Consider the following 115,343-nt stretch of genomic DNA (forward strand, 5'->3'; position numbering starts at 1 on the left):
CAATCCTCTGGCTGCTGTTTCTCGGCCCCTTTTTCTATCTGACCTACGGCACCGCCAACTGGCTCGCATCGCTCCATCATGATGTGCCAAACCTCGCTTTCAACTGGGAAGGCTATATTCCCTTTATCGCGTGGAGCATCATTCCCTACTGGTCGGTCAATCTGTTTTACGCAATTGCGCTGTTCATCAATGACAGCCCGGAACAGGTAGACAGACTGGCAAAACGTTATCTCACAGCACAGATCATCGCTGTTCTGTGTTTCGTTGCCTTTCCGCTGACAGCCACGTTTGTGAAGCCTGAAACATCCGGTCTTCCGGGTTTTATGTTCGATGTGCTGGGCGGGTTCGACAAACCCTTCAACCAGGCACCCTCGCTGCATATTGCGCTGCTGATTATCATCTGGGATCAGATGCGCCGCGTGATGAGCTTTGGACTGCGTGTGGTCTGGCATGTCTGGTGTCTGCTGATCGGATTATCGGTGCTAACCACCTATCAGCATCATGCGGTTGATATTCCGGCAGGCGCTTTGCTCGGGCTGTTTGCTCTGTGGCTTTTCCCGCGCAACACGCCATCGCCTTTGGCAGAGTTTCATTTCACATCAGACCCGAAATCCAGACGGATTGGTCTTTATTATCTGGCCGGCACAGCTCTGTTTCTCGCACTCGCTGTTCATGGCCTCAGCATTACCGGCTATGCCATTTTCTGGCTCTGGCCTGCAACCGCACTTGCAATCGTGGCACTGGGTTATTTCGGTGCCGATGCAACCATTTTTGAGAAACAAACTGACGGCTCGGTCAATTTTGCCAGCCGCCTTTTGCTCTGGCCTTACCGCTTCTTTGCCCGGCTTAATATCCGCTACTGGACACGCAAACTTCCATCCCATGTCGAGATTGGCGACAATGTTTTCTTAGGGCGTTTTCCAAATGCTACAGAAGTAAATGCCTTTACCACCGTCATTGACCTTGCAGCCGAAATGGTGCCGCCAAGTCATAGCGGTGACTGGAAAAGCTACAGCACGCTTGATCTGATCGCTCCCTCAGTTGAAAAAGTGCGGCTGGCATCAGAGGCTGTTGAGGTCGCGCGCCATCACGGTCCAGTGCTCATCTGTTGCGCGCTGGGCTTTCAGCGCAGCGCCACCGTTGCAGCCCACTGGCTTATCAAAACAGGGCGTGTGAACAACCGGCGCGAGGCCGAAGTGCTGATCCGGGCTAAAGGCTGGCCGGTGCATCTCCATGCAAATGAGGCGCATCAATGAATGCACAAGCATCAGGCATCGCGGCAAGTTTGCAGCGCACCGCCTATCTTGGCATTGCACTGGCCGTATTGATGCTGGCAATCGCACCGTTTTTGCGTGCCGTCCATGATCTCACGTTCTGGCTGGTGTGGCCGGTTCTGCTTTTGAGCACACTAATCGCTCTTGGAATTGCAGCGCATCTGCTTTTTGATGCCGTACTTTTCCGGCTTGTGGCCGCAAATCCTGTTGAAGAAGCGGGACTCATCGAACTCGACAGAACCCTCGCAAAAATGGGCCTGCGTGAAGCAATCGGCGCCACTCGCCCGCTCGTCGAACGGATAGCCGGTTCCAGGCGCATCATCATGCGGCTGCGGTTTTTTCTGATACTGGCAATCGTGCTGTTCTTTCTTCTGGCCTTCGTGCCACATGGTCAGGGACTTTGATATGCGGGAACTGATCCACCATCAGGTGCAATCGATTTTTGGCTCGTTTCTGGCGATCCTCTCACGCGGGATTACCGGCGTGCGGCCCATCTGGAGCGGAACTGGCCCCTCGCGCAACCAGCGCATCTATTTTGCCAACCACACCAGCCATGGTGATTTCATTTTGCTTTCCTCCTGTCTTAACCAGGAAGAGCGCGCCCGGACCCGTGCTGTCGCTGGTGCCGATTACTGGCGCGGCAATGCAGTGCGCCAGTTCATGGCTGAAGTGCTGCTGCGCACCGTGCTTGTCGAACGCAACTGGGTAGAACGCACGCAAGACCCGATGGAAGTGATGTTGAAAGCGCTCGCCGATGGTCATTCACTCATCATTTTTCCCGAAGGCACACGCAATATGAGTGATGAAGCGCTGTTGCGTTTTCGGTCCGGCATCTACAACCTTGCGCTGGCGCGACCGGATGTCGAACTGGTGCCATGCTGGATTGAAAACATGTCACGTGTGCTGCCAAAAGGCGCAATGCTGCCGGTGCCGCTGCTTTGCCGCGTCATTTTCGGTGCGCCGGTTCAACTTTATGCGGGCGAAGATCGCAGGGATTTCTTGACCCGCGCCCGCCAAAGCCTTCTCGATATTCAGCCCCAGAACGGTAATGCGTCATGAGCGAAACAACCCAGCTTTTTCTTGGCCTCATGGGCGTTCTGGTTACAGCCAGCACTGTTGCCGGTGTATTGTCATGGCGCGCACCAAAGCCGCTTTCATCCACACTGATTAACCTCAATGCCCGCATCAAAGCATGGTGGATCATGGTCGGCGCCATGTGCATCTCCTTCCTGTTCGGTAAAGGCGGCGTGATCGTGCTGTTTGCGCTCATTTCTTTCGCATCCTTGCGCGAATATGCAACGCTGACACAAACCCGCCGCGCTGATCACCGTGTCTTGCTCGGCATGTTTCTACTGGTCATTCCAGTACAGTATTATCTGATCTGGACCGACTGGTATGGCCTCTATTCCATCTTCATCCCGGTCTATTGCTTCCTCGCCATGCCGGTGCTGACAGCGCTTTCCGGTGATACATCGCGCTTTCTCGAACGCATCAGTGAACAGCAATGGGGCATCATGCTCTCGGTCTATTGCATCAGCCATGTTCCAGCGCTGATGACGCTGGATATTCCAGGCTATGAAGGAAAAGAACTACTGCTCATTGCATTTTTGGTTGCAACTGTTCAGGGCAGCGACGTGTTGCAATATATATTCGGCAAGCTATTCGGCAAACACCGCATTGCTCCCAATATCTCTCCGTCCAAGACATGGGAAGGGTTTGTCGGTGGGATAGCCGCCGCCTCGCTGCTGGGTGCTGGGCTTGCATGGCTTACACCTTTTTCGCCCGTTCAGGCGGGTGTGCTTGCCGCAGCTGTCTGCATTATGGGCTTTTTTGGCGGGCTCGTCGCATCGGCCATCAAGCGTGATCGCGGGGTAAAAGATTGGGGCCATATGATTGAAGGTCATGGCGGTATGCTCGACCGCGCTGACAGCCTTGTTTTCTCAGCGCCCGTCTTCTTTCATATCGTTCGTTATGTCTGGACCTAATAGAGTGGGGCGAGTGCTTAAAGCGGTTTTTTGAATAAGATACGCGAAAGCTATCCTAACCAGCGGCGTCCAAATTGCATGTGTATTGCACGCCTTGAGTTGTAAGGAATATCTGGTTCATATTTTCAAAAGATATTTCATATCCCTGCTCCCCCTTGAATAAATTGAGGGGGGTGGAGCTAACTCTTTCAAAAATGCGCTCTTTACTGAAAGCATTGAGTATCAAGCTATCTGGCTTATCCTGCGCAATAATAATCTCAATGGCATTATCATGGTTGCAGATATAAGAATAACGATCTTCATCGATATTTGCGAATGCGACACCCGGCATGAGTAACAAAAGTGCAATTATGTACTGGTGCATCATACATTACCTCAAAGTCGGACAAATGGAGCCTGTTCTATATCTTCTACAACAATATCTGCATAGACGAGATAGCGTAGCGGCCCTTGCGTGACGGCATCAAAAGGGTAACACGTTGCAAGAACGAGATGCGATCCTGATGCATGAATATCAATTTGCGCCTCGTCCCAGCGCGTGATTGTCATATGGGTGGTGCGGTAGGTATATGTCGTTCCGTCATTGCGCGTAACACGGATAAGGTCTCCTTTTTCAATATCTTTCAGAAAAGCAAAATGCGTATCACGATGCGCTGCATAGACTGCGGTTCCACGATCACCGGCCTGCGGCGTGCTTTGTAAATGGCCGGGACCAAAGGCAAGAGATTGTCCACTCACATCACGCAGAGCAATAGCGGACATTTCCAATCGTGGCGCTTCGATACGTGCAACCGGCCACGTATCAGCCCAACTCCATGGTTTGACCTCATCGCCAGAGTTGATGCTCTGTGAAAAAGCTCGTTCCAGAAGAATTTGTGCCGCATAGGCCTTTACATGGATCCAAAGCCCTTGGCTGAAAAGAACAAGACCAGAGATCATTATGATGATCGAAACAAGCCTCATAGGAGCGCGCAACATAGCGCGCTCTGTTAGTTTGGATTTCTGCGCCATAAGCATTTTCATTGTGCGCTCTTTCTGCGAACGGAGAACCAGAAGACCAAAAACCCAATGAAAATAATGCTTAAGCCCTGAAACATATTGAGGGTTGCTGGCGTGGCCGTCTGCGGCAAACGCATTGTTGGTGCGGGAAGATTTGGTGCGCTGATGACAGCTTTTTTGTGAAGCTGTATTTTTTCAGCGCTGGCATCAGCGTGGTCCGTAGGGCTGCGTTCAGTGCGAATGCCAAAGAGAGAATCGAAGTCCCATCCAGCTGGCAGTTCGAGTGGAATTTCTGCACGGGTAAGCGGGGTATTTGAGGGGCGTTCTGGCGTCTTATCTACGGCCACCAGACTTGTAAGCCGTGTTACGAGATGATGTTCCAATGCGAGACTAAGGATACGTGCATCAGCTGCGCGCGGTGATACGCGGTTCAGTTTTATGTCAACTTCTGCATCATCGATTTTTCGCCGAGCCCATATCTTAGAAATACCGTCTGCATTGCTCGCCTCATCAAGTGGCAAGGTGATCGTCCAGGCGCGGCTTCCTACATTGCCTTTAATCGTTAGTGACCCAGTTGCATGCTTTAACCGTGCAGCAATAACGAGGGGTTCGCCGTGATAGATGTCTGGAAGCATGCCAGGGGTTTGGCTGGCACCATCCTGTGAAAATTTCGCTGTCACACTCGTTACAGCCGGGCTCTGCAGCTTATCGAACAATTCACGCATACGTTGCTCCACCTCATCAGGCGAACCGATATGTGTGAACGTACCGCGACCAAGTTCAGCGGCTTTGTTCATCAGATATGTATTGGGGGCCGATCCGATGCCGACCATGAAGAGACGTGAGCGGTCGCGACGCGATGCAATAACATCAAGCAATTGCTGTTCATTGCTGATTGCGCCATCCGTCAGGAACACGATCTGGCGCAAACCATCTTTCTTGTGGCTGTCATCAAAAGCCGCGTGCATTGCGGGCAACATTTCTGTTCCGCCGACAGCTTCGAGGCCGGCAACATACTGGCGGGCATCATCAATATTTTGCTCTGTGGCATCGACAGAATCCTCGAAGAACTTGGTGAGTGTGTTGTCAAAACGAATTACGTTGAAACGATCTCCGGGGTTAAGTCTGGAAAGGGCATAGCGGAGACTGGTCTTGGCCTGTCTCATTGATGTGCCGCCCATTGAACCAGAATTATCGATCACGAAGATGATTTCCCGCGACTGAACCGTGTCGGGTTCAGCATGCGGTGGTGTTACATATGCAAGTACATAGTCATCATCGCCAACGCGTTCGCGAAACAATCCGACGTTAGGCATATCTGTCTTCGCGGCTCGCCATTCGAGCACAAAATCACGGTCCGCTGTGGTTTCACCATCCAGAGTGATTTTAGACGTCTGCGGGCTCTGCTGATCAATATGAACCTTATGATAAAGGCTTTTAATCTCAGTGGTAGCAAAGCCAGGTTTGAGGTTGATGCCTATTGTGACCAGATTCATGCGCTTTTCACCCGGCATAATAAGCGATGTTTTGATGGGGTTATTATCTGGACCAATGGTTCGCTGTGTTTGAGTATTCCCCCATCCGCCATCAACGTTGACGGTTTGTTTAATGGGATCAATGTTTTCTGGATTGTATCGTGGCGCAGCCACAAGTGGCAGGCGCAAGGAAAACTGATCGTCATTCAGGCGGACAGGCTGTTGATATTCGATTTGTACAACGACTTTCTCGTGAGGTCCGAGATTAGCAACCGCATTGGTAAAAACATTAGGGCGTTGTTGCTCAATGAGTGCTGTTTTTTTGCCTTCACTCTTTGCTTTTTCGTAAATTTCGCGTGCTGCCTGCTTTTCCTTGATGTCGGCAACAATAATCCGCTCACCAACAATCATTTTCAAGGAATAGACCGCACTATCTTCCGGCAGCGGAAAAACATATAGCCCCTCTACCCAGCCGTCAGTCGGATTTTCAAAAATCTGGCTCAGACGGGCGCGGGCTGTCGGGCCGCTGACATCAATGTCGTAATCTGTTGTTAGGCGAGGTGCTTCAATATACTGGCCCTCCTGACTGCTTTGCAGCAGAAGGCTACCGCTTTGCACCGCATTCGGTGTCAGATATGCGGGCTTTTCTGCTCGGACTGAGGCGATATTCAGGAGTGAAAAAATAACTGCCACAATCGGTAATATCAGCATATTCATCAACCAGATGGCTTTGCAGAAATGCGACAGACGCATAGATTTCTCGCTCGCTTGTAAGTGCCTGTAGGCAGGTAACATGATGCGCTCCTGTATCGGTCATTTAACTGGAGGCATTCTTCGCTGTTCCGCTGATGTGGCACCAGCGTAAGCTTTGCCAAGTTTTATCCGCCGTTTGCCGCAAACCACCTTGCCGCTTGCGCTGTTGTGTGGAATTGTGAAAGAAAGTACGTATTCAGGAAGATTTCATGTCTCAGCAAGACGCTGTTTTACCCGATCAGATGAACAGCCATGTCGCTGAACGTGTACGAGAGGAGATAGCGCGTCGCAGAATTTCCCGTCAACAATTGGCAGACGAGGCGCGTATCAGCCTATCGACGTTAGAAAAAGCTCTGTCTGGACACCGGCCATTTACGCTCGCGACCATCATCCGGCTTGAGCAGGCTATGGGGCTGAAGCTGCGTGATAAGCCAGAGACGGAAAAGCCAATAATAACGACTCCTCAAGCACATGCTCATGAAGATTTAGGGGCATATTCGCGTGCTGCGGTCTCCTGGCTGGAAGGCACATTTTTAACGCTTCGCCCTTCCTTTGGTAAGAGCAGTGATATCTTTGCTTACTGCACTGATATTGGTTGGGATTCTGAAAATACGCATCTAAAGTTTGAAGAGCGGGAACGTATCGATACGTCATTCTCGCAACATGGACGTGTTTCTGTTCCCCATCTCTCAGGCCATGTTTATCTGGTGACTAACACATCAGGTCAGTATCGAATGGCGGTTTTATCCCGTCCCAGTATTTCAGGTGAAATGTATGGGATTCTAACGACCTTGCGGGCGGGGCAGGGAGCGCAGCTAACGCCTGTATCAGTGCCGCTGGTTCTGATACCGATGAGGGTTTTTGAAACGCCGGTCTTTGGGCGCGTGTCGGCGGAAGATAAAGCTTACGATCGTTATTCAGGCTTTCTTAGCAGAGCGATTGGTGACGGCTATGCAAGCTTCATCACATCACACCAAACTTGAAACTGGCTGCTCTCTCCGAATCCAGGATCCCTGACCTTATAGAAAATACAGCTCTATTTTAGCGAAGTAAGTAGCCGCTCGTGTGGATATTCTCGGAAAGAAAATCTATAAAAGCACGGATACGAGCAGCGAGATAGTTGTGCCCCAAAAACACGGCATGTATCTGTTCAATATCTTCCGCGTTGAAGTCCTCAAGCACTGGAATGAGACGGCCAGCGTCAATATCGGCTTGCACGTGAAACTGCCCCACTCTTCCCAGACCTGCTCCTGAAAGGCATAGTCTGCGGATGACCATTCCACTGTTCACCAGGGCATTGCCCGTAATTGGTATGCGATAAACCTCTGATGATCCCGGATTTCGGAATGGCCATTCATTAAGGGTGCGAGCGAAGTTAAAACTGAAGCAATTGTGATGAGCAAGATCTTGCGGCGTTAGCGGGGCTGATTTCGATGCTAAATAGTCAGGGGATGCGACGACAACACGTCGGCTTTCAAAAATTTTTCTGGCCTTGAATGAGGAGTCGGCCATCATTCCAGAGCGTATTGCAACATCCGTGCGTTCTTCGATCAAGCCAATGATGCCGTCTGTAAGTGATAGATCGATGTGGACATCTGGATATTGTTCAAGGAAGGCCGGCAGGAGTGGCAATAATATTACCTCACCAAACCCGACAGAAGCACTGACTCTGAGCAACCCACGCGGCGTATTATCACGCTTATTAGCGATGCTCTTCTCGGTATCATCAATGTCAGACAATATCTGTCGAGCCCTCGCCAGATAAGTTTCTCCCTCTGGTGTCAACGTCATCATTCGTGTCGATCGATGCAATAACCGTACTCCGAGACGATCCTCAATACGCGTAACAATTTTGCTCACCGCAGAGGGGGACATGTTCAGCCGTCTGCCCGCAGCTGAGAAGCTTTGCAGTTCCGAGGCGACAACAAACACCTCCATCTCCCCGGTACGATTATCCATTGGTGCTACCTGTGAATTTTTTTCATAAATATTAATCCAACAATACGGATTATCAATCAAGTCCTCCAAGATCATATTCCGGCCAACAGGAACCCTCGGATCAATAAGCTGATAGCGTTCTCAAAATCGCCATCGACGAAGGAATGGTCATGCCATTAGCTATATTTGCTCTAACAATCGCAGCCTATGCGATTGGAACTACGGAATTTGTGATTGTTGGCCTCTTACCAACTGTTGCGAGTGATCTGCATATTTCATTGCCATTGGCGGGTTTAATCGTCAGCGTATATGCACTGGGCGTTACGTTTGGTGCACCCGTTCTGACCGCACTCACCGGACGCGTCGAGAGAAAGCCCTTATTGCTCGGGCTGATGGCGCTCTTTGTTGTCGGAAATGCAGTAGCAGCAGTTTCACCAAACTACGCATTGCTCCTTGTTGCCAGAGTATTGGCCGCATTTGCACACGGTGTCTTCTTCTCAGTTGGTGCAACCATTGCAGCTGATCTGGTACCGCAAGATCGTCGCGGTTCTGCGATTGCCATGATGTTCATGGGGCTTACAGTAGCAATCGTTACGGGCGTTCCTCTTGGCACTTACATCGGTCAGGTGTTCGGCTGGCGCGCAACATTCTGGGCTGTTGCTGCCCTTGGTATTGTCGCTTTTTTGGCAATCCTGACACTTCTTCCTAACAACTTGAAAAAGGCTGCTCCGGCTAACATTCTTGATCAATTGAAAGTGTTGAGCTCAGGAAGGCTGCTCATCGTATTCGCAATGACGGCATTGGGCTATGGCGGAACCTTTGTTGCCTTTACCTATCTCGCACCGATACTCCAGCAGATGACTGGATTTTCTGAGAAAAGTGTAAGCCTCGTATTGGTGCTATACGGTGTAGCAATTGCTTTAGGCAACATGGCCGGGGGGCGGATTGCCAACAAAAACCCTGTGAAAGCCCTGATAGGTCTCTTTGCCTTACAAGCTCTCGTGTTGATCATGTTGACATTTACTGCCGTATCTCCGTTGCCTGCAATTCTAACACTTGCTTTGCTGGGGTTTCTCCAGTTCGCCAATGTGCCGGGACTCCAACTTTATGTCGTTAAGCTTGCTCAGGAACACCGCCCAGGTGCTGTAGATGTTGCATCCGCATTAAACATCGCTGCTTTTAATCTTGGTATTGCCATTGGAGCCTGGCTTGGTGGCCTCGTTGTGGAATCCTCGCTAGGCCTTGGATCGACACCTTGGGTTGGTGCCATTCTGGTGACTATCGCTCTAATCCTGACTATTTGGAGTTCTTATCTCGATCAGAACGCCATTCGTACCCAAGCAATATTTAGGACTTCTTCGCAGTGAGGAGCAAACCATAGTTTTTGACTTTTTTGGAAGAGTTAGCTTCGCACTCAGACAGACGACTCAGGTTCTGTAATATTGCTAAGGGCGAACCAATACTTCCTGATAAGCCCCTATAGCGCTGATGGTTGCGAGTAAGGTGGGCCTGCATGGCTGCGCGGGCCTGCTCTGCATGGCGTGCGCTGATTGTTTCACAAATGGAGCGATGCTCTACAACCGTGTTTTGAATAAATTCCGGCGTGATCAGAGCGGGATTGAGATTGCGTGAAAATGCGGGCTGCGGCAGCATTTTCATGCTTATCCAACGCCCCTTCGTCATCCTGCGAGCTCTCAAACTGTTTTAGAGCCTCCCACATTTTAGCTTCCTGCGCCCATGATATGCGTTGTGCTGCCAGTCCCGCCGTATGAACCTCAAATGCCATTCGCGATTCCAGAAGGTCCATAAAAGGCCGGGCGGCTCCATAATGGTGGCGGCTTCGCCGGGTACTACATTAGCTTTGTCCTGATCACGAACAAGGGTAACGGTACAAGTCCGGTCCGCCGAGTGGCTAGGTATCTACACGAATATTGTGCAGGCCGGATAATGCGCCATGTATCGGTCCATGCGTTTATCCGCACCCCCCTTTATCAATTCTCATTGGCAATCAACGGCGTGGTTTTTGTTCGTTTCACATCATGTTTCGGAGCTGTTGCGACGCTGATGATTTGTTGCTGCGGATTTAAAAGATCTTTTTTGAACCTCATTCTGGCTCACGCTTTGCTCTACATGCCGATTTCGTCAGTGCTATAGCCACTGACGAATGTCAGCCTCAATTGTCCCCCTTGTTTAGCAATTTGTTTCTCTGCGACATGAAACGACAAAACGTCAGGTTCTTAATGACTGACGATTATTAGCCTATAAATTTTATAGGATTTAATTATCGAAAGCGCATCATGATTATAACGCCACGTGAACAGGAGTTCTGGCTGCAAGCCAGCGAGGGCGCTCATAGCGAGCAGGCGCAGCCCGGTGTTTTGCGCAAGCTGCCGCGTCGTAGGCGCGATATTCGCCCGTCTTTTATCCTCCAAAGGCTTGGTGCAACGGTAATTTCTGTTCTCGGTTCAGTGTCACTGGTTTTCTTCCTGATTTTTGCAACTGGCAGCCCGGCAACCTTGCTTGCGGGCGGGCAGGCGACAAAGGAAGAAGTCGCAGCCCTGAACGCAAGCTACGGGTTTGATCGCCCTGTGATCGAGCAATATGGGCACTTTTTATTTAACAGCCTGCGTGGCGAGTTTCCAAAATCATTGCGTTTTGACATCCCTGCTGTTGATGTTCTGGCACCGGCCATACCGCTGACGCTCGTGTTGGTTTTGACGGCGCTTTTGATCGGTTCTGCAATAGGGTTGTTCGCTGGCTATCTGTCGGCCACGTCATCAAACCGATGTCTTCGTGAAGGCCCGCTGGCACTTTTAACGGTTGTGCAGTCCACGCCTGTTTTTGTAACCGGCATCCTTGCGGTTCTGTTCTTCTCTTTGACGCTCGGCTGGCTCCCAACGGGGGGAAGTGGCAGCTTAAGGCATCTCGTTTTGCCTGCTTTGACTCTGTCTTTGTTGATCGCTCCGCCTGTAGCACGGCTGTTTCGCACCAGTCTTAAACAGCAGCAGGGTGCAGACCATGTCCGCACGGCTTTATCGAAACATATTTCGCTCGGTCGTGTGCGTTTCAGGCACATCGCTATCAATGCCCTCGTTCCTGTGATTGCCCTCTTGGGTACGCAAACGGGAACCTTGTTGGGCGGAGCTGTTCTGACAGAAACAGTCTTTGGCTGGCCGGGTGTTGGCACGGTTCTGGTCAGCGCCGTTGGCATGAAAGATTATCCGGTCATTCTGGCGGCGATTGTCCTGATCGCCCTGACTGTCAGTCTTTGCAATCTACTCGCCGATCTTTTCATCGCTGTTGTTGATCCACGAAGTGCGGTGACCAAATGAGTGAAATTTCTAATCAGGATTTTATTGAACTCTCTCGCGAAACTCCAAAGCCAAAGCTGGCTTTGAGAGGTAAGATCGGCCTGCTGATCATCCTTCTTTGGGTGGTGGCTGCCATTTTTGCACCGTTGCTTGCGCCCTATGAGCCCAATTCCAGTGATCTGATGGCATTTCTGCAAGCGCCGTCATGGAATAGCGGGCATTGGCTCGGCACTGATGATCTGGGACGGGATATTTTAAGCCGGGTTTTTTACGGTGCACGGCCTGTTCTGCTGGTTGCAACCATAGCAACGCTTCTTTCCGCTTTGATCGGAAGTCTGCTGGGTATTGTTGCAGGATTGAGCAATCGTTTGCTTGACCAGATCATTGCCCGGATCGCTGAAATTCAGTTAACAATTCCCGGTCTGGTTTTGGCGCTTCTGGCACTCGCCTTGTTTGGTTCAAGGCTTGAGAACCTGATCCTTATTCTGGCACTTGAAAGCTGGCCTCTGCATTTCCGTGTCGCGCGTTCCTATACGCTGAATGCGCGCAATCAGGGCTATATGGAAGCTGCATGGCTTGCAGGCGTTCCGCTTTGGAAGTCCGTTCTGCGCCATATCGTGCCGGGGCTGTTGCCGCTACTGATTGCAACCTCAACAATAAGTGCTGCCTTCATCATCATGACAGAAGCTGGTCTCAGCTTCATTGGTTTGGGTATCCAGCCGCCGACTGCCGATTGGGGCCTCATGATCGCTCAGGGAAAATCGCAGCTCGGTGCCGCCTGGTGGCTGTCAGTGATGCCTGCTCTTGCTCTGCTCAGCCTTCTTTTTGGTGTGCAGCTTTTGGGTGATGCCCTTTCGAGCAGGCTTTCCGCGCGCGAAACAGGAGAGCCAGCATGACAATTATCAACACGCTTCTGTCCGTTGAAGGGCTGGTTGTCAGATCAAATGAAACGGCACTTGCAGGCCCGGTGTCATTCACGCTGAAACAAGGCGAAACGCTTGGAATTGTCGGTGAATCCGGCTCCGGTAAAACACTCACAGCAATGGCTGTCGCAGGTCTTCTGCCCCAAAGCCTTCGAGCTGATGGTCAGGTCTATCTCGATGGAGCACCACTTGCACTTGGCATATCTGACCGAGGCCGTGACTTCAGAACGTCACAGATTGGAGTCGTTTTTCAAAACCCAACAACGGCTCTTAATCCGCGGTTGAGTGTTGGCGCGCAGCTGTTTGAAGCCCTCTCGCCTGCAATGCGCCGTGATAAAGCCAAGGCTGCGAATATCTGCCTGCATCTTTTGGAAGAGGTGGGCATCAGAGATCCAGTGAAGAAGCTGACCGCTTGGCCACATGAACTTTCGGGCGGGCTGGCCCAGCGCGTTGTTATCGCGATGGCTTTGGCGCGGCAACCGAAACTGCTTATCGCAGATGAGCCGACGACTGCACTTGATGTAACGGTGCAGGCGCAAATTCTTGATCTCATTGCCCGGCTGCAAAAACGTCATGGGTTCGGTGTTCTGCTGATTACCCACGACATGGGCGTGATGCGGGATCGAGCGGATAGTGTTGCCGTCATGGATGGTGGGGCGATTGTCGAAAGTGGCGCTACGCGCGATCTTTTTGCAAATCCGACCAGCAGCGCTGCGCGATCACTTCTGAAAGCAAGTGAGCTGACTTTTGCGACTGCGAGTGGTGCGCTTCACGAAGCTGTTTCCCAACCTCCACTTGTTGAAGTCAAAGCTCTTCAAAAGACATTTCGCAATGGTCCGCGTGCGCTTGGTGGTGTCGATATTTCGGTGAAGGCTGGAACAACACTGGGGATTGTTGGCGAGAGTGGGTCGGGTAAAACCACGTTGGCGCGCATTATCGCGGGTCTGGAACGCGCAGATGACGGCCATATCCTGATTGACGGTAGCGTACGACCAGCGCGAACACGCTCAGACCACGTACAATATGTGTTTCAGGACCCATATTCATCTCTCGATCCACGCATAAGCATTGTGGACACTGTGGCAGAACCCTTGCTTGCCAAAGGACTTCGCAAAGCTGAGGCCGTGAGACTTGCACAAAGCTTGCTTGAAGAAGTCGGCATCCATCCGTCTTTGTGGCATCGCCTGCCGGGGCGTCTATCGGGAGGACAGCGCCAGCGCGTGGGTTTCGCGCGGGCGATTGCACCCAGCCCCAAACTTCTCATCGCCGATGAGCCAGTTGCAGCACTCGACTCCACATCGCGGGAGCGCGTGCTTGCCTTGATGGAAGACATGCAGCGTCGGCATGGTACCGCGCAACTGCTTATTTCTCATGATCTATCGGTCATTGCCCGGCTTTGTCGTGAAGTCGTGGTGATGCGTGGCGGTGAAATCGTCGAGCGCGGCGAAACCCGTCGTATCTTTGAGGCTCCGGTTCATCCTTACACCCGACAATTGCTTGCGGCCATTCCTGGCAGAAAGCCATTTGTCGCTCCAAATCCTTAAATCTGAACACAAACACTGGAAGAAACACATGATTGTAAGACGATCATTACACGCATTGAGACTGATGGGAGCAAGCCTGCTTCTCATGTCAGCAACGCTATCGGTAACCCACGCGCAGGCACCTGCGGTCTATGGCAAGACACACGAATTGGTGGTGGCGCTGCCTTATGCCTTGCAGACTCTTGATCCTGCCGTTGGGGGCAATCTGCGCGGCGATTTGAGCATCATTGCATCAATCTATTCTCCACTGACACGCCTTGATGGTGAAGGCAAACTGGTGGGTGTTCTGGCCAAAGACTGGAAGCAGGAGTCGGATACGCGTTGGGTGTTCGATCTGCGCGACGACGTGGTTTTCTCCAACAATGTGCCATTTGATGCTCAAGTCGTTAAGTGGAACATCGAGCGCATCCTGTCGTCGGAAAAGCCAAGCTGGATCGTCTCGTCGATGAAGGCGGTCGATAAGGTTGAAGTCCTTTCACCGCATCAGGTTGCCTTTACGCTGAAAGCGCCCGACATTGAGTTTCCCAAGCGGTTGGCAGGCATTTTCTATCTGGAACCTGAATGGGCCAAGTCACACAACCCAGCGATTGAGGCGCTCGGCACTGGCCCCTATAAGCTGGTGAGCTATAATCCAGAGGGCGAAGTTCGCCTTGAAGCCAATGAACATTATTTCGGCAAGGTAGCACCATTCACCAAGGCGCAGTTCCGCGTTGTGGTCGACGCTGCGGCCAAGATTAACGGCCTGAAGTCCGGTGAGATTGATGCCGCAGCGGTTATCGCGCCGCAGGATCTCGCTCAGCTCGAAAGCAATGGTAATCTGGTGGCAGGTGCGCGCCCAAGCACGCGCGTACAGATCATCCGATTTAACACCAATATCAAGCCGCTTGATGATGCGCGGGTGCGGCAGGCTTTGAACTACGCCATTGATAAGGAAGCTATTACCAAAGCGCTTTTCAAGGGATTGGTAAGCCCAGCCAACAGCCAGATCATCACCAGCTTTCATGAGGGCTATAACACAAACCTGAAGCCATGGCCTTATGATCCCGCGAAGGCCAAAGCGCTGCTTGCGGAAGCAGGCTATCCGGATGGCTTTGATGTCGAGATGGTGTTTGGCAAAGGCACCTATGTCGGTGGAGAGCAGGCAGCGCAGATTATCGCGGCGCAACTGGCCGCGGTTGGTGTCCGTGCACAGCTCAATATTCTGCCCGCTTCGTCTCATGCCGAGCGCGCGGCATCCGACAACGCCGCTGGCCTGACGTGGTTTGGTTACGCCGATACGGCAAGCATTGCAGCCGAAACACTCACCTATCTCGGCAGCACGCATTTTCAGACAATTGGGCCAGTCCCGGCCGCCTTTGACGAAGCGGTAAAACAGGCAAAAGGCGCACTCACCAAGGACGCCGAGCTTGCATCAGTCAAACGCGCAACCGAAGTGGCATCTGACGAAGCGCTTGCCGTCTTCCTTTGGGATCTGCCGCAAACCTATGCCTACAGCAACAAAGTCGTGTGGGACATCCGCCGGGATGACTGGACGCTGCCATACGAAATCAAACCTGCTGAATAAGCCTTTCTTCCAACATACCCAATACAGGAAATACCTATGACCAGTGGTCTGACGAAATATATCCGACACAAGAGAAAGCTGCACGACGCAAAAAAGGGACAGCCAGCAGGCACCGGCCATCTTTCCGCTCGCGTTGTTGCCGAAGGACGCAGCGGTATCCGTCGTCTTTTCATTCGTGATTTTCAGATTATCACCGATGGATCACCCGCTGGCGGTGGTTTTGATCTTGGTCCGGCCCCGGGTGAATTGCTGATCGGCGCCGTTGCTGGTTGCCTAAATCATGGATTTCTCATTCAGGCGTCACTACTCGATATCGAGATCGATGCGCTGGAAGTTGTCGCTGAAGCTGTCAGTAAGCCGGGACAAATCGGAACAGGCTCAAGCGAGCCCGTCGATCTGGAACTTCGCTACACCGCGAAAATCCGGTCTCCCGCATCTGACGCTGAGCTGGAAGACCTGCGCCAGCGTGTTGAACTTAATAGCTTTGTTTATAACGTCGTTACCCGCGGCGCTTCGATTGCAGGAAGTCTGGAAAGGATCACCGCATGACCATTCGAGTTATTGAAACTGATAAAGCAACGTCCGGCGGTCTGCGTTTCGCCACACGAGCGACCCCTGAGCCGGGCTTTGGGGAAGTGCTTATCGATGTCACACATACTTCGTTGAACTTCGGTGAAACCCGACGTGGTGCGCGCGGTCTTGAGGCTGATGGTACGGTTCTTGGATGGGACGCGTCCGGTGTGATTGTAGCCGTTGGCCCACAAACCAAAGCGCCGCCCATTGGAACATTGGTTGTCACCCGCGCCCCACTTGGGGCCTGGGCTGAAAAGCGCATTGCACATGTGGAGGATATCGCGGTCATTCCGGAGGGTGTAGATCCGGCAGAAGCAGCAACTCTGCCGACAGCAGCTGTCACGGCGCTGGCGACCTTGCAGCTTGGTGGGCCAATCTTAGGCAAAACAGTTCTGATCACCGGTGCTTCTGGCGGCGTAGGCCGCTTTGCAATCCAGCTCGCACGGCTGGGTGGTGCGCGCGTTATCGCCTCTGTAGGGTCCGAAGCCAGTGCAGCGGGTCTGACAGAACTTGGTGCGGACCGTGTTGTGACCAGCCTTGATGATGTGAAAGAAGGTATTGATCTGGTGATCGAGAGTGTTGGCGGGGCGCAGCTCGTACAATCTTTCAAGCTTCTTAACCGTCATGGCAATGTGCAGAGCCTTGGCTGGGCTTCAGGCGAAGACGCCGTTTTTGGTCATCTTGGCACAGTCGGTCCGGTTGGACGCCACATTCATGGCTTCCTGATTTCCGAGTATCGGGTGGGCTCCTATCTCAAAGCGCTGCTGCAATGGCTAGCTGAGGGCAAGCTCAAGACAGAAGTGAAATGGCGTGGTGACTGGAACCTGTTTGACGAGGCTGTCGCGGCTCTTCTTGACCGACGTTTGCATGGTAAAGCCGTTCTGGATGTGAAACCATGAATGCACATGCGCAATCCTTCCGGCATACGCACTGGTTTGATCCGCCAATCGAGGCGGACATCCGGGCGCGTGTTGAGCAGGTGAAAACTGAGCTAGCGCCGCATGTGGTAGAGCGGGACCGTAAAGGTTCCGCCCCCGTCGAGGAAGCATCGCTCTTGCGCCAGTCTGGACTGGCGGCACTAACCGTTAATGATGATCTGGCGTTGTTTCGCAACGCTGACGACCGCAGGGAAGCGATAGGCGCACGTTGGCAACATGCTCTTTTTGCGATCCGGGAGATTTCACGCATCGATTTATCGAGTGCAGCACTTCTCGGCTATAATTACATGCATCTGCTGCGCATTGAGATTGCCGGGCGTGGGCTGGTCTTCTCAAAAGCCGTGGCAGATTCGTTGCAGACGCCGACACTTTGGGGCGGTGCCAACAATCCAGGCGGCCCTGCCGCAGATTTGAAGCGGGTTGATGGCGGCTATATTGCCAATGGCAGGAAAAGCTTCGCAACCGCCGCACAAACAGCTGACCGTCTGGTCGTCGGTGAAAGCTATCGCGCACCCGATGGCCAGGAGAAACGTCTGACGTTCGTTCTCGATGCGTCAACGCCGGGCATTGTCCATGCGGATGACTGGGATGGCATTGGTGCGCGTCGCTCCGCATCAGGCAGTCTGGTCTTTGAAAATGTGTTTATCCCGGATGCCGCGATTTTCAGCACGTCGGCAGCCGATCCAACAAAGCGTCCCCTCAATGAATCGATAGGCTCGCTGGCCTTTCAGATCATGTTCGTCAATTTTCTCAATGGAACGGCGTTGGGGGCAATTGATACTGCATTGTCGCAATTGCATTTGCGCAAAAACGGCCTGAATACATCAGTGCCGGACTATATTGCCGATACTATTGGCAATTCTATCACCTCAGCCAACGCATCTTTTGCGCTTTCAACTGTCGCCAACAAGGCGTTTGGCGAACTGGTTGCAGACATTGATGAGAACCGTTTGACTCGGGAACGCCGTGGCGAGATTGCTGATCTCATATCACAGGCCAAGGTTGCGTCGGACGCAGCAGCACTTTCAGTAACATCGCGCATTTTTGAAGCCGTTGGCGCGCGTTCCGCGACTTTGAAACAAGGGCTGGATCGCTATTGGCGTGATGCCCGTATTTACACGCTGCATGATCCGGTAGCGGTTAAAATACAGGAAGTTGGCAGATATGCCGTTGATCTTGAGTTGGCGACGCCTTCAGCGAACAGTTGATTTTGTTCGTACTTATCTCATAAGTATCGTCCGGCTTTTAAAGCTGGACGACTTGTCATGCAAAGAGTGAGCTGATGGATATAACCACTGCAAAAGCCGGGCATCCAAAAGAGCGCCGGAAAAAAGGAAGCTGGCGCTTCCTGTTCCGCTCGGACAGTGTTGCACTCAATCTCGTTGCGACCATCGCGGCATCAAAGGATAGGACAAAAGGCGTTGATCGGTTTTCAGAGCCTTCATTGCTTGATAGGTGGCTTTGCGAGGCCGAACTACCGCCGCTTGCAGGTTCTGTAACGGATGAGGAACTTGCAAAGACAAAGTCTTTGCGAGAGGCAATATTCAGGCTGGCCGATAATCGTATTAATCAAAGCGAGATATTGGTGTCGGATATCGCGCTTATCAACGCGCATGCGCGCTCTGGTATGCCGGTTGTGCGTATTGCTTGTGATGGATTTAATACGGAACCGCCGGACGTAGCTGAAATGGACGAGATATTGGGCCTCATCGCACGTGATGCTGTCGAAGTTTTCACCGGCCCCTATCGCAATCGAATAAAGCAATGTGCTTCGCCACGTTGCCATGTGATGTTCGTTGATAAGTCGCCCGCTGGGAATAGACAGTGGTGTTCGATGTCTCCATGCGGCGATCAAGCGAGCGCTCGTGCATATCGACAGAGAAAGCGTAGCCAAGAGAGTTGATCATCCTGCCAGGCAACTGTGTAATACTGGAATTTATCTATAATCTGATCAAACGAATATGAGAGAGGAAGCTACTTCGTTTGCAGCGTTCCCACGACAAGAATTGTGTTGATTAAAACAGTCTAACTGCATGTACCTACACCGAAACCTCCGTCAATCCGTTCCGGAAAATGATCAGAAATTATCGGAGTACCATCCTATTTAACTACTGCAGATTCATTGCTTAGCATTGTTTAAATTTCTCTGTTCAGAAATTTCCCAGGTTTGTTATTCACACTTCAGTTGAAATAATTTACCGAAAAAGCCACTGTAATTTTAAGAAGAATATTTTTATCGTACCAAAAATTTTAGTTAATTGATGCGTGCGTCAAGTCCCTTTGATGTGAAAAACTCTAATCAGTTTTTCATTGGTGAGAGGGTCTCCAATTGCGATCAAATATACTAAGCCTCGTAGCAGCGACATTGATTATTGCTTCCTCAACACAGTTGAGTAATGCTGAGACATTGCGCTGGACCAGAGCTGCTGATGCACTCACGCTGGACCCCCATGCACAAAATGATGGCGTTACGCATGCGGTTCTCAACCACATTTATGAAAGCCTGATATGGCGTGATGCCGAAGGCAAACTCGTTCCACGTCTGGCGACTGAATGGAGTTTGAAAGAGGGTGACCCCACCACTTGGGTCTTTGAACTACGCAAGGATGTTAAGTTCCACGACGGTGCAGATTTTACCGCCGAAGACGTTGTTTTTACGCTGGATCGAGCGCGCTCAGATAAATCCAATCTCCGTCAGCTTCATGCAGATGTGGAAAAGGTGACAGCTGTTGATGACAACACGGTTGAGGTTAAGCTGCGCGCTCCCAATGCGATTTATCCCAATAATCTGACCGGAACTTACATTCTGGATAAGGGATGGGCGGAAAAGCATGACGTGACAGATGTTCAGGATATCGCGGCAGGGAAGGACAATTACGCGGTTAGAAACACCAACGGCACGGGTCCATATACGCTAAAATCCCGTGAAGTCGGCGTCCGAACTGTGCTTGATGCAAATCCGGCATATTGGGCGGAGAAGAAGCCGGAAATAACAGAAATCGTATACACGCCTATCGCCGACAATGCGACACGTGTTGCAGCTCTTCTTTCGGGCGAAGTGGATTTTCTGCATGAGGTGCCAGTACAAGATATCGAACGGCTAAGAAATACGCCGGGTATTAAAGTCTCTGTTGGTCCAGAAAACCGGTCCATTTTCCTTGGCTACCGGGTTGATGATGCACCGCTGGCGTCATCTGACGTCAAGGATAAAAATCCACTGAGCGATGTGCGGGTGCGCGAGGCTTTTGATCTCGCAATAGACCGCGATGCAATTAGGACGGTTGTTCTTCGTGGTAATTCTGTGCCAACCGGCATCATCGTGCCACCGTTTGTTCATGGCTGGACGCAGGAACTTGATACCTATTCCAAGCCCGATGTTGAGAAAGCAAAAGCGCTCTTGAGTGAAGCGGGTTATCCGCAAGGCTTTACGATTACTCTCGACACTCCCAACAATCGTTATGTCAATGATGAGGCAATCGCACAGGCAGTTGTCGGGTTTCTTGGACGCATAGGCGTAAAGGTGAATCTGGCATCGCGCCCCTATGCGCAACACTCGCCGTTAATTGTTGATCAAAAAACAGACTTCTATCTCTTTGGTTGGGGTGTACCGACATTCGACAGCGCTTATAACTTTAACGATTTGGTGCACACACGACAGGGACGTTATGGAGCCTATAACGCAACCGGCTATTCAAATGCTGAGGTTGATCAGAAAATTGAGTCACTGGGCGCTGAAATAGATCCAGCGAAGCGTGATGCAACCATCGACGAATTATGGAAGCTGGTGAAATCGGAGCATCTATACCTGCCGCTTCACAATCAGGTGGGAGCGTGGGCCGTGCGTGACAAGTTTAACCTTGAACATCAGCCGGATAATTCGCCCAAGATCGGACAGGCAACGGTCAACAAGTAAGCACTCGCAGCTTTCGCCTCCGCATGCGGGGGCGGAGCATCATCATGAATAAAAGCCACACGGTGGCGGTTGAGTTTGGGCTGAATATATGACCAGTTTCATCATCAGGCGTATCTTCCAATCTGCTGGCGTCATGCTGACCGTGGCGTTGATCGCATTTGCTGTCATTCGCTTTGTTGGCGATCCGCTGGAATCCATTGCCAGTCAGGAAACACGTCTGGAAGAACGACAGGAGCTGAAAGAACGCCTTGGATTGAACAAGCCGGTTTATCTGCAATTCTTGTCTTTCATACAGCGTGGTCTGGTGGGTGACTTTGGCCTCTCATACAAACAGCAGGAACCCGTCAGCCGGATGATTATAGAGAAACTGCCCGCGACAATTGAACTGGCAATTACCTCGTCGCTCATCGCGCTTATCGGTGGTGGCATCTTGGGCGTCTATGCTGCTTTACGCCCTAAAACGCGTCTGACTGCTTTCATCATGACATCGTCTTTGATCGGCGTATCACTGCCAACATTTCTGATCGGGGTGGGGCTGATCTATTTGTTTTCTGTCGAGCTGGGCTGGTTGCCATCTTTTGGGCGAGGGCAGGTTATTGAGATTGGTAACTGGTGGACGACGGGCTTTCTGACGACATCAGGGCTGCGTTCATTGATACTGCCTGCAATAACCTTGTCCCTGTTTCAGACAACGCTTTTAATGCGGCTTATCAGGTCGGAAATGCTCGATGTTTTGCGGCAGGATTATATCCGATTTGCAAAAGCGCGCGGACTTTCCAGCCGCAGTATCTATTTCGGACACGCGTTGAAAAATACCCTTGTTCCGGTGATTACGGTGGTCGGATTGCAACTGGGATCTGTGATCGCCTTCGCTATTGTAACAGAGACAGTCTTTCAATGGCCGGGTGTGGGTTCACTCTTTATCAACTCCGTACAGGCCGTCGATGTGCCGGTTATGGCTGCATATCTGGTCTTTATCTCTTTGCTTTTTGTGAGCATCAATCTCGTGGTTGATATTCTTTATTTTGCTGTCGATCCGCGTCTTCGTTTCGACCGTATCAAGACGGGAGCGTAACGTGACTGATACGCCTTTTTCTTTAGAAGCCGCACATAATCGCCACTCTGTGAGAGCTAAAGTTCCGCGGTTTAAACGGTTGCCAGTGGTTACAACGATAGCTGGGGTGCTTGCTGCAATATTGGTATTAGGTGCAGTATTTGCACCTTTGATTGCGCCATATTCACCTTTTGATCCGTCAACCTTGAACCTGATGGATGGTTTGAGTGCGCCTTTGCAGCCCAGTGCGTTCACAGGTAATACCTTTCTGATGGGAACGGATCATCAGGGGCGGGATATATTATCTTCCATTCTTTATGGTAGTCGCGTTTCATTGTTAGTGGCTTTGTCTGCAACCGTTCTTTCATTGTTCATAGGTGTTAGTGCCGGACTTATCAGCGGATACGCAGGTGGACTGCTTGATACGATAATCATGCGAATAGCTGATACACAATTGACTTTTCCTACAATTCTTATTGCGCTTTTAATCTTCGGTCTTGCGCAAGGGGTTGTCCCTCCCGCGCATCAGGAGGCTGCCGCTGTGTGGCTGCTTATTTTTGCTATTGGTCTTTCGAACTGGCCACAATTTGCACGGATAGTTCGGGGAGCAGTGTTAGTCGAACGACGAAAAGATTATGTGGCTGCCGCAAGGCTGATTGGTGTTCGTCCTGCTCGTTTGTTGATTACCCATATTTTACCGAATTTACTTGGACCAACTCTCGTTGTTGCAACATTGGGGCTGGCTCTGGCAATTCTCGAAGAAGCCACTTTGTCTTATCTTGGGGTAGGGGTTCCACCCACGCGTCCATCATTGGGCACACTCATTCGCAATGGCCAGCAATTTTTGTTTTCAGGAGAGTGGTGGATACTATTCTTCCCTGCGGTCACATTGGTTCTGCTCGCTTTATCCATCAATTTGCTGGGTGACCGGTTGCGAGAGTTTCTCAATCCGAAGAAGCAAGGGCAACTCTAATGCATGAAGCATCGAGAAAAGAGCCTGTGCCGGTTCTAACCGTGCGCAATCTGCAAGTCGACTTCCCCTCGGATGGCCACGTCTTTCACGCCGTTAATCGCGTGTCTTTCGATATCCATGCCGGTGAAGTGCTTGGAATGATTGGAGAGTCAGGCGCAGGGAAGTCGATGACCGGATCGGCGATTACGCGCCTTCTTGATGCTCCCGGATATGTTTCAGGCGGCGAAATTTATCTCAAAGAACAACGCATTGATAATTTGCCGGACAAAGAATTAGCAGCCTTACGTGGCAAAAAAATTGGAACGGTCTTTCAGGATCCGCTGTCCAGTCTCAACCCGCTCTATACGATTGGCCGTCAATTAATCGAGACAATACAGCGCCATCGCTCCCTTTCTCAACCGGCTGCCCGTAAGCGTGCAATAGAGCTTCTCACAGAGGTTGGAATATTGGATGCGGAAAGACGGCTTGATGCTTATCCGCACGAGTTTTCTGGAGGTATGCGTCAGCGTGTTGTGATTGCATTGGCAATTGCTGCCGACCCGGAACTGCTTATCGCCGATGAGCCAACGTCGGCTCTTGATGTCTCAGTTCAGGCGCAGATTGTTGCGCTTCTGAAAAAGCTTTGCGTTGAGCGTGGCTTAGCTGTGTTGCTTATTACGCATGATATGGGGGTCATTGCAGAAATTGCCGATCGTGTTGTGGTGCTTCATCATGGACGTGCTGTGGAGGCCGGCTCCGTCCGTGACGTGATACAGACACCGCGTGAAGATTATACCCGCAAGCTGATCGCTGCCACTCCTTCGATTCACCAAAAAAACATCCGTACCTCCTCACAGTCATCAGCCGGTGAGATTTTGCGGGTTGACAATCTTGCGCATGATTTTCGTATCGGGAGCCGCGGCTTTTTCTTCTGGACGCGTGGGGAAGGACAGAACAAGCTTCGTGCCGTCAATGACGTTTCGTTTCATATCAGGGAGGGCGAAACCTATGCGCTAGTTGGCGAATCCGGTTCCGGTAAATCGACAATTGCGCGCATAGTTGCCGGACTTTTGCCGCTCGGCGAGGGACTGATCAGGGTTAATGGTGTTGATCGTTCTGATGGCGCATCTGTTGATCATAATGGCGCTGTGCAGATGATATTTCAGGACCCCTATGCGAGCCTCAACCCCCACTGGCGTGTCGGCGATATTATTGCTGAACCTATCCGCCGTTTGAAGCTTGAGCGTGACCCATCTGTTGTAAAGGCTCGCGTAAGTGATTTGCTGGAGAAGGTGAGATTGCCGCAAGATTCTGCGCAACGTTATCCGCACGAGTTTTCTGGCGGACAAAGACAACGCATCGCAATCGCAAGAGCACTCGCCAGTCGGCCTCGTTTTATCATTTGCGATGAACCCACATCCGCGCTCGACGTTTCGGTTCAGGCTCAGGTTCTCGACTTAATGACGTCATTGCAAGCAGAATTTAATCTGACTTATCTGCTGATAAGCCATAATCTCGCAGTGGTACGACAGATGGCTGATCGTGTTGGCATACTGCGTCATGGTATTCTCGTGGAGCAGGGGCAGGTCGAAGATATTTTCGAAAATCCAACCCACGACTACACAAAAATGCTGATCAGTGCAGTGCCCGATATTAATGAAGCATTGGCTCGACGCAACTTGCATTAGGATAGTGGAGGGGTAGCACGCATTCTGCGTTAGCTATCTTTCTTTGGAGTTGCAAACAGATTACTGGCCATGAAGTCGACAAATACTCTAATTTTTGGCGATAAATATCTGTTTGTCGGCCATAAAACGCGAAAGATACCCGTTTCTGCCAGATATTCATCGAGTATAGCAACCAGCGTGCCTTCTGCGATCTGCTGCTTGACTGCAAAGTTAGGTAAACACGTGATGCCAAAGCCGTTTTCTGCGAGGTGGATAAGCGGCTCTAAAGTGCTGGCAATGGTAGTCATAGGCAAGGTAAGACGTGTCTCAGTGTGGATTGCAATGAGTGGCCACGGCTCAAGCTTTCCCGAATTGGCAAAGCGGTGATGCATACACTTATGATGCAGCAAATCCTCTGGCAAACGTGGCGTACCCTGTCGTAGCAGGTAGTCGGGTGATGCGACAATCCGATGCTTGAAGGTTCCCAGTTTACGGCTCATCAGCCGGGTATCGCGAACTTCGCCTGTGCGCACAACGGCATCAAACCCTTCCTCAATCACATCAACCAGCCGATCGGTGAAGTCTAATTCGAGATCAATTGCAGGATAAGCCTTCATAAATGTAGAAATGGTTGGCATGAGCAACATTCCGGTCAATGGAAAGCTTACACGTAACAGGCCACTTGGCGTGCTATGTGATCGCGAGAGTTGCGCTTCAGCGGCATCAAGTTCGGATAATATCCTTTTACAAGTATCGAGGAAGAAACTCCCTTCTTCCGTAAGTGTCATGCTGCGGGTGGAGCGATGGAACAGAGAGACGCCAACCTCATGCTCAAGGCGCGCCACGGCTTTGCCGACAGCCGAACTGGTGAGCCCCATGCGTTGGGATGCCGCAACAAAGCTGCCACTTTCAGCGGTTTGAACGAATATCTTCAAGGTTGCCAGCTTGTCCATAGCGCTCTCTATTAAGGAATTTAATTCCTGTCTTATCAGAATAGGAGATTATTTATCGCTTATTTGGAAAGCGATATCCAGTTTGTCTCAAGATGAGTGAGCTGTCTTTTAAAGGGAATACACAATGGATATGCAGCCTTCAGCCGGATTTACGTCTTCGCCAGTTCCAACCACATTTATCGTCAATGTAATTCATGCCTTTCCCGGCAAGCAGGATGAGGCGTTTCAAATCATTCAGGACGTCGTTCATTATGTGGCGGAGAGAAAGCCCGGTTTTCTGTGGAGCAATCTTGCCAGGAGTACGGATGGGCTAACGGTCGTCAATATCGAGGCCATTCAGGGCGCAGGTAACGTGGACGAGTTCTTCTCCGATCCTGTGTTCGTTGAAAAGTTTCGGAAGTTAGATACCGTCTCAACAAGTGAGTTCCATACGTATCAAGTGGACGATCTGGTTTTGCCAAAGCGTGGGCTTGAGGCCTAATAGCGATGCCCAGTAGTATTTTAGAAAATGACGATTGCGTTCAACTGACTGATGAAACCAGATTGCCGATGGCCGCTTTGCTAACCCTCGCTATGGCAGGTTTCATCACAATCCTGACGGAAGCATTGCCTGCTGGCCTTCTTCCTTTGATGAGCAAGGACCTAAGTGCCAGTCCCTCCGCGATTGGTCAGCTCATCACAATATATGCTGTAGGCTCCCTTATCGCGGCTATTCCGCTAACAAAGCTTACACAGCATTTTGCGCGCAAACCGGTGCTGCTTTGTGCAATTGCCGGATTTGCCGTAGCCAATAGCGTGACCGCGATCACAGCAAGTTATAGCATTATGCTGCTGGCGCGGTTATTCGCCGGAATTTGTGCGGGGCTTCTTTGGGCGATGCTGGCGGGATATGCAGCTCGTATGGTTTCAGAACAATTGCGAGGCCGTGCGATTGCTGTTGCTATGGTTGGAACTCCCCTTGCTTTGTCATTGGGCATTCCTGCGGGCACGATGATCGGTTCCTTCATTGGCTGGAGAACGACATTTTTGTTGATGACGGCTCTCACCCTGGCTTTGGTTATCCTGGTCCTAATAAAAGTGCCCAATTATCCCGGAACGACCCTTCGTGATAAGGCGTCTATAGGAGGGACGTTGGCGATCGGTGGCATCAAATCAGTGTTACTTGTCACCCTTTTATTCGTGCTCGCTCATAACATTCTTTACACATACATTGGCCCACTTGTTGAGCCTTCCGGATTGTCCTCTAAGCTCGATCTTGTTTTGCTCGTTTTTGGGGTAACGGCAATTGTTGGAATTTGCATTATTGGCTATTTCATCGGCCGGTGGCTTCGAGAGTTGGTCTTAGCAAGCATTCTGCTTTTCAGTGCAGCAGCATTGATGTTGAGCATATGGGGTGATGTGCAAAGTCTATTCTGGTTGGCGACAGTTATGTGGGGGCTGGCTTTTGGTGGAGCTGCAACCCTGTTCCAAACAGCCGCAGCAAACACGGCATATGAAGCATCGGATCTCGCGCAGTCTATGATCGTCACAGCCTGGAATCTTGCAATCGCGGGAGGCGGGCTTATCGGTGGATTGTTACTTCAACATGCAGATGTTGCATGGCTATCATGGCCGGTGTTGATGTTGTTATTGTTGGCCTACGCTATAGCTTCTCTTGCCAAAGAGCGTGGATTTCCACCTAACGCAACATGACCGCACGACATTTCCAATTAGTGCTCTAATGTGATTGGTGCATTCTGTTTCAATCAGCTCGAGATGCGCTCTAAAATATGCCGGGCATATATGTCCGGCACTTTTGTCTGAAACAGCAACCAACACCCAGATATGATATGTGTTTATTTATAGTACGCTTCTATTGTGCGCGATATTGGGAATGTCCTGGTGAAGCGCTTCGATCTCAGCAGCAACAAGCTCTTGCAGCTTCCAAAGATTGCGGTCGCGAATGCCTTTTTCTTCAAGGTGCCTGACGGTGTGATAAAGATACTCGGCGCATGATCCAATATGACCACAGGCGCGTGCCAAAACATGCGCTACGGACTCCAGCGATAAGCCGTTCAGCACACGGTCCCCACGTGGTCCCGCCCAGAACGTCAAAGCTCGAACCGGACCTTCCGGCGTATCGACCGCGACCCAGCGAATACTGTAAGCGTCACTCATTGAACTGATTTCACGGCGGATCATGCGCTGGATCTGCGCAAGCCGATCTTCTTCCGACAGGCGAAAGACAATACCGTTGCAGCTGCCACCCGGCCTTAGTGCAAGCATTAATCCGGGTTGGCTTTGAGTGCCACGCCATCGGGTTAAACGAAGACAGAACGAGCGATGCCAGCCTTTCACACCGCCATAACGCCAGCCAACGGCATTAAAATCCGGCTTCCAAATGAGCGAGCCATAGGCAAAAACCCATAGCGGAGTGTCACCGCTCTCGCGAAAAAGCTTTTCAGACAGTGCCTCAACATCCTGATCTGTCATGGGAATGCGATTGGGTTCTGGACCCAGATCCACTTCAGTCCGAATGCTCAGTGAGACCAATTCCTCGGTCAGTGTCATTCTGGATGCAAAATCACTCAATGCGCTTTTCCCGCTTAACCCAACTTCACCTTCGACAGTCCACTCGGGGATTATGAAACGAATTTGGCATTTTGCTCAAGCCCTGAGAGATGCTTTAGCATCATCCAACCGGCGAATGCTGGAAAACAGCGTTTCACGATCTGATAAGTGCCGCTCGAATAATGCGATGAAGGTCGTATTATCGGCGATATGTGGAAGAGGAGCCGACTGCGCGCGGCGCAGACTTTCGTTTGCGGCCTGTTTTGCAGCTTCAACGGCAGCCAATAGGGATGCTATGGTTCCTCGCTCCTGCATGCATTTACCATAGACCTTTGATAAAGAATGCTGATTATCTGACTGATTTTGCATCGTGATCACATCTCCTATCAATTGCGTTATGATCTATTGGCTATGTGCCTATTGTACGTTCTTGATCAGCTACGAAACGAGGCACTCAAAGCTATTTCTTGGCAACAGTCTGAAATATCAACGCTTTGATAATCAGAGTTGGTAGAAAAACCGATTTTCGCTCAACCGTAAAAACGAAAGTGGCAGCCAAAGCTGCCACTCTTTTTCGTATCTGGAACAAAAGCTTTCCTGATTAGAAAGAGCGCTGGAAACGAACAACGCCCTGCCATGCATCCTGTCCTTTGAGGATCGACTTGCTATCGTCCCACTTGGTGTAGGAAACCTGCGGCGTGATGGTGAAGCCCGGAACGAGCTGATAGGCAACATTCGCACTTGCAGCAAATGTGTCGGCCGCTTCATATGCCAACTGTACGTTGAAGGTCGCTTTGTTTGTAGCCTTAAACTTTGCGCCGCCCCATACAGCCCAATCGCCGCCCCATGTACCGAAGAAACTGTCGATTACACGCACGCCGCGATAGGTGCTGCTGCCTCCGTCATGAACGATAACGCCGCTGCCGTTGTAATGCACATAATGGTCTTTGTTGGACTTATATGCACCCTGTAACCAGACGGAAAACTGGTCTGTTACATTGACATCTGCGCGGATCTTTCCGGCCCATTTTTCGTTGACTGCATCATAGGCCGCAACACCGGCAATCGAGCCCCAGCTTTGCGCATATTTAAGACCACCAACCACGTGCGGTGTATAGTCATCAATCACGCCATTCCAATCGACATCGGAATTGTTGCCCTGTTCAAGAGACAGAATAGCTGAAATGCCATTGCCACCCTTGAAGGTGTAGCTGATCTGGTTGGTGCGATAGCCGCCTGCGCTGATAACGTCATCATTCAGCACATCACCGAAATATCCGGTAAATGTATAGAAGGCCGAGTCATCAAGGCCAATGCGAAAGCCACCAAGCTGGATGTAAGCGCGGTTGAGCGTTGTCCCGGCATCAGCACCGTTACCAAAGTTAAAACGCGATTCAGTGAAAGTCGAAAGTGTTCCGAGTTCCGTTTCAGAAGCAGTCGATGTGCGCAGTGTGAAACGCGTATTGTTGTTCCATGTCTCATAAGACTTGCCGCGTGGGCTAAGATTAAAGGCACTGCCGTCAGGAGCGCGGCTAACGCCTGCACCACGATAGTAGACGTTATCACCCGCCCTCAAGTCATAACGCACATAACCATGAATGCGCAGGCACGTTTCCGTGCCCGGAATATAGAAATAGCCTGCACCATAAGCATCGCAAACGCGTACATATTCTACAGCTTCCGGTTCCGGTGCTACGACCGCATCCGCTGCATTTGCATTCGTCATCCCCAGAACTACAAATGCAGAGCCGATGACTGTGTTTTTCAGAATCATAATTATCCCCACTAACAATAGACAAAATCGTTTTATTTCAGAGGGATAATTCGATTAAGGCAATTATATCTAATTATTGTAAAATATATGACAAATAATATTTCATATAGAAATAATAAATATTGATATAATTGACGATGCTATAGTAATATTTACCTTTAATCTGACAATTATGGTTAAAATGTATTACGTTAGTATATGTATATATCGCAATAGTTATTCAATTTATAAATCGTAGATGTTTTTACTAATCGGTTATCACCGGCTCCTGAAACAATGACAAGTAGCGCTCTCCGCTATCAGGCAGAACGGCAACGATGGTCTTACCTGCATTCTCCGGGCGTTTTGCAATTTGAAGAGCTGCTGCAATTGCCGCACCAGAAGACGTTCCGACCAGAAAGCCCTCTTCGCGCGCAACTGACAATGCGGAACGTCGAGCCTGCTCCGTCGTCACAGCGACTATTTCATCGACAATCGCCCTGTCGTAGTTTTCAGGCAAAATCGTCTCATCGATATCGGTGACTTTGTGAACGCCTTCAATAGTTTCGGCTTTTGGATTATCGGCAGAAGGCACCGAATCTGCCGTCGGCTCCACCAGAATGATGCGAAGAGATGATTTCTTTTCTTTAAGGTACTTTCCCGCCCCTGAGATGGTCCCGCCAGTGCCTACGGTACTGACCAAAATATCCACCTCGCCATCCGTGTCGCGCCAGATTTCCGGGCCGGTCGTTTCAAAATGAATTGCCGGATTTGCAGGATTGGACCGCTGACCCGTATAATAAGCGCCCGGATTTTCGCTGCGAATACGATCGAGCACCTTTTGCAACGCCCCTATTTCCAGCAACTCATCATTATCAATCAGCACGAGTTCTGACCCGAACTGACGCAGGATATTGATTTTGTCTTCGCTGATTGTATCACGCAGGTAAAACTTCGTCCGATAGCCCTTTGCGGCAGCAACAGCCGCAATACCAATGCCGGTATTTCCGCTTGTCAGATCTACCAGAAGATCCCCCGGCTTAATCTTACCTGCACGCTCGGCATCCCGAATAATCCCCCATGCTGTACGGTCTTTGATGCTGCCAGCCGGATTGAGATACTCGATTTTTGCGAGAAGACGCCCAGAAACGTCATTGCTCTTCTGAAGGCGTGAGAAAGCAACCAGAGGCGTATTGCCGACAAGCTCCGAAAAACCATTGCGTATGTTACCCATGTTCCACTCCCTTTTGCCAACAGGTATCAAAATTCAACGTCTCATTTTCACCAGCCGTTGAATTTTATTAAGAAAATTATTCACTTAGTTCGCCCCTCACATAGATTTGCAATCCACTGCAGGAGGCCTCTTTGCATTTATATTCGCGTATCAACGCTGCCCGGATCATCATGAATGATGTCCCCTATTCGATAGACTGACGGGATTCGCACGAGCCTTACTGATTGCTGTCTCAAGGATTGAAGGCTCTAACTTTTCATGCCCTGCCCATCGAAAACGTATCCAGCCATTCTGATCTACGAGAAAGCTTGCCCCAGCGGCAGTTGGTGTCAGAATCTGAATAGCCACAGCCGCAGTCTGGTCGGAAACATCGCATTGTGCCGTGATCCCATTGCTATCAACTGCAAAGGCTTCAAGCTGTTCACCCTGAAGATGAAGCAGCCAGAAACTCTCGGATTGCCGACCGATCTCATGCCGTTTAGCCTCGCAATAGATCGTAATCTGCGGGCTTGCAGCCGGGTAAACCGCACCATCAGGCGCAGGCAGACTGATCGTCCGGGCAGACGCAATCGTTCGGATGTAATCCACTAGCGACCACGCGGCTTTCGCATCCAACGCCGTTTCAAAACCGGGCATGGATTGCCGACCGTCTTGCGTCTCCTTGCCATGCATGATCGTCCAGAAGATTTCTCCGTCACTGCGATCCGCAAACAAGGGCGCTGTCAGATCGGGTGGCCATACCGGATCGCCCGTTGCTTGCTCACCGCGCCCGCGCCCGTCATTGCCATGACAGGAGGCACAATTGTTTCCGAAAGCCGTAGCACCCCGCGCAATTGCGATGGACGTGTGGGATGTGGACGAGCGCAAAAAGCTTGCTTCATTAGCATCCTGCACAAACAATCCGATGCGTGGTGGCTGGAACAACGCGAACCCGATAATTGCCACGATAACAATAGCTTGCCATCGCCATTTAGGCAGAAAAAGGCACCAAATACCAATCAGAAATGCCAGCAGAAGTGGCTTGAGGCTCCGCCATGCGGCATCGACGAGAAACGCATCAGCCAGAATATTGTCGCGCAAACGATAGGCGAAAGGCCACATGATGTCTTCATGAACGCCGGGCGGTTGTGTGGCGAGAAGTGACGCCGCAAGAAACACTACAATGCCGATTGTACTCTCAAGGATCAGCGCATAACCAAGTCCACGCCCGCTGCTGCCATCACGGCTCAGCCAGAAACGATTAAGTGCTGCAAGTGTTAGCATGGCCGCCAGAAGCGCGATCTTCACGATCATGATCCTGCCGTAAGTGGTACCAACCAGCCCCGGCAAACCACCTGTCAAAAGCCATCCTGCAATTGCGGCACCAATAACAAGAATGGCAACAAAAATAATGCCATATAGCGAAAAGCGCTGCGCTGCCTGCAAACCCTCATCCCGCGAGGCACGTAAAAGAAGATAGAGTGGTGGCAGCGAACCAAACCATAGAGCACCCGCAATCACATGCGCAAAAACCGCCAGTGGCAACCAGATTGTGTCAGCTGCTGCTGCGTGCCCCATGCGCATCTGAAGACCAAGCGCGAAAACAGTGATCAAAAACAGAAGGACACGGATGGCTTGAGACTTTATCGCGTGCGGCAGAAGCAATGCAGCAAGCAAGATTGCCAATGCACGCAAGCACGATGCAATGCCAAACGCTGTGCCGAAAAGTCCGCTTGGGAGAAAAGCCAATGCATCAGAAAAACTGTTCGCACCAGACAGCAGTGAGAACTGAAGTGGAACCCATAGAACCAGTCCAAAGGCACTGATTGCCACGGAATAGCTGCAAAGTTGATCCCAGATTCTCACAAAAGACGTAGGTTTGCCGTCACTTATTTCGCTTGAAACAAGAAAAATTCGAAAAAATAGGGCGCCTGCGAGCAGTGCGAGGCCCGCAAGATTAAGGCATCGCACGAGCGCAATGACGATATCAATTCCAGTCATTGCGCCCGGCAACCTTAATTAGCAATCTTGAATTTGAACGCGCCTTCGGTGCGGTGCGTATCGACTGACGCAGCACCCCACTCGACCGTATAAGTGCCCGGCTTCAAGGCTGGCGGTTTGACCGAAAGCGTCTTGGTATTGCCGTCAATATGTTCAGGCTTACTGGTCTCGATAGTCGCCCCGCTCTCATCCTTGAGGACGAGTTTGCTAAGGCCGAGTTCCAGCGCTTCGGTATATTCGATGGAAACAATGGCAGGTGTTTTATTGAGCACAGCGTCCTCGGCTGGCTCGGATTGTGCGAGATGCGCATGCGCATAAAGTTGCGTCATCGACCCCAATAAAAGGGCCGTTGTGAGAATTGCTTTTTTGAACATTTTTCTTTCCTGATTTTACCAGTCGGCATCAAGTCCCAGATGCGCAAGTGCCTGCCTGCGCAGTTCCGCCAATCGTGGATCGCCGCGATGGCGCGGATAGCTTAGATCCACTTTAAGTTCGGCTTCGATGCTTGCCGGACGGTTGCCAAAGATGATGACCCGCTGCGCAAGGAAAATCGCTTCCTCGACATCATGCGTGACGAGCAATGTGGTAAAGCCGTTGCGTTGCCAAAGATCGAGAAGCTCAGCCTGCATGGCAAGCCGCGTCAGGGAATCGAGTTTCCCCAATGGCTCGTCCAGAATGAGCAATTTAGGGTCATTGACGAGCGCACGCGCCAAGGCTGCACGCTGCGCCATGCCGCCCGAAAGCTGGCGCGGATAGGCATTGGCAAAAGCCGACAATCCCACCAGCTCAATTGCTTCATCGATGCGGTGTCCCTGAGTTTTAATCACGCCACGCGCCTGAAGCCCCAAAGCCACATTGTCCCGAACCGTCCGCCATGGATAAAGTGTGGGGTCTTGGAAGACCACCACGCGCGACGGATTAGGTCCGAGGATTTCCTCGCCATCGGCCAGAATTCGCCCTTCACTTGGCGGCTCCAGCCCGGCAGCGAGCCGCAAAAGCGTACTCTTGCCGCACCCCGATGGACCCAGAATGGCAACAAATTCACCCGGTTGCACATCAAGCTCAATGTGGTTGAGAACCGGCAGTGACTTGCCTTCAAGGCCAAAGCGATGGCTTACATTCTCAACCTGAATATGGAAGCCACGGCTTTTATCAGCGGTGGCGGCAGGCGTTTGTTTGAGGGCAGCATTCACCATTTCACATCCCCCTTCTGCCAGGTCAGAACGCGATCACGCACCGTAAAGAGCAGCGTAATCAGACCGGAAAATACAATCGCCATGATGATGAGCGCGCCATAGAGATTGTTGTAGGCCGCCCAGCCTTGCGCCCATTGCAGATACCAGCCGAGACCGGACTTGACGCCCATCATTTCGGCGGCGACCAGCACCGAGAAAGATGCACCCAACCCCATGAAAAGACCGACAAAAACATGCGGTAACGCTGCCGGAATTGCGACGCGCAGGATCAGGAACAACTGACTGGCGCCCAAAGTGCGGGCAACATCGTAGTAAGCTTTATCGACGCTCGCCACGCCCGACCATGTCAGAACTGTCAGCGGGAACCATGTTGCAAGCGCGATGAGAAAGACTGCTGCTGAAAAGCCTGACGGGAAGAAATAGAATGCCATTGGTAACAGTGCAGTTGAAGGAATTGGCCCGAGAAACCGCAAAACCGGATGAACCCAATAGCCGATTGCCTGTACCCAGCCGATGGAAACACCAGTCAGAAAGCCCGCAATCGCACCAAGCACAAAACCCGAAGCCAGCAACTTGAACGAGTTATAGAGGCTGTCGAGCAGACGCGGCCAATCATCAAGATAGACTTCGAGCAGAGACGAAGGTGGTTGAAAAAACGGCACAGGGAGCCATGCGAACTTGGCCGTAAGCAATTCCCAAACACCAAAAAATATCGCCAAAGCCGTCAGCCATGGCGACCAGTAAATAAGCCTTTTGCCAATTGCCGGATTGACCGCAACCAATGCTGCAGCGACTGCCAGAAGGATCGTCCAGCCGATGAACAAACCATTGGTTTCACGCACATAAAGCGGCTCGGCAAACCCAACCACCACATTGGGAAGGAAGACTGAAATCGCACTGACGATAGCCCAGGCGATCACCGCCACAAACGGCCATAGCGAACGGCGAAGCGCGGAGGGCAGAGCCTCCCGCGCGTCGTCCTTAGACGAGATATAGACTGTGTCAGGTGATGACATTGGCGACGATCTTTTCGGCAAATGCATCCGTATTGGTATTTGGCCGGATGACATTGATGATCTTGAGCTCATCCACGAACAAAGCGACATCCTTGCGCAAGGCATCACCCGTCGAATGATGGTCATGCGTGTGACTGCGCAGGATACGCGCCACGTCCGTTGCAGAGACATTGCCCGGAACGAAAGGTGCAAAGATTTCAGCGCTTTCATCTGGGTGCGCTGCAGTCCAAGCCTGTGCTTCTACGATTGCACGCGACAAGGCGCTCGCAACTTCCGGCTCATCACGAACCAGACTGCCGCGCAGACCCAGCACACAGCAGGCAGAATTGACATACTGTCCATCAAGATTGGTCGCGACTTCCTTGAGGCCATCACGCTCGCGCTGGAGGAAGGCGTGCGGATCATCACCAGCCACAGCCTGCACTTCACCCTTCTTCAAGGCTTCCGCAAAAAGATCAGCCGGATATTGCAGCCACTCGATTTCGGTATCCGGATTGATACCCTGCTTGGCCGCCTGAATGGCGAAGAAGTTGCGGATCGGGCTTGCCTGATCGCTGACGGCAACCTTCTTGCCTTTCATATCAGCAATCGAATTGATACCTGAATCGGGTGCAGCCAGAAGGCGCATACAGCCGCCATGCGTTCCGACCGTCAGCGATACGTCAAACCCTTGCTCAAGCGGCTTCAACCATCGCAGCGCCATGCCAATGCCGCCATCTGCCTTGCCGGTGGCGATTGCCTGAAGCAGCTGATCGGTTGGACCAGAGAAATTGACCGGCTCGACAGTCAGTCCATATTTCTCAAACAGGCCTTTCTTGAGCGCGACCGAAATTGGCGACTGACACACAGCCGTCTGCCCCCAGGCCAGCTTGATCACTCTCGGAGAAGATGAGGTGCTCTGTGCGAATGCCTTGCGTACAAAGCCATCGGAGCCACCAATGGCTGCCACACCAAGACCAACTGCGGATGCCCCCAGAAAAGCACGCCGAGACAGATAAGATTTCTTATTTTCGGAAGTCATGCAATCACCCTGCTTATAAAGAAAGATGATTGACCATATTTATAGTGATAAATTAAGTTCAGAAATTGTAATTCAATTTATTGGTGAAACTTAAAAATTATTACTCATTACAAATTAAAATAATTTACCAATGCTCAATAATTTTAAAATATTAATAATAAATAATACAAAATTTTTATAAAAATATACTGTAATATGTAAAATCAAGAAAGAGATTTTGTTGATATTCGCCGATATTGGAATCCTTTTCTTTTACTCATCCATATCCGCGAATGTTTCAAAGACCACAAAATATATTTTACCCACCATTCGCGCGGATCATGCAAATAATTGCATAGTCTTCACAGATTGCCGCTAGAGCTGCTGGAGCCGCTCGTCATGACGTTTCGAATTAAACCTCTCGCAATGACCGCTTTCTTAGAGTTTGCCCGGCATGATGTAGTCGATTTCGACGCCAACTGCTGCAATGCACTCCCATGTGAACTCATCAATCACATGGACCACGTGAGCGCGGCAACGGACGGGATTTAGAAGTTTACCGTGGCGGCCTTCGCATGGAACGTCTTGCTATTGTGAGGTCAGAAGCAGTCCGCCCAAGCCAGGCATTCGCTACGCGCAGTTGCTTCAGCCGCATAACCCAATCGCCCTTCAATCCGCGGTATCCGGACCGCCGCCAGTAAGATGTTGCTTCCGCAGCACCTATCATACGGCCAGTTTGAGCAAACGATCTTGCCCGCGCATTCAACACGTCAACCCGACCGAGCTTCGTGACAATCTATTATGTCGTGTATCTCTTTGTTGCTATTTCAATGACGTTCTGCAGCGCATAAGCCAAACTTCAAGAACGATAAATTTTCAGGGTGCAAACTAGAAGAGCATGCAGCTGCATACTTGTAATGTATGGAGAGGTTTCAGGAGCACAGCACCCGGCGCTAAAATGTTCGCGCCTATCATCGCTTTTTCAGCCCCATATTCAAACACCTCGCATGGGTCTTAAAGGAAGACACAGGCAAGGTGCTTGATAGATCAGATGTAGTGTCTATAAACTGCGCTTAAGAACGTCAGCCTCAGAGCTTGCCAAGACGACGACGCAGTTCGGCGTTTTCTTCGCGGAGCTTGGTAGCCAGTTCTTTGCGCAACTTGTTATTTTCCGCTTCCAATGAGACCAATGATGCGAGATCATCGCCCGATGCAGTTTTCACGGCCTTTGAAGCTGGCTTCGGAGCCGACTTTGGAGTGGACTTTGGAGCCGACGTTGGAGCTACTTTTTCAGCGGCATTTTTCCAATTATAGTATGTCTGCTCGCTCACTTCAGCTTGCTGCAAGGCAGCTTTAAGTGTCTGCTTGCCATTTTTTGTCGCAGCTTCAATGGACGACATGATAGAGGCGCGTTGTTCTGGCGTATATTTCTTACGCTTAGCTGTTGTTTTTTCTTCTGCAACAGGGGCTGCTTTCGCTGCCGTTTTGCGCGGCTTAACAGACTTAACAGTTGCAGGTGTCTCTGTTACGGTAGAATTTGTATTTGAGGTATTTTCATCTGCCACGATAGGTGTCTCCTGATTTAGCTTGCGATGATTATCGGTCTTGAATGTGAATATATGAAGAGGATATCATGATTTATATTGGTCTAACAAATGCTGATATTAAGTTTCAATCAAAGCCTGTATTATAGGATTAATATCTGATACAAGTTAACAAAGAGCACCTAAAAATGCTCCTCCTATCTTACTCTAATTTTTCATTAGGAAAACAGTTTACGGATGAAAACTCCAAACCGCAATGTTGTTGTTGAATATAAGAACAGGCGTAGTCGCAAGGACAGCGCATCCCTTTGGGGCAACCTTGACTTGAAGTCGATTGCAGAAGAGGTCGATGCACTTATTGTCACATCGCCAGCTGAGAGTGGCGCAGCGAAATCATTATCAGAAAAAATCGACATTGAGACCGCGTCCAAACTAGCGAAAACTCCACCGCGTATTCTATCCGGTAAAGAAGACATCGCAGAAGTTGCGATTAGAGATGACATATCTGTTGTAGATGCTGTTGCTACAACAGACACTCCAGTCCCAATGCCAATAGTGCAGTTCGCATCTGAAAAAGCAGAAGCGCGTGGTGTCGTTGGAGAGAAACCATCGCAAGCGCGCAACAGGAAAGCAGCTCAACCCAACAAGCGAGTTGGCGAACGCGTTTCAAGCGACGACGAAATTCGCGCTGAGTTGTCTCATCTTGAGATGGAAAATACTGACCTCAAGCGTGAATTGCGTACGAAGCTGCGCGAACAAAATCAGGCCCTTTTGACGATGCTTAAAAGGCTGGAAATTCGGACCAGGCGCAAGATTTAGAATGAGTCGATTGATTCTTTTTTCGCAGGTATGGTGGAGATCAATATGGATTCCATCCGAACGTAAATGCGCTTTAGTGTTGGTGTTGCCGTAATTTGATTTAGCGCTGTCAGCCTTACTCAAGGTCGCTGTTATTAAAAGCGAGGATATCTGACCATGAAGTCTTTAAGTGAGCGTCTCGTTGCAAAGTTGAAAAACTGGAGACTGCGCAATGACGACACGAAGGTTGAAGACGCCGCAAGCGTTGAACATGCTGTGAATGAAGATCCTACGTCGCCTCGCAAAGACTATGAGCGAGACCAACCGATTGAGCCCGCGTCGGAAGGAATTGACGCGATAGCTACAAAATCCGTTTCACCGAAGAAATCCGACGATAGTTTTGATGCCCCTCCAAACATTGAAGGTGTGGTCGCAAGTAAGCCTAAAGCCAAAGTCGATGCGCGCAGATTGCTCAACGATGATACCGCTGTTCGCCAGGTCCTCGCAAACACCGATGAGACTTCCGCTCAAAACACGACAAAAAAATTGGGTGTGACGCGTGAGAATACGTACGCAGCTTCAGCTGTCGGAGACGACCAAGCAGTTTCAACGACCGTCAACAAGCAAGAATCGAGTCAAACGCCAGAGACCAAAAGGAAGAGGCAGGCGGTTAAGCAACGAACCACAAAAAATGTGATTGCTCGGCCCGCTCTTGCATCAACTGAAAAGCCCAGTCGTTTGCCCAAGCAAAATGTAGCCGGTTCACTTGTTACCGATCAGGAACTTGATGCGCTTGAAGCTGAGAATAAGCGGTTAAAGCTACTGCTGAGTGAAAAGCTAAAAGGCGGTTTTGAAGGTTAATCCGATAAAATTGCATTGCCAAAAAGTGAGCCGATGATCCCAATTGGGTTGGGCTTCTTTTCCTCCAGATATGGCCTCGATTAGTTTTCGAGGTCTCCTTTAACGTTGTCTCTCCAATTATCAGTTTCGATATAAATTTGGGGTGAGGGCGATGGTCTTTTCTTTTGTGGGTCCCAATCTGCGTCGCGAACTCAGACAATTGAGCTTGCTTGCTCTGTACAGGACCAAATTTCTACATCTACTGCCAATTTGATAGATTGTAAGCGTACTTTCCTCGCTGGCCGAACGGGCTGGCTGGGGATCAGCCGCTGGCCTGCTCTCGAACCAAAGCTGCCGCCGTGCTTGGGCTGAAATACAGGGTTATAATTTTCTTTTGAAAGATGGGATCGTTTGAACATTATCAAACGAAATAAATGCACAAATCATAACAATCTTGCGTTTTGAAACTTGACTCGGACCATCATGTTAAATTAGGACAACAATGCTGACCAATTTCAGGAGGAAGCATTGTGAGCCAGTTGGAACCGCATCTCAGCCTTTATGATCTGTCCGAAGACCGGAGCAGTTGTGGTGTAGGTTTCATTACGCGAAAAGACAGCGTGCAGACGCATGATGTTCTGCTCAAAGCCCATGAGGCGCTGTGCGCAGTGCCGCATCGCGGTGGTATGTCGTCGGAGGGCGTAGGCGATGGCGCTGGTGTTTCTGTCGATCTTTCGCTTGGTTTCTTCCGCAAGCTCACAGGCAAGGATGATCTCGCGCATCGCCGTTATGGCGTGGGCAACTTCTTCTTACCAGCAGATACGTCTCTGCATACGGAGGCAGAAGCAATCATTGAAGCCGCTCTCACTGAGCAGGACTTTACGCTGTTTCTTAAGCGCGACGTCCCGGTCAACAATGATGTCATCCGCCCGAAAGCCGTGCAGTATCAGCTTCCAATCCGGCAATGGGTGTTTTCTATCCATGACGAGGCAGCAAGCGAAGCTGAATTTGATCTTCGCATTCACAAGGCGCTGCTGACCATTGAGGCGCAGGCCTATACCCGCCCGGAATTTACCGGCTTTTATCCGCTGTCGCTGAGCGCACGCATGCAGGTCTTCAAAGGACGGCTCAACTCCGATGAGGTCATTCCTTATTTCTGTGATCTGGTCGATAGTGATCATGCGATCCACACGATCTATTTCCATACGCGGTTTTCGACCAATACCGATCCGCATCCATCGATGGCGCAGCCGTTCCGCTTCATGGCCCATAATGGCGAGCTGAACACCGACCGCAAGAACCGCCTTTCGGAAGCAGCGATCGCGTTGGCAAAGAACGCATCCATCATTCGCCCGAAGGGCCAGTCCGACAGCTGCCGTCTCGACCAAACCTTGCAGATGCGTGTCGTTGAAGACGGGCTTGATCTCGTCACTGCTGTCGTTTCAATGATGCCGCCCGCATGGGAAAACGACGAAACCTTGTCGGCAGACGTGCTGGCGATGCTCGAATTCTTCTCGCTTCAGGAAGAGAAGAATGATGGCCCGGCAGCGCTGATCTTTGGCGATGGCGACATTATCGGTGCACGGCTTGATCGTCTCGGGCTGCGTCCGCTCCGCAGCGTCGAGACGCATGATTATCTTTGCGTTATGTCGGAAGCGGGACAGATTGCTTTTCCACCTGAAACAGTCATCCGCCGCGGACGTATCGAAGCGGGCGGCATGCTTTATTATAATCATGCGGAAAAGCGTGCCTTTGGCACCAATGAAGCGCTGGAAGTGCTCGCCGCCCAGCGGCCCTATCAGGCGCTTCTGCGTGATGCGCGTGTGACACTGGAAGAATTACCGGAAATTCCCGCTGAAAAGCAGGGTTCACCACTGCGTTATAATGGCGATCTGGAGCGCAATCAGCGATATGTCGCTTATTCGCTCAATCAGGAAAGCTTCAAGTTTCTGATGGACCCCATGCTGGCCACGGGTGCCGAAAAGATTTCGGCCATGGGCTATGGCAATGCCATCAACGCGCTGTCTGATCAGGAAGGCGGTGTGGCGAAATATTTCTCGCAGCGTTTCGCGCAGGTGACAAATCCGCCGCTCGATTCCATCCGCGAAGCTGATGGCATGACGCTACGCGTGGCGTTGGGTGCAAAGCCAAATCTTGGCACAAAGGCTGCGCGCCAAATCGTTGTGCAATCGCCAATCCTGACGCATCTCGACATGCTGCGGCTGCGCGAGCAGCAGGAAACGCCGCTTAAGCGTTTTGAAATGCTGTATACTCCTGATCTCAACGATGCAGCTTCCAATGCGCAAGCACTGGAAAAGGCGATTGATGATCTGTGTGCAGCTATCGCCAATTTTGTCAGCAGTGAAGGCGGCATTGCCGTGGTCACAGACCGACATGTATCGCGTGAGCGTGCCGCTTTGCCGATGATTATTGTCGTGTCGGCCATCAATCAAAAACTGATTGAAGAAGGTCTGCGCCTGCGCATGTCGCTGATTGTCGAAAGCGGACAGGTGGCCTCGTCGCATCATGTGGCAACCGTGCTGGGCTTTGGTGCTGCGGCTGTCTATCCGCTGGGTGTGCAGTTCCGCGCTGAAGAAAAATTCGGTGATGAAGCCGACAAGGCTTTCAAGCGCTTTGCCAAGGCGTCTGAAAAGTCACTGATGAAGACCATGGGTAAGGTTGGGCTATGTACAGCGGAGAGCTATATCGGCGGCGAATTTTTTGAGCCGAATTTCCTTGATACCAATGATCCGGTTTTGCGCCGTTATTTTCCCAATGTGAAAACCCCTGTCGGTGGTGTGAACTTCAAGGTCATCGCGCAGGCTGTTGCCGACTGGCACGCTAAGGCACTGACGGTTGGCAGTGAAAATGAAATCCCGCTGCTCGGTCTTTTCAAAGAACGTGCGGAAGGTGCGGGCCATTCCTTCGGCACGACGGCGGTGCGCGGCTTCGTCGATATGACGGAAGAAAAGATCAGCTTTGACGGTGCGGTCACGGAGGAAGATCCTTTCCTGCGCTTGCTTACGCTTGGCCGTCTGGAAGATGCCTTCGGCATCAATGATACGGCTTATCGTGCCAGTGGCTATGACCGGCTGTCGAATGATGCGATTGATCGTTTCAGCATTACGCCGGGCTATCGGTCCTTCATCCGCATGATGAGCGAAGAGCGCGCGCGCCGTCCGGCAGCTTTGCGCGACGTGCTGTCCTTCCCGGCAGATGTGACCTTCCTAACCGCGCCTGAAGATTTCCGAAAAGAAATGGGTCGCTTTTCGCGCAAGGGCAACAACAGCTTCATGGTGCGCGGCTTAAGCTGCGAGACCCTGGGCGATGATCAATTCCGGCTGAAGCTTACGGGCCTTCTGGGTGGTGATCTTGCACGACTTGCGGCGCTTGGTCAGTCACTGGTGATGCGCTTTCAGTCTGATGTTCTCGGTCACTGGCTTGAAGGCGGTGCGCTGATCGTTCATGCGGCGGGACAGGCGCTTGATTATCTTGGTCTGATCCGTTCAGCCCCCGACAGCATCGGGCTTGATGCCGTGCAGAAGGCCAGCGAAATAACGCCACTTCTGACATCGGGTGCCATGAGCCACGGCGCTTTGGTCTCCAACGCCCATGAAGCGGTTGCACATGGCACCAATATGGTCGGTGGCATGTCGAATTCGGGCGAGGGCGGCGAACATATTTCACGCTATGGCACGATCCGCGCGTCGCGCATCAAGCAGTTTGCGTCGGGCCGCTTTGGTATCTGGGCAGGCTATCTTGCCGATCCGATGCTGGAAGAGCTGGAAATCAAGATCGGGCAGGGCGCAAAGCCCGGCGAGGGCGGTCAGCTTCCAGCTCAAAAAGTGACGGTGGAAATCGCTGCAGCGCGTGGCGGCACGCCGGGCGTCGAGCTTGTTTCGCCACCCCCACACCATGATACTTATTCCATCGAAGATCTTGCGCAGTTGATCCATGACTGTAAAGCAGCGCGCGTTCGCGTCATCGTCAAGCTCGTGTCATCAGAAGGCATCGGCACAATTGCGGTCGGCGTCGCCAAGGCGGGCGCAGATGTTATCAATGTCGCAGGCAATACCGGCGGCACGGGTGCTGCGGCTGTGACCAGCCTCAAATATACTGGTCGTGCGGCTGAAATCGGCATCGCAGAAGTGCATCAGGCGCTTTGCGCCAATGGTCTACGGCAGAAGGTCAAGCTGCGTTGCTCGGGTGCACACCAGACGGCCAGCGATGTGGTGAAGTCTGCGCTGCTTGGCGGTGACAGTTTCGAGTTCGGCACCACGGCACTGATGATGCTTAAATGCGTCATGGCCAAAAACTGCAATGTGAAATGCCCGGCGGGTCTGACCACCAATCAGGAAGTCTTTGACGGCGATCCACGTGCGCTTGCGCAATATCTGATGAATATCGCCCATGAAACGCGCGAAATTTTGGCACAGCTTGGCCTGATATCGCTGGCGCAAGCGCGTGGCCGTTCTGATCTGCTGCACTTGCTTGATCATCCGTCGAGCGTCGGCCAGCTTGATTTGCGCGCCATGCTTGCTGTGGTCAATGAAGTGCGTATCGACGATCCGGTCTATATGGAAAAGGACTATTCGGTCGATGATGGCTTTATCGAGCTGCTGCGTCATGCGTTGATTGATGGTGAGCGTGCATCTGTGACGCTCGGTGGCAATCGTTTCCTCAACAATCGCAACAAGAGTGTTGGCGGTCAGCTTGCGGTCGATATTGAGCGGATGCTCAATTATGAGATCACTGACGAGCAGGCAGCCAAAGCGCCCGCGGTTCTGACCGATAAGCGCGGACGGCGTTATCTTGATGCTGAGAGCGTGAAGATTTTCACCTCCGGTTCCGCTGGTCAGTCCTTTGGCGCGTTCTGTAATGACGGCATGGCGCTCACCCATATTGGCACCTGCAATGACGGTGTGGGCAAGAGTGCGGGCGGCGGCACCATCGCGGTGCGTTCGCCGGGCGGCGGTTCGGAAGGACCGGGCGGCAATGTACTGATCGGTAATTTCGCTCTGTTTGGTGCAACCGGCGGCAGGCTTTTTGTTGAAGGTCAAGCCGGTGATCGCTTTGCGGTGCGCAACTCCGGCTCTTCTGCTGTGGTCGAGGGCGTTGGTGATTTCTGCTGCGAATATATGACCAACGGCGCGGTGCTTAATCTTGGCGGCTTCGGCAAGGGTTTTGGAAACGGGATGAGCGGCGGTTTCGCCTATCAATATGATCCTTATGGCGAATTGGGCGCAAAGGTCAGCCATGACTCGATCCTGATCGGACGTCTGGATGTTGAAGGCGATCCGCAATGTGCCTTCCACGCCGATGCCATTTATCAGATGCTGCAATGGCATGTCGCAGCCACAGGTTCCCAAAAGGCGCAATGGCTGATTGAGAACTGGGAAAGCGAAAAGCACAATTTCGTCTATGGCATGCCTCGTGCGCTGCTGCTCTATCAGGATAGCGATGCGATCCTCAAAGCAAAGAGCCGCAAGGATCTGGTTGAGGAACTCGCAACCGCCCTGTCAGCGCATCAGCTCCGCAAGTTCAAGCTTGCCTATCGCAATCGCAAGGCTGTGCTGAACGGTCGTGTTCCGGGCTATGGCGAAACTGATACCGAGGAGATGTTCACGCTTCTCAACAATTATACGGTGCTGAGCATGGCGCAGGCCATTGCAATGGCGCGTGTGCCAAATGCCAGCGGACCATCTGATCCGGCGGTCGATAAAGCCGTGCGCAATCTGGTGCTGACCGAAGACTTTTCGCTGATGCACAGGCTGAGCCGTTATTCCCGCGAAGCAGTTGCCGATTATGACGATGAAGCACTCGCTGTCATGGTCGCAGCCAAGCGGTTGCGCGATTACAAGGAGGCGCTGCAAGGCCGCAACACGCTTTCCATTGATAGTCTTGGCACCTATGGCTGGATCATTCATCAGACACAGAAAAACATCGCGAGGATCGGGCGTATCCCAAGCTTTGAGGAGCTTTTCGCCCGCCAATCGATGGAAAATCTGACGGTCGCAAAGAAGCAGGTGTGAGGCAGATCATGAAGCTCCCATATATCCCGGAAGATGCTCCCTTCAGTGCCGATCAGCGCGCATGGCTGTCCGGCTTTCTGGCCGGTCTGCATTCACGCCTTGCAATTGCCGGTGAGGCCAATGCAGTTGCTACATCATCGGCTGCAAAGTCTGTGACGCCTCTGCATATCCTGTTTGGCACACAGACCGGCAATGCCGAAATGGTGGCAAGTGACGCCGCCGCCGCGGCGCGCGGTCTCGGATTTGCGCCTGAAGTGCTCGGCCTTGATGATATGGACATGGCGAAGCTTGCCGATGTGAAACGTGCGGTCATCATCACCTCGACTTATGGCGAGGGTGAAATGCCGGACAATGCGCAGCTTTTCTGGGATGCTTTGTCATCGTCAGATGCGCCGCGTCTTGAGAACCTCAATTTCGCCGTGCTTGCCTTGGGCGACACCAGCTATGATGGGTTCTGTCAGGCGGGTAAGCTGATCGATATGCGTCTGGAGCAGCTTGGTGCAACGCGTTTTGCCGCACGGCTTGATTGCGACATTGATTTTGAAGATGCGGCTGCAAGCTGGCTCAATGATACGCTGCCGCTGGCCTCAACGGGCGATCAGGCACAGGCTGGCCCACAAGTGGCAACAGAGGCAGCCGCTCCCCGTGCAGCTTCAGCGTGGAACCGCAAAAACCCTTATGCTTCGCGGCTTGTGGTCAACCGGCTTTTGTCGGGTTCGGCTTCGTCGAAAGAAATCCGCCATTACGAATTTGATCTGGCAGATAGTGGTCTCAACTATGAAGCGGGTGACGCGCTGGGCGTTGTTCCGGTCAATGATCCGGCGCTGGTTGATCTCCTGATCAAGCGTCTCGGTGCCGATGCGGAAATGCCACTGGGCGACACGACCCTTGGCGCGGCTTTGTTGAGAAGCCTCGAAATTTCAACGCCGTCGCGTGACCTCATTGCTGAAATCGAACGCCGCGCTGGTAATGACGAGCTGAGCTTTGTTCTACGCAATGGCGACAAGGAAGCGCTTGATGCTTATCTGTGGGGCAAGGATATTTACGATCTGCTGATGCTTAATCAGGGGGTGGCAATTTCGCCCGCCGAGCTTGTCGCTTTGATGAAGCCATTGCAGCATCGCGCCTATTCCATTTCGTCCAGTCCCCATGCAGCAGGCTCGCATGTGCATCTGACGGTGGCAAGTGTGCGCTATCATGCCGATGGTCGCGATCGCGGTGGCGTCTGCTCGACATATCTCGCCGACCGGCTGGCAAGCGCTGCCACGGCTGGCGTTTTCGTGTCGCAGAACAAGGCATTCCGCGTGCCGTCTGACAATGATGCGCCGATGATCATGGTTGGACCGGGCACCGGCATTGCGCCGTTCCGTGCCTTTTTGCAGGAGCGCCGGGCGCGTGATGCGAAAGGGCGTAACTGGCTGTTCTTTGGCGATCAGCATAGGGCCAATGATTTCATCTATGAGGATGAGCTGGGTGATATGAGCCGCGATGGTTTGCTAACCCGGCTTGATTTGGCTTTTTCACGCGATCAGGACGCGAAAATTTACGTTCAGACCCGCATGAAAGAGAATGGCAAGGCGCTGTTCTCATGGCTGGAAGAGGGCGCGTCTTTCTATGTCTGTGGTGACGCAAGCCGTATGGCACGCGATGTTGATACGGCACTGACGGATATCATCGCGACACATGGCAATATGAGTGCAGATAAAGCCACCGATTATGTCGCTGGTCTGCGTCGTGAAAAGCGCTATCTGCGCGACGTTTATTGATACCAATCAGACCAAGCTATTATTGCGAGTGTGGTGAATTTGGGGTTCTTATCATCAGATTGTTTTCTCATGTTAGAACTCCAAATATACCACTAATTTGAATCAATCTTGCTCAATTGATTCAAAACATTCATTGGATATTAGCGAGGGGATGAATCACATTCCTTCGTATGAACACACCAAACTCATGGCAGATTGATCTGCAACGCCGCAATCCATCTCAAAACATGGCTCGTTTCTATGGCTTGTCAATTCAGGTCGATCTTTTTGGTATATGGATTCTATCACGCAATTGGGGGCGAATTGGAAGTGTTGGGCAATCAAAGTACCAGTCATTCAATAACGCGCAAGATGCATATATAATTCTTGATCGATTGCATCGTCAAAAACTCAAGAGAGGCTATACGCCAGTCAGAACGGGCACCTCTTAAATTGTCTGAGTCTTTCGAAGTAACCCTATTGATATATAGTCGCAGCCTTCGCAGGGCTCTCAATCTGACAGTTAAATAGTAATAGACTATGCTTAACGCTTGGCAGTCGCGGTTTATTAAGTTCCATAACATATCTTATGCGATCACCTTGTGTAGCAGGGGTACATTCTATTTTAAACTGCAACATGCCAATGAATTCATGTGGTTAGCCATGGAAGAAATTGGATGTCAACTTGCTATTCACAGATCACTTTGCGTGAACGGCGTCGGTTATTTGAGCTGAAACAGCTTAAAGTCCCTCTTGGCGACATTGCGCGGCTGATGGCTCGCCATCGCTCGACGATCTATCGCGAGATCAAACGCAACAGCTTTCGGGACACTGAGATACCAGACTACAATGGCTATCATAGCGTTGTTGCCGACAATATCAGCAAAGACCGCAGAACGCGGTTGCGCAAGCTCAGACGTTATCCAGAGCTGCGCAAGTTCGTCATTGAACAATTGGAAGCACACTGGTCACCAGAGCAGATCTGCGGCCGACTGATTAGCCATGGTCTGAGCGCGATACGTCTGTGTGCCGAAACAATCTATCGCTTCATTTACTCAAAGGAAGAATATGGGTTAAAGCTGTATGAGCATCTGGCCGAGATGCGCACAAAGCGCTGCCCACGCGGCACCAGAAGATCGCGCAGCTCCCGCATTCCAGAAGCGTTTCGCATTCATCAACGTCCTGATTTTATTGGCAATCGTCTGCAATTCGGCAATTGGGAGGGTGATTTGATCATCTTTGATCGTGACCTCGGAGAAGCCAATGTCATGACACTTGTTGAACGCAAAAGTCGTTACTGCGTCATCATTAAAAACAGCAGTCGGCACTCAAAGCCTATCATGAACAAAATCATTCAGGCCTTTGCAGCGCTGCCTTATCATGCACGCCGCAGTTTTACCTTTGATCGTGGTTCCGAGTTTATGGCGTATCGGACTTTGGAGGATGGAATGGGGGCAAGAAGCTGGTTTTGTGATCCAAACTCACCATGGCAAAAAGGTGCGATTGAGAACATCAACAAGCGCATCCGACGGTATTTGCCCAGCAACACGGACCTGACACAAGTTAGCCAGGCGCAGTTGACCGCCCTCGCCCATAATCTCAATGCAACACCGCGAAAGTGTCTTGGATTTAAGACACCAGCCGAGGCTTTTGCTACATTTTTAAGGATGCAGCATAATCAGATACTCTCACTACCGGCATGATGCAGGTGGGGCAGCTTTTCCAGAACGAAATCACGTGTATTTATTCAGTTAATTAGTTGCATAATTAATTCATATTAATAAATGCATCGGTACAATAATAGCTTACTAATAGTTGCAAATTATAAAATTATGCAAGTAGTATCAAATATAAAGATATGGTGAAATTTATCATATTAGTTTTATATATATGAAATTAGCAAAAGTATAGCAGTCATCAATTCTGATATTTCTTATAATATTATTAATGACACAATTTAAATATATATTTGCCACTATTTAGACGCAATTTATACTAATCATAGAACGACTGGTACCAGCGAAACTTCATACAATGAATCGATGACCTATCGTTATCGAAACACAAAATGGAGACAGCCATGAATATTGAACACAATCAGACAATTCCAGCAAATCCCTCCACTGAGGGGGATGTTCTTCGCGAGAAGGGGATCGGCGCCGGTACGAATACCGGGCATGTATACGAAATGGATGATGACATGATCTTCGATACTGCCCTGGCAACGATGCAGGTGAGCGTCAGCGGCGGCTACTCTTAATCGAAAATGCGGGAGGGCGTTTTGTGCCCTCCTTTTCTACTCGATGCTATGGAGGAGAACATTATGGACAATGCCGCATTAATTTCCGCATTTCCATCAAAGGCACGTACCGATCTGGCGCGTCAGAATTACTATTTCAAGGTTCTATCAAGTCTAGCATATCTTATTTCCGTAGGGGCGCCTAACCGGGATTGTCCCAATATCTCATCATTGGTGAGAACCCCTCTTAGTTCTGGAGCCTTGGAGCCGCGACTATTTTATCTCCATGATGCGCTTTTGCTTGCCATGCGCGCACAAGACGTCAACCGTGTTCAACAAACATTGCAGGCGGTGGAAGAGGTAGCGAAAGCCGGCATGAGGATCAAGAACGATCATATACCGGAGATAATATCTATCGGTGATGCTGATTGGGAAAATTTTATAGTCGAGAATTCTATCAATCTAGGAGAAGAATATTTCAATAAGTGTCCAGAAATCGCTCCTGTTTCGGAGGATGTCGCGGCTGAACAGCGCGGAAACGTGATCGCAGCACTAGAACTCATTGAAGAATTTTTCCCCGCTATGCACGAAGAGGTTCAGGGGCTTCTCAATAAGCTCCGGCTGTTTAAGGGTGCCGTAACAATGGGGATTACAGACGTCCGAATGTTCGGATGCATGTTGATCCGAACGCCGCGGCCGGAGGTTAACACTCAACTCTATTATGCTGAACATATCACTCACGAGACTTCGCATATGTATCTCAATGCAGCGATGTCTATAGATCCTATATTGCTAAATGATCGTTCGGAACTTTTTACATCCCCACTTCGACCTGACCCACGGCCAATGATTGGTGTTTTTCATGCGACTTTCGTCACATCCAGAATTGTCCAACTATTCGAAAGTCTCTCTCAAGATTGGGCCGCTTCAGAGGACACGGACGTGTACCTTTACCAGCAATTGGATGAACTAAAAGCTGGGATCAACGAAGTGACGAGGGGCGCGAAGCTTACGCCGACGGGAGCACTCCTACTCCGAGAGTTCGAAGAAATAGCACAGAATGCCGATCAGGTTATAGCAAAGTCCGGTTTAGATACCGGCAAGGTGTATATGCACCGCTTCGGCGGTGGAACAGAATTCAAGCCTGCCAAATCAATTGACAAGTCGGTCGAGACACATGGATAGGAGTTCAGGCCATGAATATTTCTGCCATTGTGGCCTCTGTGAGAAGAGAGCTAGACGGCAAGGGCTGGAGTTTTATCGAGGGTGGTGAATCTTCTGTCTTCGACCAAGTCACAGACACATTAGCAAACAAGCTATACGACAGCGATATCCGCCTTGACGACCGCTTTCCGCATACGGTGTCGAAGCCAGCAGCAATCGCCTTTCATTGCGATAGTCCACGAGCGAGGTACATTGCTTGGCTATGCATCGCAAGTGGAGAGAGGAGCGTACCGCTTAAACTCGTCGATACTTGGAGCGTGTTGGCGAAAATGGACGAAGACACTGTCGCAACACTCGCAGCAACTAGATTGGGGTTCAATTGTCGCATAACAGAAAAATTATGTTCCATGCCCATAGTCAGCAAAAATGCAGCTGATGATGAGGTCATCGTATTCTTCAATCGCTTGAATGCACCGAAAAACTTATCAGAAAGGCAAAGACAGGCAGTTGCCGACTTTACAAGTTCTGTTGATCGGGCTGAAGCCGTTGAGATAAATTTTCGATCCAATGATATACTTATAGTGAAAAATCACCGAATTGTGCATGGAAGAGATGCATTAGATGAAAGTTCCAATCGACACCTGGTTCGTCGTTTGCTTGACGATCCGTCGGTAAGTCTTCCTATCAAATTCGTTCGAGCCTCGAATGTCGTCACAACACACTGATAATGAGAATAGGCGGAAGCTGAAAATTCCCGCTCTACCGTTCCGTGTCGCGACTAAGCTGTGCGTCAATGGGGAATGGTGGTACGCAAAAGCTGCGCTTTCGCTTCGTTGTGTCGGACAAGCATTGCCAGTCTTTGGATTTTCGTGCTCCGAAAGCAAAGAGCAGGCGATAAAGTCAGCCAAGTTTGAATGCGTGGAGCACTTGTGGGGAAGAATGGAGTTTTATACCTCTGGCAGCCTTGCTGAACACTTGCCTGTACAATCGTGGCCATCTGGAAGTTGCGTTGGGAAAATCGCGCGAAGCAAGTTGCTTATAGGATCTAGTGCACCTCAAACAGCGGCTTTGAATGCCACGGGACTAGCATTAGGTTCACCAGAGCACGACGCCATTTCGCACTCCGTGATGGAGCTATTTGAACGACATTATGCGGCAAGTTGGTGGAATAAAGAGACGCTCACCCTTCGACGAAAGTACGCTGACATTGATGCCAACAGAATAAGAGCCGTGCTCGTTAGGCAGGTTGAGAGAGGATATTTCGCTGTCAGTTTGGAGGTCGATCAGTCGCTTCCGCTTACATGCTTTGGATCAGCCTTTCGAAGCGACTACTTGTCAGCAGTAAGGCATGCTGAGGAAGAGTATATCATGCTGAAAACCGATATGTCTGATAGTACGAAAATCAGCAACAGGCATAGATGTCTTGTTGATGAAAGCTATTGCAGATCAATATATGAAAAACTCCTCACTAAGTTTTCATTTGACCATGAGTTTAATGAAACTCCAATTCCGAATTGCTATTATTCATACTTATATTCGGAAGAAGATATAATTCTTGTTCGTGCATTTTCGGATAATGCACTAGATGTAACGCGGAATTTATCGGAGATCAGGAGTCCATTCCTATGAACCTAAGTTCCATTGTATTTCTGTTTAGTGCCTTCTATCCAACATCCATCGGAATGCTGATAACAACGATTATTGGTATCTCGACATTACGGAATGAAAGTGCACTCTTATCTTCCGTAATATTTGCGCTTCCGTTTGTGATAACCATTGTAGTGTCACCAATCGTCGCGAAGTTGTTAAAGGGATTACCAAGAGATAATATCATAAAAATACAGTATTTAACAAGATCGCTATTGATTGTATCGGTTCTGACAACTCTTTATGTTGTCTTGCAGGAAAAAATATACGTGATATTCCCATATGTATTACTTTTGACGACCTTGTGTTTTGATCAAGTTTTGACGAGTGATGCTCCTTTAATTGCCAAGGATATATATGGCACGCAGTTTAGCTCGGCAACTGCATTTGGTAATTTTCTTGGCCGCGGTTTCCAGAGTGTAACGCCTGTCGTTGCGGCTTATCTGGCAGCTTCGAACCATGGGATTTTTTGGGTTTCACTCATTACCGTGACTGCCTTTCTCGGTCTGCTCTATCCCTATGTAGTTGCATTGGTGCAAGATGAGTTTGAAAAGCCAGCACAAAAGAAAAGCGATACTACTAACACGTCAAACGGAGCATTGTACGACAGTGACGCATGGGGAAAGTGGTATGTCGTATTTAGTGTTTTGGTGAACCTATCGCAAGGATCTGTGGCTTTCGTGTTGATCGCAATTGATCCCAATTATTATGGACCCATCTATTCCAGTATCCTTTATGGTGCATTTTTTATTGTTCAAATAGCTGTGCTGACTGGATTTTTGCGTATGGAAACTATTAGCAGGCTCCCCACTGGAGTGACGTGGTTTCTTTTTTTTAATGCGATAGGGCTACTCATTCTTTCCATACTAGGGAACTCTTCGGCCATCGCAATCATAGTGGCTGTTATTGGACTTGCGTACGGTGTCTCCATTCCGCTTCTGTCTGAGGTCATATTAGGTCGTTTACGGGGCCCACATTTTAGACAGTATTTGGCGAATGCAAAAAGTGGTGGGAGGCTCGCGTCTATTTTCGCCTTGTGGGCAGCGGGTTTGGCACTGTCAAGGGGTATCTCGTCGAGCCATCTACTTATGATTTCAAGTATATTTCTGGCAGGAAGTGCTGCGATCCTGGCAGTATTAGCTAAACGCCTTCAAAAAGCTGATGACATATCAACGGCAGCAGTGTCAGGCGACAACGCTATTTCCGGTGGTTAATGGCCGGTTGCGTTGGGGTACATTCTATCATAAGCATGCAATATGCCATTGAATTCATGTGCTTAGCCGTGGAGGAAATTGGATGTCGAATTGCTATTCGCAGATCACTTTGTCCGAACGTCGCCGCCTTTTCGAACTTAAACAGCTTAAAGTCCCTCTCGGCGACATTGCACGCTTGATGGGTAGTCATCGCTCGACGATCTATCGCGAGATCAAGCGCAACAGCTTTCGGGACACGGAGATACCAGACTATAATGGCTATCACGTCTGATCCCGGTCGATCGGCGACTTTTACGCCATTGTGCGCGCCGCGTTAATCATGACCTGTTTACGCATGAAGTCACAAGAGTTGCGAATGATGAATTTATGGGGTCCATAACAACAGGCTTTATGCGAAACGCTATGCGTAGTGCAGAAACCATGATGCGGGCTTCTTCAAACTAAGGTGGGCATGCAACACGCCCGCCAGTGTCCGTTTGAAGTTCAGATCCACTTGTACGGATTATACTCAGATACCCCTGGTGATCGAAGTGGCCCTCGCCTATTTGGCGCAACACCGTCCCCGATGGAAGATTGATTTGATGACGAAATATAACCGCACCCGGAGCCAGCGGGATCATGGGTGGCTGATCCTGGTGATGATGTTTATGGTGCTTGTGTTTGAGCGCATCAATGGTCAGCACCGTGCCACCGATTAGTGCGCCGCCAAACAAAGGGTTTCTGGCTATCGTGTTGTTGTCGGTGGATTGAGCTAAGGCACTGTGTAGTGCAGACAGGTTCAAAGCAGCGAGGAATGTCAGTGTAATCATCAGCCGCCTGTCAAAACCCTCAAAACATACATTATCAATAGTGGAAACAGGCATTGTCACTGCGGAATATACGATATAATATATCTGGATATACACCAATAGATATACATGAGGACCAATGCCCCTCTATATTCGCGACGATGAAGTTGATGCCCTGGCTATCAAGGTCATGAATATGACCAAAGCACCCAATAAAACGGAAGCCGTACGTCGTGCGCTGATGCACGAGTTGGCACGTAGCAGCAAAACCGTTCCTCTGAAGGACAGAGTAGACCAAATCACTCTGCGCATAAAAGCCAGAATGGGCCAAAATCAAACAGATTTCGACCCCAAGAAATTTGCTGATGATATGTGGGGCTCGTAATGTTTCTGGATGCATCAGCTATTGTTGCCATTCTGACTGGCGAGGAAGACGGCGGATATTTTCTTGCTAAGATCGAAGCCAGTAAGAAGCCTATTTATGTCTCAGCGCTATCGATTTTTGAAGCTGTCATTACGATCGCGCGCAAAGAATCCGTTTCGCACAATGGCGCAAACGCACCGACGCCGCCTGCCATGATTGAACAATCACAAACCGATGTGACAGAGTTTCTGAGTATCATCGGCGCGAAAGAGCTGCCCATCAACGGATCTCTGCACAAGGTCGCTATTGCTGCGGCTTCTGAATATGGCCGCTTTGTTGCACATCCAGCGCAGCTTAATTTTGGTGATTGTTTTACCTATGCCTGTGCAACTGCCAATCATTTGCCGCTCCTCTTTAAAGGCAATGATTTCGTACACACTGACATTGAGCGCGCCTGAAGCATTCTAAGCATAAGTGATCGAAAAAGAGGTGGCACTAAAATAGTCTTATGCTGTTTAATAACAATCACTTCTTTTTAGTTTCTGCTTATATTCAGTTATACCCCAGACTGTAAGGCCTCTTCGAGCCCCAGCGACGGATACATTGCTGTGATAGCATTGATATCATCCATCAATTCTGCGATTAACCAGTCGCGAACCTGCGCCACAATGGGACGAACAGGCTTGCCCCGCAGACGCACCAGATGACATTTGCGATGCGTTGGTAATAGCCGATTTTGAGCTGGGATTAAAGCGTTTGTCCGAAGCCAATGCGCAACGACATTTAACCAGCCAATCGCCACCCCCTGCCCCAGCAATGCGGCCTGAACAACAATGGCATAGTCAGAGAACAGCATTTCATCGTGAGCTGCCCGACCGCGCGCGGGTAGGAAAAAATCCGGCCAGTTAGGCTGCGCCTCACTCAGATTAATAAGCGTTGTCGCGGGCTGATCCAGAACCGAAGTCGCTTCATCATGCTCTCTTTGATAGGTCGGGCTACAAATCGGCACGAGTATTTCGGGCATAACGAAAGTGGCTTCATGATTATCATCACCACCTTCTACAAATCTCATACCGAGATCAACGTCATTCACTGGGCCAGCCAGCGGCCCCATAATTAATTCGAACCGCAGATCAACGCCGGGAAAAGTCTTCTTAAAAGCCGCCATGCGCGGCATCACCCAATGCGTCGTAAAACCGGTTGAAAGCGAGAGCGTAACCGTTTGAACGCCCTGTTTTCGGTCGCTGATTTCTCTTAATGCCTGTTCAATGCCAGCGAAGCCCCGGTCAATCGCATCATGTAGAATCTTACCGTACTCGGTCAGCGTGACACCGCTCGTCGTGCGAATGAAAAGCTGTACATCCAGATGCTCTTCAAGTCGCCCGATCATACGACTGATAGCGGCTGGCGTCACGTTCAGCTCCTGAGCCGCTTTGGAAAAATTTCCATGACGTGCTGCTGCCTCCAATGTGAAAAGGCCATTCATCGAAGGAAGAGCGCGTCGCAAAATCGTCATTACATTTTGTAACATCGTCTCAAGCTTTTTTCAATTGCGCCCGTCGCAGTTATTTGTTCTCCTACTCATCAAGAAAGGAGAAAATCCTTCATTATCGTCAGGGGAACAAAGCATTCGTAAGCGCTCAGTGCCAAAGCAGTTATGCGCAAAACTAATGTTTAGCTCTTCCATTGAATGCAGCAGATCGAGCCTGACCAATATTTGATCAGTCGATAAAATATTTAGTGGAATCAAATGACTGAAACCAAAAAATCGTCAAGTGTTGGAGTTTCCATCCGTTCAGCGACGAAGACCTATGGAGCTTTCTGCGCACTTGATTCAGTCAGTCTTGATGTTGCGCCCGGTGAATTCGTCTCAATTCTGGGGCCATCCGGTTCCGGTAAAACAACATTTCTTGGCATTCTTGGCGGATTTGTTCAGCCCACATCCGGTTCCATTTGGTTGGGTGATCGCGATATTACATTGGAGCCACCGCACAAACGCGACATTGGCATCGTCTTTCAGAACTATGCCCTGTTTCCACACATGAACGTCGCCGACAATATCACATTTCCATTGCGTGCACGCCGGATGCCAAAATCGGAGTGGCCAGAAAAACTGCGCGATGCACTAGCAATGGTTGAACTGACAGGACTTGAAGGCCGCAAGATTGACGAATTGTCAGGTGGCCAACGACAGCGTGTCGCTCTTGCCCGCGCAATGATCTTTGAGCCGCGCCTCATTTTGATGGATGAGCCGCTTTCAGCGCTCGACAAGCAACTGCGTGAAAACATGCAGATTGAGCTCAAACAGCTGCATCGCAAGCTTGGTGCAACGATTGTTTATGTCACGCATGACCAGCGCGAAGCTCTTACCATGAGTGACCGCGTTGCGATCATGAACAAGGGCAAAATCGTGCAGATCGACACGCCGGAAATGCTGCACGACCGGCCAATAAATTCGTTCGTCGCCAGCTTCATCGGTGAAGCTACGATTCTACCCGTCACTAGAAATGGTGACAATAGTGTCAGCCTTGCAGGCACGACGCTGCGCTCAGCTTACCCGATTCCGCAAGGCGAAAAACTCTATCTCGCACTCCATTCCGAAAAGCTGACTGTCAACGACCAGCCCGGAAGCGACCATGTAAATCGTCTGCGTGGCACCGTTATCGACGCACTTTATCAGGGCGAAAGCATCCGCGTTTTCATGCAGCTACCCTCTGGCGAAAAATTAAGTTTCCGTCTGCCGACCAATCACGCAGGTCGTGCGCAACTGCGCGCCCCCGGCGAAGAAATCGAAATTGCACTTCACCCGGAAGACACGGTGATTGTGCCGCAAACCAACTAACGATCACGCATAAGTATTACGAGGAAAACAGCAATGAAGATCACAGATTTTAAAGTGATGACCTTTGACGTCGTGGGCACTTTGATCGACTTTGAAAGTGGCGTTTTGAATGCAACCCGCAAAGTCGGCGGCGAAAAGGCTGCCAAGCTGAGCGACGATGAAATCTTCGGCCCATACATTCGCGGGCGCGATAAATTTTACGGTCGTTCTTCGTCGGCGATGAAGGATGTTTACCTTCACATGGCAACGGAACTCGGCATCAACAACGATCAGGCTTCCGCAGACTTGTTCCAGTTCGCCATTCTGCATCACCCCGCTTTTGAAGATTCCATTGCAGCACTGAAGCGTCTGCGCAAAAACTTCCGTCTCGTCGCCATGACCAATGCTGACCGCACTACGTTCTCAGCCTATTCGGAAACACTCGAAAACCCATTCCATGACAGCGTGACCTGCGATGAAACCGGATATGCAAAACCAAATCCGAATTTCTTTGCTTACAACAAAGGCCGTCAATCAGCGTTTGGCTTCAAACCATCAGAAATCCTGCACGTAGCTCAGAGCCAATACCACGATATCGGCATAGCAAAAGAGCTGGGCTACACAACCTGCTGGATCGAGCGCCGTCAGGGACAAAACGGCTTTGGCGGTACGCCGACACCCAAGGGCGTAACAAAGCCTGACTTCCACTTCTCGACATTGAAGCAGCTTGCAGACGCAATTGACGCTGAACTCCTTTCAGCTTCAGTCGCAAACGCAGCATAGATCGGAGCGTCACCCCACCATGACGACACGCCCACCCTTCGATGACATCAAATCCCTATGGCAAGCAACAGCCGTTGAGCGCCCGCAATTTTCAGCGATTGCAGGCGGAAGCCAATATGATGTCGCGATCATCGGAGGTGGCTATACCGGCCTTTCAACAGCACGATACTTGGCACGCAAAGGCCTGTCAGTGATCGTGCTGGAAGCAAGCCGTATCGGATGGGGCGCGAGTGGACGCAATGGTGGCGTCGTCTCTGCTAAATTCCGGCTGGCATATCGCGATATTGCCAGCCGCTTCGGCATCGATGTCGCCCGGCGTATGCACGATATCAGCATTGAAGCGGTAGAACATGTCGGCGAACTGGTCCGCGATTACGCTATCAAAGATGCAAATTATCACGCCTCAGGCTCTCTCCGGTGCGCCCATAATCAGGTCTCGCTTGATGCAATCAAAGCGGAATGCGCCTGGCTGAATGAAGCACTCGGCGACACGGCTTGTTCGATACAATCCGCTGCGCAAGTGGCAGAAGAGACGGGGTCAAATGACTTCCTGGGCGGCATGCTCAACACCCACGGCGGCATTATTCATCCGCTCAATTTTGTCTTGGGATTGGCATGCGGTGTGCAGGCCGAAGGCATCACAATATCTGAAAATACACCTGTAATAGGCATCAAACGCCAATCAAACGGCGTTATTGTCGAAACACAAAACGCTGCCATTCGTGCACAGACGGTTGTCATCGCAACCAACTCTTATTCTGACCTGACCAAAGCCACCGCACCCGTGCGAAAGGCAATCATCCCGTTCCGCTCGGCGATGATCGCGACGCAACCACTCACTGGCACAGTAGGCGAAAGCCTTCTTAAAAACGCGCGAAGCTATACCGAAACCCGGCGCATGATGCGCTGGTTCCGCAAGTCTGGCGATCGTCTTATTTATGGCGGCCGCGGTGCATTTGGAAAAACGGATTCCGAAGCAGCATTTACCGCCTTGCACAAAGCGATGGTCAAACAGTTTCCTGAACTTCAATCTGTTCAGGTCACGCATCGCTGGTCAGGCCTTGTTGCTATGACGCTCGATAGTCTTCCCCATGTCGGACGTATCGATGACCGGATTGTCTACGCGCTAGGTTATAACGGAACGGGTGTCGCCATGTCGTCATATATTGGCAAGCATGTGGCTGAGCTTGTGGCTGGCAACAAGGTTGATCTGGGTCTGCTCACGCAACTCCCGCTCAAACAAATCCCTTTTTATGGTCTGCGCGCACCAGCCGTTCGTGTGGTTGCAGGCTGGTATCAGCTTCTCGACGCCATCGGACGTTGAGGGAGATCGAAGCTGTGCGCCGGAGCAGCTGCTTAATCAAGCCGGTAGACAAGAATGGACCCGGAAGGTCCACACAGAGGAGAACGAACATGCGCATACCAACTCTCGCAGTCCTCCTGTCCTCAGCGGCTTTTGTCACTGGTATCAGTCAAGCATCTGCTGAACAGATCACCTTTGTTTCACAAGGCGGCGCCTATCAGGAAGCACAGACCAAAGCTATTCTGGATCCAGTTGCGGAAAAGCTTGGCATCACGATCAATCAGGATAGTTCACCAGATGCATGGCCTGTGATCAAAACGCAGACTGAAACCGGAAAACCGGTTTGGGATGTTATTGATACGCCAGCAAAAGACTGCATTCGCGGCGGCGAGCAAGGCATGATCGAAAAGCTCGATTTCTCCAAGCTGCCGAACGTCAAGGACATGCCAGCTGAATATAAGTCGCCATATTCGGTCGCTTATGAATTTTATTCCAGCGTACTTGCTTATAATAAAGACAAGTTTGGCGATAATGCACCAAAGACATGGGTAGACTTCTGGGACGTTAAGAAATTCCCCGGCACCCGCGCCTTGCGCAATCACCCGCTGGCAACACTTGAAGCCGCTCTGATTGCAGATGGCGTTCCAATGGATAAGCTTTACCCGCTTGATGTCGATCGCGCTTTTAAAAAGCTTGAGGAAATAAAGCCGTTTGTTACCGTCTGGTGGACGTCCGGCGCACAATCGGCGCAGCTTCTGGCCGATGGTGAAGTGGATATGACAATGGCGTGGAACGGTCGCGTTTCCGTTGTGGTGAAAGAAGGTCTGCCGATTGGCTACACCTTCAATCAGGGTTTCCTGCAATATACGTCGCTTTGCATTCTGAAAGGCGCGCCCAATCTTGAAACTGGCGTGAAGTTCATCAACGCAGCGCTGGACCCGGAAATTCAGGCGAACTTCCCAGCCTATATCGATTATGGCCCGGCAAACCCTGCTGCTTATAAGACAGGTAAGATCTCACCTGAACGCGCAACCGAAATGCCAAGTTCACCAGATAATGCAGCCAGACAGGTTCTCGTTTCCGATGAATGGTGGAGTTCGCCAGCAGGTGAAGAAGCTCAGAAGCGTTGGGCTGAATTTATCCAGAAGTAACATCAGCAAGCGCGCATGCCGTTCTGGTGTGCGCGTTTTTCGCAGTTGAGCGATACAGCATGTCACGGTGATCTTAATGAGCAGTCTGGCCCTAAATCCAAGTGAACTTTATAGACGCAAAGAAATGCGGCTGATGTTGTTTCTTCTGGCGCCCGCATTGGCAGTCGTCACCGCTCTGCTGATTGTGCCGCTTGGCTGGCTTGCCTGGCAATCCATCTGGCAAGATGGGGGTTTTACCGCCGTTCACTATCAGCGTTTTCTGACCGAAAACGTCTATTGGATGACATTTCTGCAAACCTTCAAGATTGCATTTATCGTCACAATAGCGGCTCTATTGCTCGGTTATCCAATTGCTTATCTCGCAGCGACCGTGCCGCATAAATGGAGCATCGTCATTCTGGCGATGGTCATTTTACCGTTCTGGACCAGCGTGCTCGTGCGTGCTTATGCATGGCTGATCCTTTTGCAACGAACAGGGCTGGTCAACTCGGCACTCAAAACAATGAGCTTGATCGATGCGCCGCTACCATTGGTGAATAATGAGTTCGGTACTGTTATCGCTACAATCCATATTCTGTTGCCGTTCATGGTGTTACCGCTTTACGCAACTATGCAGAAAATCCCGCGTGAGCTTTCAATGGCAGGATCAAGCCTCGGCGGCACACCGTTTTATGTTTTCACGCGTGTTTTTCTGCCTCTATCCCTGCCGGGAATGATTGCGGGCATGGTGCTGGTGTTCGTGCTTACACTGGGTTTTTACATCACACCGGAACTGCTTGGCGGCGGGCGGACCTATATGGTTTCCATGCTCGTTTCGCGCAACATCGAGGTCTATCACGAGTGGGGGGCTGCATCATCAATCAGTGTTGTTCTGCTGATTTGTGTGTTCCTGATCTTCCGTTTGACCAGCATGGTGATCCCGTTTGAACGCATTATGGGGACGAAGTAAGATCATGTCAGTTTCCCGCGCAATCCTCATCACTGTCGTATCGCTCATCCTGATCTGGCTGATCATTCCGATCCTCATCATCGTACCGATGTCTTTTTCCGGCGCACGCTTTTTGACGTTTCCTCCGCCAAGCTGGTCATTCCGCTGGTATGAAGCTTATCTGGCCAGCAGTGCATGGATGCAGGCAACCAAAGTTAGCCTGATCGTTGCAATAGCGAGTGCGATTCTTTCCACGATCATCGGCACTGCCGCCGCTTACGCGCTCAATCTGACATCCTCCCGGCTTGTCCGCAGCATGCAGGTGGTCTTGTTACTGCCGCTTGTTGTGCCCATCGTTATCACTGCTGTCGGCGTGTTCTTTGTATTTGCGAAGGTCGGATTGCTGGCAACACTTTCAGGCCTCATCCTCGCCAATGTGATGCTCGGCCTTCCTTATGTAGTCACGTCAGTTTTGGTCGGCTTGCGCAAATTCGATCCAACACAGGAGATGGTTGCACGTAGCCTCGGTATGAACCGTTTTCGGGCCTTCTTTGCGGTCACGTTGCCACAAATCAAACCGAGCGTTATCTCTGGTCTTTTGTTCGCATTCATTTCCGCAATTGATGAGACGGTAGTATCGCTGTTTATTTCCGGTGGACAATATCAGACACTGACAAAGCGCATGTTCACAGCACTTCGTGACGAAATTGATCCAACCATTGCGTCGATCAGTTCTCTCCTGACCGCCGTGTCCTTTATCGTCGTCATGCTCGCGGCCCTGAGTAGCGGTCGACAGCGTAAGGAGCATGCAACAGCATGATTGCCGATCATCTCATACTCGGCGGAGGATCTGCGGGTTGCGTTCTGGCGGCTCGTCTGTCGGAAGACCCCAATCGACGCGTGATACTTGTTGAGGCAGGCCGCGACATCAGCGCATCCGACATGCCCGATGCCATTCGCAGCCGTTATCCAGGCCGAGCCTATCTCGACACAAACAATATCTGGACGAAACTAAAAGCCCGTATGGGTGGCTTTGGTCATAATGGCGATAAGCGAGCCTCACGCCGCTATGAACAGGCAAAAATTCTCGGCGGTGGTTCAACCATCAATGCGTTGATGGCCAATCGCGGTGCACCCACCGATTATGACGAATGGGAGACGCTCGGCGCGCAAGGGTGGAACTGGGAAAACTGTCTTCCCTATTTTCGTAAAATTGAAGCAGATCGAGATTTTTCTGGGCCTCTGCATGGGCATGATGGACCAATTTCAATCCGTCGTATCGATGATAAAAGCATATCGCCATTCGTTGATGGGGTGATGCACACAATAGATAAAAATGGCTGGCCAATTGGCGAGGATCAGAATGGCCAATGGCGCGATGGGACCTATCGCGGGGCTATCGCCGTCAGTGATAAGGGGGAGCGGCTTCCCACATCTGTCGCCTATCTTACCGATGAGGTTCGCAAGCGCCCTAACCTGAAAATCATGACCGGCTTTACAGCCGTAAAGATCACGTTTGACGGTAAAAAAGCTACCGGCGCTATTATCAGAAGCAACACTCAGAACACTGACGATATTAAACTCTACGCGCTTGAAGTCATCGTTTCGTCAGGTGCAATACATTCACCAGCACTGTTGATGCGCTCTGGTATCGGCCCCGGTCAGCACCTTAAAAGTCTTGAAATTCCTGTTATCCATGCGCTTGCAGGCCTTGGCCAAAATCTGATGGAGCATCCTTCCATCGCGGTCGCAGCTTATTTGCCGCCAGCCGCACGCAACCGGGATGCACTTGAACATCATGAGCAAGCGATCTGGCGCTACTCATCTGACCTCCCCGGCGCGCCATCCGGTGATATGCATGCTGCAATTCTTGCACGCTCTGGCTGGCATTCGGTCGGCAATCGTATCGGCAGCCTGTTCTTCTGGGTCAACAAATCCTATTCGCGTGGAGCCGTTTCGCTCTCATCACCTGATGAATACGCAGAACCAGATGTCGATTTCCGTATGTTGAGCGATGAACGCGATCTGACGCGTTTGAAGGATGCTGTCCGAAAAGGCGCCACAGTCTTATCTGATCAAAATATGCGTAAGTTTGCTGGTACGGTTTTCCCCTCAAGCTATACGCCTCGGGTGGCAAAAGTTGCCACGCCCGGAACATGGAATGCATTTCAACGTGGCACTCTGTCTGCCATGCTTGATGCGGCAGGGCCGTTACGAACAGCACTCATTCATACTGCTATTACATCCGGTGTGAGTATTAAATCGCTCTTGGAAGATGATTCAGAACTCACCAGTTTCGTGCGTCAGCATGTTGGCGGTACATGGCATCCTTCAGGCACATGCCGCATGGGCACGGCAGATGATTCACTTTCCGTCACCGACGCGAGCGGCAAAGTTCACGGCATTGATGGACTTCGTGTTTGTGATGCGTCCCTCATGCCTGCAATACCTTGTGCCAACACAAACATGCCCACCATCATGATCGCTGAGAAAATAGCCGACATGATAAAAAGTAAAATTCATTAATGGAAAATTTTAGAGGTCGACTGAGCTAAGCTTCTTACAAACAAAGCCAGTCAAAACCAAACCCATTATTTGATAACCAGTCGGAGTTTCGCGTATCTCGCTCCCGACCGAATCCGTTGGTTGTTCCTATATCGTGTGCGGGTTGATACGATGTGAGACAGTAACCATACACATAAATATGCGCATATACCTATAGCTCAAAGGAGCACGTCTTATGCCACAACCGGAACCTGCCCGGACATTCAAGCGCGCAACCAATCTTTCAATCGATAGTGAGCTTCTTTCCGAAGCGCGCCGACATAAGATAAATATTTCACGTGCAGCCGAAAGTGGAATTGCGCAGGCACTCGCTGCTGCGAAGTCATTACTTTGGAAAGAAGATAATCGATCAGCGATACAAAGTTCTAATGCTTACGTCGAAGCAAATGGCTTACCTCTTGAACGCTATCGTCAATTCTAATGGCGAGATATGACGTTTACGCAAATCCGGGTGGCGGCTATGTGCTCGACGTACAGGCTGATTTACTAGATGAACTGAAAACACGTATGTCGTCCCCCTCATTATTAAAGAGATGGCGCCCATCCCGGCGAAACGGCTCAATCCGAGCTTCGAGATTGAGGGAGACGAGCATGTGTTGGTTACACAGTTTATGTCCGCAATTCCGGTGTCCATATTAAAGAACCCAGTCACAAACCTTTCTGTTTCACATGACGAGATCGTATCCGCGCTCGATATGGCGTTTCACGGGTTTTGAACTCTATTGTTTAGTTACTCAACTGGGTGAAAACATTGATGATCAGTCAAGATTCCTGGTGCTGATCAAGACTACAAATAACCGAGCTTCGTTGTCTTAAACGCGAATATGCAACTTCACTGAAGATCAAATTCTGTGTGACCCTGAATGGCCGTCTAAAAAGTCAGTGGCCATAGACCTCGGTCGGTATCTGTTCGTCATTATTACTTATCGATGACGATTTCGACCCGGTCTTTTTGCTTCGATTTAATAGGAATTCACGGTAATACTAACGAGTGTAAATGTGACATTTCAGGCACATCTTTAGGATAAAGATTTGAGATGTCTTTCAGTTTCAAACAAGCGAAGAAGCGATCTTACCCGTCGAAGCCCCTGTTTTGACAAGACAAAGATGAGTAATTTAGACATATTTTATCTGTCAGCCTGGAATTCTTCTAAATCACTGCGATTGCGCGACATTTTTTAAACCTTTAAGGCGTGAGCAGGGTTCTGTCTGTTCGCAGATGCCCAAAGTATCTTATCCGGAGTGCGCTTAAGAATGACTTCCCGTTTGTGGGATCTGACAGAACTCTATGAAAGTGAGCAGATTAATCTGCGAGCTTTTGTGCGCCGTATTGTCGGAAACACCGCCACAGCCGAAGATGTCGTTCAACAAGCGTTCCTGAACCTGCTCTCGAGATATGAAGATACAGAGAAAGCGCCCGGTCCAGCTTATGTAAAGAGAACAGCGCGTAATCTGGCACTTAATCATTTGCGCAATATCCGTCGTAGGTCAGATGTCGAGATTGCTGTCGATGAGCCAGAGCGCCTCGCCGATACCAGTCCATCCCCCGAAATGACTGTGCTTTACCGCAGTGAACTGCATCGTCTTTTACACTCGATTGCGCAGCTTCCGCCCCGCAGGCGCGAAGCCTTTATTCTCAACCGGATCGAAGGCTTGAGCTACGATGAAGTCGCCGAGCGTATGGGCATTTCCCGAAATACGGTTATAACCCAGATCGTGTCAGCCTTAGCTGAACTCGACAGACAGCTTTCGGAATAGTTATCAGCGGAAACATCAGGACGCGCATGAAGGAGTTTGAAACCGATCCGGTTTACATGAAAGCGCTGGAATGGTTTGTCCTTTTGCAGGATAAAACCGTCAACGCTGATGATCGGCATGCGTTTTCAGTCTGGATCGCGTCTGATCCCGCGCATCGATTGGCCTATGAGCGCGCACAAAAACTGTGGCAACGCTTTGATACTGTTAAACCTGAGTATGATCGCCTTCGCCATCCGAAACGGCGCGTTGATCGGCGTGGCGTTGTGCTGGGCGGCCTCGCAGCACTTGTTCTCCTTCCCGGTGCTTTTATCATGTCGCGCCGTGGCTTGTTTGCGACCTATCGAACAGATGTTGGTGAACGCCAAAGTTTCAAACTTGCCGATGGAAGCACAGTCGAACTCGGCAGCTATTCCGCTTTGTCGGTCGATTTTGCGGATGATCGCCGTAATCTCGTGCTTCATGAAGGACAGGCATTCTTTCAGGTCGCCTCCGACCACTCGCGTCCCTTTGTGGTCAGTGCGGGTGGCGGCACTATAACCGCGCTCGGAACTGCTTTTGACGTCAAACTGACAGATCAAGCAGTGACTGTGTCTGTTCTCGAGCATGCTGTTTCAGTAGCTTTCGGCCAGATTGACCCGCTGCGGCTGAATGAGGGCTGGCAAATGACATATGGGGCTGAGGAAGCACCCCTTCCTCGGCCCGCCGATCTCCAGATGGTGGAAGCATGGCGCAACGACAGGGTGATCTTTGAAGATGTTCCGCTTGAGCGGGTACTCAAAGAGCTTGAACGCTATCGTCGGGGCAGTATCTTCCTCACTGACACAGAAATCGGCAACATGCCTGTAACGGCTATTTTCGATACGCGTGACGCTGAAGCGGCGCTTACAACCATTGCCGATACTTTGCCAATCCGAGTTCTGAACGGCGCCGGCTGGGTCACGATTATTACGCGGCGATAAACACCGGATTAAAAAATCAAATTTTTTACAATGCCGATCATTAGCTCGCGCGTCTGAGGTGTCTGGTTCTGTAAGGGGCTGCGTTGCAGCCGAGAAGCAATCGGAAAATCCTGCATTGGCAGGCCGTCAGACATCGGGAAAACAGCCTATGCACGTTGATATTAGGAGCGGAATGCGGAGCCGTCATCACCAGAGTTCTAAGGCTCTTCTTAGAACAGGGTTCTCTCTGCATTTGCTTGCGGCCAGCGCATTGGTTGGCATTACGGTATTTGCGCCGGACGGCGTGTGGGCGCAAACCACTCCAAATGGTCAGGTCCAGCGCACATCATTTGATATTGCGGCACAGCCATTGTCCAAAGCGCTGGTTCAATATTCCAACCAAACCGGTGTTCAACTGTTCTTTGATGCAAGCATTGTACGTGGCAAAAACTCTGGCGGTGCGCAAGGTTCGCTGACACGTCCAGAAGCACTGAACCACATTCTTTCCGGCTCTGGTCTCACATATAGTCTGCGTGGCAATACCGTTACGATATCAGCGCAGCAATCTGCCAATGCGGTCGGAGTTGCACCCGATGGCTCCGTGTTGCTTAATACAATTACGGTTGAAGGAAGCGCGGGGCAAAGTGCATTTGGTCCCATTGATGGTTATCTCGCAGTCAGTTCCTCATCTGCAACAAAGATGGACACACCGCTGATTGAAACACCACAATCAGTCACTGTAGTTACAGCCGACCAGGTACGTGATCAGAAAGCAACGTCGATCGCTCAGACGCTGAGCTACACCCCGGGTGTATCCGCCCAATCAGGCTCATTCAGCCGCATGGTGGATGATCTGACTATTCGCGGTTTCAATGTTGCATCCGGTAATAGCGGAACTTTGCGCGATGGTATGAAACTGCAATCAAATGTTTATGACGGTGGACAGGAGCCTTATGGCCTGGAACGTGTGGAAGTTCTGCGCGGCGCGTCTTCCGTGCTCTATGGTCAACTGTCGCCGGGCGGGGTGGTCAATGGCGTTTCCAAACGCCCGACTGATAAACCATTGCACGAAGTGAATGTCGAATATGGCAGCTATAACCGCAAGCAGGTCTCTGCTGATTTTGGCGGCCCAGTTACCAGTGATAGCAGTCTGACCTATCGTCTGACGGGACTTTTCCGCGACGCGGACAACTGGGTTGATAATACGCCTGATGATAAGTTTTACATCGCACCAGCTCTTACCTGGAAACCGGATGAGGCAACGTCATTCACTGTGCTCGGAAGCTATCAGCGTATCAAAACGGGTTTCGCTACGCCGCTACGCTATGAAGATGTCAGCCAGGGGACAATCCCGCATGACCGCTTCTTGGGGATTGAAGGCTTCGATAAATATAATGTCGATATGTATACGGTTGGCGGATTGTTCGAACACCAGTTTGAAAACGGCGTGAAGCTGCGCAGCAACAATCGCTATTTCCACTCTGATGTTGAGTGGAACTACATGTTTGGCAATCTGGCACCATCGAGTAACGGTAAGCTTACACGGCTTGCCAGTGAACGCTATGAAACATCCTATGGTGCCACCTCGGATACTTCACTCGAATATGCTTTCAATACAGGTGCGATTGAACACAGGATTATCGGTGGTTTTGATTATTATCGCAGGTCCTACGATTCAAACCGCTACAGAGGCACTGGTTATAGCGTACTTGATCTTGAAACGGGCCAATATACCGGCAGCCCTGCCGTGAGCTATGCGGTTAATCGTGGTCAGAAAGCGATCGGCAACCAATATGGACTTTATCTGCAGGATCAGATCAAATTCGATGAGCATTGGACCTTGTTGCTTGGCGGCCGGCATGACTGGTCAGAAAGCACAACAACAACATATCAGAATGGCAAGGTTACAGACCAGAAGAACAGCGCCTTCACCGGGCGCGCTGGCCTCGTCTATGTGTTTGACAATGGCATCGCACCTTATGTCAGTGTCAGTCAGTCGTTTGATCCGCAGATTGGTGCGGATGTGAATGGTGATGCGCTGGAGCCAAACAAGGGACTGCAATACGAGGCTGGTGTTCGTTATCAGCCCGATGGAACTGACCTGATGCTAAGCGCGGCAGTGTTCGATCTCACGCAAAAGAACGTCGTGACCTACAATGCATTTGGCGACGCATTTCAGCAGGGTAAAGTCCAATCGCGTGGTCTTGAACTGGAAGCGCGGGGACAGGTTGGCGATCTTGGTCTGATTGCCGCCTATACATTTACCGATGCAACGATCAGACAAAGCGCCAAGCCTTACGAAATCGGCGAACAGGTTGCGCTGGTTCCACGCCATAGTTTCTCGATCTGGGCCGATTACGATCTCGATAAGGTCGGTGTTAAGGGCGTCAATGTCGGAGCAGGCCTTCGTTATGTCGGAAAGACCAACCTGCCAGACATGGAAGAGGACGTTCCAGCCTACACGATGGTCGATGCGATGCTTCGTTTCGATCTGGGCGCTTTCAAGAACGAGCTTGAGGGAACTTCGCTGACGATCAACGCACGTAATCTTTTTGATAAAAAATATTACACCTGTGTTGCTCAGGATGGATGCCGCTATGGAGAACCTCTTACCGTGACCGCTACCATTGGATATAAATGGTAACCAATAGAAGCATCACGCGTCGAGGCTTACTGGGGGCGGCTCTTGCCGCTCCTTTGGCGTTTACGATCCCGACCGGGCAAGCTGGTCAAACAGGCGGCATGCCGTCTATGTCACGCATCGTCAGCATGGATCTGCTGCTTACTGAATTACTCGTAACGCTTGGTCTGCAGCCAATCGCGACGGCCAATGTGCCTCTTTATCAGCGCCTCGTCGGTGACCCTGCGCTTGATATCACCGTTGCCGATCTTGGGCCGTTAAATGAGCCTAATATTGAATACATGCTCTCACTTAAACCCGATCATATTTTGATGGCGGACTGGCAGGCCTCATCGCTTGAAGTGCTTAGGAAAATTGCTCCGGTAACAGCCTATCCGGTCTTCGCAGGCAAAACGCCGGCGGTTGAACATGTTCAGATACTTCTCCGCCGTCTCGCCATGCAAACAGATCGCCTCGCTGTTGCAGACACCATGATCAACAACTGTGAACGTGGGATTGAAACAGCGTCGCGCGCGCTTTCGGGTTTTGATCGCCCTGTCTATGTGTGCCGGTTCAATCGCGATGGGCGGAATGTGGCGATGTTCGGTGGCAATGGCCTGATCGGTGACATGTTAAAGCGCCTTTCGTTGCGGAATGCATTCGAGGGTCGTGTGAATGCATCGGGCGTTACATCTGTTGCGCTTAACCGCCTTGCAGAGAATTCTGACGCAGTCATTATCCACTTTGACAGAGGTGCAGAAACCGACGCGGCTTTAGACAGGCTCACTCATAATCCTATCTGGAACGCGTTTCCGGCGGTGCAAGCGGGCCGCATTGTGCGTATGCCGGTCATTTATCCCAATGGCGGCGTTCGTTCCGCTGAGCGACTGGCGGAGCAAATGTGCGAAGGGCTTTCCAATGTCTGACGCCACAACGCCCGCGATGATCCAAAAAGATCAGCCCCGCAATATAAGCGTTGCCCTTGGAGCTGCTCTGATTGGCCTGGGGCTGTTTCTTTTTATGCTTAACCTACACCGAAGCGATATATGGCCTGCCAGTACCGGAGCGATATTTGCGCCTGATACAACCAGTCTTTCGGATATGGTCGTTTATTATAGCTATCTCCCACGCGTGAGCGTAGCAATTCTGGCAGGAATTTTATTAGGTCTCTGTACAACGCTTTTGCAGCAAGTACTTTCCAACCCGCTTGCCGAGCCCGGCACTTTGGGTATCTTTTCTGCATCACGCGTTGCTGTTGCCGTCACTGTTCTCTGGTTCCCTGCGGCAGCGATTTCCGGCTTTATTCTTCCCTCTCTTGTTGGCAGCGGCATTGCGCTGGCAGTCATTTTATTCCTCACGAAAACCCAGCAATTCGCTCCGCTCAGAATCGTGCTTTACGGCATGGTGCTTTCGCTCTGTTTTGAAGCCGTGACTACGATGCTGTTGATTGCGCATTTTGAAGATCTGGGTGAACTCATCGTCTGGCAATCAGGGTCACTATCTCAGAACAACTGGAACGGAACGCAGTTGCTTCTTATTGCAACTCTGGCGCTTAGTTTAGTCGCATTTATGTTGTTGCGACCTCTGACAGCAATGGGCGTCAACGAGACCGTGGCAACCAGTCTCGGCTCAAAACCTGTACTCGTGCGCACTGTGACGCTGGTCGCTGCCGTAACAGGTGCTGCGATTGTCATATCTACCTGCGGCGTCATTGCCTTTATCGGCCTTGGGGGCGCTGCAATAGCCCGCTTTGCCGGAGCAAGGCGATTGAAAGACCAGTTGATTGCAGCTCCGCTGATTGCGGGGGGCTTATTACTGACAACCGATCAATTGTTACTGTTTCTCCTGCCAGCTTTGGATGTTCCGGCCGGAAGCCTAACGGCTATTCTTGGTGCGCCACTTCTCCTTATTATCCTGCGAAAAGCCCGGTCTCTGGGGACGCAGACCTCCTCGCTAACTGACGGAACCTCCTATCAACGCCAGACGCCGTTGTTTCTCCTCTTGCTCCTGTTTGCATTGATGGCTTTGACGCTCTTTGTCCTTGTGATGACGCGTTCTGAGGGGGGCTGGCATATTCTTATCGCCGGCGAATGGACAAGCTATTTTGAATGGCGGGCTCCGCGTATAATGGCTGCCGCGGCAACCGGAGCGATGCTCGCAATAGCGGGATGTCTTATGCAAAGGATGACCGGCAATCCTATGGCAAGCCCTGAATTGCTGGGCATATCATCCGGAGCCGCACTTCTTATGATCCCAATTGTTCTCTTTCTGCCTCCGCTTGGACGAACGCAGAGCATTTTGATTGCGGCGCTGGGAAGCATATTATTCCTCTCCGTTTCATTACGCTTGACAGCACGGTCAGGCTTTGCGCCGGAAAGACTGCTGATGACTGGTATTGCGGTCACCGCACTTTCAGGTTCCTTTATGTCGATTGTCATTTTTCTGGGCGATATGAGGCTAACGCGGCTACTGGGGTGGATGTCCGGGTCGCTTTATTCCGTTCGCATGTCCGATGCTGTAATCGCAACAGTAATCTGTGTCACTGGCCTCTGCGTTGCATTGTTGCTCCAGCGATGGATGGCGATTTTACCATTAGGGCAGCAAGTTTCCCGCTCGCTCGGGTTGAGTTTAAGGCGGGCCCGCCTGCTCGTCATTCTTTTGACAGGGCTACTGACAGGGACTTCCGTTCTCATTGTCGGGCCAGTCAGTTTCATCGGTTTGCTGGCACCTCATCTCGCTCGACTAACCGGAAATCAGCGACCCATACCATTTCTGCTCGGTTCATCGCTGATCGGGGCGTTAATTCTCGTACTCGCTGACTGGATCGGCAGATATATCGCGTTTCCATGGGAAATACCGGCCGGGTTGATCGCTACCTTTATTGGCGGCTTATTTTTCTGCGTGGCGGTAGCGCGGCGATGATCAGAATTTTCGGAGATCACTTTACAGGGCCACTCGAAGAACTGGCTGAAAATTTCTTCCTGATCAGCGAAGCGACAACGGATTTTGAACCCGCACTTCAGATCTTTAATCAGGATCGCTTAGACAAAATTCTGAAGAGTTTCGCTAAACGCTATGAAGAGTCTGAGCCCCGCGCTGTGGCTTCGCAATGGTCTAAACTCTATTTCTCCCGGCTTATTCTGCCAGCGGCTGCGGCTGCCATTTTATTTGACTGGCAACTAAGGCTCGATCTTTCAAATATCTGCATCGCTCTGGATGACGAAGGCGGCAATATGCGCTTTGGTTTGCCGTTCAAGGGCATTCAAAACGCGGCGAATAACTCCAGAGAACGCTTTTCATTTCTTGTCGACGATCATCTGAGACAAGTCATTTCAGTTCTATCTGATGTCAGTGGGCTGCCACGCAAGGTGCTTTGGAGCAATGCTGGAAACATACTTGAAAATGTGGTTGAGCGCAGCGCTGCGTTGCTGAGACCAGAGCATCAGGGCGTCCGTGACGGACAAAACTATCTTACAACACGCCGCTTTGAGGACGGTTCGCTCAACCCATTATTTGAACCCGTTCGATACGTTGATAACGATGGTGTCGTACAACGTAAACGCCGCATCTGCTGCTTACGATATTTCATCCCTTCATTGTCAATCTGCAAAACCTGTCCTTTAGAAAAAACCTAAAGCGCAACCTAGGTATATTTGTTCGCGAGTCTCTGACCTAGATAGCCGGTCAAGAACCGGCACTTCTCTCAAGCACCGTCCGTGACACGGGACTGGAGTTCAGCAAGTTTCGTAGCCATCGTCGGATTATCACGCGTCAGTCGCTTAACAGTCAGGTCATCAGATCGCTTCATCAATACGCTTCGTTGCTTCTTCAAAACCGTCTGAGGCCCGAAGACAGTTTTTCCCGAACACTGATTTGAAATCGTAAAGCTTGCTTTCGAAATTGGTAATGTCGACGTTTTGTACTTTCACCAACGCTAGTTCAGTCTTGTACTTCCATGAGTTCATTGCCGCATTTCGTAAAAGCATAATGATTGGGATAATAAATTGCGGCCGCACCACGTACATCTTTGGATAACGATGCGAAACGTCTACAATTCTTGTGTTGCAGAGTTCGCTATCCGGTTCCAGTAGTGAGACGGTATTGCCAAATTGTTTGAGGCAGGCCGCAGGAACGCTTTGAGCTTTTGCTCAAGCGGTCATTTCAGCGGTGTAGTTATGTCAAAATGCAAATGCATCATTACGTGCATGGCGGTGGGCACGAGCTGTTTGTTTATGGCGACGCGAACGGTAAATCAGGTTAATCGGATCGTGAGCAGCAAGGAACCTTTGTGCATGTCGCGCTGCCTTGGACCGCCCAAATATCTTTTCCCGTTTTCGTGTTGGCCTATGCGAAACTTCGATGGCGTTATTCAGGCCTTTATGGGCCCGGTGATCCGCAACTGGTGAAAGGTTCTGTATCGGCTTAATGTAACTGTGCAGCTTATCCGTCACAACCACACATGGTCGACCGAATTGGGGAAAAACCGTTTGGCAGCCTTAGTGTTACGACAAGTTTTGAACCAGAATACCAAGAACATCGCCGTCTGCATCAATTGTCCGCCAAAGCCAGAACTTCTTTCCGCTGATCATGATGACGACCTCATCGATGTGCGCTTTGTCATTTGGCTGTAGTCGGCCCTTGCGGATACAGTCGTCCAAATGGCGGCCGAAGCGATTAATCCATACGCAAACGGTCTCCCGGCTGCCAAGCACACCACGCTCAGCAATAAGATCTTCCACATCGCCCGTGCTTAAAGCAAATCGGTGATAGGTCCAGACAACGTAGGCAATAATTAAACCGGAAAACGAACCTCCTTCGCCCGGGAAATGGACCTGGGTGATTTCATGCGATATCGATACCGGAAACGCCAGGCTCAAACAAACTGGTAATACCTCTCCGCACAGCGTAAAGTCACTTATGCATCTTTCAACGCTCTCTTCGGGCCTGGAATTGCTCAAACGCAATTTGCAGTTTCGCACCGATCCTCGCGAGGGGTTCTGGTGGGATCCAGTTGGGGCCAGTCATATTCAATCGATCCGTTAGTAGCTGTGAACCAACGCCTGCAGCAAGATCCGCAAGGAGTTTGCCCTGACTTGTCCCACGAAGCACACCTGCGCCACCGCACCCTACCGATACGAACATCCCTCGATAGGCCTCACCAAAATAGAAGCCGCCATTATGTGTAACTGCAGTAAATCCACCCCATACGAATTCAAATTCATGGTTTTGCATATCCGGGTACCGGTTTCGATATAAAGCTGTCAACATGGCCCGCGCTTTTTCTGGCGCAAGCTCTTGCTCATAAGAATCTCCGCTCCGAATAAGCAGTCTGCGGTTCGTCTTCCGCATCGTTGTGCCCATTCGATGCGCGGGCAATATCCCCCATTTAGCTTGCTCACCCAAACGTGCCAGTTCATTGTCATCAAGTTCTGGCGTAAACGCACCATAGGTTAGAATACCGATCATTCGATTGCGCACAATCCCAAGTTCGCGTGCGTGAAGGTTGTTTGTGATAAACACACGATCGGCAACAAAATCACCCCGGCTCGTCTGAATGTGAAAAGGTGAACTCTTCGATACCGACTGAACAACAATATTCTCAACCAAATGCACCGATAGCGGAAGATTATCCGCAAGCCCTCTATGCAGGGATGCTGGCTGAACCAAAACTTTGGTCAGTGACCCGAGCCCATATCGATAGTAGTCACTTCCGATGATAGTAGACAATTCAGCTTGAGAATATTCCCGTGGATCCATACCCCATTTGCGGTAGGTGGCTACTGTCGCTCTGGCACTTTTCTCAACACGCCGGGTCGCCGCGGCGGTGATCGCCAAGGGGTTTTCATCCCAATCGCATTCAATCGCATAACGGTTGACGTGTGTTTTCAGTTCATCCAAACCGGCCTGAACAATGTTCATCTGCCTTGTGGCCCAGCCGGCTGTAAACTCTTCAGCGTTGGCGCTTGGTTCGCCCGGATTAATTAGCAAATAGCCCGAGTTTCGACCTGATGCCCCCTCCCCGATTGTTGAAGCTTCCAGAAGTAGTACCGGCTCATCGGGATATAATTCAGCCAAACGTCTCGCAGCGGCAAGGCCAGTGTAACCGGCGCCCACAACAATGCTTCTATATCGTCTGGAGGTTGGAAGGTCCGTTTTTGTTACTCTTGGCGGCAAGAGTGCATCCCAGCCCGATCTTGACTTATATTTAGGGGCCATTTGCATAGTTTTCTCCATCCTCCACCGACAGATAGCGAACATTAGTAACAAAACACCGGGTTCAGTTGGTGTTTCATAGAACTTGGATTGGGTCGCGTGTCACAATTTAGGTGCACAAGCACCAAGTCACCCCATCCGTCTCCGGTAATTGTTTTTGTGCGCCCCCATCATTCTAACGGGTCTGTAATGAGATGTAACGCTTATTGAAAATACTTTCAATAAGATTTATCGTTCTATTTCTCGATAAGATGATGCAATACAAAATGTGAAGAAAGATAAATTATTTATTTCAAAACAACTATTTAAACAAATGTTTTAAGTGTTCAATTTAGGTCATTCTCAATGAGAGAACATCAACGCACAAACGCATATGTGAACCCGTCCGTACGATTTTCAGATTTAATCCGCCACATCACGTTGCTATGGTTTATCTTGGCGACATTGCCCCATAAAGGCGTAATCAGCAGCTAAATGCGTCGCGTAACTTATCAAGATTTTATTCGTCAGCCAGTTTCTTACTCTCGGCCATTTCCGGGCGTTGGATGAAGGCGGCTCAGGGGGCCAAGCTGAGCCTCGAGAAGAGAATAGCACCCCTCGATAGCATCCTCTCTTGAGACAGCTGTTGGGTCGAGGCACCACTCCAGCCAAAGCCCATCAAATAGCGCAATAAAATTTATGGCCAACTGTTGCGAGTTAAGCTCGTAATTACGTTGTGCAGCGAGTGCCGCTATATCCAACTGAAGTGCTTCGCGATACGCCTGCCAAAGCTTTCTGTGTCGGGTTTTCAGTGCTTCATTCTTATCGATCTCACCCCAAAGCGCTAACCATATGTGCAGGTTATCCTTTGAAAAATGCTTCTCCGAAAATTGTGCCTGAATGAGTGTGCTTAACCGCTGCTCTGGACTGCTGGAATCATCGGCACGGCTTTTCTGGGCTTCTATTATCTGGTGGTGAACATCATCATAAAGCGAAACTTGGTACACTTCAGAAAGAATTTCATCTTTGCCCGAGAAGTGATGTGAAACGAGACCAATAGATACTTTTGCTTCCTTCCGTATATTATCTGTCGTTAATGCGGTAATCCCGCCGCGAGCAAGGCAACGAGTAGCAGCTTCGACTAACATACGCTTACGTACAGCTGGTAATTCACGAGTAAATCGTGGGCCTTGTTTTTTAACCTGCTCTGCCATTCGTACGCCTCACGTGTTTTAAATTTTGCTGAACGATTCCGTCCGCAAATCGTAATTCACCACCTTATGACAGATAGTTTCGTTTCAGTCAGCGTTGCACTGGCAATGGATCGGGCAGCATTACCACACAGGGTTGGGGCCTTGGTGCGAACGCCACCTGGTATGGCACCTCCGGCTTCTATCTCGACACACAGGCACAAGCCAACTGGTATGACAGTGACCTGGATGTCGATGCAACCAACCCAACGCTTGCCAATGGCAACAAAGGCTTTGGCTATGCGCTCAGCCTTGAAGCAGGGCAGCGCTTTGATCTCGATCCGTATTGGTCGCTGACACCGCAAGCACAGCTTACATGGTCATCCGTTGATTTCGATACATTTACCGATACCTATGGTGCGCGTATCTCCAATCGAAACGGTGACAGTCTGAATGCCCGTATCGGCCTTGCTGCCAACTATGCCAATAGCTGGAAAGACAAGGACGGCCTGATGGTCAATACCTCACTCTATGGCATTGCCAATCTCTATCAGGAGCTCATGGGTGACGCCCGGATGAATTACGCAGGAGCCCATATGGCAACCGATAGAGACAACACATGGGGCGGTATCGGCGCAGGCGGCACCTATGCATGGGCAAACAACAAATATGCTCTGTATGGCGAAGGCTCAATCAACACTTCGCTCAATCACTTCTCTGACAGCTATGCAATCAAAGGCAACATCGGCTTCAAAGTGAACTGGTGAGGAACAACGCATAAAACAAAAACAAAGCTCCCGGAGCAAATCCGGGAGCTATTGCCGTATTTATTGCAGCCATTTCTCAATGCAGAATATTTGAGGCGCATGTAAGTCGACCTCGCACAATCCATCGAACCAATGAGGGATTGCAACAAATCATGCCATATGAACCCATCCGCCGTTCTTATTGGATGAGCGAACACAGGCATCGATGAACGATACACCTCTTACCCCGTCATCGACCGTTGGATAGATAACTGCTCTATCAACCTTGGCATTGTCACGTCGCGCCTGAATTGCATTTGCAGCTTCTGTGTAGATCGTTGCAAAGGCTTCGAGATAGCCTTCAGGGTGGCCACCCGGAATGCGGGTTACGCGCGCCGCAGCTTCTCCCGCACCAGCACCGCCACGCGTGATCAGACGCTTTGGCTCGCCAAATGGCGTGAACCACAGACGGTTCGGATCTTCCTGGGCCCATTCTACACCGCCTTTGGTGCCATAAACCCGCAGACGCAGCGTGTTTTCATTGCCCGGAGCGACCTGGCTGCACCAAAGCATACCCTTGGCGCCACCTGCAAAACGCAGCATGACATGCGCATTGTCATCAAGACGGCGACCCGGAACAAAGCTATCGAGATCGGCAGCTAAGCTTTCAAGCGTGAGGCCCGTCACAAAGGATGCAAGGTTAAACGCATGGGTGCCAATATCACCCGTTGCTCCACCAAGCCCGGATTGTGCCGGATCGGTGCGCCAAACTGCACCTTTAGCCCCGGTTTCTTCAACCGCTTCGGTCAGCCAGTCTTGCGCATATTCCACCTGCACCACACGCAGATCACCAAGCTCGCCATTGGCGATCATTTCGCGCGCCTGTCGCACCATCGGATAGCCGGTATAATTGTGGGTGAGCACAAACAATACGCCACTCTCATCAGCGACTTTCTTAAGCTTTTTCGCATCAGCCAGCGTCGAGGTCAGTGGCTTATCGCAGATCACATGAATGCCACGGCGCAGAAACTCCTTTGCCGCACCATAATGCACATGGTTTGGCGTAACGATTGCAACCGCTTCAATGCCATTTTTAAGACGCGCTTCACGGATCGCCATTTCCTTATAGCTTGAATAAATGCGATCTTCCGCAAGTCCCAGCTCGCGTCCCGACGCCTGCGCTTTTTCTGCTGAAGACGAGAGTGCGCCTGCCACCAACTCAAAACGGTTATCAAGACGCGACGCCATGCGATGCACACCGCCAATAAACGCACCCGCACCGCCGCCAACCATGCCAAGCCGAATGCGCGGATTGGCTGTTTCTTTGGTCTTTGCTTCAATAGTCATAGCTATTCCTCCGAGCGCACTCGATCTGATTTTCTCAGATCGGCGCTCTTACTTGATATTTTTTCGCGTATCTTGGCCGAAAACCGCTACGCACTTTTCGGGATACGCTTTATAGCCCCAGCATACGACGATTGGCGGCATCATCCGTTCCGCCTGCGGCAAAGTCATCGAATGCTTTCTCCGTCACGCGAATGATGTGGTGTTTGACAAACTCAGCACCCTCGCGCGCTCCGTCTTCAGGATGCTTGAGCGCGCATTCCCACTCGACAACAGCCCAGCCGTCAAAGTCATTGGCTGCCATTTTCGAGAACACAGCGCCAAAATCGACCTGACCATCGCCCAGCGAACGGAAGCGACCGGCGCGATTGACCCAGCCCTGATAGCCGCCATAAACGCCTTGACGCCCGGTCGGATTAAACTCAGCATCCTTGACGTGGAACATCCTGATACGGTCTTTGTAAATGTCGATATTGTCGAGGTAATCCAGACATTGCAGCACATAATGCGATGGATCATAAAGCATGTTCGCACGCGAATGGTTCTTCACACGTTCAAGGAACATCTCGAACGTCACACCATCATGCAGGTCTTCGCCCGGATGAATTTCGTAGCAAATATCAACACCATGCTCATCCGCATGATCAAGGATCGGCAGCCAACGACGTGCCAGTTCATCAAAAGCCGTTTCGACCAGACCAGCCGGGCGCTGCGGCCACGGATAGATAAACGGCCAAGCCAAAGCGCCTGAAAAGGTTGCATGAGCGCCAATGCCAAGATTACGAGAAGCACGGATCGCCATTTTCACCTGCTCAACAGCCCATGTTTGACGTGCTTTCGGATTGCCGCGCACTTCCGGCACAGCAAAACCATCAAATGCCTCATCATAGGCCGGATGAACTGCAATAAGCTGTCCCTGCAAATGCGTCGAAAGCTCGGTGACTTCAACGCCATTCTCACGCGCAACACCGGCAAATTCATCGCAATAGTCTTTGGATTCAGAAGCCTTTTTGAGGTCGATCAATTGGCTTGCCCATGTCGGCACTTGCACACCAGCATAGCCTTTTCCAGCCGCCCATTTGGTAATGCTGTCCCAACTGTTAAATGGCGCTGCGTCGCCCGCAAACTGCCCGAGAAAAATCCCAGGCCCCTTGATCGTCTTCATCAAAAATCCTCCAAAGATAACGCAAATTCAGTTAGGCATTCCAAAAGATATCTTAGGAATGCGAAACACTTCTAAACCACTATGATTGTCTGAATTACTATCTTCCATATTTAGAAAATTCAGTATCATCAATTGCTTCGATAATTTCCTCAAACCAAAACCGCAACTTGAGCTTTTTCATTCATCAGAAGAAACTCCTCGCTGCACAGCAGTTACAGTGCGAGGCCGCTTGAGCGGTCAAAAACATGCACACGCTCGTGATTAAGCGTCGCTGCGAATGGTGCATGAACGCGCACATGTTGCTCACCGTCCACAACAGCAGTTATCCGATCCTCGCCGAGTTCAAAAACCACATGTGTTTGGGCACCTGTAGGCTCCACCAAAACAGCCTTGCCCTCCAAACGGATGTCCCCAGCTGTGGCCGACCCAATGTGTTCTGGCCTTAGACCAATGGTAACCTCCTGCCCGCGTTTTACGCTCTTTTCAGCAGAAATCCGGATTGCCGTTCCATCGTTGAGACGCGCTACTGGCGCATTTGCATCAGCATCAATGACACAATGAATGAGATTCATTGCAGGAGAACCGATAAAGGCTGCGACGAACACATTTGCAGGCGTCTTATAGAGTTCAAGCGGCGTGCCCTGTTGCTCAATGCGCCCTTGATTGAGAACCACAACACGATCAGCCAATGTCATCGCTTCTATTTGATCATGAGTGACATAAATAGAAGTGGTGGCTACCTTCTGGTGCAGATTCTTGATTTCACTTCGCATTTGCACGCGGAGCTTTGCATCGAGGTTGGATAAAGGCTCGTCGAATAGAAACACCGAGGGATTACGCACCACAGCACGACCCATTGCTACGCGCTGGCGCTGACCACCTGAAAGTTGTGATGGCTTCCGATCAAGCAGCTTCCCAAGATCAAGCATACGCGCCGCCTCGGCAACCCGCTCGTCAATAATATTTTTGGGCTGCCCTGCAAGTTTCAGGTTAAATCCCATATTCTGAGCTACAGTCATATGAGGATATAAGGCGTAAGACTGGAACACCATAGCAATATTGCGCTCGCGCGGCGTCATACCATTGACCACCTGTCCGCCGATTGCAATTTCACCGTCGGTTATTTCTTCAAGCCCTGCGACCATACGCAAAAGTGTAGACTTACCGCAGCCTGATGGGCCAACGAGTGCAACAAACTCCCCATCATTGATCGATAAAGAAACATCGTGAATGACATCGAGAGATGCATAAGACTTATGGATGTTGATAAGCTCTACTGAAGCCATAATTGTGTCTCCCAATCAGGATTTGACTGCACCGGCTGTCAAGCCAGCGATGATGTGTTTTTGTGCGAGGAAGAACACGATGACAGTTGGCAAAATTGTCAGTGTTATGAAAGCGAGAACAAGCTGCCATTCGGTGCCAAATTCACCTCTATAGACCATAATTCCCAGAGGCCATGGATATTTCGATTCCGAATTGAGCATGATCAAAGGCAAAAGATAGCTGTTCCAGCTGCCAACGAATGAAACAATGCCAACCGTTGCCAGAATTGGTCGCGAGAGTGGAAGTGAAATATGCCAGAAAAAGCGCAGATACCCGCAACCATCGACAAATGCTGCGTGAAACAACTCTTCGGGCAAATTCCGGAAATAGTTCCGGAAAAGCAGGATGCTCATACCAAGACCAAAGGCGACTTGTGGCAGCACTACACCCCAGTATGTATCCAGCAAGCCAAGGTCACGTATGCGGATGAACAACGGCAAGATTGCCGTCGCAGCCGGAAACATCAAGCCGAGAAGGAAGTAATTCAGTAAGAATGACGACCCGAAAAACTTCACATGCGCGAAAGTGAAGGCAGCCATAGCTGAAACAACTAGTGTCAGAAAGACCGTCAAAACTGCGATAACAAGTGAGTTAAATATTTGCAGCCAATAACGGTGGCCCAGCAGAATGTCGCCATAGTTCGCCCATTGCCACTCAGCCGGAAGACCAAACGGATTAACGCGAAGATCACCGAGTGTTTTGAAACCACCAAGGGCTGTGGTCAAAAGTGGAACCAGGACAATTGCAGCTATGAACCCCAGCGAAACATAAAGGTAGAGCCTGGTTTGTATCGTCATGCGTACGGCGTTTGATGTATCAGTCATGGCGCATGAAAATCCTTTTATAACCGAACGCGAGCGTCACACAGATTACGAACAGGACCACACCAACGGCACTGCCAAGGCCTACCTGCATACGCATAACGCCATATGTGTAGAGGAAGGTCACCATAGTTTGAGTGGAGTTGGACGGCCCGCCACCGGTTAACGGCATGATCATATCGAAAAGTTGCAGTGAACCGATAACAGCGAAGAATACCGATAGTCGAACTGTGGAGCCCAACATGGGTAATGTGACATAGCGAAATTTCTGCCACCCGGTGGCACCATCAATTTCTGCGGCTTCCAGAACGGCCTTATCGACAGATTGAAGTCCGGCAATAAACAGCATCATATGGAAGCCGAAATATTTCCAGACAATGACCGCAAGTACAGCATAAATCGCCACATCCTTATCGGCGAGGACATAGGGATTGGCAAAGCCAAAGAAGTTTGAAGCTGCTGCAAACAGGCCATAGTCGCCATCATAAACGAAACGCCAAATCAAACCCGCTGCAACATCCGCCAGAACATAGGGTAAAAAGAAAATCAGCCTGAATGCAACGACGCCCGGAATACGATGCGCCAGCATCATAGCAAGCCAGATAGCGAGCGGAATTTGAATCAAAACGGAAATAAAGATGATCAGACCATTATTGAACAAAGCCTGCGAGAACGCTGCATTGTTAAAGAGGACTTGAAAGTTCTTTAGGCCTACAAATTCGGTTGGAGTACCATACCCGTTCCAGCGATACAGACTATACCATGCCGCCTCTCCCATAGGCAGGATGACAAACAGCGTAAAAAGCAATAACGCGGGAGGCAAAAAAACCAATAGCGTGAGAGTTCGGTCATGAGCAACTGAACTGTGTTTCTTCTTAACTGATGACACTCTGCGTCGGGGCGAGGATGCCGAAGTCATGGACATATCAGCCATCTTTCCGCTTTCTTTATAAAGACTATGAAGATGCAGAGTGCGCCTTATCTCGTCGAAGCGCACTCAATCCGTGCTTAGCGCAACTCAAATGCATCCTGAATTTGCTGCGCAGCTTCCTCCGAACTCATCTGCCCGGAGACGATTTCAACTGACACATCATTCACAACGCGCCCGACAGCGGCGCCCAGAGTCTGATCAAAAAAGTTCTGATGCCATGTCGAACTGGCCAGTTGTTTGGCTGAATCGGCGAGTAGCGGATTTGTTACGGCACTATCAGCACCGCTCGCCACTGGTAGGATCATTCCAGCCGCGGCCATCTTTTCTTCATTGGCTTTGTTTGTCAGGAAAAGCGCGAAATCGATTGCTTCCTTGGATGCATTTTTCGTAACAGCCCAGCCGTTCAAGCCGCCTAAAGTGTCTGTTGCCTTGCCGACGCCGCCTTCAACTACAGGAAATGCAAACCGGCCTATATTATCAGACGCAAGACCTTTTCCATCTCCAGCATTTTTGATCTGATTGGCTTCAGTATTATCGAAGCCCAAAATCATTGCTGCCTTTCCGTCACCGAAAACGCCAAGTGCTTGCGGCCAGGATGCACCAAGATAACCCGGCTGAAATGGCTCTAACTTGCCAAACTCAGCCAGTTGTTCTCCCGCTTTAAGAATTGCGGGGTCCATAAAACCCTCGCCTTCTCCCTTGCTTGCAGCTTCAAATACAGCCTGACCACCATTGCGCATGACAAGGTAGCTCCAGTAGAAATGAATAGGCCATTTCTCACCGCCGCCGCCGGCAATTGGCACAATGCCTGCATCTTTGAGTTTGCGCACTGCTGCGCTCAGATCATCCCAGGTCTGAATACCATTGGCATCAACGCCAGCTTTCGAAAAAAGTTCTTTATTATAGAAAAAACTAACGAGATTAACCTTATAAGGAACAGCCCAGAGCTTGCCATCAAACGACAAGCCATCGATAGCAGAAGCGTTATATGCTTGTCTTAGTTTGCCACCATCGGCATCAAAATCTTCTGTCAGATCTTTAAGAACGCCAGTCTTTGACTGTTCATCCAAAACGCCGCCGCCCCAGCTATAGAAAAAGTCAGGCACGTCATTAGACTGAAGAAGCGTGGGAAGCTTAGCTTTAAAAGCTTCATTCTCAAGAAACTGTAATTGTATCTTTACGTCGGGATGCTGACTTTCGTAGTCCCTTGCAATTTCTTCCCATACGGCCACCGCCTTGGGATCCAGCTCCACATGCATCCATTTAACGACCGTGGTCGCAGAAGCGCTTGCGGTGCCGAGCATCAGTGCTATGCTGGTTTTTGCGGCATAAGAAATCAACTTGCCGCTCAGGCTTGCGCCTGCGTGCCAATAGGTCATCTTTGTGATCCTCCCTTGGGGTCATCCTCACAATTTATTCCCCAATACGGATTAATTCAGCCGACATATTCATCGATGTCAAGGCTATTTTCTAATTTATTGAGTATTACACTTGACATGGAGGCTCAAAATAATCTTATTTAATCCGCAATCCGATTTAAATAAGATTTGATCAACATTGATCGCAACAGGATCCCATGAAGACCGCAGACCCCGAACTCATGCGTGCAATCAACAGGTTGAGCGTATTAGATACGATCCGTCGTCACGGTCCTATTTCCCGTGTCGAGATTAGCGAACGAACAGAATTGTCAACGACAACGGTGTCTGCAATTACAGCATCTCTGCTCGATGACGGCCTCATACTGACACGTCACGAAGGTGATATTCGCAATGAAACCACACGCGGCAGACCGCGCGTTATGCTGGAGCTTAACCCGGAAGCTGCGCGCGTGGTTGGCGCCAAAATAGCAACCAACAGAATGATTTTCGTTGTCACCGATTTTCGCGGTGATATTCTCTCCAATCTCTCTCTGCCTATCCGCGTTGATAGACAGCCGATAGGTGTAATCGCTGATCTCATTGAAGACGGTGTGCGCAGATGTGTGCTTGACGCGGGCTTGTCGCTTGAAGACATAGATATGATTTGTCTCGGCATTCCGGGGGTTATTGAACATCGAACTGGTATCATCCGCAGCACGCCCATTTTGCGTGAGCAAAACATTGATTTTGCGGCCGAAATGACTTCACGCCTAAACGCACCAACAATCATTGAAAGCGATGCTCATGCAATAACGCTGGGACATCATTGGTTCGGTCATGCGCGCGAATTTGAAGATATGGTTCTCATTTCCCTTGAACAAACACTGGGGCTTGGGGTGCTGCATCGAAATGAGCTATTTCGTGGCGCGGATGGATTAAGCCAGAACCTCGGCGACCTTGTTCTGGGATACGAAAACAACACCACTATCCGATTGGCAAATCATGCGGGAGAAAGCGCTATTCTGGGCATTCGTCCAACAGACGGGCGCTTTGCAGAAGCCATGCGCCTCGGACGCGGTGTGCAACATGCGCGTGCACTCATCCAGGGGGCGGATGAGGAGCTTATATCGGCAACACAACGTGCAGGTGCAGCAGTTGGCCTGACATTGGCGAACATTGTCACACTATTTGCGCCACCACGCGTCATCATCACCGGCACCAGTCTCGAATTGGGTGAACCGTTCATCCAGAGCATTCGCGAAAACTACCATATCGCCGTGCCTCAATCTCTAAAAGGCGTCGCAGAGCTGATTTTTGACATTGCGAGCGACGAGTTATGGGCGCAGGGGGCAGCGGCTGTTGCGCTGCACGAACTCTATGAATCCCCATGGAGCACAACTGGTCCAGCAGCTTAAACACATCTCGACATACATTTCTGGGAGGAAACATCATGGACAAGGTCGGCATCGGCATCATTGGTTGCGGGAACATTTCCAGCGCATATCTCAAGGCTATGGCGAGATTCCCCATTCTCGACATCCTCGGCATTGCTGATATGAATGCGGAAACCGCGCAAAAACGTGCCGATGAATTTGGCGTGCAAGCCCGGACGGTAGAAGAACTGCTCAACGATCCAAAAGTCGATATTATTGTCAATCTCACCATTCCCAAAGCGCATGTGGAAGTTGGGTTGAGAGCATTGAACGCTGGAAAACACGTCTATTCTGAAAAGCCGCTGGGTATCAATTTTGCTGAAGCAAAGCATCTGTTTGATACCGCTAAAGCAAAGAACCTGCGTATAGGCTCTGCACCAGACACATTTCTCGGTGGAAGCCACCAGGCAGCGCGTATTTTGATTGATAAGGGTGTGCTTGGTACGCCCGTAGGTGGAACTGCAACATTTATGTGCCCGGGCCATGAGCGCTGGCATCCTAATCCCGCTTTTTATTATGAAGTCGGCGGCGGGCCAATGCTCGATATGGGACCTTATTATATTACTGACCTTGTTAACTTGCTCGGCCCAGTTGATAAGGTCGCAAGCTTTGCAACAGCACCACGCAAAGAGCGCATTATTACAAGTGCTGAGCGCAATGGCGAGCATATTCCGGTGCATGTATCCACGCATGTCGCTGGCGTTCTTGCATTTAAAAACGGGGCTATTGTTCAGGTAGCGATGAGTTTTGATGTTGCTGGCCACAAACACGTTCCACTCGAAATTTATGGCACAGAAGGGACGCTCATTGTCCCGGACCCAAATTATTTTGGTGGCGATGTATTGCTTTTGAAAAAGGGGGGCGAGTTCGAGCAGCAAACCGTTTCGCAGCCTTACGCCGACGACAACTACCGTTCGCTCGGTATAGCCGATATGGCGCATGCCATCAGAAGCAACCGACCGCATCGTGCAAATGGTTCTCTCGCACTTCACGTGTTGGAAGTGATGGAAGCATTCCAAACCGCATCTGATACGGAAAGGACCATAACGATTACAACCGGGGTCGAACGGCCAGCACCGCTAGAAGAGTCTCTGGTTAATAACCAGATTGCAAAGTAATCCTGAGGAGGAAATGATGAAAGAAGCGCTTATTGTCTGGGGTGGCTGGAGCGGTCATGAGCCACAAGAATGCTCCGTAATCGTCAAAGACATTCTCGAAGAAGAGGGCTTTAAGGTCTATGTTGAGCATAGTACCGAGGCTTTTGCTGATCCCTCGGTACACGATTTGAGCCTTGTTGTTCCCATTGTAACAATGTCAAAAATCGAAAAGGAAGAAATCAAAAACCTTACCAAGGCCGTTGAGAATGGTGTTGGCATCGCAGGCTTCCATGGCGGCGCCGGTGATAGTTTCCGCGAATGTGTTGACTATCAATTCATGATCGGCGGGCAATGGGTTGCCCATCCAGGCGACATTATTGATTACCATGTCAACATAACACGTCCGGATGATCCACTTATGGAGGGAATCTCCGACTTTCCATATAGATCAGAGCAATATTATATGCATGTAGACCCTTCAAACGAGGTGTTGGCCACTACGACTTTTACGGGAGATCATGCCTGGTGGATCGACGGCGTAGTGATGCCGGTTGTTTGGAAACGTAAATATGGCAAGGGCCGCGTTTTCTATTCCGCGCTTGGCCATCAGGCGAAAGAGTTTTCCGTACCTCAAATGCAGACGATCTTTCGACGTGGGGCAAACTGGGCGGCACGGTAAAGCGCTCAATTAACAAAGGCCCATGATTTAGTTCATATATTATGGTTCAGTTATATCATCAAAACTGAACCATAATGATGTGTAAGACAAAAATATCAATGCCAGCATAAACATACTTAGTGTCAATGGCGTCGGGATATGGCTCAAATTTCAGTTGATTTTGCCAGTTCAATCTCTGACTTAATTGCATTGGTAAAATAGCGACCGAGCCAAGCGCGGGGCATTTTGCGCATGATGAAATTGCGTAAGTGAAATGCAAAGGCGCTTTGCGGAATGAAGACTGCCGCCATTTTGCGGCTGCGTGCCTGCAACCGTCCAATGATTGGCCGCAACTTCTGTTCATGCAAAGCCAAGGCCTTGTTGATATCCGGCTCTGCTAGCAACACCCTTCCTAATATTTCCGCAGAGGCCAGTGCCATTCCCGCTCCCTGGCCAGAAACCAGTGTCAGACAATGTGCGCTGTCGCCTAACAACAGCACCCGACCCTTTGACCATTTAGGCAGATCAATCATCGTAAGGCTGTCGATGAGAATGTTTGACCCTTCCTGTTTGGCTTGATCAAGCAAATGCCGCACTTCCGGATGACTTCCACCACTGACTTTCTTTAACAAGTCATAGCGATCTTCGCTTTGTTCCAGTCCCGCCCGCGCGTCGCGCCAGACATGCATTGCCGCTAGTCGGCCGCCATGCAGCGAATAATATTCTGCGAGATGGCCGGGTTCAGCATAGGATAGAAAATCCGTGTCAAAACTGCGCGGTGCATCGACATCGTAAACTGCAAAATAATAGCCAAGGGGTTGCAGATAATCATTGTCGGAGGTGTCGGCTCCGAAGAGTTTTTGTCGCGTCGAAGAGCGAAAGCCGTCCGCACCGATCAGCAAATCGGCTTCAATGACCTCGCCACTCGCAAGTCTTGCTTCAACACCGTTACCCGTATCGATGAAACTCTCGATTTGATTGTTAAAGCGAGTTGAAACTGTATCAGGAAGCGCATCGGCAAGCGCACGCACCAGATCGTTACGACGCAGTGCGAGATAGGGAAGGTCGCGAATAAAGTCGCGATAGCGTAGCCGCAACAACTCCTTACCCTTGCTGTCCTTATAGACATTCTCATTGATCGTGTAAGAAGCTGAACGCAATGTTTCCAGTAAGCCCATGCGATCGGCTGTCTCGTAGCCAAGCCCAGATAGGCCGAGCATGTAGCCATTTTCGCGCAGGCTTTCTGCACGCTCGATAATGACGGATTGCCAGCCAGCTTTATCTAGCCACCAAGCGGCGGCAAGACCCGCTACTCCAGATCCATTGATGATGGCAAGTGGCTTGTTCACGAGGATGTTCCCTTCGTAAGACGACGTTCAAGAAGCATAAGAAGTGGTGGCGTGACGATTGCTAAGCCCGCCGACATGACAAAACTCGTGGCATAGCCAGCCTGATGCGCAAGAATGCCACCGGCAGTTCCGAATAAGGCGGCTGCAACGGCGCTGGCGCTTTGGAAGAGTGTAAAATCGACGCCCGGTTGTGACGGAGATACCAGGCCCATCAGACGTGAGTAAATGGCGACAAAGCCCGCGGCCATCACGGCACTTTCAAGAATGAATATAGTCACAAGAACAGGAATATCCCGAACCCCAAGCACAACAATCAAAGCGACACCGCAAAGTGCGATAACGTGGACAGTGGCAATGTAAAGGACGGCTTTGATTGAGCCTGAGCGTTGGACCAACAAGCCGCCAACAGCAGCACCAAAGATGCCAGCTATCACACCACCCATTCCGTTTAAGATACCCAGCAGCGAAAGGGGAACCCCCGCATCAACAAGGAACGGGCCTGTTAACGACTGCGTTAGTCTTCCCCCCATTTCAAATACGACGGCCATTATAAGGCCAGTCCGAATGTCGAAGCGTTGGAATGCATCGCGAAGACTGGGGCTTTTAGTAGCTTCAACGGGCGGCACATTAGCCTCACGCGCCAAAGCCATTGGCAGACTCATCAGGAGAACCAGACAAGCAAGTAGAATACAGGCGGCTAACCAACCATAGACGGCCAGGGTCGTAACAAACAGGCCGCTGCCGAAAATCAGGCCGAGATATCCTCCGCCAACCTGAGCAACGTTGCCTGCTCCGCGTTTATTCTGTGTCAATTGCTCGATAATGAAGGCATCACAGGCAATATCGATGGTTGCTGACGCAATAGCCATAAGCAGGAGCAACGCAATAATGATGGTGAAGCTTGCAGCCCCAGTTAAGCCCAGCGCAACGAGCAAGCTTGCAGTTATCACTTCCCCAATGAGTATAATTTTTCGCGATCTGCGATTGCCATTGGGCCTAATACGCAAACGTTCGAGCGGCGGAGCCCAAAGAAACTTAACGGCCCAAACAAGCATAACCAGCGAGATCAGACCAATTTTGTCGAGGGCGACATTATTGGCGCGCAGAACCGCGGGAATCCCCATAAAAGTGAGACCGCCGATCAGACTTTGCGCCGTGTAGATACCACCTGCCGCGATAAGAATGCGCGGCAGGCTGGAGGATTTAGCATTGGGCATCCGCTTAGAAGTCCTTGCGCAGGGTCAAGCCAAAGGTGCGGCCTTTGCCCAATGTACCCAACTCATAAGGGCCGTTTACGAAGCCAGAGGTTTTGTAGCTCTTATCGGCGATGTTCTGCACATAAAGCTGTGCCTTAAAACCAGATGTATTGGCGAAATCGAGACTTGCATCGAAGGTCGAAAATCCATCCTGCCCCGTGCTGTTGGCTTCGTCGAAATAGACCTTCGAGTTGTAATTGACACCGCCATTTGCCGTCAGCGTACCGTTGAGGATATCTTCACTGAGTATGTAGGCAATATTGATATGTGTGGTGACGTCGGGTGCATAGGGCACATGATTTCCATCATAGCTTACGCCCGTGTAAGGGTCCGTAAAATCAGTGAACTCTGATCGTCCAAAAGCAGCGTTCCCAGTCAGTGTCAGACGGTTTGTAGCCCGCCATGTGCCTTCCAGCTCAATGCCTGCGCTGGTGGCTTCACCTGCATTTCGGATAAACTGCTGGCCAATCATTCCGACATAGATCTGCTTGTCAGTCGAGCGGATATAATAAACCGACGCCGATACATCCACCGCGCCGCCTAAGAGCGTCGATTTTACGCCAGTCTCAAAATTCCATGCTGATTCAGCTTCATAGGGTGAAGCATCAATGGTCGACGAAATACTGTGATTGAAACCACCCGGTTTATAACCGCGAGAGATCACGCCAAACAATCGGGTATCAGGCGCAATTTCGTAACCAATCGCGACTTTTGGCTGAATGCTCGTGAAATGGGCTTTGTTATCAAAATCAAAGCCATAGCCAGTTGCATATGTATCGTCACGATAGGCATCGATACTGGAGCGGTCATAGGTAGCACGTAAGCCGCCGGTCAGATCCAGTTTGTCGGTCGCATGCCATGTGACTTCACCAAAGGCTGCAATGCTGTCATTGACGACATTGTTGCTGGAGTCACCATAATAGCCGGTATAGCCGTTTTTGGTTCCAGTGAAGTCATCATGGCTGTACCAAAGACCTGCCACGCCGCTGAACATCGCGCTGTCATAAGCCAGTCGCATTTCTTGCGTGAACAACTTATCATTTTGTGGCCAGAAATATCTTGAGCCAGCACCGGACGAAAAATTACGCATCACGTCGCTTTCCTGATAGGCTGAAATGCTGGAAAGCGTGAAATCACCAAAACGATAATTAAATTGGCCAGAGATGTTCGTGACTTTGCGCTTGAGAAGCGGAAGCTCACCATACAGACCGCTGTCATAGATACGATCATCGACGTCTTGCTGAAAAGCGTAAACCTCTTCATGTGAGCGCAACCACTCACGTGAATAGGTGATTGAAGCATCAAAATCACCACCGGTAGGCGCATAACGCAAGGTTGCGCGTCCAAATCCGTTATCCGACGTATTGATGTTGTCGTCGCCTGTGGTGCGATCATCAAAATCACCGGAGAAATGTGCGAACGTGCCAGCGTAATCCAGGAACAGCGTATCAGGCGTGAGAACAGCAGTGCCGCCAATCTGAACAGATGGTTCCTGTGCAGAAATGGTGGACTGAATGTAGAATCGGTTTTTATCACCCTTCTTGGTGATGATATTGATCACGCCACCATAGGCGTTGGCGCCGTACAGGGTGCCTTGCGGGCCGCGCAACAGTTCAACCCGATCTACATCGACCAGCATCTGTGAAAAAGTCGAAGGCGTCTGCGGTGCACCATCGACATAGATCTGAACAGTTGGGTTAAAATAGTCTGGTGAGGAGAGACCACGAATTGTAAAATTCGAATAGATGCGATTGCCGCGATTGGCGATACTCAAGCCTGGAAAGACTTTCTGGAGATCGTCGACGGTGCGGATACCGCGCTCTTCCAGTTGCGCGGCGGTCACAACCGAGACTGACGCATCAATCGAATTCAATGCCTGTTCGCGTTTGGATGCCGTAACGGTGATTGTATCGAGAATGATCCCGCCATTTTCCTGAGCGAGCGACACATTGCCCGTCATGCCTGTGAAGCACACCGAACTCGCCAAAACAATCTTTCTCACGTCGAGCATATTGATCCACCAGAACCGCCAAGTTAAACTTGATGTCTCTATTCCACTTTATGGATTTATGAGCTAACGTTTTTTGAACGTCGATTAACGGAAACGGGACTAATTTGCCGGAAAGCTGCATCGCAGATGACATTTTCAAACGATCCATTGCACCATGAGCAAGAAGACGATCATTGGCGGGAAGCTGTTGATGGAAAAATTGACCAGCTGGGTTGGCGCGCATTCACAAAAGTCGAACAGCCAGATAGCGACATCACCGTTTTCATGATTGATGTGACGCCGGTTGCAGATACGGTTTTCCACCCTGAAGGACCGGCGACGTTCTCCCTCTCCGTATTCCTCGATGGTCTAGGAACCTTATCCGTCGATGGTGCAGCACCCTTTGCTTTGAAGTCCGGTTCTGCTGTGCTGTTTGCTTGCAACAGAACGACGCGCGGCGAAAATTTCGTTCAGGCAAACCAGAGATTGCGCGTTGTTGATATTCGTTTTGAGGCCGCATTGCTCGAAAAACTGGGGGGTGTTTCGCTTTCAAAACTCGGCGGCTCTGTGATGACCGAACACAGTCTGCCAGAACAAGATGTCTTTTTGGTAGGATTCAAGGCTCCGCCAGAATTGCTTGCCGCTGCGAATAGTCTTTTTCAATGTCGTTATGAACCGGGGTTAGCCCGACAGCTGCATCTTTACAGCAAGTCCATTGAAGCGCTGAGTATTGGCCTTGATACGGTTTCGCGTGGTCAGACGGGCAAGCCCGTCAAACCGATTACCTCAGAAGAAATGCTCAAATTGCATAAGGCAGTCGAAATTATCGAGAAACAATATAGCGCCGATTGGACAATTCCGAGACTTGCCCGCGAAGTTGGCCTCAATGAACGCCGTCTCAAGCAAGCGTTTCGTCTTGAAATTGGCAGGTCGGTTCATGATTATCTGCGCACAACGCGGCTTGATGCGGCTGCGGCCCTCCTTCAATCAGGTGTGAGCGTAACTGAGGCTGCCTATGCGGTTGGTTTTGATAATCTCAGCCATTTCAGCAAGGTTTTTCGCGAAGAAAAAGGCATACTTCCGAGTCGTTATACCTCGTCAAAATGTGCGCAATCCCAGTGACAAAGTATGATCGTGCTGTCCGCTCGAATTGTGCTTACGACATGTCTGACATTTTGACATGACCATCACCGTTCAATTGCGCGCCTCTCCAAATTGGCGATGCGCCGGGTGAAGAAAATAATAAACGCAGATGACCGATCAGTTGTCCCGCGCGTGCGTCAGCAATTCGGTACACCACTGCGCGCGCAACGCGTCTGCCTTCAATCATTCCAGCTTCCCGCAACTCACCCAATTGCTGGGATAAAGTTGGCTGATGAATGTCAAGAAATTCTTCTATATCGCTGACCGTAGATTCCCCCTCTAACAATACGCAGAGAATTGATAGTCTGACGGGGTTTGAGAGCGCTTTTAAGAATTCCGAGGCCTCGCCAATCGCTTGGCATTTCACTTTTGGAACAGTATTTTTTACGCCAGTTTTTTGATCCATTTACCTTGTGCCCCATCATCTCATCTAAAAACCGTGTCATTTTAAGAATAATTTTTCGCGTTTGCGCCGATGTTTAATTGCGTCTTTCTATGATCGCTGCCTCGTTCTCATTATATAATTTTATATAACGACTTTGCAACCGGATCGAATTTTCATGGTGTTTAAAATTGGGTTCCATCCCAACAATCTTCATCTGACGCTGGCATCACGCTGGCCGGGTGCTTTTGCGGAATTAAACTCCGAATTTATTCCATACGCTGAAGGTCGGGACACAGCAAAAATGCTGGAGTCTGGTACAATTGATATAGGCGGCACGGGCTCCACTCCCCCCATTCTGGCTGCAGAAAGTGGATTGCCGGTTATCTATGTCGCGGCTTCGGCGCAACGCCCCGCCAACGGTGCAATTTTAGTCCGCAAAGATAGTCCCATCAAGACACTTGCTGATCTCAAAGGGCTTGATATTGCGCTGGTTGATGGATCATTTCACACTTACTTTTTGGCAAAAAGTCTCGAACAGGTTGGGCTTCGTCTTGATGATGTGAAGCGTCACGACCTTTTGGCCAGCCCATCGCGTGATCTCCTGCGTTCAGGCGAAGTTAGTGCCTGGATAGCTATGGCTCCGCATCTGGAACAAGCGTTAGCCAGTGGCGAGTTTCATCCAATACTACATTGTGGAACCACCATTCCCAATCGTTCGGTGTTCTGGACAATTGCGCAGCGGAAGCTGCCGCATGATGTCATACAGGCTTTTACTCAAGAACTCACGAGAATTAGCGGCGAGATCATTGCAAATCCCGCTCAGGCAGCGGCATTACTTTCCAAAGGTTCAGATGACAATGAGCGTCGTGCCTGGACGCGAGTTATTTCGGAACGGAACTGGGGAATTCTGGCTTCTGGTTCAACCCTTCTGCAAGAACAGCAGGCGGAAGCAGACATCTTGCTCCGACACGATGCTATCAGCAGAAAAATCGACATTATGACAGAGAATAGCAAGGCAGTAGAAGCATGAATGTGCTGTGGTACATGTGCGCACCCGATGGTGCTTATCCCTGGAAACCTGAAGGCTCACGCGTTGTCGATTACGGCTATTATAAACAGTTAGCGCAAGCCTATGATCATCTGGGTTATACGGGTGCATTGTTTGCAACAGGTGCGCATGATGTCTGGCCACTGGCAAGTGCACTATTGCCTTACACTGAGCGCATGAAGTTTTTGCTTGCCTTTCACCCAGGCCTTGTCGCCCCTACGCTTCTGGCAAAAATGGCAGCCACTTTTCAGGAGTTTTCCAACGGCCGTTTAATGCTGAATGTGGTTTCCGGCGATGCCAAAATGCTCGGTGCTTATGGCATGATGCTTCCTCATGACGAACGTTATGTGATGGCTGACGAATATTTGTGTCTATGGCATCGCTTGATGGCTGGTGAAAGCGTAACCCATAAGGGAAAGTATTTTCAGACTGAAGGCGCAAAGCTTGCGCTGCCTGCTGGCTCTTCCATCGCACCGCCCCCACTTTGGTTTGGTGGTTCATCTGATAGTGCTATCGATGTCGCAGCAAAACACGTCGATACTTATCTCTCATGGGGCGAAACGCCGGAGCAAATGGGCGAAAAGGTAAAGCAAGTCAAAGCGCGGGCTGCATCATATGGACGTGAGCTGAAATATGCCATTCGTCTTTACGTAATTGTTCGCTCTACAGATGCGAAAGCATGGGAAGCCGCCGCTGATCTCTACGATCAAATGGACGAAGCAGCTATGGCTGGCAACAAGCGCTTTGTATCCAATAGCGATTCAGTTGGACAGCAGAGAATGACGGCCATGCATGGTGGCGTGAAACCCGACAATCTGCGTGATCTTGAAATTTCTCCAAACCTGTGGGCAGGCATCGGCTTGGTGCGCCCCGGCCCTGGCACAGCAATTGTCGGTTCGCCTGATACGGTTATCCGAACGCTTGAGGCTTATCAGGCCGTCGGCGTTGACACGTTTATCTTATCTGGCATGCCCCTACTGGAAGAAGCCTATCGTTTTGGAGAGCTTGTTCTTCCACGCCTCCCCGTTGAACGTCCTGTGAATGAACGAAAACAGTTCACCTGGTCGACTCTATTTGACAGAGATCTGACTGGAAAGGGCGCCAATGGCTGACGCGCAAGCTCTGGAAAAAACAGGAAAGTTTCAATCCAGCAAAAATGACCAGGGCAAACTAAAAGCCATTACACCACAATGGCTGCTCAGACTGTTGTCGCCCATTATCATTTTGATATTGTGGCAATTGGCAAGCATGTCAGGTCTCCTATCGCCACGCACGCTGGCGTCACCACTCGAAATCGCGACAACGGCATTGCGCCTTTTGATGTCTGGTGAACTCGCGACCAGCCTCGCGGTCTCGTTTCTGCGTGTACTTGCCGGGTTTTCAATTGCGCTTGTGATTGGCATTGTACTTGCGCTTTTAGCTGGCCTTTCCCGTATTGGGGAGGCCATCATTGATCCCCCCGTACAAATGCTCAAAGCAATGCCTTTTCTGGGCCTGCTGCCACTGTTCATTCTTTGGTATGGTATTGGAGAGGCTCCCAAAATCGGGATGGTGGCGTTCGGTTCTGTATTCCCGATCTATTTAACACTTTATGGCGGCATACGCAGCGTTGACCGCAAGCTCATTGAAGCAGGGCGCACTCTTGACTTGAGTACAATAGACATCATTCGTCATATAATTATCCCCGGAGCTATGCCGTCTCTGCTTGTTGGTATCCGTTATGGATTAAGCATTGCGTGGCTAAGTCTGGTCGTCGCCGAGCAAATCAACGCGTCGAGCGGCATCGGCTATATACTCACTTACGCGCGTGATTTTTTACAGACGGACGTGATTGTGGTTTGCCTGCTGGTCTACGCGCTTATGGGGCTTCTAACAGATGGTCTGGTTCGTGCCATTGAGACTTATAGCCTGCGCTGGCGTCCTGCGGTGGTATCATGAGTGAAGTTGTCAAAATTCGTGACCTGTCACGCTCCTTCGGCGGCCCGCAGGTTCTCAATGGTATAGACCTCACCATCAAAGCCGGGGAGTTTGTAGCACTCCTTGGAAGAAGTGGTTCCGGGAAATCAACCTTGCTCCGCGTTTTGGCTGGCCTTGATAGTGCGCCTGCAAATGAATTGAACATACCACAGCGTCGAGCCGTTGTTTTTCAGGAACCGCGCCTGATGCCGTGGAAGACAGTCATCGACAATGTGACACTCGGCGCTCCAAAATCACACAGCACCGGAAAAGCGAAGCAGGTACTGACCGATGTAGGTTTGCTACATCGGCTGGACGCATGGCCGCTCACACTTTCTGGCGGTGAAGCGCAGCGTGCGGCCTTGGCGAGAGCCTTGGTGCGTGAGCCGGAACTGCTGCTGCTTGATGAACCATTTGCGGCACTAGACGCCCTCACGCGCATGCACATGCACGCTCTGGTACTCGACCTTTGGCGAAAGCACAAACCTGCAATGCTTCTGGTAACGCACGACATATGGGAGGCGGTAGCCTTGGCAGACCGTATTTTGGTTCTGGATCAGGGGCGCTTTACGCACGACTTGAGAGTTAACGTTGATCACCCACGGCAGCGAACCGACACACGCGCGGCCGTCATAGAAGCTGAACTGCTGGAAGCGCTTGGCGTCAGGCACATACCCCTGCCCCATTAGAGCATTGAGCTGACTGGGTCAGACCAGTGCTCTAATGATTTATTTTAACACGCATCTTTATCCGAAAACCATTTCATACTTTTCGGGATGCGCACTAAGCGGAGATTTTCATGAAAAAACGTTACGTTCTGGCTGCGCTTACTGGTGCGGCTATGTTGATTACCAGCACAACCAGCTTCGCTGCCGATCAGGTCGTTCGGATTGGCTGGCTGCGCGGGCCAAACGACATTACACTGGCTAAATCGCGTGGCACATTGGAAAAAGCATTGGCTGAACGCGGCGTGAAAGTGGAATGGGCAGGTCCATTCCCTGCCGCAGCGCCGGCTTTTGAAGCATTGAATGCTGGCAGCATTGATATCACTGCCGGAAGCTCAACTTCTGCAATTGCAGCTTTGGCTGCGAACATCCCCCTCACTATCTTTGGCTATCAGAAGATGTCGGCAACTTCTGAGGGTATTGTTGCGAAAAAAGAATCAGAAATTCAGTCAATCAAAGATCTGGTCGGCAAAAAAGTTGCGGTCAACCGGGGCGGTACTGGTGAATATCTGCTGATGCAGGGACTGGAAAAAAATGGCGTAGACGCTGGCAGCGTCGAACGTGTTTATCTGAGCCCAAGTGATAGTGGTCCAAGCTTTTTACAAGGGCACGTAGATGCATGGGCAACATGGGACCCATTTGTCGCGATTGCAGAGAAATCCTATGACGGAAAAGTCATTGCAGATGGCGCTGCTATAGGCTCTGACAATGCAGTCGTTCTGGTTTCAAGCCGCCAATATGCAAACGAAAACACGGATGACTTGCAGGCAATTTTTGACGTCTTGAAACAAGACAATGCCTGGGCGGTTGCCAACAAGACGGAAGCAGGATCGATATGGGCAAAGGAAATGAATATTCCTGTCGAACTGGGAGATGCTATCGGTAATAGCAATGCAGTTCCAACAACCCCTGTTACTGCTAATGATACAGAACAACTTAACAAGATTGCTGAATGGTATGTGAAAAGTGCTATCATCCCTCAGAAGCCGGATATTGAAGCTGCAACAATTCAATTAAAATAGCCGCTCATACAGTTGTTCAAAGGTCATATTTTTGGGCCCGCTATCATTGCCTTTAAGGAGTTTCCTTGACTGACATTGATGGTGGGCCTCACGATATTATAGGTCCATATTCCGACTGTCTTTCTTCCACCCTGCATAGAAGCAGAAGCTGGGAAAGATCGCCGTTTAACAGCAATTATTAAACTTAAAAGGCAATAAAAACAGTGATCTAATATTCCTCGCAATTATGTGAACTCATCTGTGTTTGCATTTTCGACTGATCAGTCATATATCGCATCCCATCAAAATTATTGCGTCTCGGAGACTCCGTTCGCGCAATCAGGGAGTTGCTCGTGACAATATCGAGAAGAAGATTTCTCAAGAACAGCAGTGTGATCTTGGGTAGTGCACTTGTTGGTGCGACAGGTGGGGCAATGTTCGCTTCGGCACCCGGTTGGCGTGCGCCATCTCATGTGCCGTTGGCCGAACCCGTAGACACAACGCAAACCATACCTGCAAGTACTGATGTCGTCGTTATTGGTGGTGGAATTGCCGGCATATCGACCGCGCTTTTCCTCAATGAGCGCGGTTTAAGCACTGTTATCCTCGAAAAAGGTGTCGTAGCTGGAGAGCAATCGAGCCGGGCTTTTGGATGGATTTATTCAAACGGCTGGGATTTGGGGAAGCTTGAGCTTAGCAACAGATCAAAAGCCATATGGCAGGGTTTTGCGGCCCGCTTTGGAGAAGATATTGGTTTTCGACAATCGGGAAACTTCTCGCTTTTAAGCAGCGATGAAGAGGTTGAAGCGAGCAATGCATGGCTGAAAAGCGCTCTCGAAGTACAGCCGCAAATGGATGCACGCATTATCATGGGTAGCGATCTCGACGCGCTTATTCCGGGAGCGTCGGAGAAGTTTCGTGCTGCACTTTATCAGGCCAGTGACGGTACTGCTGAGCCAACCTGGTCTGTGTCCCGCATAGCACGAGGAGCACTCCGCGAAGGTGTAAAAATTTACGCACCTGTAGCAGCAAGGACCATAGAGCGAGAAGCTGGAAAAGTAGCAGGCGTTCACACCGAACTCGGCTATATCAAAGCAAAAGCGGTTGTTGTTGCAGGTGGTGCATGGTCATCTCTGTTCGCTCGCAATGCCGGGATTAGCCTGCCTCAACTCGCTATTAACTCTTCAATGCAAAGAGTTAGCAAAATCGACGACGCCCTGCCCGGTGCAGGATATGGGCCTGATTTTGCTTGGCGACACATGGCAAATGGCGAAACGGCCATTGGAGTTTCCAGCAACAATTCACCGATTACTGATGATAGCTTCCGGTATGTATTCGACTTCCTGCCAGCTTTGAAACACTCGAGCGGGTTAATTAACGTTCGCACTTCAAGCGACTTCTTTTCATCGTTGCAGGTTAAATCGAACTGGAAAGCAGATGAAATATCGCCATTTGAAGAAGTACGGATGCTTTCCGCAAATGTTGACACACAAGAAGCTGATCGAGCTTTAGCAAGTCTTCGCAGAGCTTATCCGCAGTATGAGAAGGCTATCGTTCGACAAAGATGGGCAGGTATGATCGACGCTACGCCTGACTCTACCCAGTATATTGGCGAAGTACCCGAAGTGCCAGGTCTATTCATCATAACCGGATTCTCCGGAAATGGACTAACCACAGCGCCCGCATCTGGCGAAATGATCGCACAAATGATCGCCGGACAGAAAACGACTGCGGATTCATCGATCTATCGCCTGAATCGGTTTGCGGATGGTTCTGAGTATGTGTTCCGTCACTAGAATGGTTTAGGGATATGGAGTTCCGAAAAGTGAAAACACACATGATAGGAACTTCAAATCAACTACACCAGGCTGTAGCAAACCAATTTCATGAAAGATAAAAATGGCCCGCCCAAGAGAGATAGACCACGATCGCGTTCTCGATGCTGCAGAAGCCGTTATGGTTGAAAGTGAAGGACGTGGTTTTACGCTTGATGCGGTCGCAGAACGTGCTGGCGTCAGCAAAGGTGGGTTGGTCTATGCCTTCGCAAGCAAAGATGAGCTGATTGCCGCAGCACTTGCGCGTGAATTGCACCGTTTCACTGTTTGCTGGAATGCGAAAGCAGACCCGGTTGATACGTCCCCGATAGCAATGCTCAATGCTTATGTAGCCGAGATCCAAAGTCAGGAAGAAACACATTTAAGAACTGCGTCATTGCTGATGACAGCACTTTCTAATGCGCCCGAAGTATCGGAGCCTGCACGGAAATTCTACCGCTCAGTTTTCACTCATTTTGATGGATCAACACAACGAGGCCGCGATATTCGTCAGGCAATTCTGGCAATCGAAGGCTTATTTTTCTTGCGTGGTCTGGGTCTGATTGATCCTGACCACGAAGAATGGCTCTCTGTTGTCAATCATGCTGAGGCGACGTTGCGGAAGTCGAATGCTAAAACTGACCCGACTTAGTCGACCATAGCTCATCCCAAAAACCGCGCTGGCGGCCTTAAGAGGATTTTATGAAAACCGTAACTGATACAGGCACGGCGTCCTTTGGTGTCGCCATTGCTTTGGGCTTTCTAACGTTACTTGGGCCAACATCAATCGATATGTATCTGCCTTCGTTGCCCGTAATGGCAAACGAGTTAGGCACTAACTATACGACCATGCAATTCACTTTGACCGTGTTCTTATTGGCTATGGGTGGTGGGCAGCTCATATTTGGACCCATTATAGATGCCCTCGGGCGCAGAGGCCCCCTACTCACCGCAATCCTAATATTTGTTTTCACATCTGTATGGTCTGCTTGGGCATCAACACATGAAAGCTTGATAATCGCGCGCTTTTTTCAGGGGCTGGCTGCATCCTTGGCAATCGTAACGGCCATGAGCAGTGTTCGGGATGTCGCAGAGGGAGCTCGTGCGACACAGATTTTTGCACTTCTAATGACCGTTCAGGGCCTCGGTCCAGTTTTTGCGCCAGCAATTGGTGGACTTATTGGCGAAGCGTTTGGCTGGCGCGCTATTTTTCTAACCTTAGCCGCACTTGGCATTCTGGTATTGATCAGTAGTTTGATAATGTTGCCTGAATCGCTTCCAGCCGAAAAACGGACAAAACTAGAGTTCGGCGAGATTTTTCGTACATATACTGAGATCCTGTCCGACCCGAAATTTCTGGTTCCAGCGACTGCATTGACTCTGACTTTCGTCTTTCTGTTTGTATATATTGGAGGCTCTGCGTTTGCTTATCAGAAACACTATGGCTTATCGCCATCTCATTTCGGGTTAGTATTTGGCGGAACTGGTTTCGCTGTTCTACTCGGTGCTATGCTCAGTGCACGTTTGGCTATTCACATGGCTGTTCAGAAATTGGCTCTAATTGGTTCATTGGCAATTTTAATTGGAACAAGTATCGCCCTCACCTCATCTATGACACCCATGGGTTTTTATGGGATAGTCATTGGTATGTTCGTATCGTTGGCGGGCTTAGGAATAGCCGAGAGCACTTTGATGTCCATAGCCCTCGCTAAGCGAAATAAAGCTTTGGGTTCAAGTGCAGCTATATTAGGCGCGCTGCCGCTTATGCTCGGTGCCGCCGCTACGCCACTCGCTGCATATTTGGTTCAGCAAAGCTCGATCTGGTGGCTTCTATGCATGGTTTTAATAGCGGTAACGTGCCTGTTTTTCTGCATCATGACGGTAAAATTAGCAGGCGCTCCCAATCGGTGATTGGAGGCGCTCTGCATCATTATACTTGTTCTACACCGTCGAGTGACCTTTGCAGCCTCAAAGTGGCGCCTTTAATATAATTCTTTCCTCAGTATTATGTTGAATTCGTTCCCATGAATATAGAAGTGGTAAAGGCTTAGCATTACGCCAATTCTTTGATAAATCAGCATAGTGCTGATTAAGCGGCATGCCGGACTGGCCGGGATTATTGATGAAGCGACTATTATCCCAGTTGCCGATATCTATAATCATGCGAACAGATGGCCCCGCGACTACCGAGAAGTCGTGCAAACGATAGGTTGCATAATTCAGCGTCGAACTGCTGCCGTCAAGCGCTATGGGCTTCAATGACCAATCCTTGTCTGTCAACGACTGCAAAGGATGGCGGAGGTCAAGCTTATGAATGGCACCCCATGCCCATTGCGTAGCATCCGCCCCCATCAAAGAGGCGCACTCAGCCCAGGCATCGGTGAGACTTTGCTGAATGGCCGCGGTATGCTTGGACGATGTTTCTGTATTTTCCAGCCATGACACTATGCTCGGTGAATCAAATGGCATAAGCAGCGGTATCACATCTGCGGTGGCGCCTTCGGCTTTTGCAACAAGCGGTCCCAGATGCTTACTCAACCAAACTTCAAAAAGCGCTGCCGATGCAGATTTTGCCGACAGGTCCGCATCCCAATCGCGAAGAAGCAGCACAGCCGGATCATCACTATGCGGAAACAGTCGCTTGAGGCTTTTTAGTGTCCGCGCGGCAATGGGTGAAAAAGTGGAGGCTTGCAGGCGCGCGCAGTCTTCAAGCGATATTGGCGCTTTGCGCGACAGCGCTTGATGCAGGGTGTCGTGACGACTGCTATCCAGCCATTCATAACCAATGGCCGGATTGGTGGCTGTCCACGCATCAGGCACATTCATGGCGTTGGCGGTCGCGATAAAGCCAAGTTCTGGATTAATTTCAACAGGGCCAGACTGCGGAGCCAGATAGCCATTCCACTCATAACGCCCATCACCGGGGACAGGTAAAAGTCCGTCCCAGTTCTCGCGAATAGGTGTCGCGCCTGAAGGCTTCCATGCAATGGTGTTTGTTGTATCTGCATAGATGTGATTGACCGACGGGCACCCCCAGCCATCCAGCGCGCTGGCATAATCGGCATAGTTTTTAGCCCGCATGACGGATAGGCTGGCCATATAGGGTGCCATGCCCGCATCCATCCAGACTGTACGCAGACCAAAGGCGCGGTTGTTCGCTTTATCCTCATAGAGCACAGGGCCATGCCGCGTGAATTTGAGTTCGACGGTTTGATCCGGATACCCTTTTACGGAAATGTATTCGGTAATCGTTGTGAACTCCTCCCAATTGCCTTGATATGCATATTGGTCGTGGTTGTTTTCATCGGTCTGGTAGACGTAGATATCTTCCTGATCGGCTCCAAAGATGGTGAGGCCAAAGGCAGCGGTGCCGTTATGACCCATGGAAATTCCAGGAACCATAGGCTCGCCTGCGCCGATCACATCAAGGCCCGGCATGGTCAGATGAACGACGTAGCGGATGGATGGCAAGCCATGAGTTCGGTGGGGATCGAGTGCCAGTATTGGTCGCCCGGTTGTGGTCTTTTCAGCTGCGATTGCCCAATTATTGGAACCCTCTTCAAAAGAGGCGCGTGCGATGTCGCCGGATGCCGAAACAACCGTCCAGAGACCTGCTTCATCAAGTGTTGCAGCCAAGCGTTCTTTAGAGAAGGTGGCGGGACTGACAGCGAGCTGGAAGTCACGCAAAACCCTGTCAGTCATGATGTTGGGATCAAAGCCGTCGACCGGTTTTGGTACCACGCCATGCGACAATTCCTTGCGTAACTGATCGAGCTTACCACCCAGCTCCACACCCGCTTTTGCCATGACTTTTGAACGCAGAAGCTCGGATGATGCATTACGTGTCAGCGAATGGGTGCGTACCCGTACTACGTCTTCAGCACACCAATGATCAGGCTTGTGACAGAGCAATGCAAACTCTGGCGGAAGTAGCTGCTCGCCTGCTTCACAGGCATCGATATATGCATTGATGCCTTGAGCAAAAGCCGTGCATATCTGTTCCGAATCCGGACCATAGGCCTTCCATTCCGGCACTATGTCTCCGCGATAAAGCAGCCGGCGTGCAGCCCTGTCCTGCTCAAGATAGCCCGGGCCAAAATCTCGCGCCAACAGACCAAGCCCGCGCTTGCGTGCTATATCGATCTGCCAGAGACGATCGCGCGCGGCATTAAAACCTTGCGCGAAAAACAGATCATGCAAGTTCTCCGCCCTGATATGGGCGACGCCCCATTGATCCACATTGATCGTGACTTCACTCAGCAGACCCGCAATGCGGGCTGCTGTTGATCTTGTAGCATCGGCCATGGCCGCACCTCTGGCTGTTATTCCAGTGAGAGAAACAGGCCCGCATGAAGGCGAGCACGTTCGACCAGACTGTCTTCGAAAATATGCTCGCCCAGCGTATGCAGGCCTTCACCACGCACGCCGATGGAATCGATTGTCGGGACACCAAGCGCTCCGGTAAAATTACCGTCCGAGCCGCCGCCCGAACTCTGGACCGACATGGTGAAGCCGATCTCCTTTGCGATATCATTGGCAAAGTTGAAAAGTTTCATATCCTGTGGCTGACCCGGCTCCCAAACAGGACGCGTGACGCCGCGGGTGACGATCAATTCAACTCCGTCTTTGTCTCCGCCAAGCGCCATGATCCGCGCAACGCCATCTTCAAGGTCTTTTTGCGTTTTGGCCATGCTAAGCGCTTCGGCATTACAGCTTGACGAGACGCAATTGACCCATTGGCCTGCATGAATGACTCCAACCGAAAAGGTGCAATCGTCTGTTGTGAGCGCTTCGATCTCGATAATTTTTTCGGCCATACGACGGATTGCCGAACGGCCTTCTTTGAGAAGCCAACCGGCGTGGCTTGGCTTGCCAACAGTCTCAAGATTGTATCGTGCGATTGCATAACGACCGACGACCGCACCTCCATCACGCAATGCTGGCTCTGGCACCAGAACATATTTGTTCTTGAGCGCTTCCTGCTCAATAAGATCACGGGTCGAAGGCGTGCCGACTTCTTCATCCGGTGTCAGAAGAAACGTAACAGGAAGCTTTGTTGCAAGCCCGCCTCGTGCAATTTCACGCATGGCTTCAAGCGCCACGAAGTTGCCACCCTTCATATCCTGAATGCCGGGACCGTAAAGCTTACCGTCCTCGCGGCGATAGGGATTGATGTTGATCACACCGAGCGGATGAACCGTATCAAGATGACCTGATACCAGGATACCCGGCTTGCCCTGATCCTTGTGCGGGAAACGAGCGCGCAGGGAGCCGCCGAACCCCATGCGACCCGGAATGAATTCAATCGTGGCGCCTGCCGCGGCAAAATCATAGGCGGCAACCTCGACCATGCGGTTCACGGCGCTTGCATCGAAAGTCGGGCTTTCCGTTTCAATCCAAGGGCGCAGGCGCGCAATCATGTCATCGAGGTTAAATGGCAATTCATGCATGCTCATGCTGCTAAGTCCTTGTTTACTGGCAGGCGGGTTTCCACGATCCGGGCATAGATTGATGCGCCAATAGGCAATGTTTCAGGTTCAAGAATGAAAGCAGGATTATGCAGCGCAGCTTTACCGCCATGCATCACATTAATGTACGCACCCGGCACACGCGCCAACATGTCGGCAAAATCTTCACTGCCCATAAAGGCCGGACAGTCATCGCTGACGTTGTCTTCACCCAGCACATCGCGCGCTGCCGCCATATAAGCATCGGAGAGTTCATGGTCGTTGCGCAGGACGTCAAAGACGTTGCGAAGATCGACATCAACCGTGATGCCATAACCCGCAGCAACACCTGCACAGATTTCACGGATACGGCTTTCCGCAAGATCGCAGACACGCTGCTCGAAATAGCGGATGGTACCTGTGATGGTTGCCACTTCCGGCACGATATTATAGGCGCTGCCGGTATGAAACTGCGTGCAGGATACAACGCAGGCATCCGTTGCAGGGATGTTTCGTGACACAATGGTCTGCAACTGGCCAACCAGATCGGCACCAATCACCAGCACATCGCGGGCATTGTGCGGCTGGGCTGCATGGCTTCCCTTGCCGGTCAGTTTGATGTCGAAGAAGCTTGCGCCAGCCATAGCCGCACCCTTGCGGATAAGCGCTTTGCCGAGTGTGCCCATAGGCTGGTTGTGCATTCCATAGATTTCGTCGCAAGGGAAACGTTCGAACAGTCCTTCGGCGATCATGCCGCGTGCTCCACCCAGACCTTCTTCGGCGGGCTGGAAGACAAAGACTGCAGTACCTTCGAAATTGCGCGTTTCAGCAAGATATTGAGCCGCACCAAGCAGCATGGTTGTATGACCATCATGCCCGCAGGCATGCATCCGGCCGAGATTTTGCGACGTGTAAGACACGCCCGAAATCTCATCGATTGGTAGCGCATCCATATCTGCACGCAGCCCCACACGACGATTGCCCGGGTTTCGGCCTTTCAGAATGCCAACGACACCGGTTTTGGCGATGCCGGTATGCACCTCGTCAAAACCCCATTTTTCTAACAGCGCTGCTACAACGCCTGAAGCATGTTGTTCCTCAAAGCCAATTTGCGGATGACGATGCAGATCTTCAAAAACCGCGCGCATCTCGCCGGCTTTCTCCTCAATAAACGGTATGATGGGCATGATTTTATTCCTGTCTGAAATACTTAAGATAATTCAAGCGGCCGGACGTCCCGCCGCAAAATCCCAGAAGCGACCAGGCGCCGCCTCTATCAAAGATCGCGTATATTCATGCGAAGGCTTGCCAAGCACGTCGGAAGCATTGCCCTGCTCAACAACCTGTCCGCGTTTCATCACCAGTACCTCGTCGCAAATCTGCGCGGCCACACGCAGATCGTGGGTGATAAAAATGATGGCAATGCCGGTATCGCGCTGCAATTCGGCAAGAAGTTCGAGAACCTGTGCCTGTACCGAAACGTCGAGGGCAGACACAGCCTCGTCGGCCACCAGAATATCTGGTCGAAGGGCTACCGCGCGCGCAATGGCAATACGCTGCCGCTGGCCACCGGAAAATTGGTGCGGATAACGCTTCAGCGAATCCTCCGGAAGCGAGACAATCGTCAACAGACGTTTGGCTTCAGCGACGGCCTCTTCATAAGGAACACCATAATTGACCGGGCCTTCCGTCAGGCTTTGCTCAATTGTCCAACGCGGGTTCAATGAGCGGAATGGGTCCTGAAACACAACCTGAAGCTTCTTGCGGAACGGCTTCATTTCACGTTTTCCAAGATGCGCAATATCCCGCCCATCTACGACGATTTCACCCTCAGTCGGTTCGATCAGACGCATGATCGAGCGGGCGACAGTCGTTTTGCCGGAACCAGATTCGCCGACAATTCCAAGTGTTCTTCCGGGCTGAAGCTCAAAGTTCACTTCATAAGACGCTTTCACTCCGGGTTTTGTACTAAACAGCCCGCCTGTTTTATAGGTCATGCCAAGGTCACGAACGCGGATCACCGCTTCATGTCCCTGTGGTTCACGCGCCAGTCGCGGAATGAGGCTTGGCACAGAGCCAAGCAGGTCTTTGGTATATTGCTGCTGTGGCGATGTCAGAACGTCACGGATGGTCCCGCGCTCCACAATCTCACCGCTGCGCATAACACAGACGCGATCAGCAATTTCGGCAACTACGCCCATATCATGGGTGATGAACAGCACGGCTGTTCCATGCTTCTCCTGCAATTCTGCAATAAGCGACAGGATTTGTTTTTGTGTTGTCACGTCAAGCGCAGTGGTCGGCTCATCGGCAATCAGAACCATCGGCTCCAGGATGAGCGCCATAGCAATCATGATACGCTGACGCTGCCCACCTGAAAGCTGGTGCGGATAGCTCTGATAGATTCGCTCCACATCGGGCAGATGTACCTGCTCCATGATGTTGATGACTTTGGCACGCTTAGCCTCTGACGAAAGGCTGGTATGAACATCCAGCACTTCCGTGATCTGCTCACCCACCCGCATAACAGGATTAAGCGCCGTCATCGGTTCCTGAAAGATCATGGAGATACGTGTTGCACGCATCTTTTTCATGTCCGCTGCCGACAGCTTGAGCAAATCGGTGCCGGCGAGCCTGATCGCCCCTTCTTTGACCAGAAGTGCATCTTTCGGCAAGAGCCCCATTGCGGTGAGCGACGTTACCGACTTGCCTGAACCGGATTCGCCCACGAGACAAACGGTTTCGCCCTTGCGAATGTCAAAGCTCACGCCCCGCAGAACTTGTGTGCCGCCCGGAAGCGCCACAATAAGATTTTCGACATCCAGAACGACAGGCTCATTTGTGAAGTCACGATTGCGCAGTTCCATATCAGCCCTCCCGCTTTTTCAGACGTGGGTCGAGTGTATCGCGCGCTGCGTCACCCAATAGATTGATCGACAGAACGCAGAGTGTCAGCAACAGACCCGGCCAAAGCACAATCGATGGCTTGATGCGGAAAAACTGGCGACCTTCTGCCATGATATTGCCCCAGGTCGGGATTTCCGTGCTGATACCGGCACCAAGGAATGACAGGATTGCCTCGGTGAGGATTGCAGATGCAACGATATAGGTGCCCTGCACGATCAGCGGCGCCATCGTATTGGGTAGCAGATGCCGGAACAGAATTTTTGGCGTGCTCGAGCCGAGCGCTAAGGCTGCTTCAACATAGGGTTCCTCACGCGCGGTCAGAATGACAGAGCGGACCAGACGCACGACGCGGGGAATTTCCGGAATGGTGATCGCTATAATGACTGAACCAATCGATGGACCGTTGAGAGCGACCAGAGCAATCGCGATCAGGATCGATGGCATCGCCATCAAAGCATCCATCATACGCATGATGATGGCATCTGCGGTGCGGAAGAAACCAGCAATAAGGCCGATGATCACGCCAACACCAATAGATGCGGCGGCGGCCAGAAGTCCGATCAGCAGCGAAATACGCCCACCGAGGATCATGCGCGAAAACAGATCACGACCATAATTGTCCGTTCCAAGCAGATATTCATCCGATGGAGGCTTAAGCCGCATCATGGGGTTCATGGCGAGCGGATCGTGTGGAGCTATCCACGGGGAAATGAGGGTGAGAAGAAGGATTGCACCGAGAAGAATGGCTGCAATCATCGGCCCGATACCAACGCGTGCAACGCGCGGCAGCGAGAACATGCGGAGCATCCAATGCATACCCGCTGATGTTTTTTCTGAGCGCATCAATAACGAATCCTTGGGTCGAACAGTGTATAGGAAAGGTCGATCAGCAGATTGACGAACACATAAAGCGCGCTGGTCAGCAGGATCATCGCCTGAATGACCGGATAATCACGCGCGAGAACTGCATCGACAGTCAGGCGCCCGATGCCCGGGATATTGAAAATGCTCTCGGTTACGACCACGCCGGAAATCAGCAGAGCAAAGCCGGTTCCAACGATGGTAACAACCGGCACAGCCGCGTTTTTGAGCGCATGAACAAACAGCAGGCGGCGGTCACTCACGCCTTTGGCACGCGCGGTGCGAATATAATCTTCGCCAAGCACATCAAGCATTGCCGCACGGGTCATACGGGCAATCAGCGCAATGTAGATCGAAGCGAGTGTAAGAGCAGGCAGAATTGCGCGCTCCAGAAAGCCGCCCAAGCCTGATGAAATCGGCTTGAAACCCTGCACCGGAAGCCAGCCAAGATTGACCGAGAAAATCAACAACAGCACATAACCGACAAGAAAGACCGGAACGGAAAAGCCAAGAACTGAAAAGCTCATGACAAGATAGTCGGCCCATGAACGGTGGCGCCATGCAGCAATCACCCCCATTGGAATGGCGACAAGCACTGCAATGATAATGGTCAGCACAGCGATAGAGATTGTGGGGCCGATACGCTGCGAAACCATATCGAGAACTGGCACGCCAGAAATCAGCGATACGCCAAGATCGCCCTGCATGATGTTACCCATCCAGGTGAAATACTGGGTGAGGATTGGCTCATTAAGGCCCATTGCTTCGCGGATGCGTTCAAGCTGTTCGGTGGTGGCGGCGTCGCCAGCCAGAATTGCTGCCGGATCGCCCGGCGTCAGTCTCAGGAGGAGGAATACAAACACTGATACCAGCAACAACACCGGCACAAGTGCGAAGATACGTTTTAACAGATAGACAGCCATATGCGCGTCCCGCTTGAGGTGGGACCGGTACTAAGCCGGCCCCACATTGAACTGGGAGCTATCGCACGAAGCGCGATAGCTGCGGGCGGATTATTCTTCAGTCTTTTTCACATTCCAGAAGACCGGAACAGGCGAACCAAGCATATCGACGACATTGGTTCTGCGGCCCTGCGGCGGGTTATACTCACCCAGTGGAATGTAGAGAACATTTTCCAGTGTCTGCGCCTGTATCTTCTCTACCGCAGCTTTCTGCTCTTCAGGCGTCTTGGCCGCGATATATTCCTTCTTGAGAGCTTCGATCTTTTCATCTTCCGGCCAGCCAAACCAGGCTTGCTCACCACGGCCATTGAGCATGACTGAGTTCAATGGTGTCGCAATTTCCGGAATCTGCCAGTTTGTAAAGAACATATTCCAGCCACCCTTTGCAGGCTCATCTTTCGATGCGCGACGGCCAACAAGGGTTTGCCAGTCCATGGGCTGCATATCGACGGTGAAACCGGCTGCACGCAATTGTTGGGCTGCAACAACGGGCTGTGGTGACAGACTGGAAACGTCGGTTGGCTGCATCAAAACAACCGGCTTGCCATCATAACCAGCCTTCTTGAGAAGCTCTTTTGCTTCTTCGATATTGCCCTTTGCTACGAGGCTTTCAGAGCCGACATCTGTGGCGTTCGGGGTGCCGCAACCAAAAATCGCACCGCAAACCTTGTAGTAGTTTGGATCAGCCATCAGAGCTGCCAGCACTGGCTCCTGCGACATGGCAAGGAACGCTGCGCGACGAATATCCGGGTTATCAAAAGGCGGATGCTTGAAATTGAGGCGACCCATGGTCTGATAACCAAGCGGATCGCGCTGTTCCAGAACAACTGTATCATCGCCTTCAAAAAGCGGCACAAGATCAACCGGAACCTGCTCGATATAATCGATTTCACCACTTGTCAGCGCATTCGCGGCCGTCTGAGCATCGGTCATCGTGACCCAACGCACCTTATCGACGTTGACAACTTTACCGCCCGCCATCCAGCTGGCTGGTTCGCTGCGCGGTACATAATCTTCGTTCTTTATGTAGGTCACGCCGACGCCGGGCTGGAACTCGGCGGGTACGAACTTGAACGGCCCCGAACCAATATGTTCTGTAATCGCTGTGTCAGCAGGCGTTGCCGCGATACGCGCTGGCATAATGAATGGAGGCAATGCGGACTGCTTGGCAATCGTATCGAGGAACGGTGCAAAAGGTTCCTTCAGCGTCCAGACGATTGTTTTATCGTCATTTGCTTTGAGCGAATCTGTGATGTCCATGATCAGCTGGCCGCCAGTATCGCGCTTGGCCCAGCGTTCAAGCGAAGCGACAACGTCCGCAGCCGTTACCGGCGCACCATCATGGAATTTGAGACCATCGCGTAATGTGAAAGTATAGGTCTTGCCGTCGTCGGAGACGGTCCACTCCGCCATTTGCGGCTGAGGCTTGAAGTTTTCATCAACGGCAATCAGCACGTCATAAATCATATAGGCATGATCACGCGTAATGTGCGCGGTGGTGATCACCGGATCAAGCATACGCAGATCCGAATGCATAACAGCAGTCAGTGTGGTTTCTGCTGTGGCATGACCCGCACTGAGCGCAATCAGCGAAGCGGCAATGCCATATTTGAGTTTGCGGAGGATAGGCCCAGTCTGTGGTGGTTTAAAAAACGTCATATACTTGGTTCCTCTGAAGGTTGTTATTATTGTTTTATTTGAACGGTTCTCCGAGTGGCTCCAGCCGAATGCCGGAACGCAAATTCTTCCATGATAGTTTTGCAGGACTAAGCGGCATTGCACCCGGAGCAGTGCAAACCAGCAGCTTTTCGGCAATCGGCGCGAAGTCTGCCCTGAAATGCACCGAACTTTTATTGACCAGAATGGCTTCCTGTTCAGGCTCAATCCCAACCATGCGATAAAGCGCGCGATCCGCCATCTGTGCGAGATTTGTGGTTACAACTACCCGTGTTCCACCAAGCCGCAGACAGGCCGATGGTCCCATATCAAGCCATGTTCCGCCATAATAAGGGCCCGTTGCATGCGCCTTACCGTCAGACAGCTTTTCGACGGTAAATTTAGCCTTATAAGGTTCATCGCCTGCGATGCCAGACTTGCCGCCGAGTGCAATTTCGACTTCCGCACCTTCTCCTGCCAGATGTGCAATCTTCGCTGCTTCCGCGTCATGCATACAGCCAATCGAGGCTCGCTTTGCACCACTGGCAACAAGCGCACGTAGCATGCCAGTCGTGTCGGAACTGCCACCGGCACCGGGATTATCCTGGGTATCAGCAATGACGATTGGGCGGCTCGCATCGCGGGAAAGCTCTATCGCCTTCTCAACGCCTTCTTCTGGCAAATATGCTGTCCCTGCGAATGCAGGTTCTGCCGCAGCCAATGCTTCCAGTATCTGATCGGCATAGGCTTCAACAGCTTGTTTGTCCCAGCCATACGTAAACATCGATGGGCCACATTCGGCAAAATCAGCCGCCGGGAAACCCATAAACAATGAAGCCGTTTCAACGCCTTCCGGCAGATCAATGGTCATGCCGTAAAGGCCTTTGGCGGGCTGTTCATCTGTGCACTGCCACGCAATCGGAATAAGGTAGTCGCCCTGACGCATTGTTTTATGCCAGCCCTCAGGCTTGATCATCAGCGCCTGTAATGCTTCGGCTGCACGATAACCGGTTTCGGCCATATCAATATGCGGATAGGTGCGGAAGCCAACCATAACATCCGCGTGGTCGAACATACGCTTAGTGATATTGCCATGCAGATCGAGCGCTACGGATAGCGGATCGCTTGGGCGCACCGCACGAACGCGCTCAAGCAGTTCGCCTTCACCATCATCAATGTGCTCAGCAACCATGGCGCCATGCAGATCAATGAAGATGCCATCAAGCGGGCCGCAGTCTTTCAACCCTGCCACGATTTCGGAAACGATTGTCTCATAGGCTTCTTTGGTAACGGGTGCGGAAGGAATAGCGCCGGCCCATAAGATCGGTACGACTTCCCAGTTCGCTTCCCGCGCAAATTTCAGCGCCCCCGCGATACCAAGATTAACATTCTGCGCATTTTTGAAAATCGCGTCGCCACGCGAAAGCGGGATATATCCGCCGCCCTGTACAAACGCCTCTAACGTTGCGGGACTGGCCGCAAAAGTGTTTGTTTCATGCAAAAAGCCAGCTACAGCCACGCGTTTTGACACGAGCGTACTCCCATTTTCCTGGTTTGCCCCCTCGGGCTATTACGTGTATCTGTCAGCGATACATCTATATTGATTTTTTATGATAGGGACCAACTTTGACGCTTGTCAATCACTGAATCTGGATTAAAGCTTTTTCTTATGAACACATTTCGAGACTTGCGCGGCATTTCAACTTTTGATCCGGACGAAGCGGAAGCGTTTCAGGACGACCCGCTATTTCTGCGCTCTGTCGCGAGAACAGTTGCGGTCATGTCTGCTTTTCAAACTGCGAGACATCCTTTATCTCTCAGTCAGGTTGCAACTGCTGCGGGCATCGATAGAAGCGCCGCACAGCGCATTATTCATACGCTTCTTGCACTGAACATGCTCGCTCGTGACCCCGACGATCGCGGTTATCTGCCGGGGCTGCGTGTGCTCGACATGACCCATGATCTTTTGCGTCTCAACCCGATGTTACAGCGCGCAAATCCAGTTATGCTGGAGCTTCGTCGCCGCGTGAGTGAGCGTGTTGATCTCTCTCTCTTTGACGATGTTCGCGTTATTTACGCATTGCGCATGCCCTCAAAACATGAGGTCTTTAGTGCAACCATAGTTGGTAATGCAGTTCCGACCTATTGCACGGCGGGCGGGGTAGCAATTCTCTCGCGACTGCCAGACGACACAATTGCCGATATTGTCAGCCGCTCGGACATGACACCATTTACACCGCATACCGTGCGGGATTTGGAAGGTGTGATGGACTATGTTCGTGCCACACGCGAACGGGGACACTCTCTGCTGTGCAGGCAGTTGCTCAGCCATGAGGTGGTTATTGGCGCGCCCATCATGGATTGGAAGGGCGCGCCGGTCGGAGCTATTCATGTGGCTGGTAGTTTACAGGAATGGACCCCGGAAAAATTTAGCGAAAGCTTTGGACCACTTATTCAGAACGCAGCCCAAACTATTTCTGAACCAAAGAGAAGTTAGTCACAGATACATCCTTGCTGTTCGACGAAACTACCAACCCTGATCCCAATTCGGTTGGCCACGAAAACGGTCTGCGAGATAATCGACAAGAGCGCGCACTTTGAGTGCGAGATGCCTTGCCGGAGGGTAAACCGCATGAATACCAAGCGGCTTATCTTCACATGTCTTTAAAAGCTGCCGCACGCGGCCCTCGCGAATGAACGGTCCAGCAATAAAGCTTGGAACATGAGCAATTCCAAGCCCCGCTATTGCTGCTTGAAGGCAGGCTTCGCCATTTGAAAATTGCAATTTTCCG

The 115,343-nt window shown here is 50.8% G+C and carries 102 protein-coding genes and 2 pseudogenes (2 of these 104 running past the window's edge); 63 read left to right on the top strand and 41 right to left on the bottom strand.

Annotation, left to right across the window (positions count from 1 at the left end; all coding sequences use genetic code 11):
* The 4 genes in view from J2782_RS15505 to J2782_RS15520 are tightly spaced (at most 1 nt apart) and all read left to right on the top strand, a layout consistent with a single transcriptional unit that may run on beyond the window.
* A protein-coding gene (locus J2782_RS15505) for a phosphatase PAP2/dual specificity phosphatase family protein (protein WP_310014155.1) crosses the window boundary here: on the top strand, positions 1-1,256 show its 3' portion. Its footprint begins 58 nt before the window's first position; only the last 1,256 of its 1,314 coding nucleotides appear in the window; its start codon lies off the left edge, out of view; it ends in the stop codon at positions 1,254-1,256.
* Positions 1,253-1,678: a hypothetical protein gene (locus tag J2782_RS15510; RefSeq protein ID WP_310014157.1), complete on the top strand. Its 426-nt coding sequence runs from the start codon at positions 1,253-1,255 to the stop codon at positions 1,676-1,678. The genes J2782_RS15505 and J2782_RS15510 overlap by 4 nt, the downstream gene beginning before the upstream one ends.
* 1 nt (position 1,679) lies before the next feature.
* Positions 1,680-2,333 (top strand): lysophospholipid acyltransferase family protein, encoded by a 654-nt coding sequence (locus J2782_RS15515; RefSeq protein WP_310014159.1) that lies wholly within the window; start codon positions 1,680-1,682, stop codon positions 2,331-2,333.
* Positions 2,330-3,259: a phosphatidate cytidylyltransferase gene (locus J2782_RS15520; protein ID WP_310014162.1), complete on the top strand. Its 930-nt coding sequence runs from the start codon at positions 2,330-2,332 to the stop codon at positions 3,257-3,259. Before J2782_RS15515 ends, J2782_RS15520 begins: the two co-directional genes overlap by 4 nt.
* Positions 3,260-3,314: 55 nt before the next feature.
* Here the strand turns inward: J2782_RS15520 and J2782_RS15525 are convergent, their stop codons facing one another.
* Genes J2782_RS15525 through J2782_RS15535 form a run of 3 tightly spaced genes read right to left on the bottom strand, consistent with a single transcriptional unit; the run spans position 3,315 to position 6,528 of the window.
* On the bottom strand, positions 3,315-3,626 hold the full coding sequence (locus tag J2782_RS15525; RefSeq protein WP_310014167.1) for a hypothetical protein: 312 nt from the start codon (positions 3,624-3,626) through the stop codon (positions 3,315-3,317).
* Positions 3,627-3,634: 8 nt separating this feature from the next.
* The gene (locus J2782_RS15530; RefSeq protein ID WP_404989659.1) at positions 3,635-4,237 is read right to left on the bottom strand and encodes a class GN sortase; all 603 of its coding nucleotides are present in this window, start codon (positions 4,235-4,237) and stop codon (positions 3,635-3,637) included.
* A gap of 41 nt (positions 4,238-4,278) precedes the next feature.
* Positions 4,279-6,528, bottom strand: a complete 2,250-nt coding sequence (locus J2782_RS15535; RefSeq protein ID WP_310014174.1) for a marine proteobacterial sortase target protein — start codon at positions 6,526-6,528, stop codon at positions 4,279-4,281.
* Positions 6,529-6,695: 167 nt separating this feature from the next.
* Between J2782_RS15535 and J2782_RS15540 the strand changes: the two genes are divergently transcribed.
* Complete coding sequence (locus tag J2782_RS15540) at positions 6,696-7,469, top strand: helix-turn-helix domain-containing protein (RefSeq protein ID WP_310014177.1); 774 nt, start codon at positions 6,696-6,698, stop codon at positions 7,467-7,469.
* A gap of 58 nt (positions 7,470-7,527) precedes the next feature.
* Here J2782_RS15540 and J2782_RS15545 read toward each other — a convergent pair whose 3' ends face one another.
* A complete protein-coding gene (locus J2782_RS15545) occupies positions 7,528-8,445 on the bottom strand; it encodes a LysR family transcriptional regulator (RefSeq protein WP_310014180.1) in 918 nt (305 codons plus the stop codon).
* A gap of 149 nt (positions 8,446-8,594) precedes the next feature.
* On the opposite strand from J2782_RS15545, the gene J2782_RS15550 reads away from it, so the two are divergent.
* The gene (locus J2782_RS15550) at positions 8,595-9,791 is read left to right on the top strand and encodes an MFS transporter (protein WP_310014184.1); all 1,197 of its coding nucleotides are present in this window, start codon (positions 8,595-8,597) and stop codon (positions 9,789-9,791) included.
* On the opposite strand, the gene J2782_RS15555 is transcribed toward J2782_RS15550, so the two are convergent.
* Positions 9,772-10,083, bottom strand: a complete 312-nt coding sequence (locus J2782_RS15555; protein WP_310014186.1) for an FCD domain-containing protein — start codon at positions 10,081-10,083, stop codon at positions 9,772-9,774. The genes J2782_RS15550 and J2782_RS15555 overlap by 20 nt on opposite strands.
* A 638-nt stretch (positions 10,084-10,721) precedes the next feature.
* On the opposite strand from J2782_RS15555, the gene J2782_RS15560 reads away from it, so the two are divergent.
* From J2782_RS15560 to J2782_RS15615, 12 genes are all read left to right on the top strand, one after another.
* Positions 10,722-11,756 (top strand): ABC transporter permease, encoded by a 1,035-nt coding sequence (locus J2782_RS15560; RefSeq protein ID WP_310014188.1) that lies wholly within the window; start codon positions 10,722-10,724, stop codon positions 11,754-11,756.
* Positions 11,753-12,631: an ABC transporter permease gene (locus J2782_RS15565; protein WP_310014190.1), complete on the top strand. Its 879-nt coding sequence runs from the start codon at positions 11,753-11,755 to the stop codon at positions 12,629-12,631. The genes J2782_RS15560 and J2782_RS15565 overlap by 4 nt, the downstream gene beginning before the upstream one ends.
* Positions 12,628-14,202, top strand: coding sequence for an ATP-binding cassette domain-containing protein (locus tag J2782_RS15570; RefSeq protein WP_310014193.1), 1,575 nt, complete (start codon positions 12,628-12,630; stop codon positions 14,200-14,202). The genes J2782_RS15565 and J2782_RS15570 overlap by 4 nt, the downstream gene beginning before the upstream one ends.
* A gap of 28 nt (positions 14,203-14,230) precedes the next feature.
* Positions 14,231-15,766 (top strand): ABC transporter substrate-binding protein, encoded by a 1,536-nt coding sequence (locus J2782_RS15575; protein ID WP_310014196.1) that lies wholly within the window; start codon positions 14,231-14,233, stop codon positions 15,764-15,766.
* A 36-nt stretch (positions 15,767-15,802) separates the two neighbouring features.
* On the top strand, positions 15,803-16,315 hold the full coding sequence (locus J2782_RS15580; protein WP_310014200.1) for an OsmC family protein: 513 nt from the start codon (positions 15,803-15,805) through the stop codon (positions 16,313-16,315).
* Positions 16,312-17,238 carry a zinc-binding dehydrogenase gene (locus tag J2782_RS15585; RefSeq protein WP_310014204.1) on the top strand — a complete coding sequence of 309 codons (927 nt, stop codon included), beginning with the start codon at positions 16,312-16,314 and terminating at the stop codon, positions 17,236-17,238. The genes J2782_RS15580 and J2782_RS15585 overlap by 4 nt, the downstream gene beginning before the upstream one ends.
* Positions 17,235-18,485, top strand: coding sequence for an acyl-CoA dehydrogenase family protein (locus J2782_RS15590; RefSeq protein ID WP_310014207.1), 1,251 nt, complete (start codon positions 17,235-17,237; stop codon positions 18,483-18,485). The genes J2782_RS15585 and J2782_RS15590 overlap by 4 nt, the downstream gene beginning before the upstream one ends.
* Before the next feature lie 74 nt (positions 18,486-18,559).
* A complete protein-coding gene (locus J2782_RS15595; RefSeq protein ID WP_310014209.1) occupies positions 18,560-19,180 on the top strand; it encodes a CGNR zinc finger domain-containing protein in 621 nt (206 codons plus the stop codon).
* 426 nt (positions 19,181-19,606) lie between these two features.
* Complete coding sequence (locus J2782_RS15600; RefSeq protein WP_310014211.1) at positions 19,607-21,190, top strand: ABC transporter substrate-binding protein; 1,584 nt, start codon at positions 19,607-19,609, stop codon at positions 21,188-21,190.
* Positions 21,191-21,278: 88 nt separating this feature from the next.
* Entirely contained in the window at positions 21,279-22,265 is a 987-nt protein-coding gene (locus J2782_RS15605) for an ABC transporter permease (protein WP_310014214.1), read from the top strand.
* 1 nt (position 22,266) lies between these two features.
* On the top strand, positions 22,267-23,217 hold the full coding sequence (locus J2782_RS15610; RefSeq protein ID WP_310014216.1) for an ABC transporter permease: 951 nt from the start codon (positions 22,267-22,269) through the stop codon (positions 23,215-23,217).
* A complete protein-coding gene (locus J2782_RS15615; RefSeq protein WP_310014218.1) occupies positions 23,217-24,884 on the top strand; it encodes an ABC transporter ATP-binding protein in 1,668 nt (555 codons plus the stop codon). Before J2782_RS15610 ends, J2782_RS15615 begins: the two co-directional genes overlap by 1 nt.
* A 29-nt stretch (positions 24,885-24,913) precedes the next feature.
* On the opposite strand, the gene J2782_RS15620 is transcribed toward J2782_RS15615, so the two are convergent.
* Positions 24,914-25,816, bottom strand: a complete 903-nt coding sequence (locus J2782_RS15620; RefSeq protein ID WP_310014220.1) for a LysR family transcriptional regulator — start codon at positions 25,814-25,816, stop codon at positions 24,914-24,916.
* Positions 25,817-25,940: 124 nt separating this feature from the next.
* Between J2782_RS15620 and J2782_RS15625 the strand changes: the two genes are divergently transcribed.
* Together J2782_RS15625 and J2782_RS15630 are read left to right on the top strand one after the other, a co-directional pair.
* Entirely contained in the window at positions 25,941-26,297 is a 357-nt protein-coding gene (locus J2782_RS15625) for an antibiotic biosynthesis monooxygenase (protein ID WP_310014223.1), read from the top strand.
* A 92-nt stretch (positions 26,298-26,389) separates the two neighbouring features.
* A complete protein-coding gene (locus J2782_RS15630) occupies positions 26,390-27,508 on the top strand; it encodes an MFS transporter (protein ID WP_310014225.1) in 1,119 nt (372 codons plus the stop codon).
* Positions 27,509-27,655: 147 nt separating this feature from the next.
* Here J2782_RS15630 and J2782_RS15635 read toward each other — a convergent pair whose 3' ends face one another.
* From J2782_RS15635 to J2782_RS15680, 10 genes are all read right to left on the bottom strand, one after another.
* The gene (locus tag J2782_RS15635) at positions 27,656-28,366 is read right to left on the bottom strand and encodes a gamma-glutamylcyclotransferase (protein ID WP_310014411.1); all 711 of its coding nucleotides are present in this window, start codon (positions 28,364-28,366) and stop codon (positions 27,656-27,658) included.
* 96 nt (positions 28,367-28,462) lie between these two features.
* A complete protein-coding gene (locus J2782_RS15640) occupies positions 28,463-28,735 on the bottom strand; it encodes a hypothetical protein (RefSeq protein WP_310014228.1) in 273 nt (90 codons plus the stop codon).
* Between the two features lie 232 nt (positions 28,736-28,967).
* Positions 28,968-30,140, bottom strand: coding sequence for a porin (locus J2782_RS15645; RefSeq protein WP_310014230.1), 1,173 nt, complete (start codon positions 30,138-30,140; stop codon positions 28,968-28,970).
* A gap of 247 nt (positions 30,141-30,387) precedes the next feature.
* Complete coding sequence (locus J2782_RS15650; RefSeq protein ID WP_310014233.1) at positions 30,388-31,353, bottom strand: PLP-dependent cysteine synthase family protein; 966 nt, start codon at positions 31,351-31,353, stop codon at positions 30,388-30,390.
* Positions 31,354-31,521: 168 nt separating this feature from the next.
* A complete protein-coding gene (locus tag J2782_RS15655; RefSeq protein WP_310014237.1) occupies positions 31,522-33,333 on the bottom strand; it encodes a CopD family protein in 1,812 nt (603 codons plus the stop codon).
* A gap of 14 nt (positions 33,334-33,347) precedes the next feature.
* Entirely contained in the window at positions 33,348-33,707 is a 360-nt protein-coding gene (locus J2782_RS15660; protein WP_310014239.1) for a copper resistance CopC family protein, read from the bottom strand.
* Positions 33,708-33,722: 15 nt separating this feature from the next.
* Positions 33,723-34,529 (bottom strand): ABC transporter ATP-binding protein, encoded by an 807-nt coding sequence (locus J2782_RS15665; protein ID WP_310014241.1) that lies wholly within the window; start codon positions 34,527-34,529, stop codon positions 33,723-33,725.
* On the bottom strand, positions 34,523-35,545 hold the full coding sequence (locus J2782_RS15670) for an ABC transporter permease (protein ID WP_310014244.1): 1,023 nt from the start codon (positions 35,543-35,545) through the stop codon (positions 34,523-34,525). Before J2782_RS15670 ends, J2782_RS15665 begins: the two co-directional genes overlap by 7 nt.
* Complete coding sequence (locus tag J2782_RS15675; protein ID WP_310014246.1) at positions 35,532-36,566, bottom strand: ABC transporter substrate-binding protein; 1,035 nt, start codon at positions 36,564-36,566, stop codon at positions 35,532-35,534. Before J2782_RS15675 ends, J2782_RS15670 begins: the two co-directional genes overlap by 14 nt.
* A 1,067-nt stretch (positions 36,567-37,633) precedes the next feature.
* The gene (locus tag J2782_RS15680; RefSeq protein ID WP_310014249.1) at positions 37,634-38,110 is read right to left on the bottom strand and encodes a transposase; all 477 of its coding nucleotides are present in this window, start codon (positions 38,108-38,110) and stop codon (positions 37,634-37,636) included.
* A 216-nt stretch (positions 38,111-38,326) separates the two neighbouring features.
* On the opposite strand from J2782_RS15680, the gene J2782_RS15685 reads away from it, so the two are divergent.
* The 12 genes and pseudogenes from J2782_RS15685 to J2782_RS15735 form a co-directional block, all read left to right on the top strand.
* Complete coding sequence (locus tag J2782_RS15685; protein ID WP_310014251.1) at positions 38,327-38,908, top strand: hypothetical protein; 582 nt, start codon at positions 38,327-38,329, stop codon at positions 38,906-38,908.
* Positions 38,909-39,064: 156 nt separating this feature from the next.
* Positions 39,065-39,748, top strand: a complete 684-nt coding sequence (locus tag J2782_RS15690) for a hypothetical protein (protein WP_310014253.1) — start codon at positions 39,065-39,067, stop codon at positions 39,746-39,748.
* A 509-nt stretch (positions 39,749-40,257) separates the two neighbouring features.
* Positions 40,258-45,759, top strand: coding sequence for a glutamate synthase-related protein (locus J2782_RS15695; protein WP_310014256.1), 5,502 nt, complete (start codon positions 40,258-40,260; stop codon positions 45,757-45,759).
* Positions 45,760-45,764: 5 nt separating this feature from the next.
* Positions 45,765-47,525: a sulfite reductase subunit alpha gene (locus J2782_RS15700; protein WP_310014413.1), complete on the top strand. Its 1,761-nt coding sequence runs from the start codon at positions 45,765-45,767 to the stop codon at positions 47,523-47,525.
* 170 nt (positions 47,526-47,695) lie between these two features.
* A complete protein-coding gene (locus tag J2782_RS15705) occupies positions 47,696-47,956 on the top strand; it encodes a WGR domain-containing protein (RefSeq protein ID WP_310014259.1) in 261 nt (86 codons plus the stop codon).
* Between the two features lie 225 nt (positions 47,957-48,181).
* Positions 48,182-49,207 carry an IS30 family transposase gene (locus J2782_RS15710; RefSeq protein ID WP_310014261.1) on the top strand — a complete coding sequence of 342 codons (1,026 nt, stop codon included), beginning with the start codon at positions 48,182-48,184 and terminating at the stop codon, positions 49,205-49,207.
* Positions 49,208-49,584: 377 nt separating this feature from the next.
* Positions 49,585-49,764, top strand: a complete 180-nt coding sequence (locus J2782_RS15715; RefSeq protein ID WP_310014262.1) for a hypothetical protein — start codon at positions 49,585-49,587, stop codon at positions 49,762-49,764.
* 63 nt (positions 49,765-49,827) lie between these two features.
* Positions 49,828-50,928: an aKG-HExxH-type peptide beta-hydroxylase gene (locus tag J2782_RS15720; RefSeq protein ID WP_310014265.1), complete on the top strand. Its 1,101-nt coding sequence runs from the start codon at positions 49,828-49,830 to the stop codon at positions 50,926-50,928.
* 11 nt (positions 50,929-50,939) lie between these two features.
* Positions 50,940-51,632, top strand: a complete 693-nt coding sequence (locus tag J2782_RS15725) for a TauD/TfdA family dioxygenase (protein WP_310014268.1) — start codon at positions 50,940-50,942, stop codon at positions 51,630-51,632.
* Positions 51,633-51,846: 214 nt separating this feature from the next.
* The gene (locus tag J2782_RS22890) at positions 51,847-52,536 is read left to right on the top strand and encodes a YcaO-like family protein (protein ID WP_404989660.1); all 690 of its coding nucleotides are present in this window, start codon (positions 51,847-51,849) and stop codon (positions 52,534-52,536) included.
* Positions 52,533-53,768: an MFS transporter gene (locus J2782_RS15730; protein ID WP_310014270.1), complete on the top strand. Its 1,236-nt coding sequence runs from the start codon at positions 52,533-52,535 to the stop codon at positions 53,766-53,768. Before J2782_RS22890 ends, J2782_RS15730 begins: the two co-directional genes overlap by 4 nt.
* A gap of 82 nt (positions 53,769-53,850) precedes the next feature.
* Positions 53,851-54,033: pseudogene (locus J2782_RS15735) on the top strand (helix-turn-helix domain-containing protein); the annotation flags it as partial.
* 175 nt (positions 54,034-54,208) lie between these two features.
* Here J2782_RS15735 and J2782_RS15740 read toward each other — a convergent pair.
* Positions 54,209-54,577, bottom strand: coding sequence for a hypothetical protein (locus J2782_RS15740; RefSeq protein ID WP_310014273.1), 369 nt, complete (start codon positions 54,575-54,577; stop codon positions 54,209-54,211).
* A 118-nt stretch (positions 54,578-54,695) separates the two neighbouring features.
* On the opposite strand from J2782_RS15740, the gene J2782_RS15745 reads away from it, so the two are divergent.
* Positions 54,696-54,941: a type II toxin-antitoxin system VapB family antitoxin gene (locus J2782_RS15745; RefSeq protein ID WP_310014277.1), complete on the top strand. Its 246-nt coding sequence runs from the start codon at positions 54,696-54,698 to the stop codon at positions 54,939-54,941.
* Positions 54,941-55,378, top strand: a complete 438-nt coding sequence (locus tag J2782_RS15750) for a type II toxin-antitoxin system VapC family toxin (RefSeq protein WP_310014280.1) — start codon at positions 54,941-54,943, stop codon at positions 55,376-55,378. The genes J2782_RS15745 and J2782_RS15750 overlap by 1 nt, the downstream gene beginning before the upstream one ends.
* 98 nt (positions 55,379-55,476) lie before the next feature.
* On the opposite strand, the gene J2782_RS15755 is transcribed toward J2782_RS15750, so the two are convergent.
* Positions 55,477-56,436, bottom strand: a complete 960-nt coding sequence (locus tag J2782_RS15755; protein WP_310014283.1) for a LysR family transcriptional regulator — start codon at positions 56,434-56,436, stop codon at positions 55,477-55,479.
* Between the two features lie 234 nt (positions 56,437-56,670).
* Here J2782_RS15755 and J2782_RS15760 point away from each other — a divergent pair, with 234 nt between their 5' ends.
* From J2782_RS15760 to fhuF, 15 genes are all read left to right on the top strand, one after another.
* A complete protein-coding gene (locus J2782_RS15760) occupies positions 56,671-57,762 on the top strand; it encodes an ABC transporter ATP-binding protein (RefSeq protein WP_310014286.1) in 1,092 nt (363 codons plus the stop codon).
* Between the two features lie 33 nt (positions 57,763-57,795).
* Positions 57,796-58,524: an HAD-IA family hydrolase gene (locus J2782_RS15765; protein ID WP_310014287.1), complete on the top strand. Its 729-nt coding sequence runs from the start codon at positions 57,796-57,798 to the stop codon at positions 58,522-58,524.
* 19 nt (positions 58,525-58,543) lie between these two features.
* Positions 58,544-59,848 (top strand): NAD(P)/FAD-dependent oxidoreductase, encoded by a 1,305-nt coding sequence (locus J2782_RS15770; protein ID WP_310014289.1) that lies wholly within the window; start codon positions 58,544-58,546, stop codon positions 59,846-59,848.
* 89 nt (positions 59,849-59,937) lie between these two features.
* Positions 59,938-60,978 (top strand): ABC transporter substrate-binding protein, encoded by a 1,041-nt coding sequence (locus J2782_RS15775; RefSeq protein ID WP_310014290.1) that lies wholly within the window; start codon positions 59,938-59,940, stop codon positions 60,976-60,978.
* Between the two features lie 76 nt (positions 60,979-61,054).
* The gene (locus J2782_RS15780) at positions 61,055-61,927 is read left to right on the top strand and encodes an ABC transporter permease (protein WP_310014291.1); all 873 of its coding nucleotides are present in this window, start codon (positions 61,055-61,057) and stop codon (positions 61,925-61,927) included.
* 4 nt (positions 61,928-61,931) lie between these two features.
* Entirely contained in the window at positions 61,932-62,726 is a 795-nt protein-coding gene (locus tag J2782_RS15785; RefSeq protein ID WP_310014292.1) for an ABC transporter permease, read from the top strand.
* Entirely contained in the window at positions 62,723-64,432 is a 1,710-nt protein-coding gene (locus J2782_RS15790) for a GMC family oxidoreductase (protein ID WP_310014294.1), read from the top strand. Before J2782_RS15785 ends, J2782_RS15790 begins: the two co-directional genes overlap by 4 nt.
* Positions 64,433-64,646: 214 nt before the next feature.
* On the top strand, positions 64,647-64,892 hold the full coding sequence (locus J2782_RS15795; RefSeq protein ID WP_310014295.1) for a type II toxin-antitoxin system CcdA family antitoxin: 246 nt from the start codon (positions 64,647-64,649) through the stop codon (positions 64,890-64,892).
* 112 nt (positions 64,893-65,004) lie between these two features.
* A complete protein-coding gene (locus J2782_RS15800; protein WP_310014297.1) occupies positions 65,005-65,187 on the top strand; it encodes a CcdB family protein in 183 nt (60 codons plus the stop codon).
* Between the two features lie 538 nt (positions 65,188-65,725).
* Positions 65,726-66,229 carry an RNA polymerase sigma factor gene (locus J2782_RS15805; RefSeq protein ID WP_310014298.1) on the top strand — a complete coding sequence of 168 codons (504 nt, stop codon included), beginning with the start codon at positions 65,726-65,728 and terminating at the stop codon, positions 66,227-66,229.
* A 26-nt stretch (positions 66,230-66,255) separates the two neighbouring features.
* Positions 66,256-67,188 carry a FecR family protein gene (locus J2782_RS15810; protein ID WP_310014299.1) on the top strand — a complete coding sequence of 311 codons (933 nt, stop codon included), beginning with the start codon at positions 66,256-66,258 and terminating at the stop codon, positions 67,186-67,188.
* Between the two features lie 172 nt (positions 67,189-67,360).
* Positions 67,361-69,811, top strand: a complete 2,451-nt coding sequence (locus J2782_RS15815; protein ID WP_310014301.1) for a TonB-dependent siderophore receptor — start codon at positions 67,361-67,363, stop codon at positions 69,809-69,811.
* On the top strand, positions 69,805-70,713 hold the full coding sequence (locus tag J2782_RS15820) for an ABC transporter substrate-binding protein (RefSeq protein ID WP_310014303.1): 909 nt from the start codon (positions 69,805-69,807) through the stop codon (positions 70,711-70,713). Before J2782_RS15815 ends, J2782_RS15820 begins: the two co-directional genes overlap by 7 nt.
* The gene (gene fhuB, locus J2782_RS15825) at positions 70,706-72,709 is read left to right on the top strand and encodes a Fe(3+)-hydroxamate ABC transporter permease FhuB (RefSeq protein ID WP_310014305.1); all 2,004 of its coding nucleotides are present in this window, start codon (positions 70,706-70,708) and stop codon (positions 72,707-72,709) included. Before J2782_RS15820 ends, fhuB begins: the two co-directional genes overlap by 8 nt.
* Positions 72,706-73,422, top strand: a complete 717-nt coding sequence (fhuF, locus tag J2782_RS15830; protein ID WP_310014307.1) for a siderophore-iron reductase FhuF — start codon at positions 72,706-72,708, stop codon at positions 73,420-73,422. Before fhuB ends, fhuF begins: the two co-directional genes overlap by 4 nt.
* A 159-nt stretch (positions 73,423-73,581) precedes the next feature.
* On the opposite strand, the gene J2782_RS15835 is transcribed toward fhuF, so the two are convergent.
* The 4 genes and pseudogenes from J2782_RS15835 to J2782_RS15850 all read right to left on the bottom strand — a co-directional run bounded on the left by J2782_RS15835 (position 73,582) and on the right by J2782_RS15850 (position 77,193).
* Complete coding sequence (locus J2782_RS15835; RefSeq protein ID WP_310014416.1) at positions 73,582-73,875, bottom strand: DUF2130 domain-containing protein; 294 nt, start codon at positions 73,873-73,875, stop codon at positions 73,582-73,584.
* A 90-nt stretch (positions 73,876-73,965) separates the two neighbouring features.
* Positions 73,966-74,633 (bottom strand): annotated as a pseudogene (locus J2782_RS15840) (IS6 family transposase).
* Between the two features lie 80 nt (positions 74,634-74,713).
* Positions 74,714-76,009: an NAD(P)/FAD-dependent oxidoreductase gene (locus tag J2782_RS15845; RefSeq protein WP_310014308.1), complete on the bottom strand. Its 1,296-nt coding sequence runs from the start codon at positions 76,007-76,009 to the stop codon at positions 74,714-74,716.
* Between the two features lie 509 nt (positions 76,010-76,518).
* A complete protein-coding gene (locus J2782_RS15850) occupies positions 76,519-77,193 on the bottom strand; it encodes a TetR family transcriptional regulator C-terminal domain-containing protein (protein WP_310014310.1) in 675 nt (224 codons plus the stop codon).
* 119 nt (positions 77,194-77,312) lie between these two features.
* Here J2782_RS15850 and J2782_RS15855 point away from each other — a divergent pair, with 119 nt between their 5' ends.
* Positions 77,313-77,936 (top strand): autotransporter outer membrane beta-barrel domain-containing protein, encoded by a 624-nt coding sequence (locus J2782_RS15855; RefSeq protein WP_310014417.1) that lies wholly within the window; start codon positions 77,313-77,315, stop codon positions 77,934-77,936.
* A 150-nt stretch (positions 77,937-78,086) separates the two neighbouring features.
* Here the strand turns inward: J2782_RS15855 and J2782_RS15860 are convergent, their stop codons facing one another.
* The 6 genes from J2782_RS15860 to J2782_RS15885 form a co-directional block, all read right to left on the bottom strand.
* Positions 78,087-79,262, bottom strand: coding sequence for a Gfo/Idh/MocA family protein (locus J2782_RS15860; RefSeq protein WP_310014312.1), 1,176 nt, complete (start codon positions 79,260-79,262; stop codon positions 78,087-78,089).
* Positions 79,263-79,371: 109 nt separating this feature from the next.
* A complete protein-coding gene (locus tag J2782_RS15865) occupies positions 79,372-80,424 on the bottom strand; it encodes a sugar phosphate isomerase/epimerase family protein (protein WP_310014314.1) in 1,053 nt (350 codons plus the stop codon).
* A gap of 212 nt (positions 80,425-80,636) precedes the next feature.
* Positions 80,637-81,710: an ABC transporter ATP-binding protein gene (locus J2782_RS15870; protein ID WP_310014315.1), complete on the bottom strand. Its 1,074-nt coding sequence runs from the start codon at positions 81,708-81,710 to the stop codon at positions 80,637-80,639.
* 15 nt (positions 81,711-81,725) lie between these two features.
* The gene (locus J2782_RS15875; protein WP_310014317.1) at positions 81,726-82,574 is read right to left on the bottom strand and encodes a carbohydrate ABC transporter permease; all 849 of its coding nucleotides are present in this window, start codon (positions 82,572-82,574) and stop codon (positions 81,726-81,728) included.
* Positions 82,567-83,496 (bottom strand): carbohydrate ABC transporter permease, encoded by a 930-nt coding sequence (locus tag J2782_RS15880; protein ID WP_404989657.1) that lies wholly within the window; start codon positions 83,494-83,496, stop codon positions 82,567-82,569. Before J2782_RS15880 ends, J2782_RS15875 begins: the two co-directional genes overlap by 8 nt.
* Positions 83,497-83,579: 83 nt before the next feature.
* A complete protein-coding gene (locus J2782_RS15885; protein WP_310014320.1) occupies positions 83,580-84,881 on the bottom strand; it encodes an ABC transporter substrate-binding protein in 1,302 nt (433 codons plus the stop codon).
* 197 nt (positions 84,882-85,078) lie between these two features.
* Here J2782_RS15885 and J2782_RS15890 point away from each other — a divergent pair, with 197 nt between their 5' ends.
* From J2782_RS15890 to J2782_RS15900, 3 genes are read left to right on the top strand one after another with little or no spacing between them, the layout of a single operon-like run.
* Complete coding sequence (locus J2782_RS15890) at positions 85,079-86,278, top strand: ROK family protein (protein ID WP_310014322.1); 1,200 nt, start codon at positions 85,079-85,081, stop codon at positions 86,276-86,278.
* A gap of 35 nt (positions 86,279-86,313) precedes the next feature.
* Positions 86,314-87,414, top strand: coding sequence for a Gfo/Idh/MocA family protein (locus J2782_RS15895; RefSeq protein ID WP_310014323.1), 1,101 nt, complete (start codon positions 86,314-86,316; stop codon positions 87,412-87,414).
* Positions 87,415-87,430: 16 nt separating this feature from the next.
* On the top strand, positions 87,431-88,072 hold the full coding sequence (locus tag J2782_RS15900) for a ThuA domain-containing protein (RefSeq protein ID WP_310014419.1): 642 nt from the start codon (positions 87,431-87,433) through the stop codon (positions 88,070-88,072).
* A 143-nt stretch (positions 88,073-88,215) separates the two neighbouring features.
* Here J2782_RS15900 and J2782_RS15905 read toward each other — a convergent pair whose 3' ends face one another.
* From J2782_RS15905 to J2782_RS15915, 3 genes are read right to left on the bottom strand one after another with little or no spacing between them, the layout of a single operon-like run.
* Positions 88,216-89,400 carry an FAD-dependent monooxygenase gene (locus tag J2782_RS15905; protein ID WP_310014325.1) on the bottom strand — a complete coding sequence of 395 codons (1,185 nt, stop codon included), beginning with the start codon at positions 89,398-89,400 and terminating at the stop codon, positions 88,216-88,218.
* Entirely contained in the window at positions 89,397-90,617 is a 1,221-nt protein-coding gene (locus tag J2782_RS15910) for an MFS transporter (RefSeq protein WP_310014327.1), read from the bottom strand. The genes J2782_RS15905 and J2782_RS15910 overlap by 4 nt, the downstream gene beginning before the upstream one ends.
* Before the next feature lie 4 nt (positions 90,618-90,621).
* On the bottom strand, positions 90,622-92,667 hold the full coding sequence (locus J2782_RS15915) for a TonB-dependent receptor (RefSeq protein ID WP_310014329.1): 2,046 nt from the start codon (positions 92,665-92,667) through the stop codon (positions 90,622-90,624).
* A 126-nt stretch (positions 92,668-92,793) separates the two neighbouring features.
* On the opposite strand from J2782_RS15915, the gene J2782_RS15920 reads away from it, so the two are divergent.
* Positions 92,794-93,768 carry a helix-turn-helix transcriptional regulator gene (locus tag J2782_RS15920; protein WP_310014332.1) on the top strand — a complete coding sequence of 325 codons (975 nt, stop codon included), beginning with the start codon at positions 92,794-92,796 and terminating at the stop codon, positions 93,766-93,768.
* Between the two features lie 34 nt (positions 93,769-93,802).
* Here J2782_RS15920 and J2782_RS15925 read toward each other — a convergent pair whose 3' ends face one another.
* Positions 93,803-94,195: an ArsR/SmtB family transcription factor gene (locus J2782_RS15925; protein ID WP_310014334.1), complete on the bottom strand. Its 393-nt coding sequence runs from the start codon at positions 94,193-94,195 to the stop codon at positions 93,803-93,805.
* Positions 94,196-94,349: 154 nt separating this feature from the next.
* Between J2782_RS15925 and J2782_RS15930 the strand changes: the two genes are divergently transcribed.
* From J2782_RS15930 to J2782_RS15965, 8 genes are all read left to right on the top strand, one after another.
* The gene (locus tag J2782_RS15930; RefSeq protein ID WP_310014335.1) at positions 94,350-95,204 is read left to right on the top strand and encodes an ABC transporter substrate-binding protein; all 855 of its coding nucleotides are present in this window, start codon (positions 94,350-94,352) and stop codon (positions 95,202-95,204) included.
* Complete coding sequence (locus J2782_RS15935) at positions 95,201-96,334, top strand: LLM class flavin-dependent oxidoreductase (RefSeq protein WP_310014336.1); 1,134 nt, start codon at positions 95,201-95,203, stop codon at positions 96,332-96,334. Before J2782_RS15930 ends, J2782_RS15935 begins: the two co-directional genes overlap by 4 nt.
* Positions 96,327-97,160 (top strand): ABC transporter permease, encoded by an 834-nt coding sequence (locus J2782_RS15940; protein ID WP_310014338.1) that lies wholly within the window; start codon positions 96,327-96,329, stop codon positions 97,158-97,160. Before J2782_RS15935 ends, J2782_RS15940 begins: the two co-directional genes overlap by 8 nt.
* Entirely contained in the window at positions 97,157-97,867 is a 711-nt protein-coding gene (locus tag J2782_RS15945) for an ABC transporter ATP-binding protein (protein ID WP_310014340.1), read from the top strand. Before J2782_RS15940 ends, J2782_RS15945 begins: the two co-directional genes overlap by 4 nt.
* 110 nt (positions 97,868-97,977) lie before the next feature.
* Positions 97,978-98,925: an aliphatic sulfonate ABC transporter substrate-binding protein gene (locus J2782_RS15950; RefSeq protein ID WP_310014342.1), complete on the top strand. Its 948-nt coding sequence runs from the start codon at positions 97,978-97,980 to the stop codon at positions 98,923-98,925.
* A gap of 377 nt (positions 98,926-99,302) precedes the next feature.
* A complete protein-coding gene (locus tag J2782_RS15955) occupies positions 99,303-100,700 on the top strand; it encodes an NAD(P)/FAD-dependent oxidoreductase (protein WP_404989658.1) in 1,398 nt (465 codons plus the stop codon).
* A gap of 103 nt (positions 100,701-100,803) precedes the next feature.
* Entirely contained in the window at positions 100,804-101,370 is a 567-nt protein-coding gene (locus J2782_RS15960; RefSeq protein ID WP_310014344.1) for a TetR/AcrR family transcriptional regulator, read from the top strand.
* A gap of 50 nt (positions 101,371-101,420) precedes the next feature.
* Positions 101,421-102,629 (top strand): multidrug effflux MFS transporter, encoded by a 1,209-nt coding sequence (locus tag J2782_RS15965; RefSeq protein WP_310014345.1) that lies wholly within the window; start codon positions 101,421-101,423, stop codon positions 102,627-102,629.
* Positions 102,630-102,686: 57 nt separating this feature from the next.
* Here J2782_RS15965 and J2782_RS15970 read toward each other — a convergent pair whose 3' ends face one another.
* From J2782_RS15970 to J2782_RS16005, 8 genes are all read right to left on the bottom strand, one after another.
* Positions 102,687-105,023, bottom strand: a complete 2,337-nt coding sequence (locus J2782_RS15970) for a penicillin acylase family protein (RefSeq protein WP_310014348.1) — start codon at positions 105,021-105,023, stop codon at positions 102,687-102,689.
* Between the two features lie 17 nt (positions 105,024-105,040).
* Entirely contained in the window at positions 105,041-106,174 is a 1,134-nt protein-coding gene (locus J2782_RS15975) for a M20/M25/M40 family metallo-hydrolase (RefSeq protein WP_310014350.1), read from the bottom strand.
* Positions 106,171-107,352, bottom strand: coding sequence for a M20 aminoacylase family protein (locus J2782_RS15980; protein WP_310014351.1), 1,182 nt, complete (start codon positions 107,350-107,352; stop codon positions 106,171-106,173). Before J2782_RS15980 ends, J2782_RS15975 begins: the two co-directional genes overlap by 4 nt.
* A gap of 33 nt (positions 107,353-107,385) precedes the next feature.
* Positions 107,386-109,032 (bottom strand): ABC transporter ATP-binding protein, encoded by a 1,647-nt coding sequence (locus J2782_RS15985; RefSeq protein ID WP_310014353.1) that lies wholly within the window; start codon positions 109,030-109,032, stop codon positions 107,386-107,388.
* Position 109,033: 1 nt separating this feature from the next.
* Positions 109,034-109,879, bottom strand: a complete 846-nt coding sequence (locus tag J2782_RS15990) for an ABC transporter permease (protein ID WP_404989661.1) — start codon at positions 109,877-109,879, stop codon at positions 109,034-109,036.
* Between the two features lie 35 nt (positions 109,880-109,914).
* The gene (locus J2782_RS15995; protein WP_310014355.1) at positions 109,915-110,856 is read right to left on the bottom strand and encodes an ABC transporter permease; all 942 of its coding nucleotides are present in this window, start codon (positions 110,854-110,856) and stop codon (positions 109,915-109,917) included.
* A gap of 90 nt (positions 110,857-110,946) precedes the next feature.
* Positions 110,947-112,554 carry an ABC transporter substrate-binding protein gene (locus tag J2782_RS16000; protein ID WP_310014357.1) on the bottom strand — a complete coding sequence of 536 codons (1,608 nt, stop codon included), beginning with the start codon at positions 112,552-112,554 and terminating at the stop codon, positions 110,947-110,949.
* Between the two features lie 34 nt (positions 112,555-112,588).
* Positions 112,589-114,082, bottom strand: coding sequence for a M81 family metallopeptidase (locus tag J2782_RS16005; RefSeq protein ID WP_310014359.1), 1,494 nt, complete (start codon positions 114,080-114,082; stop codon positions 112,589-112,591).
* A gap of 138 nt (positions 114,083-114,220) precedes the next feature.
* Here J2782_RS16005 and J2782_RS16010 point away from each other — a divergent pair, with 138 nt between their 5' ends.
* Positions 114,221-115,048 carry an IclR family transcriptional regulator gene (locus J2782_RS16010; RefSeq protein ID WP_310014361.1) on the top strand — a complete coding sequence of 276 codons (828 nt, stop codon included), beginning with the start codon at positions 114,221-114,223 and terminating at the stop codon, positions 115,046-115,048.
* A 30-nt stretch (positions 115,049-115,078) separates the two neighbouring features.
* Here J2782_RS16010 and J2782_RS16015 read toward each other — a convergent pair whose 3' ends face one another.
* Positions 115,079-115,343 carry the 3' end of a LysR family transcriptional regulator gene (locus J2782_RS16015; RefSeq protein WP_310014363.1) on the bottom strand. It continues 650 nt past the right edge of the window, so 265 of the gene's 915 nt are visible here — the last part of the coding sequence; its start codon lies off the right edge, out of view — the gene reads right to left on this strand; it ends in the stop codon at positions 115,079-115,081.

Origin of the sequence: Brucella pseudogrignonensis, from assembly GCF_031454375.1 — a bacterium.
Lineage (GTDB): Bacteria > Pseudomonadota > Alphaproteobacteria > Rhizobiales > Rhizobiaceae > Brucella > Brucella pseudogrignonensis_A.

Coding starts and splice junctions, on each gene's coding strand:
- J2782_RS15510 (WP_310014157.1), top strand. CDS start 1,253: ATGAATGCACAAGCATCAGGCATCGCGGCAAGTTTGCAGCGCACCGCC.
- J2782_RS15515 (WP_310014159.1), top strand. CDS start 1,680: ATGCGGGAACTGATCCACCATCAGGTGCAATCGATTTTTGGCTCGTTT.
- J2782_RS15520 (WP_310014162.1), top strand. CDS start 2,330: ATGAGCGAAACAACCCAGCTTTTTCTTGGCCTCATGGGCGTTCTGGTT.
- J2782_RS15525 (WP_310014167.1), bottom strand. CDS start 3,626: ATGATGCACCAGTACATAATTGCACTTTTGTTACTCATGCCGGGTGTC.
- J2782_RS15530 (WP_404989659.1), bottom strand. CDS start 4,237: ATGTTGCGCGCTCCTATGAGGCTTGTTTCGATCATCATAATGATCTCT.
- J2782_RS15535 (WP_310014174.1), bottom strand. CDS start 6,528: ATGTTACCTGCCTACAGGCACTTACAAGCGAGCGAGAAATCTATGCGT.
- J2782_RS15540 (WP_310014177.1), top strand. CDS start 6,696: ATGTCTCAGCAAGACGCTGTTTTACCCGATCAGATGAACAGCCATGTC.
- J2782_RS15545 (WP_310014180.1), bottom strand. CDS start 8,445: ATGGATAATCGTACCGGGGAGATGGAGGTGTTTGTTGTCGCCTCGGAA.
- J2782_RS15550 (WP_310014184.1), top strand. CDS start 8,595: ATGCCATTAGCTATATTTGCTCTAACAATCGCAGCCTATGCGATTGGA.
- J2782_RS15555 (WP_310014186.1), bottom strand. CDS start 10,083: ATGAAAATGCTGCCGCAGCCCGCATTTTCACGCAATCTCAATCCCGCT.
- J2782_RS15560 (WP_310014188.1), top strand. CDS start 10,722: ATGATTATAACGCCACGTGAACAGGAGTTCTGGCTGCAAGCCAGCGAG.
- J2782_RS15565 (WP_310014190.1), top strand. CDS start 11,753: ATGAGTGAAATTTCTAATCAGGATTTTATTGAACTCTCTCGCGAAACT.
- J2782_RS15570 (WP_310014193.1), top strand. CDS start 12,628: ATGACAATTATCAACACGCTTCTGTCCGTTGAAGGGCTGGTTGTCAGA.
- J2782_RS15575 (WP_310014196.1), top strand. CDS start 14,231: ATGATTGTAAGACGATCATTACACGCATTGAGACTGATGGGAGCAAGC.
- J2782_RS15580 (WP_310014200.1), top strand. CDS start 15,803: ATGACCAGTGGTCTGACGAAATATATCCGACACAAGAGAAAGCTGCAC.
- J2782_RS15585 (WP_310014204.1), top strand. CDS start 16,312: ATGACCATTCGAGTTATTGAAACTGATAAAGCAACGTCCGGCGGTCTG.
- J2782_RS15590 (WP_310014207.1), top strand. CDS start 17,235: ATGAATGCACATGCGCAATCCTTCCGGCATACGCACTGGTTTGATCCG.
- J2782_RS15595 (WP_310014209.1), top strand. CDS start 18,560: ATGGATATAACCACTGCAAAAGCCGGGCATCCAAAAGAGCGCCGGAAA.
- J2782_RS15605 (WP_310014214.1), top strand. CDS start 21,279: ATGACCAGTTTCATCATCAGGCGTATCTTCCAATCTGCTGGCGTCATG.
- J2782_RS15615 (WP_310014218.1), top strand. CDS start 23,217: ATGCATGAAGCATCGAGAAAAGAGCCTGTGCCGGTTCTAACCGTGCGC.
- J2782_RS15620 (WP_310014220.1), bottom strand. CDS start 25,816: ATGGACAAGCTGGCAACCTTGAAGATATTCGTTCAAACCGCTGAAAGT.
- J2782_RS15625 (WP_310014223.1), top strand. CDS start 25,941: ATGGATATGCAGCCTTCAGCCGGATTTACGTCTTCGCCAGTTCCAACC.
- J2782_RS15630 (WP_310014225.1), top strand. CDS start 26,390: ATGGCAGGTTTCATCACAATCCTGACGGAAGCATTGCCTGCTGGCCTT.
- J2782_RS15635 (WP_310014411.1), bottom strand. CDS start 28,366: ATGACACTGACCGAGGAATTGGTCTCACTGAGCATTCGGACTGAAGTG.
- J2782_RS15640 (WP_310014228.1), bottom strand. CDS start 28,735: ATGCAAAATCAGTCAGATAATCAGCATTCTTTATCAAAGGTCTATGGT.
- J2782_RS15645 (WP_310014230.1), bottom strand. CDS start 30,140: ATGATTCTGAAAAACACAGTCATCGGCTCTGCATTTGTAGTTCTGGGG.
- J2782_RS15650 (WP_310014233.1), bottom strand. CDS start 31,353: ATGGGTAACATACGCAATGGTTTTTCGGAGCTTGTCGGCAATACGCCT.
- J2782_RS15655 (WP_310014237.1), bottom strand. CDS start 33,333: ATGACTGGAATTGATATCGTCATTGCGCTCGTGCGATGCCTTAATCTT.
- J2782_RS15660 (WP_310014239.1), bottom strand. CDS start 33,707: ATGTTCAAAAAAGCAATTCTCACAACGGCCCTTTTATTGGGGTCGATG.
- J2782_RS15665 (WP_310014241.1), bottom strand. CDS start 34,529: ATGGTGAATGCTGCCCTCAAACAAACGCCTGCCGCCACCGCTGATAAA.
- J2782_RS15670 (WP_310014244.1), bottom strand. CDS start 35,545: ATGTCATCACCTGACACAGTCTATATCTCGTCTAAGGACGACGCGCGG.
- J2782_RS15675 (WP_310014246.1), bottom strand. CDS start 36,566: ATGACTTCCGAAAATAAGAAATCTTATCTGTCTCGGCGTGCTTTTCTG.
- J2782_RS15685 (WP_310014251.1), top strand. CDS start 38,327: ATGAAAACTCCAAACCGCAATGTTGTTGTTGAATATAAGAACAGGCGT.
- J2782_RS15690 (WP_310014253.1), top strand. CDS start 39,065: ATGAAGTCTTTAAGTGAGCGTCTCGTTGCAAAGTTGAAAAACTGGAGA.
- J2782_RS15705 (WP_310014259.1), top strand. CDS start 47,696: ATGAACACACCAAACTCATGGCAGATTGATCTGCAACGCCGCAATCCA.
- J2782_RS15710 (WP_310014261.1), top strand. CDS start 48,182: ATGTCAACTTGCTATTCACAGATCACTTTGCGTGAACGGCGTCGGTTA.
- J2782_RS15715 (WP_310014262.1), top strand. CDS start 49,585: ATGAATATTGAACACAATCAGACAATTCCAGCAAATCCCTCCACTGAG.
- J2782_RS15720 (WP_310014265.1), top strand. CDS start 49,828: ATGGACAATGCCGCATTAATTTCCGCATTTCCATCAAAGGCACGTACC.
- J2782_RS15725 (WP_310014268.1), top strand. CDS start 50,940: ATGAATATTTCTGCCATTGTGGCCTCTGTGAGAAGAGAGCTAGACGGC.
- J2782_RS22890 (WP_404989660.1), top strand. CDS start 51,847: ATGGAGTTTTATACCTCTGGCAGCCTTGCTGAACACTTGCCTGTACAA.
- J2782_RS15730 (WP_310014270.1), top strand. CDS start 52,533: ATGAACCTAAGTTCCATTGTATTTCTGTTTAGTGCCTTCTATCCAACA.
- J2782_RS15740 (WP_310014273.1), bottom strand. CDS start 54,577: ATGATTACACTGACATTCCTCGCTGCTTTGAACCTGTCTGCACTACAC.
- J2782_RS15745 (WP_310014277.1), top strand. CDS start 54,696: ATGCCCCTCTATATTCGCGACGATGAAGTTGATGCCCTGGCTATCAAG.
- J2782_RS15750 (WP_310014280.1), top strand. CDS start 54,941: ATGTTTCTGGATGCATCAGCTATTGTTGCCATTCTGACTGGCGAGGAA.
- J2782_RS15755 (WP_310014283.1), bottom strand. CDS start 56,436: ATGACGATTTTGCGACGCGCTCTTCCTTCGATGAATGGCCTTTTCACA.
- J2782_RS15760 (WP_310014286.1), top strand. CDS start 56,671: ATGACTGAAACCAAAAAATCGTCAAGTGTTGGAGTTTCCATCCGTTCA.
- J2782_RS15765 (WP_310014287.1), top strand. CDS start 57,796: ATGAAGATCACAGATTTTAAAGTGATGACCTTTGACGTCGTGGGCACT.
- J2782_RS15770 (WP_310014289.1), top strand. CDS start 58,544: ATGACGACACGCCCACCCTTCGATGACATCAAATCCCTATGGCAAGCA.
- J2782_RS15775 (WP_310014290.1), top strand. CDS start 59,938: ATGCGCATACCAACTCTCGCAGTCCTCCTGTCCTCAGCGGCTTTTGTC.
- J2782_RS15780 (WP_310014291.1), top strand. CDS start 61,055: ATGAGCAGTCTGGCCCTAAATCCAAGTGAACTTTATAGACGCAAAGAA.
- J2782_RS15785 (WP_310014292.1), top strand. CDS start 61,932: ATGTCAGTTTCCCGCGCAATCCTCATCACTGTCGTATCGCTCATCCTG.
- J2782_RS15790 (WP_310014294.1), top strand. CDS start 62,723: ATGATTGCCGATCATCTCATACTCGGCGGAGGATCTGCGGGTTGCGTT.
- J2782_RS15795 (WP_310014295.1), top strand. CDS start 64,647: ATGCCACAACCGGAACCTGCCCGGACATTCAAGCGCGCAACCAATCTT.
- J2782_RS15800 (WP_310014297.1), top strand. CDS start 65,005: ATGGCGCCCATCCCGGCGAAACGGCTCAATCCGAGCTTCGAGATTGAG.
- J2782_RS15805 (WP_310014298.1), top strand. CDS start 65,726: ATGACTTCCCGTTTGTGGGATCTGACAGAACTCTATGAAAGTGAGCAG.
- J2782_RS15810 (WP_310014299.1), top strand. CDS start 66,256: ATGAAGGAGTTTGAAACCGATCCGGTTTACATGAAAGCGCTGGAATGG.
- J2782_RS15815 (WP_310014301.1), top strand. CDS start 67,361: ATGCGGAGCCGTCATCACCAGAGTTCTAAGGCTCTTCTTAGAACAGGG.
- J2782_RS15820 (WP_310014303.1), top strand. CDS start 69,805: ATGGTAACCAATAGAAGCATCACGCGTCGAGGCTTACTGGGGGCGGCT.
- fhuB (WP_310014305.1), top strand. CDS start 70,706: ATGTCTGACGCCACAACGCCCGCGATGATCCAAAAAGATCAGCCCCGC.
- fhuF (WP_310014307.1), top strand. CDS start 72,706: ATGATCAGAATTTTCGGAGATCACTTTACAGGGCCACTCGAAGAACTG.
- J2782_RS15845 (WP_310014308.1), bottom strand. CDS start 76,009: ATGCAAATGGCCCCTAAATATAAGTCAAGATCGGGCTGGGATGCACTC.
- J2782_RS15850 (WP_310014310.1), bottom strand. CDS start 77,193: ATGGCAGAGCAGGTTAAAAAACAAGGCCCACGATTTACTCGTGAATTA.
- J2782_RS15860 (WP_310014312.1), bottom strand. CDS start 79,262: ATGACTATTGAAGCAAAGACCAAAGAAACAGCCAATCCGCGCATTCGG.
- J2782_RS15865 (WP_310014314.1), bottom strand. CDS start 80,424: ATGAAGACGATCAAGGGGCCTGGGATTTTTCTCGGGCAGTTTGCGGGC.
- J2782_RS15870 (WP_310014315.1), bottom strand. CDS start 81,710: ATGGCTTCAGTAGAGCTTATCAACATCCATAAGTCTTATGCATCTCTC.
- J2782_RS15875 (WP_310014317.1), bottom strand. CDS start 82,574: ATGACTGATACATCAAACGCCGTACGCATGACGATACAAACCAGGCTC.
- J2782_RS15880 (WP_404989657.1), bottom strand. CDS start 83,496: ATGTCCATGACTTCGGCATCCTCGCCCCGACGCAGAGTGTCATCAGTT.
- J2782_RS15885 (WP_310014320.1), bottom strand. CDS start 84,881: ATGACCTATTGGCACGCAGGCGCAAGCCTGAGCGGCAAGTTGATTTCT.
- J2782_RS15890 (WP_310014322.1), top strand. CDS start 85,079: ATGAAGACCGCAGACCCCGAACTCATGCGTGCAATCAACAGGTTGAGC.
- J2782_RS15895 (WP_310014323.1), top strand. CDS start 86,314: ATGGACAAGGTCGGCATCGGCATCATTGGTTGCGGGAACATTTCCAGC.
- J2782_RS15900 (WP_310014419.1), top strand. CDS start 87,431: ATGAAAGAAGCGCTTATTGTCTGGGGTGGCTGGAGCGGTCATGAGCCA.
- J2782_RS15910 (WP_310014327.1), bottom strand. CDS start 90,617: ATGCCCAATGCTAAATCCTCCAGCCTGCCGCGCATTCTTATCGCGGCA.
- J2782_RS15915 (WP_310014329.1), bottom strand. CDS start 92,667: ATGCTCGACGTGAGAAAGATTGTTTTGGCGAGTTCGGTGTGCTTCACA.
- J2782_RS15920 (WP_310014332.1), top strand. CDS start 92,794: ATGACATTTTCAAACGATCCATTGCACCATGAGCAAGAAGACGATCAT.
- J2782_RS15925 (WP_310014334.1), bottom strand. CDS start 94,195: ATGGATCAAAAAACTGGCGTAAAAAATACTGTTCCAAAAGTGAAATGC.
- J2782_RS15930 (WP_310014335.1), top strand. CDS start 94,350: ATGGTGTTTAAAATTGGGTTCCATCCCAACAATCTTCATCTGACGCTG.
- J2782_RS15935 (WP_310014336.1), top strand. CDS start 95,201: ATGAATGTGCTGTGGTACATGTGCGCACCCGATGGTGCTTATCCCTGG.
- J2782_RS15940 (WP_310014338.1), top strand. CDS start 96,327: ATGGCTGACGCGCAAGCTCTGGAAAAAACAGGAAAGTTTCAATCCAGC.
- J2782_RS15945 (WP_310014340.1), top strand. CDS start 97,157: ATGAGTGAAGTTGTCAAAATTCGTGACCTGTCACGCTCCTTCGGCGGC.
- J2782_RS15950 (WP_310014342.1), top strand. CDS start 97,978: ATGAAAAAACGTTACGTTCTGGCTGCGCTTACTGGTGCGGCTATGTTG.
- J2782_RS15960 (WP_310014344.1), top strand. CDS start 100,804: ATGGCCCGCCCAAGAGAGATAGACCACGATCGCGTTCTCGATGCTGCA.
- J2782_RS15965 (WP_310014345.1), top strand. CDS start 101,421: ATGAAAACCGTAACTGATACAGGCACGGCGTCCTTTGGTGTCGCCATT.
- J2782_RS15970 (WP_310014348.1), bottom strand. CDS start 105,023: ATGGCCGATGCTACAAGATCAACAGCAGCCCGCATTGCGGGTCTGCTG.
- J2782_RS15975 (WP_310014350.1), bottom strand. CDS start 106,174: ATGAGCATGCATGAATTGCCATTTAACCTCGATGACATGATTGCGCGC.
- J2782_RS15980 (WP_310014351.1), bottom strand. CDS start 107,352: ATGCCCATCATACCGTTTATTGAGGAGAAAGCCGGCGAGATGCGCGCG.
- J2782_RS15985 (WP_310014353.1), bottom strand. CDS start 109,032: ATGGAACTGCGCAATCGTGACTTCACAAATGAGCCTGTCGTTCTGGAT.
- J2782_RS15990 (WP_404989661.1), bottom strand. CDS start 109,879: ATGCTCCGCATGTTCTCGCTGCCGCGCGTTGCACGCGTTGGTATCGGG.
- J2782_RS15995 (WP_310014355.1), bottom strand. CDS start 110,856: ATGGCTGTCTATCTGTTAAAACGTATCTTCGCACTTGTGCCGGTGTTG.
- J2782_RS16000 (WP_310014357.1), bottom strand. CDS start 112,554: ATGACGTTTTTTAAACCACCACAGACTGGGCCTATCCTCCGCAAACTC.
- J2782_RS16010 (WP_310014361.1), top strand. CDS start 114,221: ATGAACACATTTCGAGACTTGCGCGGCATTTCAACTTTTGATCCGGAC.